The sequence below is a fragment of the Halalkalibacter oceani genome, assembly GCF_023715605.1.
Lineage (GTDB): Bacteria > Bacillota > Bacilli > Bacillales > Bacillaceae_D > Halalkalibacter > Halalkalibacter oceani.
Genome location: NZ_JAMBOL010000010.1, coordinates 1 through 114,437 on the forward strand (window position 1 = coordinate 1; position 114,437 = coordinate 114,437).

The 114,437-nt window shown below is 47.4% G+C and carries 112 protein-coding genes, 1 pseudogene and 2 riboswitches (1 of these 115 running past the window's edge); of the genes and pseudogenes, 27 read left to right on the forward strand and 86 right to left on the reverse strand.

All coding sequences use genetic code 11. The features are described 5' to 3' along the window. Positions 1-225: 225 nt before the first annotated feature. A complete protein-coding gene (locus M3202_RS11955) occupies positions 226-1,146 on the reverse strand; it encodes an NAD(P)/FAD-dependent oxidoreductase (RefSeq protein WP_251223564.1) in 921 nt (306 codons plus the stop codon). A gap of 344 nt (positions 1,147-1,490) precedes the next feature. Here M3202_RS11955 and M3202_RS11960 point away from each other — a divergent pair, with 344 nt between their 5' ends. Continuing rightward, a complete protein-coding gene (locus tag M3202_RS11960) occupies positions 1,491-2,960 on the forward strand; it encodes an alanine/glycine:cation symporter family protein (protein WP_251223565.1) in 1,470 nt (489 codons plus the stop codon). Positions 2,961-3,252: 292 nt separating this feature from the next. Here M3202_RS11960 and M3202_RS11965 read toward each other — a convergent pair whose 3' ends face one another. The 9 genes from M3202_RS11965 to M3202_RS12005 all read right to left on the reverse strand — a co-directional run bounded on the left by M3202_RS11965 (position 3,253) and on the right by M3202_RS12005 (position 10,519). Continuing rightward, positions 3,253-3,687 carry a peptidylprolyl isomerase gene (locus M3202_RS11965; protein ID WP_251193004.1) on the reverse strand — a complete coding sequence of 145 codons (435 nt, stop codon included), beginning with the start codon at positions 3,685-3,687 and terminating at the stop codon, positions 3,253-3,255. A gap of 259 nt (positions 3,688-3,946) precedes the next feature. Further along, positions 3,947-5,266, reverse strand: a complete 1,320-nt coding sequence (gene lysA / locus M3202_RS11970; RefSeq protein ID WP_251223566.1) for a diaminopimelate decarboxylase — start codon at positions 5,264-5,266, stop codon at positions 3,947-3,949. Positions 5,267-5,344: 78 nt separating this feature from the next. Then, positions 5,345-5,520, reverse strand: a riboswitch (Lysine riboswitch). Between the two features lie 63 nt (positions 5,521-5,583). Continuing rightward, positions 5,584-7,071: a spore germination protein gene (locus M3202_RS11975; RefSeq protein WP_251223567.1), complete on the reverse strand. Its 1,488-nt coding sequence runs from the start codon at positions 7,069-7,071 to the stop codon at positions 5,584-5,586. After that, on the reverse strand, positions 7,055-7,633 hold the full coding sequence (gene spoVAEA / locus M3202_RS11980) for a stage V sporulation protein SpoVABEA (protein ID WP_251223568.1): 579 nt from the start codon (positions 7,631-7,633) through the stop codon (positions 7,055-7,057). Before spoVAEA ends, M3202_RS11975 begins: the two co-directional genes overlap by 17 nt. A gap of 6 nt (positions 7,634-7,639) precedes the next feature. Then, on the reverse strand, positions 7,640-7,993 hold the full coding sequence (gene spoVAE, locus M3202_RS11985; protein ID WP_251223569.1) for a stage V sporulation protein AE: 354 nt from the start codon (positions 7,991-7,993) through the stop codon (positions 7,640-7,642). Between the two features lie 5 nt (positions 7,994-7,998). After that, positions 7,999-9,006 (reverse strand): stage V sporulation protein AD, encoded by a 1,008-nt coding sequence (spoVAD, locus tag M3202_RS11990; protein WP_251223570.1) that lies wholly within the window; start codon positions 9,004-9,006, stop codon positions 7,999-8,001. A gap of 13 nt (positions 9,007-9,019) precedes the next feature. Beyond that, the gene (spoVAC, locus tag M3202_RS11995) at positions 9,020-9,481 is read right to left on the reverse strand and encodes a stage V sporulation protein AC (protein ID WP_251223571.1); all 462 of its coding nucleotides are present in this window, start codon (positions 9,479-9,481) and stop codon (positions 9,020-9,022) included. 11 nt (positions 9,482-9,492) lie between these two features. Then, entirely contained in the window at positions 9,493-9,912 is a 420-nt protein-coding gene (locus M3202_RS12000) for a stage V sporulation protein AB (RefSeq protein WP_251223572.1), read from the reverse strand. After that, on the reverse strand, positions 9,902-10,519 hold the full coding sequence (locus M3202_RS12005; RefSeq protein WP_251223573.1) for a stage V sporulation protein AA: 618 nt from the start codon (positions 10,517-10,519) through the stop codon (positions 9,902-9,904). The genes M3202_RS12000 and M3202_RS12005 overlap by 11 nt, the downstream gene beginning before the upstream one ends. Before the next feature lie 530 nt (positions 10,520-11,049). On the opposite strand from M3202_RS12005, the gene M3202_RS12010 reads away from it, so the two are divergent. Next, positions 11,050-11,508 carry a DinB family protein gene (locus M3202_RS12010; protein ID WP_251223574.1) on the forward strand — a complete coding sequence of 153 codons (459 nt, stop codon included), beginning with the start codon at positions 11,050-11,052 and terminating at the stop codon, positions 11,506-11,508. 139 nt (positions 11,509-11,647) lie between these two features. Here M3202_RS12010 and sigF read toward each other — a convergent pair whose 3' ends face one another. The 22 genes from sigF to M3202_RS12120 all read right to left on the reverse strand — a co-directional run bounded on the left by sigF (position 11,648) and on the right by M3202_RS12120 (position 36,823). Beyond that, the gene (gene sigF / locus M3202_RS12015) at positions 11,648-12,418 is read right to left on the reverse strand and encodes an RNA polymerase sporulation sigma factor SigF (RefSeq protein ID WP_251223575.1); all 771 of its coding nucleotides are present in this window, start codon (positions 12,416-12,418) and stop codon (positions 11,648-11,650) included. Positions 12,419-12,430: 12 nt separating this feature from the next. Continuing rightward, complete coding sequence (gene spoIIAB, locus M3202_RS12020; RefSeq protein ID WP_251223576.1) at positions 12,431-12,871, reverse strand: anti-sigma F factor; 441 nt, start codon at positions 12,869-12,871, stop codon at positions 12,431-12,433. A 3-nt stretch (positions 12,872-12,874) separates the two neighbouring features. Next, positions 12,875-13,225 carry an anti-sigma F factor antagonist gene (spoIIAA, locus tag M3202_RS12025; protein WP_251223577.1) on the reverse strand — a complete coding sequence of 117 codons (351 nt, stop codon included), beginning with the start codon at positions 13,223-13,225 and terminating at the stop codon, positions 12,875-12,877. A gap of 131 nt (positions 13,226-13,356) precedes the next feature. Beyond that, a complete protein-coding gene (locus M3202_RS12030) occupies positions 13,357-14,517 on the reverse strand; it encodes a D-alanyl-D-alanine carboxypeptidase family protein (RefSeq protein WP_251223578.1) in 1,161 nt (386 codons plus the stop codon). A 230-nt stretch (positions 14,518-14,747) separates the two neighbouring features. Further along, on the reverse strand, positions 14,748-15,917 hold the full coding sequence (locus tag M3202_RS12035) for an iron-containing alcohol dehydrogenase (protein ID WP_251223579.1): 1,170 nt from the start codon (positions 15,915-15,917) through the stop codon (positions 14,748-14,750). A gap of 81 nt (positions 15,918-15,998) precedes the next feature. After that, positions 15,999-16,868: a fumarylacetoacetate hydrolase family protein gene (locus M3202_RS12040; RefSeq protein WP_251223580.1), complete on the reverse strand. Its 870-nt coding sequence runs from the start codon at positions 16,866-16,868 to the stop codon at positions 15,999-16,001. Between the two features lie 10 nt (positions 16,869-16,878). Next, positions 16,879-17,856 carry a 2-hydroxyacid dehydrogenase gene (locus M3202_RS12045; RefSeq protein WP_251223581.1) on the reverse strand — a complete coding sequence of 326 codons (978 nt, stop codon included), beginning with the start codon at positions 17,854-17,856 and terminating at the stop codon, positions 16,879-16,881. A 359-nt stretch (positions 17,857-18,215) separates the two neighbouring features. Further along, entirely contained in the window at positions 18,216-19,682 is a 1,467-nt protein-coding gene (gene gucD / locus M3202_RS12050; RefSeq protein WP_251223582.1) for an alpha-ketoglutaric semialdehyde dehydrogenase GucD, read from the reverse strand. A gap of 135 nt (positions 19,683-19,817) precedes the next feature. Next, a complete protein-coding gene (locus M3202_RS12055) occupies positions 19,818-20,717 on the reverse strand; it encodes a fumarylacetoacetate hydrolase family protein (protein WP_251223583.1) in 900 nt (299 codons plus the stop codon). 13 nt (positions 20,718-20,730) lie between these two features. Then, positions 20,731-21,516 carry an IclR family transcriptional regulator gene (locus M3202_RS12060; protein ID WP_251223584.1) on the reverse strand — a complete coding sequence of 262 codons (786 nt, stop codon included), beginning with the start codon at positions 21,514-21,516 and terminating at the stop codon, positions 20,731-20,733. A 103-nt stretch (positions 21,517-21,619) separates the two neighbouring features. After that, positions 21,620-22,567 (reverse strand): U32 family peptidase, encoded by a 948-nt coding sequence (locus tag M3202_RS12065; protein ID WP_251223585.1) that lies wholly within the window; start codon positions 22,565-22,567, stop codon positions 21,620-21,622. Between the two features lie 29 nt (positions 22,568-22,596). After that, complete coding sequence (locus M3202_RS12070; protein ID WP_251223586.1) at positions 22,597-24,768, reverse strand: dihydroxy-acid dehydratase domain-containing protein; 2,172 nt, start codon at positions 24,766-24,768, stop codon at positions 22,597-22,599. 29 nt (positions 24,769-24,797) lie between these two features. Continuing rightward, positions 24,798-26,144 carry a hypothetical protein gene (locus M3202_RS12075; RefSeq protein ID WP_251223587.1) on the reverse strand — a complete coding sequence of 449 codons (1,347 nt, stop codon included), beginning with the start codon at positions 26,142-26,144 and terminating at the stop codon, positions 24,798-24,800. 333 nt (positions 26,145-26,477) lie between these two features. Then, entirely contained in the window at positions 26,478-27,755 is a 1,278-nt protein-coding gene (locus M3202_RS12080) for a TRAP transporter large permease (RefSeq protein WP_251223588.1), read from the reverse strand. A gap of 12 nt (positions 27,756-27,767) precedes the next feature. After that, a complete protein-coding gene (locus M3202_RS12085) occupies positions 27,768-28,292 on the reverse strand; it encodes a TRAP transporter small permease (protein ID WP_251223589.1) in 525 nt (174 codons plus the stop codon). A 390-nt stretch (positions 28,293-28,682) separates the two neighbouring features. Beyond that, positions 28,683-29,762 carry a TRAP transporter substrate-binding protein gene (locus tag M3202_RS12090; RefSeq protein WP_251223590.1) on the reverse strand — a complete coding sequence of 360 codons (1,080 nt, stop codon included), beginning with the start codon at positions 29,760-29,762 and terminating at the stop codon, positions 28,683-28,685. A 477-nt stretch (positions 29,763-30,239) separates the two neighbouring features. Then, on the reverse strand, positions 30,240-31,247 hold the full coding sequence (locus M3202_RS12095) for a C-terminal binding protein (RefSeq protein WP_251223591.1): 1,008 nt from the start codon (positions 31,245-31,247) through the stop codon (positions 30,240-30,242). Between the two features lie 27 nt (positions 31,248-31,274). Beyond that, positions 31,275-32,570 (reverse strand): nickel pincer cofactor-dependent isomerase, group 22, encoded by a 1,296-nt coding sequence (locus tag M3202_RS12100; protein WP_251223592.1) that lies wholly within the window; start codon positions 32,568-32,570, stop codon positions 31,275-31,277. A gap of 259 nt (positions 32,571-32,829) precedes the next feature. Next, the gene (locus M3202_RS12105) at positions 32,830-33,471 is read right to left on the reverse strand and encodes a bifunctional 4-hydroxy-2-oxoglutarate aldolase/2-dehydro-3-deoxy-phosphogluconate aldolase (RefSeq protein ID WP_251223593.1); all 642 of its coding nucleotides are present in this window, start codon (positions 33,469-33,471) and stop codon (positions 32,830-32,832) included. 23 nt (positions 33,472-33,494) lie between these two features. Continuing rightward, complete coding sequence (locus tag M3202_RS12110; protein WP_251223594.1) at positions 33,495-34,445, reverse strand: sugar kinase; 951 nt, start codon at positions 34,443-34,445, stop codon at positions 33,495-33,497. A gap of 107 nt (positions 34,446-34,552) precedes the next feature. Next, complete coding sequence (gene dgoD / locus M3202_RS12115) at positions 34,553-35,701, reverse strand: galactonate dehydratase (RefSeq protein ID WP_251223595.1); 1,149 nt, start codon at positions 35,699-35,701, stop codon at positions 34,553-34,555. 699 nt (positions 35,702-36,400) lie between these two features. Continuing rightward, on the reverse strand, positions 36,401-36,823 hold the full coding sequence (locus tag M3202_RS12120) for an organic hydroperoxide resistance protein (protein WP_251223596.1): 423 nt from the start codon (positions 36,821-36,823) through the stop codon (positions 36,401-36,403). Positions 36,824-36,959: 136 nt separating this feature from the next. Here M3202_RS12120 and M3202_RS12125 point away from each other — a divergent pair, with 136 nt between their 5' ends. Beyond that, positions 36,960-37,826, forward strand: coding sequence for an MBL fold metallo-hydrolase (locus M3202_RS12125; protein ID WP_432805974.1), 867 nt, complete (start codon positions 36,960-36,962; stop codon positions 37,824-37,826). 97 nt (positions 37,827-37,923) lie between these two features. On the opposite strand, the gene M3202_RS12130 is transcribed toward M3202_RS12125, so the two are convergent. Beyond that, positions 37,924-38,253 carry a hypothetical protein gene (locus M3202_RS12130; protein ID WP_251223597.1) on the reverse strand — a complete coding sequence of 110 codons (330 nt, stop codon included), beginning with the start codon at positions 38,251-38,253 and terminating at the stop codon, positions 37,924-37,926. Positions 38,254-38,426: 173 nt separating this feature from the next. After that, entirely contained in the window at positions 38,427-39,155 is a 729-nt protein-coding gene (locus tag M3202_RS12135) for a hypothetical protein (RefSeq protein ID WP_251223598.1), read from the reverse strand. A gap of 243 nt (positions 39,156-39,398) precedes the next feature. Here M3202_RS12135 and M3202_RS12140 point away from each other — a divergent pair, with 243 nt between their 5' ends. Next, positions 39,399-40,559, forward strand: coding sequence for an acyl-CoA dehydrogenase family protein (locus M3202_RS12140; protein WP_251223599.1), 1,161 nt, complete (start codon positions 39,399-39,401; stop codon positions 40,557-40,559). A gap of 139 nt (positions 40,560-40,698) precedes the next feature. Here the strand turns inward: M3202_RS12140 and M3202_RS12145 are convergent, their stop codons facing one another. From M3202_RS12145 to M3202_RS12210, 14 genes are all read right to left on the reverse strand, one after another. Then, positions 40,699-41,370, reverse strand: coding sequence for a methionine ABC transporter permease (locus M3202_RS12145; protein WP_251223600.1), 672 nt, complete (start codon positions 41,368-41,370; stop codon positions 40,699-40,701). Beyond that, positions 41,367-42,383 carry a methionine ABC transporter ATP-binding protein gene (locus M3202_RS12150; protein ID WP_251223601.1) on the reverse strand — a complete coding sequence of 339 codons (1,017 nt, stop codon included), beginning with the start codon at positions 42,381-42,383 and terminating at the stop codon, positions 41,367-41,369. Before M3202_RS12150 ends, M3202_RS12145 begins: the two co-directional genes overlap by 4 nt. A gap of 112 nt (positions 42,384-42,495) precedes the next feature. Then, positions 42,496-43,344 carry a MetQ/NlpA family ABC transporter substrate-binding protein gene (locus M3202_RS12155; protein ID WP_251223602.1) on the reverse strand — a complete coding sequence of 283 codons (849 nt, stop codon included), beginning with the start codon at positions 43,342-43,344 and terminating at the stop codon, positions 42,496-42,498. A gap of 18 nt (positions 43,345-43,362) precedes the next feature. Then, positions 43,363-44,454: an iron-containing alcohol dehydrogenase family protein gene (locus tag M3202_RS12160; RefSeq protein ID WP_251223603.1), complete on the reverse strand. Its 1,092-nt coding sequence runs from the start codon at positions 44,452-44,454 to the stop codon at positions 43,363-43,365. A gap of 196 nt (positions 44,455-44,650) precedes the next feature. Continuing rightward, on the reverse strand, positions 44,651-45,952 hold the full coding sequence (locus M3202_RS12165; protein WP_251223604.1) for a pyrimidine-nucleoside phosphorylase: 1,302 nt from the start codon (positions 45,950-45,952) through the stop codon (positions 44,651-44,653). Positions 45,953-45,981: 29 nt separating this feature from the next. After that, complete coding sequence (locus tag M3202_RS12170) at positions 45,982-46,812, reverse strand: purine-nucleoside phosphorylase (protein WP_251223605.1); 831 nt, start codon at positions 46,810-46,812, stop codon at positions 45,982-45,984. A gap of 18 nt (positions 46,813-46,830) precedes the next feature. Further along, entirely contained in the window at positions 46,831-47,646 is an 816-nt protein-coding gene (locus M3202_RS12175) for a purine-nucleoside phosphorylase (RefSeq protein WP_251223606.1), read from the reverse strand. Between the two features lie 17 nt (positions 47,647-47,663). Next, complete coding sequence (gene deoB / locus M3202_RS12180) at positions 47,664-48,845, reverse strand: phosphopentomutase (protein ID WP_251223607.1); 1,182 nt, start codon at positions 48,843-48,845, stop codon at positions 47,664-47,666. A 103-nt stretch (positions 48,846-48,948) separates the two neighbouring features. Further along, positions 48,949-49,839, reverse strand: a complete 891-nt coding sequence (xerD, locus tag M3202_RS12185; RefSeq protein WP_251223608.1) for a site-specific tyrosine recombinase XerD — start codon at positions 49,837-49,839, stop codon at positions 48,949-48,951. Positions 49,840-49,864: 25 nt separating this feature from the next. Then, on the reverse strand, positions 49,865-50,095 hold the full coding sequence (locus M3202_RS12190) for a YqzK family protein (RefSeq protein ID WP_251223609.1): 231 nt from the start codon (positions 50,093-50,095) through the stop codon (positions 49,865-49,867). 214 nt (positions 50,096-50,309) lie between these two features. Next, a complete protein-coding gene (fur, locus tag M3202_RS12195; protein ID WP_251223610.1) occupies positions 50,310-50,762 on the reverse strand; it encodes a ferric iron uptake transcriptional regulator in 453 nt (150 codons plus the stop codon). A gap of 123 nt (positions 50,763-50,885) precedes the next feature. Then, a complete protein-coding gene (spoIIM, locus tag M3202_RS12200; RefSeq protein WP_251223611.1) occupies positions 50,886-51,521 on the reverse strand; it encodes a stage II sporulation protein M in 636 nt (211 codons plus the stop codon). A 66-nt stretch (positions 51,522-51,587) separates the two neighbouring features. Beyond that, positions 51,588-52,760 (reverse strand): endonuclease Q family protein, encoded by a 1,173-nt coding sequence (locus tag M3202_RS12205; RefSeq protein ID WP_251223612.1) that lies wholly within the window; start codon positions 52,758-52,760, stop codon positions 51,588-51,590. Continuing rightward, the gene (locus M3202_RS12210; protein ID WP_251223613.1) at positions 52,761-53,306 is read right to left on the reverse strand and encodes an NUDIX hydrolase; all 546 of its coding nucleotides are present in this window, start codon (positions 53,304-53,306) and stop codon (positions 52,761-52,763) included. Between the two features lie 78 nt (positions 53,307-53,384). Between M3202_RS12210 and mciZ the strand changes: the two genes are divergently transcribed. Continuing rightward, positions 53,385-53,594, forward strand: coding sequence for a Z-ring formation inhibitor MciZ (gene mciZ / locus M3202_RS12215; RefSeq protein ID WP_251223614.1), 210 nt, complete (start codon positions 53,385-53,387; stop codon positions 53,592-53,594). Here mciZ and M3202_RS12220 read toward each other — a convergent pair. Both M3202_RS12220 and M3202_RS12225 read right to left on the reverse strand, forming a co-directional pair. Then, the gene (locus M3202_RS12220) at positions 53,495-54,589 is read right to left on the reverse strand and encodes a DUF3866 family protein (protein ID WP_251223615.1); all 1,095 of its coding nucleotides are present in this window, start codon (positions 54,587-54,589) and stop codon (positions 53,495-53,497) included. The two genes, mciZ and M3202_RS12220, sit on opposite strands and share 100 nt — an antisense overlap. Positions 54,590-54,666: 77 nt before the next feature. Further along, positions 54,667-55,188, reverse strand: a complete 522-nt coding sequence (locus tag M3202_RS12225; protein WP_251223616.1) for a TlpA disulfide reductase family protein — start codon at positions 55,186-55,188, stop codon at positions 54,667-54,669. 260 nt (positions 55,189-55,448) lie between these two features. Here M3202_RS12225 and M3202_RS12230 point away from each other — a divergent pair, with 260 nt between their 5' ends. Further along, positions 55,449-56,282 (forward strand): undecaprenyl-diphosphate phosphatase, encoded by an 834-nt coding sequence (locus M3202_RS12230; RefSeq protein ID WP_251223617.1) that lies wholly within the window; start codon positions 55,449-55,451, stop codon positions 56,280-56,282. A gap of 232 nt (positions 56,283-56,514) precedes the next feature. After that, on the forward strand, positions 56,515-57,069 hold the full coding sequence (locus M3202_RS12235; protein WP_251223618.1) for a YpiB family protein: 555 nt from the start codon (positions 56,515-56,517) through the stop codon (positions 57,067-57,069). 169 nt (positions 57,070-57,238) lie between these two features. Here the strand turns inward: M3202_RS12235 and M3202_RS12240 are convergent, their stop codons facing one another. Continuing rightward, entirely contained in the window at positions 57,239-57,880 is a 642-nt protein-coding gene (locus M3202_RS12240) for an SDR family oxidoreductase (RefSeq protein ID WP_251223619.1), read from the reverse strand. 158 nt (positions 57,881-58,038) lie between these two features. Continuing rightward, complete coding sequence (locus M3202_RS12245) at positions 58,039-58,593, reverse strand: DUF2179 domain-containing protein (protein ID WP_251223620.1); 555 nt, start codon at positions 58,591-58,593, stop codon at positions 58,039-58,041. 199 nt (positions 58,594-58,792) lie between these two features. Between M3202_RS12245 and M3202_RS12250 the strand changes: the two genes are divergently transcribed. Together M3202_RS12250 and M3202_RS12255 are read left to right on the forward strand one after the other, a co-directional pair. Next, positions 58,793-59,827 (forward strand): permease, encoded by a 1,035-nt coding sequence (locus M3202_RS12250; protein WP_251223621.1) that lies wholly within the window; start codon positions 58,793-58,795, stop codon positions 59,825-59,827. 18 nt (positions 59,828-59,845) lie between these two features. Next, positions 59,846-60,808: a TIGR03943 family putative permease subunit gene (locus M3202_RS12255; RefSeq protein WP_251223622.1), complete on the forward strand. Its 963-nt coding sequence runs from the start codon at positions 59,846-59,848 to the stop codon at positions 60,806-60,808. A 120-nt stretch (positions 60,809-60,928) separates the two neighbouring features. Here the strand turns inward: M3202_RS12255 and M3202_RS22380 are convergent, their stop codons facing one another. The 4 genes from M3202_RS22380 to M3202_RS12280 form a co-directional block, all read right to left on the reverse strand. Then, complete coding sequence (locus M3202_RS22380; RefSeq protein ID WP_285890444.1) at positions 60,929-61,816, reverse strand: peptidoglycan-binding protein; 888 nt, start codon at positions 61,814-61,816, stop codon at positions 60,929-60,931. Positions 61,817-62,253: 437 nt separating this feature from the next. Then, entirely contained in the window at positions 62,254-63,870 is a 1,617-nt protein-coding gene (locus M3202_RS12270; RefSeq protein ID WP_251223623.1) for a carbon starvation CstA family protein, read from the reverse strand. Continuing rightward, positions 63,867-64,400 (reverse strand): DUF8052 family protein, encoded by a 534-nt coding sequence (locus M3202_RS12275; protein WP_251223624.1) that lies wholly within the window; start codon positions 64,398-64,400, stop codon positions 63,867-63,869. The genes M3202_RS12270 and M3202_RS12275 overlap by 4 nt, the downstream gene beginning before the upstream one ends. 283 nt (positions 64,401-64,683) lie before the next feature. Next, on the reverse strand, positions 64,684-65,202 hold the full coding sequence (locus M3202_RS12280; RefSeq protein WP_251223625.1) for a PTS sugar transporter subunit IIA: 519 nt from the start codon (positions 65,200-65,202) through the stop codon (positions 64,684-64,686). A gap of 286 nt (positions 65,203-65,488) precedes the next feature. Here M3202_RS12280 and M3202_RS12285 point away from each other — a divergent pair, with 286 nt between their 5' ends. From M3202_RS12285 to M3202_RS12295, 3 genes are all read left to right on the forward strand, one after another. Then, the gene (locus tag M3202_RS12285; RefSeq protein ID WP_251223626.1) at positions 65,489-65,665 is read left to right on the forward strand and encodes a YjcZ family sporulation protein; all 177 of its coding nucleotides are present in this window, start codon (positions 65,489-65,491) and stop codon (positions 65,663-65,665) included. A gap of 169 nt (positions 65,666-65,834) precedes the next feature. Then, positions 65,835-65,936: riboswitch (purine riboswitch) on the forward strand. A 95-nt stretch (positions 65,937-66,031) separates the two neighbouring features. After that, positions 66,032-66,631 carry a xanthine phosphoribosyltransferase gene (locus M3202_RS12290; RefSeq protein WP_251223627.1) on the forward strand — a complete coding sequence of 200 codons (600 nt, stop codon included), beginning with the start codon at positions 66,032-66,034 and terminating at the stop codon, positions 66,629-66,631. A 13-nt stretch (positions 66,632-66,644) separates the two neighbouring features. Continuing rightward, a complete protein-coding gene (locus M3202_RS12295; RefSeq protein WP_251223628.1) occupies positions 66,645-68,156 on the forward strand; it encodes an NCS2 family permease in 1,512 nt (503 codons plus the stop codon). Between the two features lie 254 nt (positions 68,157-68,410). Here the strand turns inward: M3202_RS12295 and M3202_RS12300 are convergent, their stop codons facing one another. Beyond that, positions 68,411-69,151: an SDR family NAD(P)-dependent oxidoreductase gene (locus M3202_RS12300; protein WP_251223629.1), complete on the reverse strand. Its 741-nt coding sequence runs from the start codon at positions 69,149-69,151 to the stop codon at positions 68,411-68,413. A gap of 29 nt (positions 69,152-69,180) precedes the next feature. Then, positions 69,181-70,380, reverse strand: coding sequence for a CynX/NimT family MFS transporter (locus M3202_RS12305; protein ID WP_251223706.1), 1,200 nt, complete (start codon positions 70,378-70,380; stop codon positions 69,181-69,183). Between the two features lie 291 nt (positions 70,381-70,671). Between M3202_RS12305 and M3202_RS12310 the strand changes: the two genes are divergently transcribed. The 3 genes from M3202_RS12310 (at position 70,672) to M3202_RS12320 (ending at position 73,068) form a co-directional block, all read left to right on the forward strand. Further along, positions 70,672-70,836: a hypothetical protein gene (locus M3202_RS12310; RefSeq protein ID WP_251223630.1), complete on the forward strand. Its 165-nt coding sequence runs from the start codon at positions 70,672-70,674 to the stop codon at positions 70,834-70,836. 142 nt (positions 70,837-70,978) lie between these two features. After that, positions 70,979-71,527: a tyrosine-type recombinase/integrase gene (locus M3202_RS12315; protein WP_251223631.1), complete on the forward strand. Its 549-nt coding sequence runs from the start codon at positions 70,979-70,981 to the stop codon at positions 71,525-71,527. Between the two features lie 56 nt (positions 71,528-71,583). Further along, positions 71,584-73,068: a potassium/proton antiporter gene (locus tag M3202_RS12320; RefSeq protein ID WP_251223632.1), complete on the forward strand. Its 1,485-nt coding sequence runs from the start codon at positions 71,584-71,586 to the stop codon at positions 73,066-73,068. Positions 73,069-73,146: 78 nt separating this feature from the next. Here the strand turns inward: M3202_RS12320 and M3202_RS22385 are convergent, their stop codons facing one another. Both M3202_RS22385 and M3202_RS12325 read right to left on the reverse strand, forming a co-directional pair. Then, positions 73,147-73,272, reverse strand: coding sequence for a hypothetical protein (locus M3202_RS22385; RefSeq protein ID WP_285890446.1), 126 nt, complete (start codon positions 73,270-73,272; stop codon positions 73,147-73,149). Between the two features lie 26 nt (positions 73,273-73,298). Then, complete coding sequence (locus tag M3202_RS12325; protein WP_251223633.1) at positions 73,299-73,625, reverse strand: hypothetical protein; 327 nt, start codon at positions 73,623-73,625, stop codon at positions 73,299-73,301. Positions 73,626-73,763: 138 nt separating this feature from the next. Between M3202_RS12325 and M3202_RS12330 the strand changes: the two genes are divergently transcribed. From M3202_RS12330 to M3202_RS12335, 3 genes and pseudogenes are all read left to right on the forward strand, one after another. Then, a complete protein-coding gene (locus M3202_RS12330) occupies positions 73,764-73,955 on the forward strand; it encodes a hypothetical protein (protein WP_251223634.1) in 192 nt (63 codons plus the stop codon). A 132-nt stretch (positions 73,956-74,087) separates the two neighbouring features. After that, a pseudogene (locus M3202_RS22705) lies at positions 74,088-74,303 on the forward strand (redoxin domain-containing protein); the annotation flags it as partial. Positions 74,304-75,025: 722 nt separating this feature from the next. Further along, positions 75,026-75,166 (forward strand): hypothetical protein, encoded by a 141-nt coding sequence (locus tag M3202_RS12335; protein ID WP_251223635.1) that lies wholly within the window; start codon positions 75,026-75,028, stop codon positions 75,164-75,166. A 129-nt stretch (positions 75,167-75,295) separates the two neighbouring features. Here M3202_RS12335 and M3202_RS12340 read toward each other — a convergent pair whose 3' ends face one another. Next, complete coding sequence (locus M3202_RS12340; protein WP_251223636.1) at positions 75,296-75,817, reverse strand: DinB family protein; 522 nt, start codon at positions 75,815-75,817, stop codon at positions 75,296-75,298. Positions 75,818-76,250: 433 nt separating this feature from the next. Then, the gene (locus M3202_RS12345) at positions 76,251-79,022 is read right to left on the reverse strand and encodes an NTTRR-F1 domain (protein WP_251223637.1); all 2,772 of its coding nucleotides are present in this window, start codon (positions 79,020-79,022) and stop codon (positions 76,251-76,253) included. 202 nt (positions 79,023-79,224) lie between these two features. On the opposite strand from M3202_RS12345, the gene M3202_RS12350 reads away from it, so the two are divergent. From M3202_RS12350 to M3202_RS12360, 3 genes are all read left to right on the forward strand, one after another. Next, the gene (locus tag M3202_RS12350; protein ID WP_251223638.1) at positions 79,225-80,730 is read left to right on the forward strand and encodes an ATP-binding protein; all 1,506 of its coding nucleotides are present in this window, start codon (positions 79,225-79,227) and stop codon (positions 80,728-80,730) included. Beyond that, on the forward strand, positions 80,730-81,212 hold the full coding sequence (locus M3202_RS12355) for a hypothetical protein (protein WP_251223707.1): 483 nt from the start codon (positions 80,730-80,732) through the stop codon (positions 81,210-81,212). Before M3202_RS12350 ends, M3202_RS12355 begins: the two co-directional genes overlap by 1 nt. A gap of 156 nt (positions 81,213-81,368) precedes the next feature. After that, positions 81,369-81,992 carry a copper amine oxidase N-terminal domain-containing protein gene (locus M3202_RS12360; protein WP_251223639.1) on the forward strand — a complete coding sequence of 208 codons (624 nt, stop codon included), beginning with the start codon at positions 81,369-81,371 and terminating at the stop codon, positions 81,990-81,992. Positions 81,993-82,092: 100 nt separating this feature from the next. Here the strand turns inward: M3202_RS12360 and M3202_RS12365 are convergent, their stop codons facing one another. From M3202_RS12365 to asnB, 4 genes are all read right to left on the reverse strand, one after another. Then, complete coding sequence (locus M3202_RS12365) at positions 82,093-82,497, reverse strand: DUF6157 family protein (protein ID WP_251223640.1); 405 nt, start codon at positions 82,495-82,497, stop codon at positions 82,093-82,095. A gap of 49 nt (positions 82,498-82,546) precedes the next feature. After that, positions 82,547-83,308, reverse strand: coding sequence for an SDR family NAD(P)-dependent oxidoreductase (locus tag M3202_RS12370; RefSeq protein WP_251223641.1), 762 nt, complete (start codon positions 83,306-83,308; stop codon positions 82,547-82,549). A gap of 129 nt (positions 83,309-83,437) precedes the next feature. Further along, positions 83,438-83,614, reverse strand: coding sequence for a hypothetical protein (locus M3202_RS12375; protein ID WP_251223642.1), 177 nt, complete (start codon positions 83,612-83,614; stop codon positions 83,438-83,440). A gap of 380 nt (positions 83,615-83,994) precedes the next feature. Continuing rightward, on the reverse strand, positions 83,995-85,842 hold the full coding sequence (asnB, locus tag M3202_RS12380) for an asparagine synthase (glutamine-hydrolyzing) (protein WP_251223643.1): 1,848 nt from the start codon (positions 85,840-85,842) through the stop codon (positions 83,995-83,997). Between the two features lie 206 nt (positions 85,843-86,048). Between asnB and M3202_RS12385 the strand changes: the two genes are divergently transcribed. After that, the gene (locus M3202_RS12385) at positions 86,049-86,258 is read left to right on the forward strand and encodes a YqzH family protein (RefSeq protein WP_251223644.1); all 210 of its coding nucleotides are present in this window, start codon (positions 86,049-86,051) and stop codon (positions 86,256-86,258) included. Here the strand turns inward: M3202_RS12385 and M3202_RS12390 are convergent. Together M3202_RS12390 and M3202_RS12395 are read right to left on the reverse strand one after the other, a co-directional pair. After that, positions 86,246-86,434: a hypothetical protein gene (locus tag M3202_RS12390; protein WP_251223645.1), complete on the reverse strand. Its 189-nt coding sequence runs from the start codon at positions 86,432-86,434 to the stop codon at positions 86,246-86,248. The two genes, M3202_RS12385 and M3202_RS12390, sit on opposite strands and share 13 nt — an antisense overlap. Before the next feature lie 13 nt (positions 86,435-86,447). Next, positions 86,448-87,233, reverse strand: a complete 786-nt coding sequence (locus M3202_RS12395) for an SDR family NAD(P)-dependent oxidoreductase (protein ID WP_251223646.1) — start codon at positions 87,231-87,233, stop codon at positions 86,448-86,450. A 429-nt stretch (positions 87,234-87,662) separates the two neighbouring features. Here M3202_RS12395 and proB point away from each other — a divergent pair, with 429 nt between their 5' ends. Genes proB through proC form a run of 3 tightly spaced genes read left to right on the forward strand, consistent with a single transcriptional unit; the run spans position 87,663 to position 90,865 of the window. Continuing rightward, complete coding sequence (gene proB / locus M3202_RS12400; protein ID WP_251223647.1) at positions 87,663-88,784, forward strand: glutamate 5-kinase; 1,122 nt, start codon at positions 87,663-87,665, stop codon at positions 88,782-88,784. After that, positions 88,781-90,028, forward strand: a complete 1,248-nt coding sequence (locus M3202_RS12405) for a glutamate-5-semialdehyde dehydrogenase (RefSeq protein WP_251223648.1) — start codon at positions 88,781-88,783, stop codon at positions 90,026-90,028. The genes proB and M3202_RS12405 overlap by 4 nt, the downstream gene beginning before the upstream one ends. Positions 90,029-90,037: 9 nt before the next feature. Continuing rightward, positions 90,038-90,865, forward strand: coding sequence for a pyrroline-5-carboxylate reductase (gene proC, locus M3202_RS12410; RefSeq protein WP_251223649.1), 828 nt, complete (start codon positions 90,038-90,040; stop codon positions 90,863-90,865). Between the two features lie 156 nt (positions 90,866-91,021). Here the strand turns inward: proC and M3202_RS12415 are convergent, their stop codons facing one another. Beyond that, positions 91,022-91,987: an ABC transporter substrate-binding protein gene (locus tag M3202_RS12415; RefSeq protein WP_251223650.1), complete on the reverse strand. Its 966-nt coding sequence runs from the start codon at positions 91,985-91,987 to the stop codon at positions 91,022-91,024. 190 nt (positions 91,988-92,177) lie between these two features. Here M3202_RS12415 and M3202_RS12420 point away from each other — a divergent pair, with 190 nt between their 5' ends. Continuing rightward, on the forward strand, positions 92,178-92,993 hold the full coding sequence (locus M3202_RS12420; protein ID WP_251223651.1) for an ion transporter: 816 nt from the start codon (positions 92,178-92,180) through the stop codon (positions 92,991-92,993). A gap of 166 nt (positions 92,994-93,159) precedes the next feature. Here the strand turns inward: M3202_RS12420 and M3202_RS12425 are convergent, their stop codons facing one another. Both M3202_RS12425 and M3202_RS12430 read right to left on the reverse strand, forming a co-directional pair. Next, on the reverse strand, positions 93,160-94,530 hold the full coding sequence (locus M3202_RS12425; protein WP_251223652.1) for an aspartate kinase: 1,371 nt from the start codon (positions 94,528-94,530) through the stop codon (positions 93,160-93,162). Between the two features lie 201 nt (positions 94,531-94,731). Next, entirely contained in the window at positions 94,732-95,019 is a 288-nt protein-coding gene (locus M3202_RS12430; protein WP_251223653.1) for a hypothetical protein, read from the reverse strand. A gap of 179 nt (positions 95,020-95,198) precedes the next feature. Between M3202_RS12430 and folE2 the strand changes: the two genes are divergently transcribed. Continuing rightward, the gene (folE2, locus tag M3202_RS12435) at positions 95,199-96,083 is read left to right on the forward strand and encodes a GTP cyclohydrolase FolE2 (RefSeq protein ID WP_251223654.1); all 885 of its coding nucleotides are present in this window, start codon (positions 95,199-95,201) and stop codon (positions 96,081-96,083) included. A gap of 216 nt (positions 96,084-96,299) precedes the next feature. Here the strand turns inward: folE2 and M3202_RS12440 are convergent, their stop codons facing one another. The 15 genes from M3202_RS12440 to M3202_RS12510 form a co-directional block, all read right to left on the reverse strand. After that, a complete protein-coding gene (locus M3202_RS12440; protein WP_251223655.1) occupies positions 96,300-97,451 on the reverse strand; it encodes an amidohydrolase family protein in 1,152 nt (383 codons plus the stop codon). Further along, positions 97,435-98,415 (reverse strand): NAD-dependent epimerase/dehydratase family protein, encoded by a 981-nt coding sequence (locus M3202_RS12445; protein ID WP_251223656.1) that lies wholly within the window; start codon positions 98,413-98,415, stop codon positions 97,435-97,437. Before M3202_RS12445 ends, M3202_RS12440 begins: the two co-directional genes overlap by 17 nt. 30 nt (positions 98,416-98,445) lie before the next feature. Then, positions 98,446-99,333 carry an NAD(P)-dependent oxidoreductase gene (locus M3202_RS12450; RefSeq protein WP_251223657.1) on the reverse strand — a complete coding sequence of 296 codons (888 nt, stop codon included), beginning with the start codon at positions 99,331-99,333 and terminating at the stop codon, positions 98,446-98,448. A gap of 89 nt (positions 99,334-99,422) precedes the next feature. Next, positions 99,423-100,484, reverse strand: coding sequence for a TRAP transporter substrate-binding protein (locus M3202_RS12455; RefSeq protein ID WP_251223658.1), 1,062 nt, complete (start codon positions 100,482-100,484; stop codon positions 99,423-99,425). Positions 100,485-100,592: 108 nt separating this feature from the next. Beyond that, on the reverse strand, positions 100,593-101,864 hold the full coding sequence (locus M3202_RS12460) for a TRAP transporter large permease (protein WP_251223659.1): 1,272 nt from the start codon (positions 101,862-101,864) through the stop codon (positions 100,593-100,595). Between the two features lies 1 nt (position 101,865). Beyond that, complete coding sequence (locus M3202_RS12465; RefSeq protein WP_251223660.1) at positions 101,866-102,360, reverse strand: TRAP transporter small permease; 495 nt, start codon at positions 102,358-102,360, stop codon at positions 101,866-101,868. A gap of 236 nt (positions 102,361-102,596) precedes the next feature. Further along, entirely contained in the window at positions 102,597-103,823 is a 1,227-nt protein-coding gene (locus M3202_RS12470; protein ID WP_251223661.1) for a mandelate racemase/muconate lactonizing enzyme family protein, read from the reverse strand. A 24-nt stretch (positions 103,824-103,847) separates the two neighbouring features. Next, on the reverse strand, positions 103,848-104,795 hold the full coding sequence (locus M3202_RS12475) for a D-2-hydroxyacid dehydrogenase (protein WP_251223662.1): 948 nt from the start codon (positions 104,793-104,795) through the stop codon (positions 103,848-103,850). Between the two features lie 17 nt (positions 104,796-104,812). Further along, positions 104,813-106,114, reverse strand: coding sequence for a nickel pincer cofactor-dependent isomerase, group 22 (locus M3202_RS12480; RefSeq protein ID WP_251223663.1), 1,302 nt, complete (start codon positions 106,112-106,114; stop codon positions 104,813-104,815). Positions 106,115-106,159: 45 nt separating this feature from the next. Beyond that, the gene (locus M3202_RS12485) at positions 106,160-106,843 is read right to left on the reverse strand and encodes a GntR family transcriptional regulator (protein WP_251223664.1); all 684 of its coding nucleotides are present in this window, start codon (positions 106,841-106,843) and stop codon (positions 106,160-106,162) included. A 305-nt stretch (positions 106,844-107,148) separates the two neighbouring features. Beyond that, positions 107,149-109,335 (reverse strand): malate synthase G, encoded by a 2,187-nt coding sequence (locus M3202_RS12490; protein WP_251223665.1) that lies wholly within the window; start codon positions 109,333-109,335, stop codon positions 107,149-107,151. 287 nt (positions 109,336-109,622) lie between these two features. Then, positions 109,623-110,375 carry an IclR family transcriptional regulator gene (locus M3202_RS12495; protein ID WP_251223666.1) on the reverse strand — a complete coding sequence of 251 codons (753 nt, stop codon included), beginning with the start codon at positions 110,373-110,375 and terminating at the stop codon, positions 109,623-109,625. A 118-nt stretch (positions 110,376-110,493) separates the two neighbouring features. Continuing rightward, positions 110,494-111,942, reverse strand: coding sequence for an FAD-linked oxidase C-terminal domain-containing protein (locus M3202_RS12500; RefSeq protein ID WP_251223667.1), 1,449 nt, complete (start codon positions 111,940-111,942; stop codon positions 110,494-110,496). Beyond that, the gene (locus M3202_RS12505; RefSeq protein ID WP_251223668.1) at positions 111,935-113,299 is read right to left on the reverse strand and encodes a (Fe-S)-binding protein; all 1,365 of its coding nucleotides are present in this window, start codon (positions 113,297-113,299) and stop codon (positions 111,935-111,937) included. Before M3202_RS12505 ends, M3202_RS12500 begins: the two co-directional genes overlap by 8 nt. A 1-nt stretch (position 113,300) precedes the next feature. Further along, on the reverse strand, positions 113,301-114,437 hold the 3' portion of the coding sequence (locus tag M3202_RS12510; protein ID WP_251223669.1) for an FAD-binding oxidoreductase. 189 nt of this gene lie beyond the right edge of the window; 1,137 of the gene's 1,326 nt are visible here — the last part of the coding sequence; its start codon lies off the right edge, out of view; the stop codon is at positions 113,301-113,303.

The window sequence follows — 114,437 nt, forward strand, 5'->3', positions numbered from 1 at the left end:
AAAGAAGCCCAATAACCCCCATTTTTTAAAAGGAGGCCATTATAGGCTTCTTTGTCATGCTTACATTTCTATTTTACGAAAGCTTTACCCTTCTCCTATTACTGCTTGACTTTATATAGTTAGTCTCTCCGTTTTATCTCAGGCACGGAAGCAGCGTGCAAAGTCCGGCCTGGTTCAAGTCTTTCTTCATCACAATCTCAGCTTGACCGAGCCTCCCCTCCTCTTTCATTCCACTTTGCGCCAGTCCTCTTCCACCAGCTCGTGATTCAGGGCAATCCCTGCTTCATAGCCTTCGCTCGCTGCACCCATCAGGCCTGTAAATCGTTTGGCCGCATCGCCAATCACATAAACGCCTTCGACCTCTGTCTTACCATGGCTTTGCGTTTCAAAGCTCCCTTTATCCGTCAGAGGAATGCCGAGCTTCTGCGGGAGAAATGTACTCTGCTTCGCTCCTGTATCGAGTAAAAATCCCGCTTTCCGCGCTAGTCGTTCACCTGTTTGAAAGACGATTTGCTGCAGCTGGCCTTGATCTGCAACGAGCTCGCGGATCGGTGTTTCGATGAATGAGATCGAGTGACGCTCCAATTCGTTCTTCTCATCCTCTGAAATCATCGCTGTACCGTTCGTGCAAACAATCAGATCACGGCTCCAATTATGAATGATCCTCGTATAGGCTAACAGCTTCCTGCCATTGCCAATAATCACAAGCGGCTGATCCTGAAACTCCCACCCATCACAATACGGACAGGAAAAAAATGACTGCCCATATACATCGCTCAATCCTTTAATGTCAGGCAGCTCTTCCCGTAGTCCGGTGGCGACGATCAGCTTGCGGCTGGTCAGAATTTCTCCCTTGCTCGTTTTCGTAATAAATTGATTTTGCTTGCGCTCAATATCAATTGCTTCATCCTGATGCAGACCGACCGTCGGATATTTCTCCATTTGTTCTCTTGCTATTTGCCGCAACTCAAACGGCTTGGCTCCATCACGCGTTAAGAAACCGTGCGAGCGCTTTGTGATTGCGTTGCGCGGATGTCCTTCGTCAACAAGAGCGACGGTCCGCCGCGCTCTGCCCAGTACTAATGCCGCACTCAATCCCCCTGGTCCTCCGCCGATAATGACAACATCAAGTATGGAATCGCTCACGTTTTCCCCTCCTTCACCGAAAATTTTTCTCGTCTACATTCATTCCCAACCATTCCCTTTCTAAACCTTGCCCCCTCTTCTGCTTACCGACAAAATAATCTGAAAAAAGAAAAAAGGATTTTAATATATTAGTGTAGAAAAGTATATTTCTAAAGTGTTTTTCGCAAAATGATTGGAAGATTACCTGCCCATGACGGTGTTAATTTTTCACAGTTATAGTAGGATAAAGGGCAGTGAACAGGCAACACTCGCCTGCTAATCTTCCACCTATTCCATCATGTAAGGAGGGTTATTCTTCAACACTTTCGATTCTTCACATTAAAATCGATTCAGGAGGAACCAAGATGGTAGAATTTTTACAAGCGATTAATAATGTATTATGGAGCACACCTGTCATTTATATTTTGCTTCTTATCGGCTTAACATTCAGTGTGCTGACTCGTTTTCTGCAGCTGCGTTATTTCAAGGAAATGTTTTCTCTGATGTTCAAAGGAAAAAGCTCAGAAGCTGGCGTTTCCTCTTTTCAGGCCTTATCAGTCGCCCTTGCCGGACGCGTCGGAACCGGTAATATTGCCGGGGTGGCAACAGCGATCTTCTACGGAGGTCCGGGAGCTGTCTTCTGGATGTGGACGATTGCCTTTTTAGGTGCATCCAGTGCCTTTATCGAGTCGACGCTTGCCCAGATTTACAAAGTAAAGCAAGGCGGGCTGTATCGCGGGGGTCCTGCTTTCTATATCGAAAAAGGGATTGGAATTAAATGGTTTGCTGTTCTTTTTGCGGTTGCCGCGCTCTTAGCGATGTCTTTCTTAATGCCTGGTGTCCAATCAAATTCCATTGCAGTAGCCATGAATAATGCTTTCACGATTCCAAACTGGGTTACTGGTCTTATTCTGATAGTGTTTCTCGCTCTCATTATCTTCGGCGGTATTAAACGCATCGCCAGTACAGCAGCCTTTCTTGTCCCGTTTATGGCGATTGGTTATATGATTATGGCTGTCATCATTATCGCGCTGAACATCACAGAAATTCCGGCGACGATCAGCTTGATCATCAGCAGTGCTTTCGGGATGGATTCGATCTTTGGCGGCCTGCTTGGAAGTGCGATTTCATGGGGCGTCATCCGCGGTATTTATTCAAATGAAGCCGGACAGGGGACAGGGCCGCATCCGGCGGCTGCGGCTGAGGTTTCTCACCCGGCGAAACAGGGTCTCGTTCAGGCTGCCTCGGTCTATATCGATACATTGCTCGTCTGTTCGGCTACAGCCTTTATGATCCTCTTTACCGGCCTGTATAATACAGAAGCTCCGGACGGCACGATGATTGTCAATAATTTACCGGGCGTTGAAGTTGGCCCGGGATTTACCCAGGAAGCGATTAACAGCGTCTTCTCTGGCTTCGGAACCGGCTTTGTCGCAATCGCCCTTCTGTTCTTTGCCTTTACAACGATCATGGCGTACTACTATATTGCCGAAACGAACGTCACCTATCTGTTGCGTGGCAGACAAATCAACTGGCCGATTCTGCTCGTTAAGCTCGCTCTTCTTGTGGCGACGTTCTATGGCGCTTTGCGTACAGCAGATACGGCATGGCTGCTCGGTGATATCGGGCTCGGCATCATGGTCTGGCTTAATATTATTGCGATCGTCATCCTCGCCAAACCAGCGCTCCGAACGCTGAAAGACTACGAACGCCAAAAAGCGGAAGGACTCGATCCGGTTTTCAATCCGAAAGATGTGGACATTCAGAACGCCGAATTCTGGGAGTCTTATCAAACCGACAATAAACAGGAAGCGAAGAAACAACAGCGTTATTAATAAGAAAAACGCGTAGCGTCCTTTCTCGCATCATCGCGAAAATGTTTATACTTTCTTATCTTTTAAAAGGAGGCTGTGACAAAAGGTTGGTTTTACCTTTTGTCACAGCCTTTAAGCAATGAGCGGAACCGCCACGATCTTTTAAAGCCCGTTGTGAGTGGGTTTCTCACAACGGGCTTGTGGCGTGTGAAGCCATTGCCAGTAGGTCCAAAGCTAGTTTTGGCTCAAGCTTTTTTCTGAAAATGCGTTTTTGATGAAAAAAGCTGCCTCATTGAATGAGACAGCTCAGCAATTATTCTTCCCAGACCTTTACTTCCTTCATCACATCGCCCTGGTTAATCCGGAGCACGGTGTCCATCCCTTCTGTCACTTGTCCAAAGACAGTATGGACGCCATCAAGATGCGGCTGCGGCTCATGAACGATGAAAAACTGACTGCCACCCGTATCTTTGCCGGCATGCGCCATTGAAAGCGAGCCCGCCACGTGCTTATGCGGATTGCCTTCTGTTTCGCATTTAATTGTATAGCCGGGACCTCCCGTCCCATTTCCAATTGGACAACCGCCCTGGGCGACAAACCCTGGGATCACACGGTGGAATGTTAAACCATTATAGTAGCCTTCATTTGCTAACTTCTCAAAGTTTTCCACAGTTCCCGGTGCTGCCTCCGGGTAAAATTCAATCACAATCTTTTCTCCGTTTTCAAATTCAATGGAACCTTTTTTCATATGTATTGCCTCCAATTTCTTTTAGATTCACCTTATTGTACATGATTCCCGCCGACATGTGAAATCGAATGGATGACGGGCCGGGACGAAAGCGTGCTGGCTGCATGAACAGCCGGACAAATGACAGAGGGTGGACTGCACCGCTCCTGAAGCTGCTGAAAAAGGACGATGTTGATTTTTTTAGCAGCTTACACGCTTTACTATTTATGTCCCAGCCGGCATCTCTTTTCCTTCTCAAATCTGCAACATCAGACGCCCGCTATTTTGCGACGTTATTGGCAAGGGGGACATCGAGCCGCAGTAAATCCTGATAGCTTTCCCGTTTAATCACTTCCTGCGCCTCACCGTTCTCGACAAAAATGACCGGCGGGCGCGGAATACGATTATAATTATTCGCCATCGCATAGCCATAAGCTCCCGTACAGAACACAGCCAAAACATCTTCATGGTTGGCATTCGGCAGCGGCAAATCCCAAATCAGCATATCTCCGCTTTCGCAGCACTTGCCGGCAATTGAAAACGTATCTGTCGGCGCTTCATTGGCCCGGTTGGCAAGTATCCCTTCGTATTCCGCCTGATAGAGCGCCGGTCTGAGGTTATCGCTCATTCCGCCGTCAACCGCCAAATAGTCGCGTACATTAGGAATATGCTTCTTTGAACCGACTGAATAAAGCGTCGTACCGGCATCCCCGACAAGCGAGCGGCCCGGTTCGATCCAGATTTCGGGCATATCCATCTCAATTTCCGCCGCCTGACGCTTGACTACCTCGATCATCTTCTGGACGTATTCTTCAGCAGGAAGCGGCGTATCTCCTTCAATATAGCGAATGCCGAAGCCTCCACCCAAATTTAACACCTGTGGTGTGAAATCAAACACTTCCCGCCAATGCTTAATCAGTTCAAACATTTTTTCAACCGCCATCACAAACCCGGTAGTTTCAAAGATTTGTGAGCCGATATGACTGTGAACACCGAGCAGGCGCAGATTCCCGTCAGCCTGAGCGACTTCAACAGCCTGATGCACCTGGCCGCTAATCAGATCAAAGCCAAATTTGGAATCCTCCTGTCCGGTGGAAATATAATCATGAGTATGCGCCTCAACGCCCGGGGTGATCCGCAGCAAAATACTCATCTGTACATTCCGTTCAGCGCAAATCCGGCTTAACTCGCCCAATTCATAAAAATTATCGACAACGATGCAGCCAATTTGGGCTTCGACCGCCATTTCCAGTTCCATGAGACTTTTGTTGTTGCCATGAAAATGGACTCTTTCCATCGGAAAACCGGACTGGATTGCCGTATACAGCTCCCCGCCGGAAACGACATCAAGGCTCAGCCCAAGCTCATCGGCAAGCTGGAACATCGCAATACAGCTGAACGCTTTGCTCGCATAGGCGACCTGATAAGGCACCTGTTCCTCGATAAACGCCTGTTGAAAGCTGGCGGCCCGTTTCCGGATAAGAGCAACATCATAAATAAAGAGCGGCGTGCCATAATCGCGCGCTAAGGCAGTCGTGTCAACTCCGCCAATTTCAAGATGTCCCTGATCGTTAATCGTGCTCGTCCCATGTAAATACATACTCGTCCTCTCCTTCATCATCCTATAAAGAAAACAGCTAATGCGACTACACTAGCTGTTAAAAGGGTCAATTCCTAACACCAGAATAGTTCTCCACTGCACCATGCAGTGACAGTCCGCTGCTTCTTCAACAGCGACCCAGCTATGGATGAGTTGGCGCTCATTCCACGCTTCGGCAATAGACCTTTCCACTTTGCTCATCGCTGCCACCGCTCCAAAAGTGTACTGATTCCGCTTGCGCCTCTACCCCAATTGTTTTGAGGTTTATGAAATTTAGTCGCTATTACTTTACCATATCAAACAAAATAGTTCAATCTTTATTCAGACCGTTGTTTAATCGGATCCTGAGGATTGACAATACTTGGCCGGAAGCGGACCGACGGCACTGTCGCCCTGATTAAAATTTGCCAGATGGCCGGTGGATCAAATGGAAGAAACGGCCATAAATACGGCTTATTAAACGCTTTAATCATCGCCAGCAACAGAATAAACAGCGTGCCGCCGATAATAAAGCCCGGCGCTTTAAAGATCGCCACAACGATAATGAGCATAATCCTTGTCGCCCGCAGCGCAACGCCAAGCTCATAGCTCGGTGTTGCGAAAATCCCGATCGCGCCAAGGGACACATACAGAATAACTTCCGAGGTGAAATAGCCGACCTCGATTGCAATTTCCCCAATCAATAAAGCGGCGACGAGACCGAGAGCGGTGGCCAAAGGGGACGGTGTGTGAATCGCCGCCATACGCAGCAGTTCGATTCCTAGCTCAGCAATCAGAATTTGGACGACGATCGGCACGTTATTCGTCTCCTCCGGCCCGATGAAATCAAGTCCCGCCGGCAACAAACTCGGCTGAATCACGAGCAATAGCCAAAACGGCAAAATAAAAAGGGAAAAAAAGATTCCTAAAAAACGCGTCCAGCGGAGAAATGTTCCAATAAACGCTGCCTGCCGGTATTCCTCAGCGTGCTGAACATGATGAAAAAGCGTCGTTGGTGTAATAATCACACTCGGCGAGGCATCGACAATGATTAAAATATGCCCTTCCAGCAAATGTGTTGCCGCGACATCTGGACGCTCAGTGTAGCGGACAAGAGGAAAGGGGTTCATCCCCTGTTTGACAATATATTCCTCGACAATTTTGTCGGCCATCGTCAAGCCATCTAAATTAATTGCCTCAAGCTCCTTCCTGACTATCTCCACTAAATCAGGATCAGCAATTCCATCGATATACGACAAACAGATGTCGGTTTTTGAGCGAACCCCGACCTGCATAATTTCATTGCGCAGCCGCTCATCACGAATGCGCCTCCTCGTCAAAGCGGTATTAAGAATAATGTTCTCCGTGTAGCCGTCACGCGCCCCGCGCACGACCCGCTCTGTGTCAGGCTCTTCCGGGCTGCGTCCCGGGTAGCTTCTGACATCAACAACAAATGCCTCATCTTCGCCTTCTACAAGAATAAAGATTAAGCCTGAGAGCATCCGCGTGATCGCTTCATCAAGCGATGACGTATACTCGACCTGGACATGCGTCAAATGATTTTGAATCGCCTGTTTCACTTTCACCGACGGGGTTTTCCGCCCGCGGGCGTCAAGCAGCATCAGCTCTCTCATGATTTCAATAATATACTCAATATCACATAAGCCTGTTACGAAATAAATTTGAATTTCTTTATCAAGAACAGGAAGCTTCCGTACCCCGACATCAAACGATTTATCAAAGCCGAGCCGCTTTTTCAGAATCTCCTCGTTCACCTTAATATCCCGTGATATCGCTGTCTCTTGTTTGTCAAACTTCTGACTCATGATATCCGCTCCGTTCCAATATAATTTCGATTGCCAGCTTCGTGATCGGCGCGCCCTTTTCAACAGTATCGAGACCGGCCATTTTTCCGATATCACCGACGCCGACGACTACCGGAAGGGATAGCTCGTCCAGTACATAAACGGTGTCTCCATTAATCCGGCCAAGCTCCAAGTCGGCCAGACCGTCTTTATCAATCCCATATTCAGTAAGGTTGCCATAGCGGTCAATACCGACATCAATATGCGCCCATTCACTGGCATGGGTCGAGGAAGCGACAGCAACAGCGCCAATTACCTCAATCGCCGGATGGTTGGCCAAATAATGCATCGCCGTTTCCCCCATCCCGGATTCACGGTAGCCGCCATCATCAAACATCACAAGCACTGGATCATTAGGAGTTTGTAAAATGAGAGAAGCAAGCTCCTCGCCTGTTAAGTGCGAAGGGTTTCCTGACGAATGACTGATACAGCGCCCGCCAATCTCCCGGCTTGCCTGTTCGACTGCTTTTCTGGCAGCTTCATCTCCATCCGTCACAAAAATAACTTTAGGCTTTCTCTCCATTTTTCGTCACCCCTTTGGCTTAAAAAAGATTGCAATTAAAAAACTGAATAAAATCGTCGAGGAAATACCGACAGACGTCACTTCAAACACGCCCATCCCGACTCCCCAAAAACCGTAGCGATCCCCTTCTGCCATCGCTCCATGCACGAGTGAATGGCCAAAGCTGGTAATCGGCACTGTCGCTCCCGCTCCGGCAAAATCAATCAGACGGTCATAAAGCTGAAAGCCATCCAACAACGCCCCAGCCACAACAAGCGTGCTGAGAGTATGCGTGGGAGACAGCTTGCCGACATCCATTAACAATTGCCCCAAAAAGCATATCAACCCGCCCACAACGAAAGCGATCACATACTCAAGCATGTCGGTTACTCCTTTCGTTCAAATGAAATGGCATGAGCGATGCAAGGAATTGTTTCCTTCTGCTGGATCATCAGCGGGCTCAGCAGGGCCCCTGTCGCCACAACAAGCAGTCGCCGGAACTTTCCTCTTTTCATTTCCTGCAGGAGATGGCCGTATGTCACAACAGCCGGGCAACCAGCCCCGCTTCCTCCCGCGAAAACGGGCTGCTCCTGTTGGTAGATCATAATCCCACAATCCTGGTAGTTATTTACGAGGCGGATCCCTTTTTCTTGTAGTAGTTTACGCAAAATTCCACTTCCTACCCGTGATAAATCCCCGGTTACGATCAAATCATAATCATCGACTGTCCGCTTCGTTTCCTCAAGATGCGTTAAAATCGTATCCGCCGCGGCCGGCGCCATCGCCGATCCCATATCAAACGGATTCGCCAGCCCGAAATCAATCACCTTGCCGACGGTCGCCTCCGTAATTTGAATCGCTGACGGCTTCGTGCCAATTACAATCGCTCCCGCTCCGGTCACCGTATAGGTGGATGTTTCAGGACGCTGGCTGCCAAATTCAGTCGGATAGCGAAATTGCCGCTCTGCCGTCGCATTATGACTGCTTGCTGCGGACAGCACCAGTTTAGCCGCTCCCGTATCAATAAGCAGACTGCCAAGTGCCAGCCCTTCCATCGCCGTCGCACAGGCGGCAAAAAGGCCAAAATATGGCCGCTCCAGCTCGCGCGCGTGGTAATTGGACGTCACAATCTGGTTCAGCAAATCGCCGGCTAAAAAAAAGTCGATCTCTTCCGCCTTTTTCTCAGCTTTTTTTAAAGCCGCCTCCACCGCGTCCTTCATCAGTTTCCGTTCAGCGAGCTCCCAATTTTCTTCCCCGGCGTACAAATGATCATAGGCTTTATCAAAACTGCCACCTAATGGACCTTTTGCTTCCTCAGGGCCGACCGCGGTTCCCGTTCCCTGCACATATACCGGATTGTTAAAATGCCATGTTTGCCTTCCTCTTCGTTCCACCTGCTCCACACTCCTACGATTGAATCAGCATTTTTACGAGCAGCCTCGTCAATCCGACGATATAGGCTGATAATACGCCGAAAGCGATCACGGCTCCGGTCAGCTTGAACATATTGGCGCCAATGCCGAACACAAGCCCTTCACTTTTATGCTCCAATGCCGCACTCGTCATCGCATTGGAAAAGCCTGTGACAGGCACTAATGAACCGGCGCCGGCGAATTGACCAAGCTTGTCATACAAGCCTAGTCCGGTCGCCAGTGCAGCCAGTAGAATAAGCGTCGCCAAAGTCGGCCCCATCGCTTCCTTTTCTGTAAACGGAAGATACGTCAAATACAAGTTGTTCAGCCACTGTCCGAGCGTGCAAATAAAGCCTCCGATCAAAAATGCTTTAGCACCATTACGCCATACCGCCCGCTTCGGCTGATACAATTGAATGTTTTTTTGGTATTGTTCTTTCTCCGTCGTCGTTGCCATCCTTCATCCTCCTACTTAATAAAAAAAAGCCAGTGAAACAGCGAGCCGCATACCTTACCTAGGGCGATCGCCATTAAAAAGCGGACAATATGACCGTCGAGGCCGATTCTCTTCGCTAAAATCGGCAAAACATTAAGCACTTCCGTCAGCGCTGCGGCAAGCATCCCGACAAAGGTGCCCGCCGCCAGCCCGATTGGAATGAGCCAAAGCGGAGAGGCGTGCAAGGAAAACGGATAAAAGCTGGCCCACGTTCCAGCCTGCACTCCAATAATCAACGCCCATTCGTAGAAGCGGATAAACGAGCCGGTTTTTGTTAATTGCGTCATGCGCGGCGCTACCCCGAGCACGGTCAGGAAGGCGACAAATCCAGCGCCGACTGCCAACCCGCCCCCAAGGCCGATCAGCATGACCAACACCGATTCAATGGCCATTGTCTTTCCCTTGCTTGTTTTCGTGATGAAGCAAATAGGCATCGAGCGATTGCTGGTACTGAAACATTTCAACCTCTAGTGGACTAGGCTCTTCATTTAACCGCTTGCGGAAAAAGTGATTGAAAAACAGCACCATGCCAAGCCCTAAGCCGATCGAATAAGGAATTTGTAAAAGCAAGGGCTTTGCCGCTTCATTGCCGGTTACAAGCTGAAAGATCCGGAGGTGGACAGCCCGCATGCTTACATCCTCATGAAAGTTCATAATCGCCAACCCGGCGCCGATAAATAATAAAAACCAAACGACCACCACATAGACGGGTGCTAGCGCCGACTTTGCCTGTTTTATCTCGACAATCGTCTGTGGCGCGCCGACGGTTTGGATCGAAAGGTGAGGAAATACCTCATGGATTTTTTTTGTGACATCAATGATGTCAATAATCAGATGAGTCTGATCTTCAGGTGAAATCGAATAAAGAGGAAGCCCGGCCAGTGCAGCCTGCCTCGTTTCAGCCGCATTCATATGAGCAATATCACGAAGAACAAGCACCTGATTGCAAGTAGCAGAAATCCGCGGTTTTAGCCGCAAATACAGCTCCTCTCGCTCCACTCGAATCACCTCCATTTTGCTTTTAGTATGACAGAAAGCCCTCAACTTCATTCTCCTCCACAAGCAAAAACTGCCTCCCCTTCTTCAAAACGTAGACAAAGAGGATGGGACAAAAGGTTGTTTTTTGACCTTTTTCCCAGTCTCTCTAAGCAATGAGCGGAACCGCCATGATCTTTTAAAGCCCGTTGTGAGTGGGGTTCTCACAATGGGCTTGTGGCGTGTGAAGTCATTGCCAGTAGGTCCAAAGCTAGTTTTGTCTCAAAGCTGTTTTTGCATTTTCATCGCCTGCATGGATTTTTTTCCCCTTCAGGTTCGTCCAACGCAGTCGATGCTTTTGCTTAAGATCGCAAAGACTCGTTCAATCGTTGCTTTCCGTCTTACATAGATCTCTCTATATTAGGCTCAAGCAACCTTTTCCAATTAGAAAAAATCCCGGAAGCGAGGTCGACTAAACAAAAAAGTCATTTTCTTTTATCTGAAAATTCGCTACACTGACAGTAAGCCTATTTTTTGTAAAGGAGTGTTTCTTGATGGCCTTAGTTCCGTTTTCTTATGCGAGAAAAGCAATCTTGCAAGTAGTAACATCGATTGACGAAGACAAGCTTGACTTTGTTCCTGCGGGGTTCGCCAATTCTATCCGCTGGAATGTCGGTCACCTGCTCGTGATCGCCGATCGCAACCTGCGGCATGCTGCCAATTATCAGCCGGTTGTTCCTGACCATTACACCAGCTTCTTTGACATGGGCACCGCTCCAGCGCAATGGACAGACGAGCCTCCGTCAACGGCGGACTTGATCAAATATGCCGAAGCCCAGCTTGAAGCTGTGGAGCGGATTTCTGCCAACGGCTGTGATCTGCCGCTCGCAAAAACTTTCAACTTACGCGGGACAACATTCACGACGCTTTCCGACCTGCTCGGTTTCTTAAGCTATCATGAAGGTCTTCATTTAGGCGCCTGTAAACTGATTAAGAAAAACGCGGGTGCGTAAGTGGCTCTCGTTCCCTATTTGAAGTAGGACATAACGAAAGCGCTTACCTGAACAGAATCCCAGCCGTCATATAGCGAAGAAAAAAAAGACTGATTCTCGCAACCACAAAAAGCTGTTGTGGTTTTTGAGAATCAGTCTTTTAGCTGTCATATTCCCCGATTTCCTGCTTCATGTACTCAAGGATCTTCTTTTCAAGCCGAGATACTTGCACCTGGGAGATTCCAAGTCGTTCCGCAACCTCGGACTGGGTCTGATCCTTATAGTAACGGAGATAGACAATTAAGCGCTCCCGCTCATCAAGCTCGCGGATCGCTTCCTTCAACGCGATCTTATCAAACCATTTCGTCTCCGATTGATCGGCTATTTGATCAAGAAGGGTAATCGGATCACCGTCATTCTCATATACCGTTTCGTGTATCGAGGACAGGGAGCGGCTCGCCTCCCCAGCAAAGACGACTTCTTCCGGCGAGATGTGAAGCTGCTCGGCGATTTCTGTCACCGTCGGGGTCCGCCCAAGTGTTTTCGTCATTTCATCTTTCATTTTGCGAATTTTGTTGCCGAGCTCTTTCACTGAACGACTAACCTTAACCGTCCCGTCATCGCGGAGAAAGCGTTGGATCTCCCCAATGATCATTGGAACGGCATAGGTCGAAAACTTCACTTCATAGGAAAGATCGAATTTATCGACTGATTTAATTAAGCCGATGCAGCCGATTTGAAATAAGTCATCCGCTTCATAACCCCTGTTCATAAAGCGCTGAACGACCGACCAGACAAGACGGGTGTTGCGGTTAACAATTAAATCGCGCGCTTCCTGATCACCGGCCTGGCTCTTTTCAATCAGCTTTCTGACTTGTGCATCCGTAAACGGGGCTTCCTTTTTCTTCTGCTGTTTCACCTCGACATCCATAGGCAAAACTCCTTAATTACATATAGCTTTGCTATTTGTAAGTGTTTTTTTCAAATAGACCGTAGTTCCAATCATCGGTTCCGAGACGACTTCAAGTTCATCCATAAAATTCTCCATGATGGTAAATCCCATGCCGGAGCGCTCAAGTTCAGGCTTCGTCGTATAAAGAGGCTGCCGGGCCTCATCAATATCCTGTATGCCGACCCCTTCATCGCGAATCGTCAGCTCAATCACATCATCCTCAATCGTTACGTGAATGTAGACCATTCCGTCAGGCTGATTTTGATAGCCGTGAATAATCGCATTCGTGACAGCTTCCGACACAACGGTTTTAATTTCCGTCATTTCGTCCATCGTCGGGTCGAGCTGAGCAATAAAGGCGCCAACTGTTACGCGGGCAAAGGATTCATTTTGACTTTGCGAAGAGAATTGCAAATCCATTTTGTTTTTCATTGGTTACGCCACCCCCAATGTCAAAAGTGCATACTGTTCACTTTCTTCAAGCCGAATGATTTTAAACAAACCAGACATCTCAAACAAACGCTTAACAGCTGGAGAAATCGCGCAAACGACCATTTCGCCGCCGACCGCTCTTACTTGCTTGTATCGCCCTAAAATCACGCCAAGTCCCGAGCTATCCATAAAGGTCAGCTGCTCCAAATTCAGCACGATATGCTTAATCTGTTGTTTCGCCAGGTTGTCTTCGACCTGGTTGCGCAGCTGTTCTGCCGTATGATGGTCGAGCTCTCCAACCAAACGTACCAATAGTACGCTGCCTTTCTGCTGTAGATCAATTTGCAAGCTCATTCGATCACTCCCTCTCATAAATAAGGTTGAATCCTTTTTACAACGCTTGAGAGAGTTTCGGTATTGCACCTGCTCGTTCCTGCCCGATGACAAAACTAGTCCTCATTCGTAAAAAGCTGTCAAAACCAGTGCTATGCTGCTCCAAATTTCGAGAATACTCGTTTAAATAATGTCCACCATGTCGCTTCGAGAATATCATCACCTGCTACGACCGGCGATGTGCTCACCACTTCCCCGTTCTTTTCAAGGATAAGCTCGCCGATCTCATCTCCTTTTGAAATCGGGGCGCGTAAATCAGTATTCATTTCAAGGCGCTCGACCACATCATCGATCGTATCTCCTTTTTTCGTAAGCAAGGAAACGGACTCAGACGTTACGACAGGGACCATATCTTTATCGCCGCGGCTGACTTCTACCTCCGCAAGGGTATGCTCCCGCTCATACAGCTTATGAGTTTGAAATTGATTAAAAGCATAGTCAAGCATAGACGTTACCTGGGCATTGCGATCCTTTGGCGTCGGTGCCCCCATAATGACGGAAATAACACGCATGTCATTTTTCTCTGCGGTAGCGGTTAAGCAGTACATTGCTTCCCGGGTAAAACCTGTTTTCAATCCGTCGACCCCTGGATAGAAGCGAACAAGTTTGTTCGTATTCACCAGCCAAAATTTGTCATCTGTATCTGCCCGTAAATAATCTTCATAAATGCTTGTGAATTTTGTAATATCTTCATACTTCAACAGTTCTTTCGAGATCATCGCCAAATCATAAGAGGTCGTATAATGATCCTCGGCAGGCAGCCCGTTTGAATTCATGAAATGAGTGTTCTCCAGCCCAAGCTCCCGCGCTTTTTCATTCATCATATTGACAAATTCTTCTTCTGACCCGCCAATGTGCTCAGCCATCGCGACAGAAGCGTCATTTCCCGAAGCAACGGCAATCGCTTTCAGCATATCGGAAACTGTCATTTCCTCTCCCGGCTCTAAAAAGACTTGTGAACCTCCCATGGAAGCCGCATATTCACTCGTCCGCACTGTATCATCATAAGAAAGAGAGCCTTCATCAATCGCTTCCATAATGAGAAGCATCGTCATGATTTTTGTCATACTTGCCGGCGGTAATTTTTCATGGCTGTTCTTTTCAAAAAGGACTTTGCCTGTATCGCGCTCAATCACGATCGCAGACGTAGCATTCTCCGCGAGCTGTACCTGTTTTTCAGCCGCGTAGGCAGCTGGTGCCATCATTCCTGCTAACAAGCAAATACTTACCAAACTGGATAGAATTTTTTTCATCCCCATCCGACCTCCATCTCAAATTATCATATTTCGATCCCAGGTAATGCTGCCTCCAGGAGCAGAGACATCCCAAGTTTGCTACCTCCCATTTTTTCCAATTACGTTTCTTTTATACATAAAAAAACAGCTTCTCTATCATTTAGCTTTTGGCTAATAGAGAAGCTGTTTTAAGATAGATAAGAACCCGGCGAACAAGTTAAAGCGAGACGGCAGCCGCCTTGCTCAAATTACATTCTGCCATAGTACGCATTTTCAATAATGGTCTGAATGTCCTGATCGCGGGTCAAGCGCGGATTAATCAATACATTTCCACTTCGCATGGAATCCTTTACGAGCTGATCAAGACGATCTAACGTCACGCCAAGATCTTTAATATTATCCGGAATGCCTAACGACTGATTCAGTTCAATTACGGCCTCCAACGCCAGCTGTCCGGCATCGATTTCCGATAAGCCCGTGACATCCTTTCCTAAAGCAATCGCGATATCCTTCATTTCAGCCGGACAAGCCGGTAAATTGAATTTCATCACGAATGGTAAAAGCGTCGCATTGGCAATGCCATGAGGAATGTTAAACACGCCACCGAAGGAATGAGAGATAGCGTGCACATTTCCTAAGCGCGACTGCGAGAAGGCATAGCCTGCGATCATCGAGGCAACAAGCATCTTCTCGCGGCTCTCCATATCCGTCCCGACAAAGTAAGCCTTTTGAATATACTGTCCAATCAATTTAACCGCATGAATCGCCAGCGCCTGGCTGATTGGATTGGCGGTTTTCGACGTATAGGACTCAATCGCATGCGTCAGCGCATCCATCCCTGTTGCCGCAGTGATGCTTTGCGGACAATGCTTTGTCAGCTCAGCATCAAGGATCGCGATTTTCGGGAACAGATACGGACTGATAATCGCCGTTTTAAACAAGGTTTCCTTATTCGTCACAATTGTCGATGCCGTCACCTCGCTGCCCGTTCCCGCCGTTGTCGGTACAGCGATCAATGGCAATGTCGGCTTCGGCAGCACACCGACTCCCTCATAATCAAGGATGTCTCCTTCATTCGTCGCCATCGCCGCGATCGCTTTCGCCGTATCGATGCTGCTTCCTCCGCCAATCGCCAGCACGACATCACAATCCTGCTCATTCAAAAAGGCGACCCCTTTTTGAACGACTTCCGCACTCGGATTTGGCTCGACTTCATCAAAAATCTCATAAGCGAGCTGACTGTCTTTCAGCGACTTTTCAATATTCTCCAGCAGACCGGCTGCCCTCACCCCGTGATCTGTAACAAGCAGGACTTTTTTCGAGACAAGCGGCTTCAGAAATTCCCCCGTCTTTCTCGCATATCCAATCCCACATTCAACTTTCGTTGGCATATATAGCTGATACGATGCTAAGCTCATTATTCTTCGCTCCTATTCCTAAACTGACTCTCCCCGGCGATATAAGGCTGCTAAAAAGGAAGTTTTTCAGCAGCCTTGCTATTATTTAATATAAGTCGTTAACGTGCCAAGGTTTTCAATTTCAACCTGAAGTTCATCACCCGGCTTTAGCCAGTCGCGTTGACCTTCCGGATCCCCCATAATCACTCCTTCAGGCGTTCCCGTTAAAATAATATCTCCAGGAACAAGTGTCATATGTTCAGAGATATAGCTGATGATCTCTGAACAGCTGAAGATTAAATCTGATGTATTTGAATTTTGCCGAAGCTCGCCGTTCCGTTTGAGCGTAATCGATAAATGATCCGGATTGTCAATATGCTCATCGCTGACAAGGTATGGTCCGATCGGACAGAAATCATCCGTTGTCTTTCCTAGCAGCCATTGCGAGCTGACAAACTGCAAGTCGCGTACAGAAAGATCATTCCCGTTCGTGTAGCCATAGACATACGAAAGCGCATCCTCTTTCGCGACATTTTTCGCTTCCTTCCCGATCACGATGACAAGCTCAGCTTCATAATCAAACTCTTTTCCTTTTGTCGGCAGCTTGACGTCAGCATTATGGGCAGTCAACGTGTTTGCAAATTTGCTGAAAATAATCGGTTCTTTCGGATAAGGCATATTGCACTCATCAGCGTGACGCTTGTAGTTAAGACCGACACAAATAATCTTTTGCGGCGCAGGCACCGACGGACCGAAAGTCAGACCATCCTCTTCTAAAAATAAGGCATCAGTTCCTTGATTTGTTTCGACCAAATCCTGAAGCGCGCGCTTGCCTGCTTCCCCTTGAGCAATTAATTCAGCAACCGTAGTCGGCGCCTGTCCATTTGCAGCTGCTTCAACATCAAAAATTCCTTTATCTGTTTTTACCCCTAATGCTAGCTTCTCATCCTTATAAAACGTTACTGTAATCATATTCTTCCTCCTATGGTGTTTGTAGCTCTTTCACAATATGCTTAGGTTGTTCCCCGGTTAAAGCCCGGACGAGGTCCTGAGCGGCAAGCATCGCCATATCATAGCGGGTCTTGGCCGTTGCCGACCCAATATGCGGCAAGAGAACAGCATTTTTCAATTGCAGCAATGGATTATCTTCATTAATCGGCTCTTCGGCAAAAACGTCTAAGCCCGCCGCTCTGATTTCGCCTGTTTGCAAGGCTTTAATTAACGCCCGCTCATCGACCGTGCCGCCTCTGGAGGCGTTAATGAAAATCGCCGAGCTTTTCATTAACTTAAATTGCTCTTCTCCGATTAAATGCTCGGTTTCTTTTGTCAACGGAGTCATTAAGACGACATAGTCCGACTCCTGGAGCAATGTATCCAGATCGAGATAGTCAATGCCCAGTGATTGTTCAACATCAGGCTTAGGGGTACGGCTATAGTATTTCACGTCCATGTCAAAGCCCCGTTTTGCCCGTTTTGCAATCGCCGCACCAATCCGTCCCATGCCGATAATGCCAAGGGTGGTATGATGAACATCAACGCCGAAAATCGCCCGCTCCGGTACTTTGCCCCATTTCCCTTCACGTACGAACGTATCCAGCTCCGGCACTCTCCGCGCCGTTGATAAAATCAGGGCAAAGACGAGATCGGCAACTGTGTCATCAAGCACAAAGGGAGTATGTGTTCCAATAATGTTCCGTGCTTTCATTTCAGCAATATTGAAATTGTTATACCCTACCGACATATTGCTAATCACTTTCAAATTAGCAGCATGATCAAGCAATTCCGGATCAATTTCCCGTCCTGCTGTCGTTAATAATCCATCTGCTTTCTCAAGCTTGGCCAACAGCTCCTGCCTGCCTTGTTTATGGGCATCCTCCCACTTCTCCACTTCACAATGCTCCCGAATAAAGTTTTCAATATCAGCGGCAATCGGCTTGTCTACAAATACACGCGGTTTCATAGATTTACACCCTCATTTCTCTATCATTTTGTTTCGCTGCCACTCGCACTCTTTTCTATGTAAGTATGTAAGTCTCTCCACTAAAGATAGAAAAGAACCGCAGCGTGATAGGTTTTTATTATGCGCTTACAGTTTTTACTATTCAGATTTTTCTGGATTAACAAGAGCTTTCCTGTGCTTCATTCTTTTACTTGAATTAAAGAAGGGGATGTCTAAAAAAAGCCTGTTAACACGAGGCGGCGGGTTCTGTTCTGCCTAAAAGTAAGCAGGAAAGGACCCCACTTTCCTGCTCATTTACGACTCTATTTTCGTGGAGAAAGCAGCAGGGATCTGCTGCCTCAATTGAACGACTGCAAAACTTAACCTTTTACGAATACTGTTTTAATAGAAGTAAAGAATTCAATCGCGGCCTGTCCTTGCTCACGTGAATGTGAACTTGACTGCTTCATTCCCCCGAACGGAGCCTGAAGTTCCACACCGGCGCTTTCCGCGTTGATCCGGACAAGACCAGCATCCATGTCTTCAATGAAAGAAAGCATGTTGCTGATATTTGTCGTAAAGATCGAAGCACTCAAACCAAACTTGACATCATTTGCCACTTGTAACGCTTCTTCGATCGTTTCAACCTTCATAAGCGCTAAAACTGGTCCGAAGATTTCCTCCTGGGCAATCGCCATTTCACTTGTCACACCATCAAATACAGCCGGTTGTACATAGAAGCCGTTTTCCAATCCTGCTTCTTGAACCTTTTCTCCGCCGTAAAGAAGCTTTGCGCCTTCTTCTTTTCCTTTTTCCACATAAGAGAGAACGGTGTTTAGCTGGCTTTCGCTTGAGCAAGGTCCCATCCATGTGTCACCTTCAAGCCCATCACCAATTTTCAGTTCTTTCACTTTTGCGACAAGCTTTTCTCTAAATTCTTCATAAACGCCGCTTTGAACAATTACGCGGCTTGTAGCTGTACATTTTTGACCTGTTGAACGGAGGCCGCCGCTAATTGTCGCCTCAACTGCAAGATCAAGATCGGCATCATTTGTTACGATAACCGGGTTCTTCCCGCCCATTTCAAGCTGATATTTTGCTCCGCGTGCCAATGCACCTTGGCCAACTTGTTTACCAACCTGGTCTGAGCCTGTGAATGTAATACCGTTAATATCAGGGTGATCGATAATACCTTGACCAATAACAGAGCCTGAACCGGACACCATGTTGACAACACCAGAAGGAAGTCCCGCTTCAGCAAAGCACTCGATGACTTTTGCCGCGGTCACGACCGTTTCACCCGCCGGCTTCAGGACAACCGTATTACCGTAAATAAGCGCAGGTGCCATTTTCCAAATTGGAATCGCCACCGGGAAGTTCCAAGGTGTGATCACACCTACAACGCCAAGAGGCGCGCGCGTTGTGAACATAAGAGCTTCGCTGTCTGTAGACGGAATCACATCGCCGACCTTTCTTAGCCCTTCACCAGCATAGTAACGAAGGATCGCTACGCCGCGAGCTGTTTCTCCCTTTGCTTCAGGCAGTGTTTTCCCCATTTCTCTAGTCATTGTTTCAGCGATATCGTCAAGATTCTTTTCAAGAATATTCGCTACCTTGTATAAGAATTCTCCACGTGCCGCCCCCGAAAGCTTTCTCCAAGAAGCTTGAGCTGCCTTTGCTGCTGCAACCGCTTTATCCAAGTCTTCTTTTGTAGACTTCTGAACATAGCCGACTACCTCATTCTTGTTAGCCGGGCTGATGCTCTTTGTAACCTCCTCACTTGAACTGGCAATCCATTCTCCGTTAATATAGTTCAAATAAGTTTTTGCTTCCGTTGTTACTGCCATGATATTAAACACCCTTCCTCGATAAAATATAAGTCTACAAGTCTATTATACAATAAATGATAGATGAAGTGAGTGAATGAACTCAAAATTTTCAGATCAGTTAATAAAATCCCGCTTCTCTTCTGATGCTTCGTCTTATGATGTCGCCTGTGCTTTTCTTACCTGACTTTTAACCGGGTTGTTCAACGTACCGATATCAGAGATTTCAATTTCAATCCTGTCTCCGTCACCAAGCGTGAATTCGTTTGGCGGCACGATGCATGTACCCGTAAGAAGCACGGTCCCGTCGAAAATTTCGTTGTCTCTCGTCAAATAGGAAACGAGCTCGTCAAATTTACGCTTCAGCTGGCCAGTCGTTGCAGACCCTTCAAATTCTTTCTCTTCGTTGCGGAAAATACGGCAAGTAATCGTAAATTGATACGGGTCTTCCACCGTTTCAGCGAGGCGGATAGCCGGACCGATCGAGCACGAGTTTTTCCAAACTTTCGCCTGTGGCAAATAGAGTGGATTCTCCCCTTCAATGTCACGGCTGCTCATGTCATTTCCGACAGTGTAGCCTAACACTCTTCCATTTTTATCAAGCACAAGGCCGAGCTCAGGCTCTGGAATCTGCCAATTGGAATCAGAACGGATGTAAAGATCCTGATCCGGACCCTGTGTACGCGCAGCAGTCGACTTAAAGAAAATTTCCGGACGCTCTGCATCATACACTTTATCGTAAAACGTCGTCGCATCAAGCTTTCCGCCAGTTGCCTCGTAATTTCTCGCTTCCTTGCTCTTTAAGTACGTTACGCCGGAAGCCCATACTTCAGGAGCTTCAATCGGCACGAGCAAAGTAAGGTCTTCAAGCTTAGCTGCCAACGGCGTGCTGTCCTTGATCACATCCTGAATGATTTGCAGAGGCGTTGTTCCTTTGTCATCAGCCTGCTGAACAAGCGCTAAAAAGTCTTGCTGCGGCAATGAATAAATCGCGCCTTCATCGGTTACTGCGGCTAAAGTAGCCTGATTATTTTCTGTATAACGAATAACTCTCATGATTGTTTTCCTCCTAATGGGAACCTAATTTTTTTGTTGTTTGAAAGCCGTAGCCAAGCTTGCGGGAGAGCTCCATCGCAGTTGCTTTCAATATATCAATATTCTTCTCCAGTTCATCCTCTGTCAGCTGAGTCGCCGTGCTGGACGAACTGATCGCCGCAACGACCTGACCGGTATAATCTCTGACAGGGATCGCCACACAAAACACGCCGGGTTCATTTTCCTGATCGTCAATCGCGTAGCCCTTTTCTTGAATCAGCTTCACTTCCTGCAGAAAATCCTCTTTATTCGTAATCGTGTTCTCTGTTTGCCTTGTATATTCATAGTTTTCGAGAATCTGCTCAAGTTCTGCATCGGACTTAAAAGCGACGAGCGCCTTCCCTACCCCGCTGCTGTGAATGGGAACCCTCCGTCCGATTTTTGAATAAAGCACGGAAGCTGTCGAGCTTTCCACCTTGTCAATATAGACACCTTCCTTGCCATCCAAGATGACGAGGTGAATCGTCCGTCCCGTTTCACGCGAAAGTTCGATTAAATGTTCCTTCGCAATTGCCCGCAGATCAAGACTTTGAATGACGAAATTCCCGCGTTCAAACAATTTCATTCCAAGCCGATAGCGGCCGTTTTCCGGGTTTTGTTCAATATAATGATGCTTCTGTAACGTCTTTAATAGAGAATGAACCGTGCTTTTGTGAAGCACCATCCGCTCACTAATCTCTGTTATTTTCAGCTCTGTTTCATACTCGTCGAAAAGGTCGAGAATCCGCAGCGCTCTATCGACAGACTGAATAATTGGCATAATCGTTCATCCCTTACTGTTATACTTATCGTTTCTCCCTCATGATAGCATGGTTATGATGAAAAGATAAGCATATCGCTAGAAAGACTGCTATTTTTGAAGCTTAGTTCGCGGCAACCTTCTGCACCGGCACAGCGAGTCCTTCTGCACCTTTTTCAGACGTTTTCAGGTCAGGAGCATAGCGCTTCAGTAAATCGAGCCCGATCTTCGCCCGACGGACGCGCTCTTTACAAAGGGCAATTGAAGTGCTTTCAAGATGCGTGCCTGACGGATAAATATTCGGCGAATTACGAAGTCCGAATTTAATATAAACCGGCGCGGCAACCCGAATAATTTCCGGAATTTCATAGTGACGGATGTAGCCGCCGACATCATCCGGTGCTTCGACGTAAATATCAATCGGAATGTCGATCGCCTGACGGATTTCTGACAGCTTCGCCAAGGTTAAATCCGTTGGCACGTTGTACGTGTCAGCTCCAGCATCCTGAATCAATTTAATGGAAACCGGATTTGACTGCGCCATTTGCACTGAGATTTTGACGATTAAGTCATCCGGAAGCTCGCCGGCTTTCCGACATTCATTCACTAAGGCTAACAGCCCTTCATCAGAAACGAGAATACTGCGGATACCGAAGTCGCACGCGCGCTTAATGTCTTCAATCGCATAGACAAGCTGATCAACCCCCTGCGAACGCAGGCCGGCAATTTTTCCAGCGCTTGCATGCTGCATCGGCGTAATGTCAAACGTTCCACGCGGGCCGACGAACAAGCTGACTTCAAGGTTTTCGCGTCTGCCGATTTCAGCCATTTTCTCAAGCTCCTCATCCGTTAGCAGCATGATCCCGCTTCCTTGGGAAATCCGGTGAATATGCACATCATAATCCTTGCATGATTCGACAAGCGCCTCGAATGAAGCCGGACCTTCTACACTTGGCAGTTCAACGCGATATTGCGCCCCATCTGGAAACGTTTTTGTTGACGTTGGCAGGTGCGCGCTTCCCCCTGTGGACGGAAAGCCTAATTTCTCAATAAATTGTCTTGTTTTTTCCATTTTTTATTCCTCCTCTAAGAATAAGGTGATTAATCAACATCAATTTTATAGTCAAGGACGGCTTCTTCTGCGACTGCTAACGGCACGACACCGTTCGCTGCGTCCGTATGACCAACCATACGGTTGCTTGCGGCGACTAAACGCTGGCGCTTGTTAATCGATGCAAGCCTTTCTTCTGCCAGCTCTGTTCGTTCCTGGCGGATATGGTCAAATCTGAACTCCAGTTTACCTCCACGGAAAGCCGCTTCATCAATAAACTCGATTTTCCGCTCGCGAAGACTTAAATAGAGAAGGTCGCCTGTTTGCAAGTAAAGGATACCGCCACCTTCTTTAGCCTCCGGCGTCATATGACCAATTGCCGCTCCGTAGGAAACCCCGGAATAACGGCCATCACTGATTAATGTAACAAGCCGTTTCAGCTTGCGATTGGCATTAATGTGCTGCATCGGCGTGAACATCTCCGGCATCCCGAAGGCGGCCGGCCCTTGACCGGATACGATAATCGCGATTTTCAGCACAGCTTCCTCCACCATTTTGTCAAACAATGTTTCATAGTCATCGTTTTTCCAAGCTTCGTAATGTTCAGGACCGTTTTGCTTTAGAAGCGCAAGCAGATTATCATAGGCAAAGCGTTTTTCTGCTTTGATTTTCGCCAAAAGCTCTGTATCGAGCAGGTTACGGTTCGCTTCATCTTCATTTTCATAATAGAGGACGAACGCCGCCTTTTTATCAAATTGATCCAATTGTAGCGTTGTCATCCCGCTAATCTTGACCACAGCGCTTTCAAAGAAGTTGCCTGTCAGTACATCCACTCCACTAAACGGACGGCGCGGCTTTGATAAAATAACCGGATTATCCTTTACATTGTCAGCTGCCAAATGATCGGTATTCGCTAACCGCTCACGCCATGTTGTCCCAGTGACGGTTGGCGCGTCGACATCCATCGGCACCCCATTTTGCAGCAGTTCATAGAACAGGCTTTCCATTCCGCGGCTTTCACTGTCACAGCATTGCATCGCCAGAGCGAAAATATCTCTACCTTCTGTCAGGCTGTAATTAAACAAGTCCGGAACGGGATGGGCGTGGTGAATCTCATCTAAATCCCACAGGCTGAACTTATAGCCACCAAACAGCATCCCTGCCACGACGTGCATCATTAAATTCGTTGAGCCGCCTGAAGAGCTGTGAATCCGGATTGCATTGCGGATATTGCGCGCCATCAAATTGGCGGCACCAAACACCGGATTGTTAATCATCACGGCCAGGCTGTCGAGCGCCTCGTTGACCTGCTCCTGATTCGGGGACTCTGTTAACAGCTCAAGCGCTGGATGAACAAGCCCCATTCCGGCTACAATATGACGCGAGCTGTTTCCTGTTCCGTTGAAAGCACAGACACCACCGCTCCCATCACAGGTCGCAACCGCCAGGCGCTTCTCATAATCCTTATGCGCCGCTTTAGAAATCAGGCCTCTTTCGACAGCCCGCTCCAGAACACCTTGGAACGCCGTATTTGAGGAACATTGGAGAATGTAATCCATCGCATCGCGCAAATCATAAGCGATGTCATCCGCTCCTTGCTCTTCTGCTTTTTTAGCGACCTCCTCCAGTTCGGCAAAAAGCTCAGTCGGGATCGTGCCACCTTGCAGGACATGGGCAGGGGCAAATGTGGCAAAGAATGGCGCTTCCCCACGATAGCGGCGAAGACGATCCAAATGGGCCATTGCGCTTACCACACCTAACGGCTGCTTATCACAGCCTTGAATAACAAAAGCACCATGATAACTGTGCGCCTCGATCTGGTTGACAACCATTTGGGCGACCGCATTTCTGCTTTGCAGCGAATAGCTCATCCCCTGGTTACTTTGCGCTGTCCCATCACACATAACAGGCGTTGAAAAATAGAAAGGAACGCCGCCGTTCTGCCAGATTCGGATTGCCGCATGAGCGGATGTTTTGAAATCCATAATATGAGCCGGGTGATCCGATGAGCCGCCGATAATCGCGATACGCGGCGCATTTTCTTCAAGGCGGTTATAAATCTCTTCCAGCGTCCAATCCGGTTGTGGTCCTTCATAAGCGGAACCGAGAATTTGTTTTGAACGATCAAGCAGCCCCGCTACCGTAATTGGCTCATTTGCCTTTCCTTGGACATTGTCGCGATATGGATTAATCGAACTTTCGATTTTAGGATATAATGCCATGTAATCCCCTCCTCTTTAAAATAGAACTTTCATAATAAGAGCAAAGCAACGATTGTTCCCGCGCCGCCAAACAGCAAAGCAAAAGCAAGGTTCCAGATCGAAATACGGTACGGGTTTTCTTCAAGCAGGACACCGGTGATCGAGACGGAAACATTAAAAGGTCCGGCCATAACCGTCGCCAGGCTTGAGGTAATCAGGACAATGGACATGCTTAAAGGTGAAACCGCTGTCAGTACAGGATAGATCACCTCGCCCAAAAGACTGAGCGTCACTAGAGGATGAAACCCAACCATTGCCAGTGCCAGAAAGATGACCTGAACGGATACAAACAGCAGAACCGGCCAATCCGCTAACGCCATAAAAGGCCGCTGCAGCACATCCATGTAACCGGATTCACGAAGAACGCTAATAAAAAAACCGACGGATAGGAACAGCACCATATAATTTTGCAAAGTCACTGTCCGCTTTTTCCATGTTTCGACACTATAGGCGGCATATGACCGTAAGCGCTTAATCGAGCAGGCCCACAAAATGGAATACGGAATGATCAGAAACGCCACAGCTTCAAGGAAGCTTAGCTCCACCAGCCTTTTGACGAGAATAATCGTGCTGATAAAAATAACGAGATAGATCGCCAGAGCGATAATTTTCATCACAACTCTGCGGTCGATTGAACGAATCTGGCCGTTCTGATCCGGATAGGCTTCAAGTGAATAACGCTTATATCTCCAGCCGATTCCCCAGTCTGCCAGCAGCAGCAAAAACGACAGCAATAAAAGCCAAGGTAAAACCGTTACATAATTAACTCCCGTCATATCAATACTTAAAGCAACCAAAACCTCCATCGGACTCCAGACGAGACAAAGTGCATAGCCCCGCAACATCGCCCGGCTGATAAAAACGGATCTGAGCTTTTTCGCTTTTTCCTTCAGGTTCTTTTCAAGCACATGATGAACAAGTGGCAGAGTGCCGATATTTAGAAAACTTCCGAGTAAAAAGCTGACAAATGAACCGCGGTAATACAGCTGGCCTAAATGATTTGTTTTGGCCTTGAGCAGACGGTTAACACTTTGATCATAGCGTCCGACAATGATAATGCTGTTAATAAAAGGAAGCACTAAAATAATCGTTACGATAATGACTGTAGAAGTCATCAAAAACGGAATATGATGAATCGGACGTTCAATAAAAGGATAAAGGCCCGCTCCGATGATTAGAAATAGAAACCCTGAAATTTTATAAAGTCCTTTTGCCGCTTTAAAGGAAAAAACCAGAGAAAGGATCGCCAGCATACCTACAATGTACTCAAGCGCTTCGCTTTGAACAAAAACATTCAGCATGTATAAAGCAACTAAACTACTGTATAAAACAAGCATTCTATCTACCTTCATTTCGAGTCGCGGCATACAAGGTTTCCAATTGTTCGATCCCTATGAAATATCCGGCAACATCTCTCATTCTTATCTTCTTTTCCAAAAACGAAATGTGCTATTCCAGGCTCAAACGAACGATGTTTTATATTATAAAACGACGTTCCGGAAGAACCGAATCAATCACCCCTCATTTGTTTTATAATGCAAAACAACGTTTTCATTTCGTCTGATCAAGAAACCGGTCGCGACCGGTTTCTTGTAAACGAATTCATTTCTTATAACTTAATATATTTAGGTGAAAGTGTCAACAGAATTTTGACAATTCCGTCCTATTTCTTATTTCATCATTTCGACTAAGAATAGCGATATTGGCGGAATGAATATGACAATAAACAACGTAATCAGCATCGCCAGAAAAAACGGGACAATCGATTTCGACAATGTTTCAATTGATAATCCAGATATCCCTGACCCAACAAACAAGTTAACTCCGAGTGGCGGTGTAATGAAGCCAATCGCCAAGTTAACGACCATAATAATGCCGAAATGAATCGGATCATATCCAATATTAACAGCAATCGGCAGTAAAATTGGTGTCAAAATAATAATCGCCGCCAACGTATCCATAAAGCAGCCGACAATCAAAAGCAAAATCGTAATGAGTAAAATAATGACAATCGGACTTTCCGAGATTGACAGCATCCATGCTGCAATTTCATTTGGAATCTGCTCCATTGTTAGTAACTTTCCAAATGCAGTTGCCGTTCCAACAATAATTAAAATCGTTGCGGTCGTCAGCGCCGCATCGGCTATCACTTTTGGCAGATCGCTGAACCTGATTTCACGGTATAAAAGCATTCCGGCGAGCAAGCCATATACAACTGCCACAACAGCAGCTTCCGTCGGCGTGAAAATCCCTCCGTAAATCCCGCCAAGGATGATTACTGGAATTAACAATGCCCACTTCGCTTCCCAGAACGCTTTCCCGATCAGCTTAATACTTGTCTTTTCTCCCGTACCTGTATAGCCTTTTTTCCGAGAGTGAAAATAAGCGTAAACCATCAAAGCGAGACCGACAAGAAGCCCGGGAATAACCCCGGCAATAAACAGGTCACCGATCGACGTACTGCCGACTACACCATAAATGACCATCGGAATACTTGGAGGAATGATAACCCCTAACGAACCTGCTGCGGCAACTGTCGCCGTTGCAAACCTTTTGTCATATCCTTGCCGAACCATCGCCGGAATCATAATTCCTCCGACTGCCGCAACAGTGGCTGGACCCGAGCCCGAAATCGCTGCAAAAAACATACATGTAATAATCGTTGCGATTGCGAAACCTCCCGTTTTGTTTCCGACAAGCGCGTTCGCTACACGAAACAGCCGATCAGAGATCCCCCCCTTTCCCATAATTTCACCGGCCAGAATAAAGAACGGCACCGCCATCAGAGGAAAAGAATCGATCGAGGTGACAAGTTCTTTCGTCAGAAAGTCAACCGGAAATCCTGAATAAATGATTGTAACAAGCGTTGCCAGACCAATCGAAATCCCGATTGGCACACTTAAAAACAAAAAGATCGCAAACGTTCCAAATAAAACTGCTGAAGTCATCTGTCTCCCCCCTTACTCCTCTTTCAATTTCTCAAATTCTGTTTTCGGATCAAAAGAACCTTTGCCCATTAAAGCCTTACATTGAGCAATTAAATTTTGAATAATCCGGATTGATGTAAGAGCCATTCCAAAAGGAGCCGCTAAATAAACAAGTCCCATCGGAATCTGGTTAGCCGGAGATTTTTGACCAAAGGCGAGCAACTGTTCAGAAATACGGTAGCCGTAGATCACGACAAAAATCGCAAAAGCCAAGAATAACAGATTCGAAATAATATTAAAGACGATTTTCCCTTTGTCTTTGAACAGCAGCAACAGAACGTCCACTTTTATATGACGCTGCTTCTTCACGCCATAGCTGATTCCGATGTACACAGCCCAAATGAAGCAATACCGTGCTAATTCTTCCGACCAGGAAAGAGAGTTTTGCATGACATACCGCATAAATACTTGAACAAAAATCACGATAACCATCACACTTGAGAGTAGAACAAGCAACACTTTTTCTGCATTCTCATCAAGCCAATGTAGCGCCTTCATCTTCCTTCACCTCTTTTTATTGAACAATTTCCCTAGATGTTGAAACGAAGGGCTTGTGCCAAAGGGGCGATTTTCTACCCTTTTGGCACAAGCCCGAAGCAGTGTGCACTGTCGCTCTTAAAAAAAGCGAGTGGAGGATCCCACTCCTTGCCGGGCGAGAACGAAGCCAGTGCTCCTATTACCAGGCGCCTTTTGTGATCGCCGAAGCGGCACACAGAGCCTGCAAAAGCGAATGACAGCGAGCAGGGAAGCGGTTTCTTTCCTGCTCGCTGCGTACTGAAACAGTACAGCCGCTACTTACATTGGACTTTTGGAAGGCCTGTAAGAGAAGTCTTCTGTCCGGTTATAAGACGGCAGTCATTCTATTATGTCATAGAACGTCTTGACCCATTATCCTCCAGTAATCTCGGAAATCGTATTAAGGTACTCATCGACGATCTCTGCGCCAATGGAATCTTTATGCTTCTCAATTACTGGTTGAACTACTTCCTGGAAACGAGCCCGTTCTTCATCTGTAATTTCAGTGAAAGTCATCGATTCCTTCAGTCTTTCCAGGCTTTCATCCGCTACTTCACGGTTGCGCTCACGGTTGAATAATCCAGCCTCTATCGCCGCTTCGTGAATAATGGTTTGCTGATCTGCCGATAATTCATCCCAAATCGACTTACTGAATAAAAACAGGAACGGAGTATAAACATGATTCGTATCAGAAATATGCTCTTGTACTTCAGCGTACTGGCTTAAATCAATCGTCGGATAAGGATTTTCCTGTCCGTCAACTGTTCCTTGCTGCATCGCTGTAAAAAGCTCTGTAAATGCCATCGGCGTCGGGTTTGCCCCCATCTCTCTCCAGGCATCAAGATGAATCTCATTTTCCATTGTCCGGATCTTCAAACCATTTAAGTCTTCAACAGAAGCAACTGGACGGACGCTGTTTGTCAGGTTACGGAAGCCGTTTTCCCACCATGCGAGCCCTACAAGTCCTTGGGATTCAAGTAATCCGAACATTTTCTCACCGAATGGACCATCAAGCAGTTCATCGGCTACTGCCGGATCAGAAATCGTAAACGGTAAATCAAACACGCCGTACTCTGGTAGGAAGTTAGCAAGCGGTGATGATGACGTTACAACGATTTCCAGCGTTCCAAGCTGAAGCATTTCAATCGCCGAACGGTCATCTGCGATTTGACCTGAGTGATACACCTGCACTTCAAAATCATCTGTTTGCTCTTCAACAAGTTCTTTAAATCTTAATGATGCTTCATAAGCCGGGTGCTGGTCGTTAATTCCGTTACTGACGCGGATAACTCTTTTATCACCGGAACCAGCTGCTGCCTCTTCTCCGCCTTCTGTCTCAGCTGGCGCATCGCCGCCGTTATCTGCCGGTGCCGGCTCGTTTCCGCCGCCACCCCCACAAGCTGCTAAAAATAAGACTAACACCATCAACACACTAACCAATTTTACCTTCATACGAATTAACCCTCCTCATTTTCTATATCTTTTCGTCTTTAAGACTTAACAAGGTAGCCGGCCATCCCACCCCCTTCCTGAAATTAATTTTATACTCTTTGAATCTACTTCCTTATTACGAGAATAGAAATAATAACGCTTACATAAAAAGACTTGTAAAAACGCTTTTCGCCTTGCTGTCTGGATCTTTTGTAAGCGCTATCGTTTCAACTTCTTACATAATACCCCATCTTAAAATAATAGGCAAGATCTTTTTAGAAAATTTTTTTCAAAAAAAAATATTTTTCGAGATATATTATTCACCTCTCTTACCCAAACAATGATTTCCACCCAAAAAAGCGATTAAGAAGGGGAAAAACCTTCGTTAACCGCTCTTGATGTCCATACTTTTTTTCTCAATGAAAAAAGGTATTTCCATTAATTTTTATCGTGATTTATTGATCCAAGTCAAAGAACACTAAAATTTTTTTCATTAAATTAATTTACTTCTTTTTCTTTTAGCTGGACTTTCTCCTTCACATCACGATTAAACAAATAAGTTGGATAGAACCCTCCGAGAACGTCGGCGACATTCTGTGCTGTTTTACGTTTTAATTCATCCTGAGATTCCTCTGAATACCAGGCGGCATGAGGATTTAAGATGACATTATCCATTTTCAGCAACGGATTGTCAGCCAGAATCGGCTCCTCTTCGAGTACGTCTAAGCCGGCACCGGCGATTTTTCCTGCTTCAAGGGCGCGAATAAGCGCTTTTTCATCAATGACCGGACCACGTGCGGTATTAATGATAAACGCCTCTTTCTTCATCGCATCAAATTGAGCATCACTAATCATCCCTCGCGTTGCTTCAATCAACGGTGCGTGGACGGAGACAAAGTCAGAGCGTTCACAGAGTTCATTTAAGTCAACAAGCTCCACGTTCATTTCTTTCGCTACTTCAGCAGGCACATATGGATCGTGGGCAATGACCTTGATTCCAAAAGCCTGCGCCTTTCTCGCCAACGTTTGCGGGATCTTGCCGAATCCAACTAAGCCGAGCACGCGGCCAGGCAAACGGAAGATCGGCACACCGACTTTATAATCCCAGTTCCCGTTTTTCACTGCCTGATTTAATTCAACAACTTTTCTGGCACATGAAATGAGCAGGGCAAACGCATGATCCGATACTTCATCCATGCAGTAGTCCGTTACGTTAGCGACGATCACGCCATGCTCATTAGCTGCAGCAATGTCCACCGTGTTGACGCCGACTCCGTATCTTGAGACGACTTTAAGATTAGGCAGGCTTTCGATTACTTTTCGCGTAATTGGTGCATATTGATTAATTAAGCCGACGGCATTTGCTTCCTTCGCTGCCGCAATCACTTCATCCTCGGTCTTACATTGCGAGCGGACAAGGGTGGCGTCAACGGTTGCCAATACTTCCTCTTCTGGTGCCAGTGTTGCAAATTCAAAGTCTGTAATCAATACATTAAACTTACTCATCTCTTCCATCTCCTTTTTATATCTCTTTTACATATCATCATTGATAAAGCCATTCTCATCGAACGAAAGCGGGAAAGGTCCTTCCATTAGCTCAATATTGTCCTGATCTTTGATTAGTTGATAAGCAGCTTCTGACACCATGATTTCCCCAAGCTCAAGCGTATTATGAATGCGGACGATTTTCGCTTCCGGAATGGTAATCCGGTTACATGTGCGCAAAGCTACTACGAGAGCTTCCTTGTCATTATTCATCGCGACTGGGATTTTAGCCGGGTCAAGCACAGTCGATGTAATCGAATTGGCGTAGGTATAGTTGAAATCAATTTTTTCAACGAGACGTCTTGTCGTAACATCGGCCATCCCGATTCCGCACGCATTACCGTGTGTCTTTTCCGTCAAATCAAGGACGATCACCTTCTGAATTGGCGGCGCTTCAAATCCCGGTAACCCGGAGCCGACCTTTCCGGTAATGTTAGGGTCCATCCCTGATCCGCTAATGTCCTTGCCGATTTCATTGACAATAAGCACATCAATTTCAGGCACAAGGATTTTCGGAAGCAACGCCTTTGCTTCAACGAGGAGCTCCTTTTCACGCGACGCAATTTCAGCAGCAGGGATTGCTTCAATTTGTTTTGTTTTATCGTAAGCATTTTCAAGAATCGCCACTCCGAAAATGATCTTGCTATGGGCCAGTACGTAATTCCCAACTTCCGGTATGACGCGTTCAAACTGATCAAAGCCGTATGAATGCATTTTTGTCGCGCCCTTATGCTTTCCGAGTCCGATTCCCATCATTTTCATCAGGCCGCTTTCATAGTCCGCTTTAAAGTCGGTATGTGGCTTGACCCGGTTAATAACGACAATCGAATCAGCCTCTGAAGCATATTTGTCCAAGTAGACAGGCATTCCGGTTTCCGTCGTTCCAAGCTCAATGACTTCCATGCTGGACTTAATTTCAGCGCCAATTGATTCTTCGGTGATGCCATAGCTTGCCAGCACCTGCTTTTGTCCTTCATCCGTCGCTCCGCCATGGCTTCCCATCGCCGGCAGGACGAATGGTACCGCTCCTAATCCTTGCAGCTCTTTAACGACGGCATGGACGATTTCAAACAAATTGGCAATCCCCCGGCTGCCGACAGCGACAGCAACGGAATCTCCTTTTTTAACGGTGCGCTTAATACTCTCTTTACTAATTTCCTGCTTGACAGCTGCCGGAATCGATTCAAGCTTTGCCTGATCAAACTTCTGCTTAACGAGATACATCTTCGGAAAATCAAGCTCATAGCCGCCCGCAAGCTTTACATTCAATTCTTGATTTAACATTTCCTACACCTCCGCTTTTTGTGACACCATACAAAAGATTACAAGATTTCTGAAAAACGGTTGAATACGCTTCCACTTCAAAAAATGCTTCCCTCTGAAAGCATGGACGAAAAGCAGCCTTCAGCTTGGCTTGAAGAGAGGGTGTGCTATCAGGGTTATTCTTTGGCACCTCCCTCTTGTGTAAGACAGACAGGTGAAACTGCTCAAGCCGTGCCGCTGAAAAGCCGCGGCAAACACTTTTCATTTCGACATTGCCGGCTTAATTTCCTCTTGCCTTCTTTACTTCATCGACAAATGCGGCTGCTCTTTTCGTGAGGGCAGCCAAATACGCCTCATCGATTTCGACTTTCGTATTGACAAGCGTGCTTCCGACTCCGGCAGCAACCGCGCCATGCTTAATGTATTCCCCGACGTTATCAAGGTCGATTCCGCCAGTCGGCATGAGAGGAATATGAGGCAGCGGACCGTGTACATCCTTCAAATATCTTGGACCGAAAGCATTGGCAGGGAAAACTTTAATAATATCGCCGCCAGCTTCATAGGCTCGAAGAATCTCCGTCGGCGTCATCGCTCCAGGAATGCTCACCACACCGTAACGCTTCGTTAATTTAATCGTCTCAACGTCGACAGTAGGTGAAAAGACAAATTTCGCCCCGGCCATAATGGCTGCCCTCGCCGTTTCCGAATCGAGCACCGTTCCCGCTCCGACAATGACATCATCCCCTAACTCGGATGAAACCTGCTCAATTAACTGTAACACTTTCGGCGTTTCGACCGTAATCTCAAATGTTTTGACTCCGCCCTCGCTCAATGCTTTGGAAATAGCTGAAATATTTTCCGGCTTTGCTCCGCGAATGACTGCGACGATTCCATTTTCCTTAATTTGGTTTAACAGCTCCATATTATCCTCCCCTTGCTTTTTCATTATCTGCTGACGTCTTCTCCTGTCGCATTCATAAAGTTCTCTACCTCATATTTTTCAGGCAGTCCCTCGACATCCCCATTAATCATCGTGACCATCGCTCCGACAGCATTTCCGCGCTGGACAGCCTGCTCAATTGAAAGACCGTCAAGCAAGCCGGACGTGAAGCCTGCGGCAAAGCCGTCTCCGGCGCCGACCGGATCCACAATCTGATCGACCTTAAAGCCTGAAACAAGCTTGCTTTCCTCATTCGTAAAATAGTAAGCTCCTTTGGCGCCTACTTTTAAAACGACGAGAGAGGCACCTTGATCGAGGAAGAGGCGGCCGAGCGTTTCAGGATCACTTTCCCCGAACATGAACTTCCCTTCATCGATTCCGGGCAGAATAATATCAACCTGTGCAGCAAGATCGAGCAGCACGCGGCGCGCTTTATCCTCCGTCCAGAGCTTTTTTCTCAAGTTTGGATCAAAGATAATTTTCACATCATGCTTCTTGGCGATCGCGATCGCTTCATTTATCGCTTCATGACAGCTTTCACTTAAAGCAGGCGTAATCCCTGAAATATGAAGATATTTCGCCTGAGCGATATAGTCTTCCCGGATATCCTCCATACTCAGCCGGCTGGCAGCCGATCCTTTGCGATAATATTGAACTCTCACTTCATTGGCGCTGCGGATTTCCTTAAAATAAATCCCCGTCGGCGCGCTGTCATCGACCTTGACCTGACTAACATCGACTCCTTCACCGCGAATAAACGCAAGCATTGCTTTCCCTAACTCATCATCGCCGACGCGGCTGATCCAGCCTGCTTGATGACCTAAGCGTGTCAGGCCGATTGCATAGTTCGATTCCGCGCCGCCAAACTTCCGCGAAAAGCTGTTGGCATATCTCATCAATCCAGTTGAATCAGGAGTGAAAAGTACCATCGTTTCACCCAAGGTAACAATATCCATATGACTCCCCCGTTTTCTAAAAAATCATCGCCCGGTAAAGAAAGTGAGGCCTCGGACCTCCTGCCTTCACGCTCAAACCCGGGCTGCGGCCGTCCTTAGTGTAAGCCTCACCATTCAGCGACTGAACCATCGCGGTGACGCCAAACAGGATTTCTCCAGCGGTGGCCCTGCTCGGCCATTTTCCGTACTTTTTCTTCATTGATTGTGATTCCTAAACCAGGTCCCTGCGGAATCTGGACATGCCCGTCTTTATACTGGAAAACAGATTTATCCGTGATATAGTCGAGCAAATCGCTTCCTTCATTATAATGAATGCCGAGACTCTGCTCCTGAATAAACGCATTATGTGCAGTCGCGTCAACCTGTAAACACGAAGCCAGTGCAATCGGTCCGAGTGGACAATGCGGCGCCAGCGCGACATCATAGGCTTCAGCCATCGAGGCGATTTTCTTGCACTCTGTAATCCCCCCCGCATGGGACAGATCCGGCTGAATGACATCAACATAACCGTCTGCCAGCAGGCTCTTGAAATCCCAACGTGAAAACATTCTTTCCCCGGTTGCGATCGGCGTGCTCGTATGCTTGGCAATTTCCTTCAACGCCTCGTTATTTTCAGGAAGCACCGGTTCTTCAATAAACATCGGCCGGTACGGCTCAAGCTCTTTTACTAAAACTTTCGCCATCGGCTTATGGACTCGTCCATGAAAATCAATCCCGATGCCGACGCTATTTCCTACAGCTTCCCGAACGGCGGCAATGCGGGCGACGACTTCATCAACCTTGTCATAGGAATCGATGTACTGCATCTCCTCTGTCCCGTTCATTTTCACCGCAGTAAAGCCGGCATCAACGATATCCTTCGCCGCTTTCCCGACATCGCTTGGACGATCTCCGCCGATCCATGAATAGACGCGAATCGAGTCACGACAAGCTCCGCCTAATAATTGGTAGACAGGCGCATTATAATACTTGCCTTTTATATCCCAAAGCGCCTGATCAATCCCGGCGATCGCGCTCATCAAAATCGGGCCGCCACGGTAAAAGCCGGCGCGGTATAGCACATTCCAGTGGTCCTCAATCCGTAGAGGATCTTTTCCAATCAAAAAGTCGGCCATTTCGTTTACCGCTTCTTTTACTGTATTCGCTTTCCCTTCGACAACCGGCTCGCCCCAGCCGACGATTCCTTCATCTGTTTCGATCTTTAAAAAACACCAGCGTGGAGGAACGATAAAGCATTCAAGTGATGTAATTTTCATTCTCGTAATCTCCCTTTCTCCCTGATTATCATTTCTTTTCCCTACTAAAATAGATCGATTTGACATTATAAAACTAAGTTTTCGAGATTATGTAAAGAGTATAGCCTTGAAAACAAGGCAAAATAAGGCGCTTTCATTTATCCTAATTGTAGGTGAAAACGATGGTAAAAGCAATATCATCGATTAATTTTTTTAGAAAGCAGCCTTTCTTCGAGCTACGAAAAAGGACGTTGTTCAGTGGCTTCGCTCTATCTAGGCTGTTTTTTTACCTTTAACCCAGCTCACTTCTGCTAGTGTGATCGCAGGGACTTTTCAGCAGGAAACGTTTTTGGCTGATTTGCCAAAATCAAAGTCGACAAAGTTTCGCAAAAGCGAGACGGTCGACAGGCTTGTTTGGTAGAAGGATTTGTCTCGATCCAGAGCTGCGAACCCGCTCCCGGGTTGGGGGGTACGCTTTCCGCAGCAGTCGGACCTCCCATCCCGTCCGCTTTGTCTTGGGGGATGCTTGACCATAAATAGAGAGATCTATGTAAGACGGAAAGCAACGATTGAACGTCTCTTTAAAGATTTGAAACAAAAGCACAGGTTGCGTTGGTGTCTACGGTCTGAAGAGACTGTTTTGTCCCAGTCTCTTCCGTTTCACAAAAGCCGGTCCAAAAGGGTCATCATTCCCTTTTAGACCGCCCCAGCAAGCTTGTTTTATTGGACCGTTGTTTTCAACTCAACGTCAATATTGCCGCGTGTCGCTTTTGAATAAGGACAGAATTGATGCGCTTTTTCAACAAGCTGCTCCGCTTCTTCCTGATTTACCCCTTTTATACGGGCATGGAGGACTACGCCGATTTTAAAGCCGTTATCAGCCGGATCTTCCAACAGGCTTACCTTTGCTTCAAGCTCAGACTCGATGTCTTTCTTTTCTTTTGAAGCGATTAGATTCAGCGCTCCATCAAAGCATGCCGCATAGCCGGCCGCGAATAGCTGTTCCGGGTTTGTCCCTTCCGTTGAAGAAGTTTGTCCCGTTGGCATGACGAGATTATGATCAATCACACCGTTGTCTGATGTCACTTTTCCATTTCTTCCGCCGACCGCTTTTGCCTGGGCGGTGAATTTCACATTGGCCATTTTATTTCCTCCTTTAGCTTGTCTAAAACTGTTTCTTCTTTTTGTATTGACGCCATGTTGCGATTTCAAACATGACATATTTACACACGAAGCATCACACACTACTTTTATAGCTTGTACACAAGGAGGAAAAAATATGAAGCAACAAAAAGCCCCTTCATCCGCGACCCCATTTCCCTATATTCCGATGACTTCCCTGACGGACGGCGTCAGCCAACGTATCGCCACTGACCTGTACTGCCTGCCGATCCAAATTGTTAATGTTTGCTTTATTGGCAATCCGCAAATCGAACATGAATGGGTGCTTGTAGATACAGGCATGCCAAAATCCGCGGAGCATATTTATGACTTTCTACGCGATTCTTTTGGAAAGGTGACCGCCCCGAAAGCGATTCTGCTTACCCACGGTCACTTTGACCATGTCGGAACGGTTATCGAGCTTTCTGAAGCCTGGGATGCTCCCGTCTACGCACATGAGGCTGAGCTTCCTTTTCTTACTGGAGAAGCCGACTATCCGGAGCCGGACGGAACGGTGGAGGGCGGGCTGCTCGCTAAGCTTTCTCCTCTTTTCCCAAATGAGGCGATTACCCTTTCAAGCCGTCTAAACGTCTTGCCCGAAGATGGAAGCGTTCCTTTTTTACACGACTGGAAATGGCTTCATACACCCGGTCATTCACCAGGCCATGTCTCCTTTTTTCGCGAACATGACCGCACGCTGATCGCCGGGGACGCGTTTGTTACTGTAAGACAGGATTCTCTTTACAAAGTGCTGACCCAGAAGATTGAAATAAGCGGCCCTCCCCGTTATTTGACAACCGATTGGCAGGCGGCCTGGGACTCTGTTCGCAAGCTGGCTGCGCTTGAGCCTTCTGTCGCTGTCACCGGTCATGGACTGCCAATGTTCGGCCAGGATTTACGAGACAAGCTTCATCAGCTCACTGAGCACTTTGCGGAATGGGCGATTCCGGACCACGGCCGCTATGTCGATAAGCCGCTTCATTAGTAACGTTTTGCTCGAAGGACAAAAAAGACAGCAGCTTTTGTCAGCAACTAACGATGACAATGCCGCTACCTTTATAGCTGACGGGGATGCTCGATTTTCAGCTTGCTGAGTCATCCCCTTCAATCCGATAAAACGGAACCCAGACTGTCCGCCCTTCTTTCTTATAGCTTACATAAAGCAACGTATCATAAAACGTGCTCATATAAATCTCTTTCCCGGCAAGGGCTCCCCCCTGCTCACTTACATAAACACCTGTCGGCTGATAGTAGCGCTCAGGATTTTCTTCAAACGAAATATAGCTGTTGCGATGCTCGTACACATGATTTTGATATGTAATGGTTCTAGGCAGATCATCTTTTTTTGCCAGACAGCCGTTTAACACTAGCATGATCACGACCGTTTGCAATAAGAAAGATTGCTTTCTCATCAAACCAACTCCCATACCCATTATGATAGTATGTACGAGCAAAGCTGGGAAAGCGTTTCATTTAGGCTGAATGTTTTTTATCCTTTGTCATCTGAAAGCTGTTGAAAAAGGACGATTTTCAATGGCCTCTCGGCGCCGGGTACTAGGAGCTAATCTTTCCCACTATTTTTTGTTCATAGAAAGTCATATCTGTTTAAATAATCGCGAACTTCTTCCAATTTCTCTCTCCCGGCTTCCAACGCGGCAATTGCTTCTGTGCGGAAATCGTGAAAAACAGCCTCATTGCCGCCCGCCCTGTCATACAATTTTAAGTCCGGCTGCTGATTGATCAGGATAAGCTCCTTCCCCTCTACCAACTCTTCCACCAGCCTTGTCAGCGTCGGCATTGAGCAAACCCAGCCAAACTGCTTAAGCAGCTGCTGCCGGAGATCCGAAGCCGAACAGGCCTCACTTTTCCCTTGCATCACCTTCATAATTAAAAAAGGCAAAACCTTTTTATACTCTAAATATTGGCCAATAAACGGGAAATCTACCTCTGTCAAAGATGATTTGAACCGTTCAGCAGTTGCGGAGTGACAGCGTTGAACCGTTTGATCGAGACACATCAGATGCGCTTCAATGACCCGCCTCCATTCCCTGCATTGAACTTTTAAGTATTCCTTTCCAGTCATCGTAATCGTAAACGGTTTTTGAGGATGATGATAGGAAGGCATTAAATAACCTTGATATGTAAGAGACTTATAAAGATTGTTCACCTTTGACCTTATCGTAGAGGAGCGTTTGAACAACGAAAAATAGAGTGGAAGATTGGTTGAAATAGCGTTTGTCTCCTCACCGAGATAAATTCGATGTAATACGAGCCAAGAGAGTAATGTTTTTTTTGTTAAAACTTCTTTTTTCATTCGATCTGTATTCCTCCAGGCGTCAAAAAGCTAAATGACTTCTTTTTTCCTTTCAAGAAATCTCTTCTCCTTGTCTCTACCTCCTTTTCTAAATTTTATCTGAAAGGAGAAGCCGTCCTTATTATACCATATTTTGCTTATTCATACGTCAACCGTCTTAAAATTCCGAATATTGTTTTCGGACTTTTAGGCTCGCCGGAAAGATGTAGTATAATGAAAGGAGAAAAAGATAGGAGGAAGAAAATGGAGCGAAATCCTCAAACTGCAGATGAATGTCAACAGCTTCTCCGGCAAACGATTGTTCCATTTGCCGAAAGAGCCGCTTTTCATGATGAAGAAGCCAGCTTTCCATTTGAAAACCTTGAAGATTTAAAAAGAATCGGGTATCCGGCCTGGACTGTGCCGCGACAATTTGGCGGTCTGGAGCTTCCTTTACGAACCTGGCTTTCGTTTCAGGAAATGATCGCCCAAGCAGACGGAGCAACGGCCCTTTCAATCGGCTGGCATGTCGGGATTGCCTCTCAGCTCAATGTGAACGACACATGGCCAAAGCCGGTGCTCGATCGCGTCTATCAGGATATCGTCGATTCCGGCGCGCTGCTTAACGCCGCAGCAACTGAACCGGAGACCGGGAGCCCGACCCGTGGTGGGAAACCAACAACAAAAGCAATCAAAACAGCAGACGGCTGGCTGATAAATGGACGAAAGTCGTTTACTTCGATGGCGCCAGCTCTTGATTATATACTTGTTACAGCTACATTGCCTGATGGAGAGGTCGGTCAATTCCTTTTACACCACTCCGATCCGGGTATCCGTATTGACGAAACATGGAATACGATTTCGATGCGGGCAACGGCCAGCCACGATCTTTATTTGGTGCAAGTCGAATTGCCGGCCGACCGCCTTGTGGAACGGATCACCCCCGGGCCGAAAAAGCCGGCTGGCTGGTTGTTGCACATCCCCGCCTGTTATCTCGGGATTGCCCAGGCGGCCCAGGACTTTGCGGTTTCCTTCGCTTCGACCTATTCGCCAAACAGCTTGAACGGGCCGATTAAGGATTTGCCTAATGTTCAGATGAAGCTCGGCGAGAATGAAGCCTCGCTCCTCCAGGCGCGGTACTTCTTATATGGAGTCGCACAAAAATGGGATGAAGCGACCGCCGATCAAAGACAGCAGATGCAGCCGGAACTAGGGGCGGTTAAATTGAAAGCCGTCAATGCCGCGCTTGACATCGTCGACCGGGCGATGCGTGTCGTCGGCGCGGAAAGTTTATTTAAAAAGCACCCTCTGCAGCGCTACTACCGCGATGTCAGAGCCGGGCTTCATAATCCGCCGATGGATGACAGCACGCTGCTAATGCTGGCTGCCAATGTGCTTCGTACGAGGACGGACGGCGAACGTTAAAAGATTCGAGGACGGACCCCATGAGTCCAGCCTCGAAGCAATAAGCGGTTAGTTGAAAAGCTCAGACCGGAGAAATCCGCTTCGGTCTGAGCTTTTCGCTCGTCAATCCGTCTGCTGTTTCTTTCGAAAGTCACTTTTGTTAGTCCTTCTTCAGCTTTGCGGCAATTCGGTTGCCTAAGGACTGGAGCCCCTGAACGAGAATGATCAAAATAATGACGGTCGCATACATCACATCAGGCTCATAGCGCAAATGACCGAAACGGTACGCAAGGTCTCCCAAGCCACCGGCCCCGACCAAACCGGCCATCGCGGTAGCGCCAATCAGACCAATTGTCGCAATCGTTAAGCCGAGAATCAAGGATGGACGTGCTTCCCGTACCATGACATTCCAGATAATATGCCTTGTTTTGATGCCCATCGCTTCATAGGCTTCAAGCACGCCCTTATCGACTTCAAGCAAGGCTGACTCCATTAAACGGGCGATATACGGAGCAGTATAGACAACAAGGGGAACGATAACCCCTTTTACGCCCATCGATGTTCCGACAACGAGCTTCGTAAATGGCAAAATAAAAAACAGGAGAATAATGAACGGAATAGAGCGAATCACATTAATCACAGCATTTAGCAGCTGATACACATATTTGTTCTCCAAGCTTTTATTCGGTCTTGTTAAAACCAGCAGCGTACCCAGTGGCAAAGCTATGATAATGGAAATGATCAGCGAGATCGACACCATTTGGAACGTTTCAATCGAAGCCTTCCAAATCGCTTCGCCCCAGTTATCAAAAAATTCATTGATACCATTCATGGACCATCCACCCTTTCTACATACACTCCCTCTTCAACAAGGAAGGCAATCGCTGCTTCCGTCTGTTCCACCGAACCTTGCAAATGGACGATCATTCGCCCGTACGGTTCATTTTTCAGCTGAACAATATTGCCCGACATAATATTTGTATAAACGTCAAATCGCTTCGCCACTTCGGCTAAAGCCGGCTTCCCCGTTGATTGTCCGACAAACGCCAGCCGGATGATCGGGCCCTGCTGATGAAGAGACATCAGTACTTCTTCAGGAATATCTTCCGGAAACAGACTATTCATAAATTTCTTCGTCGTCTCGTGCGCCGCCTTGGAAAAAATATCAATAACCCTGCCTTCCTCGATCACTTTCCCGTTTTCCATAACCGCAACCCGGTCGCATATTTTTTGGATGACGTGCATTTCGTGCGTAATCAGTAAAATTGTAATCCCGAATTCCTGGTTAATTTTCAGCAACAGCTCCAAAATGGCTTCCGTCGTTTCCGGATCAAGCGCACTCGTCGCTTCATCACTTAACAATACCTCTGGCTCGTGGGAAAGAGCGCGGGCGATCGCAACACGTTGCTTTTGCCCGCCGGATAGCTGAGCCGGATAGGAATCAGCTTTTTCTTCCAGCCCGACGACGTCAAGGTATTTTTTCACCCGCCGATCAATTTCAGATTTCGGCACTCCGGTCAGCTTTAGCGGGATCGCAATATTTTCATAAACGGTCGCCGTCTTCAATAAGTTAAATCCCTGAAAAATCATGCCGATATTTTTTCGCGCTTCTCTTAATTTTGGAGCAGCGAGCTTTGTCATTTCCACTCCGTTGACGCGTATGCTTCCTTCCGTCGGGCGTTCAAGCATATTGACACAGCGAATCAGCGTGCTCTTTCCCGCGCCGCTATAGCCGATCACGCCATATATTTCCCCTTTTTTCACATGTAGTGAGACATCATTTAACGCGTGTACGCTCCTTTTCTTTGCGGAGAAAATTTTATTCACTTGGTTTAATTCAATCATCACTTTTCCACTCCTTACTCTTTATAAAGTGATTTTCTACGGACAGCGAGCAGGAAAGCACCCGCTTCCCTGCTCGCTATCAACTCTCTGTTTGCCGTTCGGTTCACCAGGCTTACCAGGAGGCGACTACCGAGCCGGCGAATTCTTCTTCGATAAATTGCTTCACCTCGTCAGACTGATAAATCTCAATGAACTTTTGCACGACTGGATCATCCTTGTTTTCCGTACGCGTTACAATCAGGTTCACCCATGGTGAATCGCTCGCCTCAATAAAGATCGAATCTTCCGTCGGCACATAGCCATGCTCAATCGCGAAGTTTGTATTGATTGCTGCTGCCGCAAGCTCATCCAATTGTCTTGGAATCTGCGATGCTTCAAGCTCAATAAATTCTAGGTTTTTCGGATTTTCGATAATGTCGCTGACCATCGCTGATGAACCGGCTTCCGGGTCCAATTTAATCAACCCCGCAGCTTCAAACAGCATCAACGAACGGGCGCCGTTGGTCGGATCGTTCGGCAAACCTAACGTATCACCTTCTTGCAGCTCGCTGACATCCGCTAATTCCGTTGAATAAATCCCCATTGGAAAATTAACAGCCGTCGCCACATCAGTCAGATCAAGATTGCGATCTTCCTTAAAGTCTTCCAGGTAAGGCTTGTGCTGAAAAACATTCAAATCAAGGTTGCCCTCATCTAAGGCCACGTTCGGCATCACATATTCGGTAAAGACGGAAAGCTCAATCTCCAGCCCCTGCTCAGCGGCGAGTTCTTGTACTTTTTCAAGAATTTGCTCATGCGGTCCGGCTGTTACACCGACAACGAGCTTTTCCTCTGAAAGAGCCGTGCCTTCTTCAGCACCTCCTGCATCCGTTTCTCCCGTGTCCCCTTCGCCGCTCGTTCCGCAAGCCGCCAATCCAATAAGTGATAATGCTGTTACTGTTGATAATAAAAACTTTTTCATCTGGTTCTCTCCTCTTCCTTACTTATTCTCTATTTTTCTATATGCTTCCACAGTTTGAAAACTGGAAACTACCTCTTCAATCGTAAATGATTCTTCCATAAAATGAATCGATTCCCCTTCAGCCAGCGTAAAGGCAGCGAGCTTTTCAAGCGTTTCCTGATCGTTCTGCAGCCCCAGCTCTCCGAGAGAGGACGGAAGGTTGATCTTTTCATAGAACGAGAGCAAAGCCTGGAGCTCGTCAAGCTGTTGTTCTAACGCAACCTGGACAAGAATGCCATATGCTACCTTTTCGCCATGTAAAAAAGAATGCGTTTCTTCAAATTGCGTCAACCCATTATGAACGGAATGAGCCGCGGCGATGCGACCATATTCATCACCCAAACCGCCAACAAGCCCTCCGGCTAAAATCGATGTTTCCATTATCGCGAGCAAGGAAGACGAGACGCGCTGCTCGCTAAGGGCTGAAAGCGCCTGTTCACTTTCAGCGAGGATCACATCCCGGCAGACCTCGGCCGCCTTCAGCGACATCATGACCGGAACCCGCGGCTCGGGCAACGCTTTCGTTAAAGCTTTCGCCTCATACCACTTGGCGAGCGTATCGCCGATTCCGGCGCGCAAATAAGCGGCTGGAGAATGAGCAATGATCCGCGGCTCGACGAGCACAACCCACGGATTTTTTATGTAGGGCTGATACCGTAAATAATCACCCTGCTCCGTATAAATGACACTTAACGGCGTCCAGGCGGCGCATGTCGAAGCAAGTGTCGGCAGGAGCATCACCGGAATGTTCAGCTCATTGGCAGCGGCCTTCGCGATATCCATTACCTTTCCCCCGCCCAGGCCGATGATGACATCGCTCTCGTGGTCACCTGCCACATGAGCAACGCGCTCAATTTCCTTCAGCGAGCACTCCCCCTGATAACGCTCATAGCTGACGGCCACCTCTGTAAATTCGGGCAAATAATCACTCCCCGCCTCCCACGATTTCTCGCCGTGAAGCAGCAGCGCCTTTTTGACCCGTCCCTCTACTAATAAAGCCTCTATTCTCTCATAGACGTTTTCTTCACATGCATAATAGCTTGGTGAACCTTGAACCCGAATCGCTTTCACGTTTTCTCCCCTCTTCCTTATCCCGCATCAATCTTCTATAAAACTGATAAAATTAGTTGGTTTAATATTAAACTAGTATATAGAATCCTGCTGCAAAATACAATATCTTTTTTGAGAATTGAGAAAAAACACATCACAATTAAAAAAAGCCACTCCAACAGGCTTTGCCCGATTGGAATGACGTTTTTGCTTTCAGTTAATGAATCTCTTCATAAATTAACGGCGGCCGGTTGCTTTCTCCTTCAGAAATCGAATATGCTTGACGAACCATTGCCACGACTTCATCGACATCTTGCTGATTGGCATGTAATGTCGCAATCGTCTCGCCGCGTTTTACGTCGTCGCCGATTTTCTTTTCAAGTTCGATCCCGACAGCGAGATCAATCGTCGATTCCTTTGTCGCCCGTCCTGCTCCGAGCAGCATCGCCGCGGTGCCGATTTTATCGGCGACAATTGCCGCGACCTTCCCATCCTGTTCAGCTTTGACAGGGATCTTCAGCTGGGCCTGCGGCAGCCTGGTTGGATCATCGACAACCGCCGGGTCGCCGCCCTGCGCTTCGATAAATGTCTTCAGCGTCTCAATTGCCTGGCCGTTCGCAATGACTTCGACCAGTTTTTCTCTCGCTTCTTCAACTGAATCAGCTCTATCGGCGAGATAGACCATATGGCTTCCAAGTGTCAGACAAAGCTCCACCAAATCAGCCGGCCCTTCGCCGCGCAGCATCTCAATCGCTTCCCTGATTTCAAGCGCATTTCCGACGGTGCGCCCCAACGGCTGGTTCATATCGGAAATGACGGCCATCGTATTGCGGCCGAGGCTTTTTCCGATCGCCACCATCGCTTCGGCAAGCTCTTTCGCCTGGTCAAACTCTTTCATGAACGCCCCGGAACCGGTTTTGACATCAAGGACAATCGCATCGGCCCCTGAGGCAATCTTTTTGCTCATGATTGAGCTGGCGATCAACGGAATGGAGTTGACTGTTGCTGTTACATCACGCAGCGCGTACAGCTTTTTATCGGCCGGTGTTAAATTCCCGGTCTGACCGACGACGGAGAGCTTGTTCTGATTGACCAGCTTCAGGAATTGACTTGTCTCCAGCTCGACACTGAATCCAGGAATCGCTTCGAGCTTATCAATTGTGCCGCCGGTGTGACCAAGTCCGCGCCCCGACATTTTTGCAACAGGAACACCGAGCGCGGCGACGAGCGGCGCTAAGGCAATCGTTGTTTTGTCGCCAACGCCGCCGGTCGAATGCTTGTCGACCTTGATGCCTTCAATCGACGATAAGTCAATTTGATCCCCTGATTCTACCATTGCCATCGTTAATTCAGCGCGCTCTTCTGTCGACATATCTTGAAAAAAGATCGCCATCGCCAACGCGGACATTTGATAATCAGGAATTTCTCCCTTCGTGTAGCCTTCTACAGCATAACGGATTTCAGCCTTTGTTAATTGATGGCCATCGCGTTTCTTTTCAATCAGGTCAACCATACGCATCAGGCTTCGCCTCCTTTTTGTCCGCCCACCTATGAAAGGGGTGCAGTTGCCACAAGTTCCTTAACTAATGTAATGAAAACAGGCTTTGTTCGGTTGGCGACAGCGACCACTTCCTCATGGGTGATCCCTTGAATTTCTTCCCCGATCGCCATATCGGTAATACACGAAATTCCGAGCACCTTCATTCCGGCATGACGAGCGACGATGACTTCAGGCACGGTTGACATCCCGACGACATCGCCGCCTACATTGCGGAGCATGACCAGTTCGGCCCCGCTCATATACGTCGGGCCGGTCACGCCTGCATAGACACCTTGCTGCAGTGAAATACCAAGCTTCTTCCCGGTTTCCAGAGCGAATTGCACGAGCTCGGGCGTGTAGGCATGGCTCATATCTGGAAAGCGCGGTCCAAGCTCTTCCTCATTCGGTCCGATTAACGGGTTCTCACCCGTCATATTCAAATGGTCGGTAATGACCATCAAATCGCCGGGGGCGAATGCTTTGTTCATTCCGCCGCAGGCGTTCGTCACGAGAAGCAGTTCGACGCCGATTTGCTTCATCACACGAACCGGAAAGGTTACCTCTTGCATGGAATAGCCTTCATAATAGTGAAAGCGGCCCTGCATCGCGACAACCGGCTTGCCTTGCAGGCTACCGATCACGAGCTGCCCGGCGTGACCTTCTACGGTCGAAACCGGGAAATGCGGAATATCGCCATAAGGAATCTTGACAGCATCTTCAATCTCATCGGCCAATTCACCCAGGCCTGAGCCGAGAATCAGTCCGATCTTTGGAGTGGTCGTCAGTTTTTCATTCAAATACGCCGCCGATTCTTTTATTTTTGCAAGCAGTTGTTCCATGTTTGTTCCCCTCACTTGTTATATATTTTTGACAATCGCATTTATTAGGGCGAGAAAGTCTTCCTTCACGCGCTCGGTCGTCTCAATCACTTCCTCGTGATCCAATGGCTGTGGAAGAATGCCTGCGGCCATGTTGGAAATGCAAGAAATCCCGAGCACGTCCAATCCGGCATGGCGGGCGACGATGACTTCAGGCACGGTCGACATTCCGACTGCGTCGCCTCCAAGCTTGCGAATCATTTTCACTTCGGCCGGAGTTTCGTAGCACGGACCGGTATTGGCGACATAAACCCCTTCCTTAACAGAAATATGTAAGTGGGCTGCCTGCTCTTTCGCCACCTGACGCAATGAAGGCGAGTAAGCGTTGGACATATCCGGAAAACGGACGCCGAAATCGGGATCATTCGGCCCAATGAGCGGATTTTGGCTCATATTATTGATATGATCTGTAATCAGCATTAAATCGCCCGCCTGAAACGATTCATTTACCCCTCCGGCGGCATTTGTCACGATAACGATGTTGACACCAAGCTCCTTCATGACACGGACCGGAAACGTCACCGTATCCATTGAATACCCTTCATAAAAATGAAAGCGGCCCTGCATCGCGACAACCGTCTTGCCTTGTAGGCTGCCGATCACGAGCTGCCCGGCATGACCAGCCACCGTCGATACAGGAAAATGAGGGATTTCCTTATATGGGATCGAGACCGGCTGTTCGATTTCCTCCGCCAACACGCCGAGTCCCGAGCCAAGAATAAGACCGATTGTCGGCTTTTCACCGATCTTCCCATTAATATAATCCACTGCCTGCTGCACTGTCTGTTTCTCCATCTTTGTTTCCCCTCCCATTATAATTGTTGTAAAAAACTCGTACCGTGCTTTGGTAGAGGAACGCCGAAATTATCGGCAATTGTTGCTCCGACATCGGCAAACGTCTGTCTTGTTCCCAAATCATTGGCCGTCGTTTGCTTTTTATGATGCACAAGCAACGGGACGAGCTCGCGTGTATGATCCGTTCCCGGAAACGTCGGATCATTGCCGTGATCAGCTGTAATGACCAATAAGTCCTTCTCTGTTAAGGCGTCCATTACCTGCCTAAGCTGGCGGTCAAATTGCTCAAGCGCCTCGCCGTACCCGAGCGGATCGCGCCGATGACCGAACTTCGCGTCGAAATCAACTAAATTCAGGAAGCTGAGTCCGGTAAAAGGCTTTTTCAGCGTGTCGAGCAGCTTATTCATCCCATCCTCATTGGAGACGGTGCGGATCGATTCCGTAATCCCTTCGCCGTCATAAATATCGGATATTTTGCCAAGCGCAATCGAATCAAGGCCGCTCTCGACCAGCTCGTTCATTACCGTTTTTCCAAATGGCTTCAGCGCGTAATCATGCCGGTTCGGCGTCCGCTCCCATTTTCCATCCTCGCCGACAAACGGGCGGGCAATCACTCTGCCGACCATATAGGCGGGATCTAACGTCAGCTTTCTCGCCTTCTCGCAAATATCATACAATTCCGCAAGCGGGACAACGTCTTCATGTGCGGCAATTTGCAGAACGGAATCCGCCGATGTATAAACGATCAGCGCCCCTGTTTCAACATGCTCACGTCCAAGTTCCACAAGGATTTCCGTGCCCGAGGCGACTTTGTTGCCGATAATTTTCCGGCCAGTCTGCCGTTCAAGCTCCGCGATTAATTCCGGCGGGAACCCATTCGGAAACACTTGAAACGGCTCCGTTATATGGAGACCCATTATCTCCCAATGGCCGGTCATCGTATCCTTTCCACTTGAAGCTTCCTGCATCAATCCGTAATGAGCAAGCGGATTCGCGACCTTTTCCACCCCTAAAACAGGGCGAATATGAGCCAAGCCCAGCTTGGCCATATTTGGCATTTGCAGACCTTGCATTCGTTCTGCTATATGGCCGAGTGTATCCGACCCTTCATCGCCGAATTGTGCCGCATCCGGCGCTGCCCCGATGCCGACAGAATCGAGGACGATTAAAAAGATCCGTTCAAATTGAGCTTTCTTCATCAAGCCTTCCTCCCTTTTCTTCCCTGTTACTATACCCCGTTCTCTCTATCTTAACGATCAAATCATAAGACGTCAGAAGTCTGACCTCTAATTCGGAAAAAGACTATGCCCTCGGATGATACTGGGCATAGACATCTCGCATTCTCACCTTCGTGACATGGGTATAAATTTGTGTCGTCGAAATATCAGCATGGCCAAGCATTTCCTGCACGGCCCGAAGATCGGCGCCGTTTTCCAGCAAATGTGTTGCAAAGGAATGCCGTAACGTATGTGGCGTCAGTTCTTTTTCAATCCGGGCCTGGGCGGCAAGCTGCTTCAGCACCTTCCAAAAGCCCTGCCGCGATAACGGTTTTCCATGATGATTAACGAAGAGTATTTCATGCCGTTGTTTCTTCATTAATACCGGCCTGCTCGCTTTCACATAATGCTCAATCGCCGCTGTCGCTTTCCGGCCAAGCGGGATGATCCGCTCTTTGTTCCCTTTGCCGATACAACGGACAAATCCCATTGTCAAATGCGTGTCGGAAAGCGTTAAGCTTAACAGCTCCGTCACCCGCATTCCGGTCGCGTAAAGCGCTTCAAGCAGAGCGCGATTTCGAATGGAAAAGGCATCTCCTCCGTGCGGCGCCTCCAGTAATGCTTCCACCTCGGCCAAAGACAGCACTTTCGGTAAACGCTTGCTCGCCTTGGGCAGTTCGACATGAGCAGACGGATCGCGCTCGGCAAGCCTTTCGCGTAACGCAAATTGGTGAAAGGCGCGAACCGCAGCCATCATTCGCGCCACTGTCGTTTCCGCTTTTCCTTGATCCTTTAAATAATATAAAAATTGCAGCACATGCTGCCGCTCAATTGAAGCGAGTGATTCGACCTGCTCAACCTGCTTTACATAAAGCTGATATTGTTTCAGATCACGCTGATAGGATTGAATCGTATTAAGGGCAAGTCCTCTTTCTACGCGAATATAATGGAGAAACTCCGCTATTTCCTGTTCCACCTGACATCGCTTCCTCTCACAAGGGCTATTCTCCTTCCAGGTAGAATAGCAGCAATCGTTCTATCCATGAAGAAGAGCCGTTGTCATTCTCCATGTGAAACACTTTGATTGCCTTTCCTTTCGGTTCATCGTATCGATGATAGCTTTCATATTCCTGACTCACCCATAGAATACCATAATAAAAGAGAAGTGTGCATCCCATAAATAAGAGAAATACTTTTAATGTTTGGATGACCGCCTGAAACCATGTTTTCATCGGGATACCCCCCAGCATTCTTCTTATTACAAGCTATGCCAAAAATGCTAAAGAATATACCTGACAGAAGAGCTTCCGCACCTGCAAAAAACGTCTTCTCTAAAAACCTTCCTCCCCACTCTCTCCTACATATAAACTTAGAGGCTGGCAAAAGGTAAAAAAAACACCTTTTTGTCCAGCCTCTTCTCCACGATCATCTATGAAGTTGTTCTTTTTACTTCTCTTCATCCTTGCCGTGGCAGCGATGACAAATGCCATGAAAGGTAAGACGGTGGTCTTTAATTTTAAAGTTCCAGTCGCGCTCGACCACTTCTTCCACATCGCCGAGCAGATCCTCTTGAATTTCATCTACAGCTCCACACTCTATGCAAACCAAATGATGATGGAAGTGCGCAGCCCCTTCCTGACGCAAATCAAATCGTGAGACACCATCGCCAAAATTTATTTTATCTACAATCTTCAGCTCCGCCAGAAGCTCAAGCGTGCGATACACGGTAGCTAAGCCAATTTCCGGTGATTTCTCTTTCACGAGGAGGTAAACGTCTTCTGCACTTAAATGGTCTTCTTCATGCTCAAGCAGCACCCGTACAGTTGATTCCCGTTGCGGTGTAAGCTTGTAGCTCTGTGAATGCAAATGCTTCTTGATTCGTTCGAGTCGTTTCTCCATCGTACCAGCCTCCCCTCAAACCATTTTACCTCCTCTCATTATAATCATTCAAAAAAACAGTGTCAATTGATAATGATTATTGATTAAAAAGATAGAATTATTTTCATTTGATAATTACTATTATTAAGAGCTGATCACAAATCTCATTAATACCGGAGAAATATACGCTTCAAAGGCAGAAGCAAGCGTCACAATCCCACCGACGCTGAAAACGAGCAGTGAATATTTTAGAAATTGCGGCATTACCGGAATGTTGGCTTTCTTGACGAACTGCTGGCGTACCATTTTCAAGCAAAAGGAAATACTCGCCGTACCGACGATAATAAACGCCGGGACAAGGATGAAGTTTTGCGGCATAATCGAGACAAACGACAAGAAAAACCCGGACATCCCCATCTGATTGACGAGAAAACCGACAGTAAAGCCGACGACCACTCCTTTTAAAAACAAAAGCACTAAAATGACCGGCAACCCGATCATCGATAAGCCCAAAATCCACATCAGACCGAAATATTTCGCATAATGGACGAAGCTCTGGCTGAATATCGCCGCCGGTTCGGCCAAATCGCCCTGCTCAACTTGTCCAAAAAATTGGCTGACATACATATATAAATCGTGCTTTTGCGTCAGGCTCAAGCTATTGACGATAATCGCCCCAAATACAATGCCGATTAAAAAAAGCACGGTCGTAAATAAATAGATTGCCCGGTTCTCTGTTACATGGCCCGTTACAGCCTCCCGAATCCCCTGCCTTCTCATCTTTTTCCCTCCTCATGTACTCTTACTCCACTCTATGAATGGAAGGGAAAATCTATGACAAGTGTTCTATTCTATGATTCTCCGCACCTTGCCGTACGTCCCGCCTCCGCCGGCCTCCACCTCCAGCCCGTTCGCCCTCGCGGCAAGAATATCGTTTGCGATAGAAGACGGCACGACCGCTTGCAGTTCTTCTGCGGTAGCGCGGTGAATGATATTCATGTCCGTTCCAAAGACAGCGCGCAGCTTTTCCAGCGTTTTCTTTCCGAGCTTTGGAATAAACTCCAGTGGAATTTGATGCACATAGGGCGGCCGTGAAGCAGGTCCGCCCTCACCCGATTTCAGCTCACGCAGGCGATCGGCCACTCCTTTAATCTGTTTGTGCGAGCCGCAGGCGGAACAAGCCGTCCCTGAAGCGGTCACCTCCCCGCAAACAGCGCATCTTGTTTGATAATATTTGCCGAGCAGCGGGTTCAAACCAAAATTGCTGACGATCATCCGCCCCTGCTCGTTTTTCAACGCCTGCTTAAATTCGCTGAAGCTCGGCTGCCCGAGTCGGATCATTTGATACTCTCGCGCCATCTTTTCAAGCGAATGGGCGTCGGAATTCGTCAAATAAGGATAGCGGTGCAGCTCTTCAATCTGATCGGCCATCGTCGTATCACTGCTTAAACCTAGCTCGATTGCATCGATTAAATCGGGATCAAAGATTTCCGCCAGACTCCGCTTCACCCCTTTTCCATAGACACTTTTAAAAGGAGTGAATACATGGGCCGGAATAAAAAGGCCGTCAAGCTCGCGCACTTTTTTTTGCACCGTCTTTGCCCGCTCATAAACCCGCTGTGAGCTAAGGCGCGGGTTTTTCATCCGTTGCGCGAGCCAGTCGCTGAGTTCGCGCATGCTTTCCAATGTCGGCATAAACAGGAGAACATGAACCGGTCCCTGGCCGGCTTCATCAGACAATTCAATTTCCGTGCCGGGAAACAGTGTCACCCGTGAAAATTGTAGCCCTCCGCCTGCAAGCGGATAAGCAGCCTGATGCTCGACCGCCTCCTCGATTTGCCTCAGCACCTCATCGACGTGACAATCGATCACACCGACGATATCAATTCCTTTCGTATCGCCAGCCATCCCGAGAATCCGTTCCAACGTCAAAGAGGGAGCAGCTGAAATTTTCACTGCTTCCCCCTTTCTCGTTCTTCCGATATGAATATGTAGATCAGCAATGTAATCATGCAGCATTTACGTTCGCCCTACTTCCTTAAGCTTCATATATTGCACAGCGAAGGCCGTCTTCGCGTCATAAATCGTTTGATCGCGGATCATTTGCTCCGCTTCTTCTAATGTAACCTCAAGAACATCGAGAAATTCATCAGCATCCAATGCCCCTTGCCCTTTTTCAAGATCAGCGCATTCATACAGGTGGATCAGCTCATCGGCAAAACCCGGTGATGTATAGAAGGAAATAAGATAATGAAGCTTTTCCGAGCGGTAACCGGTCTCTTCCTCCAGCTCTCTCCGCGCCGCTGCATCCGGCTCTTCCCCCCGTTCAAGCTTGCCTGCCGGTATTTCGACAATCACTTTATCTAGCGCTTTCCGGTATTGGCGGACGAGCACAAGCTTTCCTTCCTTTGTAATCGGAAGAATCGCCACCGCGCCGGGATGCTTAACGATCTCACGTTTGCTTTTTTTGCCATTTGGCAGCGTGACGTCGTCGACTTGTAAATCGATCACTTTTCCTTGATAGATCGGGGTTGTTTTTATCGTCTTTTCAAAAAGATGATCCACATTCTTTCCTCCTGTTCTTTTTCAGCGTCCTCTCTCATAGAAGTGTATCATACTTCTAAACAGAGAGGACGGACAGCCATGAACATTTATCTCCATCAGCGAGGTGTTGTGTTGACAGGAAAAGCGTGGGAAATCAAAGCAAAGCTCAAGGAGCTCCGCCACTCCTATTCAACAGTCGAAAGCTGGCTTCAATCGGTTGAAGGGACAAGCTCAAGACCGAAGCGCACCGCTTCGGCGACGGCCAGAAAAAACGCCGGATCATCGGCAAAGCTGCGGCCCATCGTTTGAAGAGGGAGCTTCGCCGCTTTTAGCGCACGCAAAAAGGCAGACTGAGCCTGATTGCGTTCAGCGAAATGAATCTGATGGCTGCATTGAAAGCTGACTTCCTTCAGCTGCCTCTTAATCACTTGCCGATACTTGTCGTCAAGATAAGGAAAAGGCAGCACCACCTCTTTTAACGTAAACCGGCTTAGAGGAGTGAGCGTGTGGTGACTGAGGCCATAGTGACGCTCCCGCTTATCGGCAAAGGAGAGGCGCGGGACCCAGATCGGCATGCCACCGAGGGCGCTGACCGTGTTGGACCAATTCGCCTGAGCCATCCCGCTGAAGCCGTAGACAGTTCCTGTGCCGACGACACCGGGGCCGACCGAAATGACGATCATCTTGGCCTGCAGCACCATCTTGGCAAATTGCAAAGCGGAGGCGAGCGTAACAGCTTCATATTGCCCGCCGAACGCCTGACCGACCGTGATCGAGGAAAAAAACTCCTCACGGTGCAGTTCACGCAGCTGATCGCTGAGGGCAAGCGGCAGAGCCGCCTGATCATCAAAAATCACGCAGCAGCTGATTCCTTCTTGCAGCTCTTGGGCCATGTAGTACATTAACGGCACCATGCTGTGAAGCTCGGCCAGCCAGACGTGGGTGCCAGCTAACGAAAACGGCTCACAAAAGATATCATGGAAGTCACTTTGCTGCTCTTCAACGGTGAGCACACTATGCTGGACAGGGGTATAGCGCGCTTTCATAATATGACCTGCTTCCCAGCTTCCCGCTATCATCCCGTCATGATTCCCTGCCAGGCTGCGAACAATATCCCAGCCGCCCGTCCCAAGCTTGAGCGTTGTCGCCGTCGTATTGACCCATACTTGCTCTCCGGCCTTTACAGGTGGCGTAAAACGCTTAAATAAGATCGCGCGCCCCACTTCACTGTCTGTCGTCAACTTCTGAACCTCTTCATCCTCATACCATACAGCCAACACCGTTGCTTTCGTTTCTGTATACATATCTTCACGCCCAACTTCGTCACATTTTCTCCTAGTGTACCCCGTTTAGGCAGAAATCATGACGGCGCTGCTCGCCACTATTGATCAAGCAAAGGCAAAATCAGCTCCTCCAGCCCTTCATATGTTACTTCGCCTGCAATTCGCTCTTCAATGACCCCGTCCCTGTTAATAATGTACGTTACCGGCAGTCCCGGAAGCTGATACTGATCATAAACGAATCCATCCTCATCGAAAAAGACCGGTAACGTAATGTTCATTTCTTCAATAAATTCAGCAGCATCCTGCAAAGTACGTTCTGTTTTTTGCATATTCACCGTTAGCACCGATAACCCTTGAGCGTGGTAATCATCCTGAAGCTGCATAAGGGCAGGCATTTCCTCCCGGCAAGGCTCGCACCACGAGGCCCATGTATTTAAGACGATCACATTTCCGAAATAATCATGAAGCTCCCCCACAGGCTGCTCATACATCGGCAATTGAAAATTTTCCGCCACCATTCCCGGACTGTTTCCGACTTCCTGTCTATCTCGAGACATGAAAAGATTGGCTATCAACAAGACTGCCACTACTACGACGACACCAGTTAGCTTTCGTTTCATTCTGGTCCTCCTACTCTGTTCTTTCCTCATTATAGAAAGAACCGTTTCTAGGGCGCAAGCATCAAAGATGAGGATACTTCTTTTCCATTAGGGAAAAGTTTGCTAGAATGAAACAGTTAAGGCGGATCAATAAATAACAGTTCAGCCGCTAAAGCCTGTTTCTCTGCGGCTTCGCTGTCTTTATTTATCCGTCCGATTTATGCTTTTGTTTTTCTACATGGTAGGAATGACTATTTTGTGAAAAAAGGACGGAGACACACATGTCAATCTTAGAAGCGTTAATCTTTGGCATTGTCCAAGGAATTACAGAATTTTTGCCCATTTCCAGTACAGCTCACATTGTTATCACCCAGATTCTGCTCGGTTACTCATTTCCCGGACTCGGGTTCGAAATTTTTCTTCATTTAGCATCGATTTTAGCCGTTGTCATTTACTTTAGAGCCGATCTGCTGACGATTATAAAAGGGTTCTTCGGATACATAACGAGCCGTTCCGCCGAATACCGGACTTCTTTTTATTTCGCTCTTTATATTATCGTTGCCACCTTTATTACAGGGGTGCTCGGCCTCGTGCTTGAAAATGCGATCAGAGATGTCTTTAAAACGCCGCCGTTTATTGCTGCCGCGCTGGCCGTCACAGGACTTTTCCTGATCATCATTGAACGGTTCGCACGGCTTGGAAACCGGACGGAAAAAGAAATGACCTTTGTCGATGCTGTGATTGTCGGTCTCGGTCAGACAATCTCCGTCATGCCGGGAGTCTCCCGCTCAGGCGCAACCTTGATTACGGCTTTGTTCATCGGCTTAAACAAGGACACCGCCGTTCGTTATTCATTCCTTTTGTCGATCCCGGTCATCCTTGGCTCCACCGTGCTGGCGATCGGTGATTTTATGGAAGGCTCTATCATCGCCGAGGTCGGGGTCGGTCCTTTAGTGATTGCTTTCCTCGCTACGTTTGTTTTTTCCTGGCTCGGCATCGTCTGGTTAATTGATTTCTTGAAAAAGAGCAAGCTGATCTACTTTGCGCTTTACTGCTTCGCCGCTGCGATTTTTGTCTATTTTTATCTCGAAAACAGCATCATCATTGATCTATAGGAGAGGCTGGGACAAGATCTTTTAAAGCCCGTTGTGAGTGGGTTTCTCACAACGGGCTTGTGGCGTGTGAAGCCATTGCCAGTAGGTCCAAAGCTAGTTTTGTCTCATCGCCCTTCCAAGTTGTTTCCTTCTTTCCTTTAGCCAAAAACCATGTAAGATTTTCTCACATCGTTAAAAACGTAAATGAGATGTATGTTACACTGATAGAAAAGGTTTTAAGGGTGATCAATGAATGGGGAAGTGGGTATCCGTAGCAGAAAAGCGTCAATTTCTTAAATGGTTCCTCGCACAGCAGCAATTAAAACGAAAAGAGGCGGGGCGGGTACTGGAACACCTCTTGCAGCATTATCATTTGCTTGAGCAAGTCATCTTTACTGAAGAAATCCGCAGCCGTGAACGGACCATTGTCGTTTCGTCCATCCAGTCCGAGGAGACGGGGTTTGCTTTTTACTTATATCGTAAAAAAATCGATGATCCGGCCCGCGCCATCGGAGAGCTCCAGGCGAATCCGGCCGATCCAGTCTACGTCATCCTCCACTTTCATGGCAAAGCGCAAAATCAGCAATATTTACAAATGCTGGACTCCGAGTCAAGAGAATACATTAAACATTATAAGCAATTCCGAGCATATAAAAAGGAAGCCGGCTCATTGATTGAGGCCGTACTGATCGAAACAGAAAAAAACACCCTGTTAAAGCAAATCGATGAAGCGCTCGATCATAAGGATGAGCAGCGCTTCAAACTGCTGGTCAAGCAGCTGCAGGAGTTGGACGCCCAAACTTCCTGACTTAGCAGATCGTAAATTCCGGCTCAAACAACCCTCAAGAAAGTGCGCGAAGCCTGTCTGGCTCGCGCACTCCCTGCCAAGAGTTCGCATCACATCTCCGAGACGAGCAAGAAGCTTGAGGAAAAGCCTCAAGCTCAAAGCCACTGCCCTATTTTCGTTCCACTCTATGTTAGTTCAGCGCATCAAGCGCCTCAACAATCGGCGTGTCTCCATTTAGAATTTCAAATGTTTTGTGAATCGTCTGCTCGCGCTCGACCACATTGGCGAGAACAATCGCGACATCCTCTCTCGTGATCGTATTATCCCGAACTTTAATTTCCGGTTCCAGTTTGATTTTTCCCTGAGCGGGATCATTTGTTAAACTGCCCGGCCGCACGATCGTATAATCAAGCCCGGAACGTTTCAAATGGTCGTCAGCCAGCTTTTTCGCCACTAAATAGTGGCGAATCCGGTCGCTTTTATCAGGATCAACGGTCCCCATCGAACTTAGCATAACAAAGCGCTTGATCCCGTGCTTTTCCGCCTCGTCAATTGTTTTGATCGCTCCCCAGAGATCGATCAAAATCGTTTTGTCCGCACCGGTATGACCGCCCGAACCGGCTGCAAAAATAACGGCATCAACGCCGGCAAACGCCGCGCTGATATCCCCTTCCAAATCGGCGACGACCGTTCTTGCTGCGCCGAGCTTCAACAGCTCCTCGGCCTGCTCTTCCTTTCTGATCATTGCTACGGGCGAATGCCCAAGCTCCTTAAGCTTTGACAGCAAATGCCGGGCCACCTGTCCATTTGCTCCAACGACTAAAATGTCCATACTGTGATCCTCTCCTTTCGCTCATTAGATTTCCCTTCTCCCCTATACGGTAAACAACTTCAGTCCGCATGGTCAATCAAAAAGCTCGCAAATAAAAATGGAGCTGAGACAAAAGGTTGTTGTTTTCTACCTTTTGCCCAGCTCCTTTCCTAACAACGCTAGGATACTTTCGCTTTGCTGCGCATGAACTTCTCTTTTCTTTTTTTCATTGCTTTTGTAATATAACCGCCTTTGAAGTTGCGCGGTTCGTACGAGACGATGAAGGCACTCGGTTCATACTTGCTGACAATTTCAATAAATTCCTTCTCGCGATCCCGCCTTGCCGTACAATCCAAACGGTAGCGTCTCGCTTCGTTCATTCCTTCCACTTCTGCGGTTGAAACGCTAAAGCCTACCTCACGCAACCGGTTTGTCAGGTCTTCGTTTTTTTGCATAATATTTACTTCTATCGTTACATAGCCGATTGCCAGCTTCTGTTCAATAATTTGTCCAATATATACACCAATCCCAAAACCTAATGCATAGGAGATCATATTCATATAATTCGATAAATCACTAAAGACAATGCCAAGCGCGACAACGTAAATAATCCCTTCAAGCATGCCCATCGCCGCCGCTTTTTCCTTCATTCCCTTTACCATCATAATCGTACGCAAAGTCAACACCGGGACAAAAAGCAACTGGGCAACAAAAATAATCAACGCCTGCAACATATTTGATCACCTACTTTCAAAACTTAACAACTACCGTAGTGTAACAGGAAATATTGCGATAAGCCAGCCTCTTTTTTTTACTTTTTCTGGATTGCTACATTTCTGTTACAATCAGCCACTCGACCTGCAAATCTATCCATTTATGGTAAAATAGCAGAGAAGCAAATCATGCGAACGAACTGCAAGGAGTATCGCCACTATGCATAGTGTAAAAGAACGGTTTCTTTCATTTGCAAAAGACTTTCTCGGTTTTCTCTTACTTATCCTCTTCCTCATTTTATTTTTCACGATTGAATCCTTCAAAAACGAACAAGCCGGCTTTACAGTCCCGGATACATGGTTGCAAGTCAATACGATCTTCCTCAGTATTGTTCTTGAGGCGATTCCTTTTATTTTACTTGGTGTTTTCGTTTCTGCCCTGATTCAAATTTATGTCAAAGAAAGCTGGATGCAGCGGTTTTTGCCGCAAAATGCGTATGCTGCCCTTTTACCTGCTGCTATTTTAGGAACGATCTTTCCGATTTGTGAATGTGCAATCGTCCCGATTGTCCGCCGGCTGATCAAAAAAGGCATGCCTCTCCATGTCGGCGTCGTCTTCCTTGTCGCTGCGCCGATCCTTAACCCGGTTGTCGCTGCTTCAACTTTCTTTGCCTTTCGGACCGACCTTACCGTGTTATATGCGCGGATGGGACTGGCTTTCATCCTTTCTATCATAATTGGGGCGATCCTGTACATAGTCTTTAAGAACAAACATCATTTAAAGAGAACAAAGCATGACCTTACCCACGAGCATGTCGAAGTGATAGGGAATTCGCACGGCTCTGTAACACGCTGGAAGCAAACGTTCTATCATGCCGCCGATGAATTTTTCTTAATGGGGAAATATTTAATTCTCGGCGCTTTCGTCGCGGCTCTCTTTCAAACATTTCTGGATCGCAGCTTCCTCCAGACAATTGGCGGAAATGAGTGGTCCTCCACAGCGGTGATGATGGCATTCGCTTATTTGCTTTCCCTTTGTTCGGAGGCCGATGCGTTTGTCGCCTCGTCCTTTTCCAACATGTTTACGACAGGCTCAATCGTTGCATTTCTCGTCTATGGTCCGATGATTGATTTAAAAAATACGATTATGCTGTTCGCTTTCTTCTCGGCTCGTTTTGTGATCGGCTTCATCCTGACTGTTACGGTAACCGTCTTTCTCGCTGTGATGGCACTTCAGCTTGGCGGGATTATTTAGATAAGGGGGATCATGGAAATGAACAAGCATACCGACCTCGGTTTTCATGCCTATATACGCGGGATTATTTTAATTGGCTTTGCGCTGTTGATGCTCGCTTTTATCATCACCGGCAACATCCGTTATTATATTGCTCCGACGATGATGCCTTTTACATACTTTGCCACCGTTGTCTTTCTGTTGCTCGGTGTCGTCCAAATTATTCGAAGCACCGCGAAAAATCAAGAGGAGGAGCATGATTGCGAGTGCGGCGCCGACCACAGCATGCCGGGATCACCAGCCGGAAAGCTGCTCGTATATTCGATTTTTATCGTTCCCATTATTCTCGGATTTGTGCTGCCAGACAAAGTATTGGACAGCTCGGTTGCAGCTAATCGCGGAATTCAGTATGGCTCCGGAATCCTTACGGAACAGTCCTCTGCTCCTTCACCGGCTCAGCCGGCCGCCACAAATACCGCCAGGGCGGAAGCATTTTTAGCGGATCCTGACGGCTACTATGAGCAGCTCGAAGCGGGAAGCACAGAAGCTGACGAGTTCGATGCCCGCGATTATTATGTGGAGGAAGGCTTCAAGCAATATTATGAGGATTTGGCCGAAGAGTTTCATCAAGCAGAAACGGTCATTGTCACAGAGGAAAACTATCTCGATGTGATGACGATCCTCGATCTTCAGCTTCAGCGCTTTGTCGGTCATACGATCGAGATCACAGGTTTTGTCTATCGCGAGCCTGATTTTGCTGATCATCAGTTTGTCGTCGCCCGCTTCGGCATGACATGCTGTGTCGCCGACGCCGCTGTTTACGGCACAATGGTTCACACGGACGATGCAAGCCAGTTTGCAAATGATACATGGGTCACACTGCGCGGCGTCCTCAATCAAACCGAATATAACGGCTACCCGATGCCGCTCGTTCAGTTAAAGGAGATTGAAGTGATCGAAGAGCCGGAAAACCCCTATGTCTTTCCACGCTTCAGCTTCTAAAGGACGGTGACGCCACCACCAGGAAAAGAGCTGTAAGGCAAAAAACAGTTTTTTGTCGCAGCTCCACTACAGGAAAAAGAGGATGTCCAAAACCACGGCTGGTTGGACATCCTCTTTTCGTTATTCGATAATCGTGACCGTAACAGTTCTGCGGCCGAACGAAAGGGCTTCTTCCTTTGTCGGCACATGGAGATCGATTTTATTTCCTTTAATCGCCCCGCCTGTATCACCGGCGATTGCTTCTCCGTAGCCTTCAACGTAAACGCGGGTTCCGAGTGGAATAACGTCCGGATCAACAGCAATCACTTTTTGCTGCCGATTTTCATGCAAATTAATTCCCGTAGCGGTCATCCCTGAACAGCCTTGACAATCGGCTGTGTAAGCAGTCGCTTCCATTTCGAAAACCGTCGCGCCTTCGTCAGTTGCCGCCGGCTCGGTCGCGGCTGCCTGAACGAGTGGTTCAATCTCCGCTTCCTGCGCTGCCTGTTCTACCTTTGCCAGTTTGGCATAGGTTTGCGGGCCGGCGATCCCATCCTTGGCAATTTGCTGTGAAGCTTGGAAGGCTTCCACTGCCTGCTTCGTCAACGGGCCAAAAATTCCGTCAGCTTCTATTTGATCATAGCCCCATTCTTGAAGCAGCTTTTGCAATTCTTCAACAAGAGCGCCTTGATCCCCTTTGCTTAACATGAGCAATGCGCCTAATGTGTGTGGACCGGCAATGCCGTCTGCCGGTAAATCGGCTTGTTCCTGGAAGCGTTTGACGGCTTCTTCTGTATCAGCATCATATTTATCCGTGATTGCCAGTGATTCGATTCCGGCTTGTACAGCAAGTAATTGTTGCAAAATCCCAACTTCGTGATGCTCGATTCCCCGTTCAAATTCGGTAGTCGTCAGCTGAACTGGTTCCTCGGCTTCTGACAGAGCCGGTTGTGTGAAAAAGAGGACTCCTGCGGCTGCAATTGGTAATCCGATGCGACGTATAAATCGTGATGGTCGATCCGGTTTCAAATAAAAAACCTCCTTATGTAAATGTCTCACCGAATGCAACGATATCAGCCAAGCCTCGGGGAAGCAATGCTTTCCGACCTGTTTTAACGAAAACGAAATCGCTTTGTAAACCACATAACCAAATGTAAACCGCCTGTTACGAAATTGAAATGATGAAGGGAGACAGCGAGTGGAGTTGCCACGATTTGGTAAAGCTGTTGTGAGCAGATTTCTCATAAGGCTTATGGCGAGTGACGCCTGCGCGCGTACCAGATTACAAGCCGCCTCTTTTCCGCCACCAAAAAAAAACGAGGCTGAGAGAAAAGGGTGTGTTTTCACCTTTATCTCAAGCCTCTAAGCAATGAGCAAGCCGTCACGAGCTTTCTGTAATGTGACGGACCTCTGCGCCACTGTCATTTTTTCTCGTAAGTCCGCTTTTATCTTATCACTGCATCCGCTTACATTTTGATCGTAGAATCTGCTTCTTCTTCAAAGATCGAACGCCATCCTTCAAGCGCCAGGAATATACAGAGAACAAATAAGACGAAGGCTGAACCGAACAGCAGCCAGTTGCTTGCTACAAAATTGTTGTACATCAATACACCGAGGGCGGCAACCGTCACTAAAAACATAAATACCATCGGGATGACGACATAGAAATTACGGGCGCCTGTCTTCTTAAGCCAAACAGCGACAGCCAGCAAGGCAAGGGCACCGAGCATCTGATTGGCCGATCCGAATAATGGCCAAACCTGCTCCCATGTGCCAGTTAAAGCAAGAGCAGCAGCACCGATCAATCCTGTCACTGTTGCAACATGACTGTTTTGAAAAGCTTGCGGCGCCCGGTTTTCAGTGATTTCTTGAACAGCGTAACGCATTAGACGCGTCGCTGAATCAAGAGTCGTCAACAGAAAAGCTGAAGCCGTCAAAGCAGTAAACGTTACCGCGACTGATTCAGAGATACCCCAGAACGACATAAAATAGCCGATTCCTGCTGCGAATGTTCCAATCGGGCCACCTAGCGCCTCTAAGCGGGCGGCAAAATCCGCTTGGGTTAAATAGGCAACAGAGCCAATCGCGATGATCGCCAAGAAGGCTTCAAGCAGCATCCCGCCATAGGCGATAAATTTCCCATTTCGCTCATTATCAAGCTGCTTCGCTGTTGTTCCGGATGAAACAAGGGAATGAAAGCCGGAAATCGCCCCGCAGGCAATGGTAATAAACAGAATCGGAAATAGGAAGCCCATCGTTTCATGATTAAAGCCCGTGTACGCCGGTAGTTGAATCGTCGGAGCCGCAATCAAAATTCCGACAGTCGCACCAATGATCATTCCATATAACAAGAAAGCGTTTAAATAATCACGCGGCTGAAGCAGCAGCCAGACTGGCATGACGGAAGCCACGTACGCATAGCCGAGCAAGATCAGCGACCATGTCGTCGCGCTTAAATGCAACGGAAATGAAATGCCGACCCAAATCGCAATCAGCATCGCCACGACCCCTAAAATGCTACTAATGATAAAATTCGTCCGCAATTGGTTAACTAAAAACCCGAAAATAATAGCAATTCCGATGAATAACATCGATGCCGTCGCCGCTTCCGGTACGGACACAAATGTATTCGCCACCAAAATCATGAAAACACCGACGATCAGGATCAGGGTCGCAATCGAAAAGGTGAGAAACAGCACTTGCCCTCTGCCACCCATATATTCCTTAATAATGGTACCAATCGACTGTGCTTTATGACGAATGGAAGCCTGAAGCGAGGTATAATCGTGGACACCGCCAATGAATATACTTCCGACAATAATCCAGATAACAGCGGGTAACCAGCCAAAGACAACGGCCGCAATCGGACCGGTTATCGGCCCTCCTCCGGCAATGGTTGCGAAATGGTGACCTAAAAGCACCGGTTTTTTCGCCGGTACGTATTCCACGCCATCATTGACGGTCATCGCTGGTGTCTCGCGCCCCGGATCGACTTTCAGCTCGCGCTCAAGAAATCTTCCATAAATTCGATAAGCGAATAGAAGAATAACGCCGGAAATCAATAATAAAACTAAAAAGTTCATGACTTCGCTTCCTCCTTTGTTAAGGCATTTTCAAACCCTTTAACAAACTCTCTCCCTTTTTTGTGCACAAACACATTTTTCTCTTGTAAACTCACGACGGCCATATAGCGATCAGCCCAACCATGCCAGCCATATTTCAAAAATTTGATTTTACGCGCCCGCTGTATCTCCTTCTGTACCTTCTTGTCAACCGGACCATCTACGACAATGACCCCGAGGAAATAAGTCGACATATGCTCCTGTTTTTTCGGTACAAAAGAAGGAATATGTTTATCTATTTCAGCGGCAAATCGCCTGACTTCGGCCACGCTGAGAGCTTGCTCCGCCTTCCTGACGAACACATATTGTTGATTTTCCACGCTCCATACTTTGATCGATTTCGTCATCAAGTATTTTTCATCCCGCCGTTTAAATTCAGCATAAAAAGCGAGTGGAAGCTCTCCAATTTTTTCATCGCGGTAGACATTAAACTGCATTGTGTACTGGTTCGCCATCGTATTCAAATATTTGTCTACACCGGTTTGTGCCATCTTCTTACCACCTCAGCTACACTTTTGTTCTCATTCCCCCTCTCACAGCGCCGACTATCTCCCCCTTTAGAAGTTTATTCCTGCTACTGGATAATTAGTAGGAATATTCAATCAATTTAAAACTCTTCTAAATTATACATTATTTCAGAAAAGAATCGAACCAATCTAAAGACCTGTATAACTTACTGAAAATGGATGGAGGCATCTTCGACGTTTTTCATGAAAAAAGGGCCTCGAAAGCCACTGCCTTCGAAACCCTTTTAGTAAACCCGGCCCTATGGCCTTACTTTGAATGTTTAACCGTCAAAAGCGGCGTTTCTCCCGCCACCGTTGCGCTCGCCGGCTCTTTAATGACACTGTCCCTCTGATCTTGATTGGTGATGATCACAGGCGTTAAGGCACTGGCCGCTTTTTCTTTCACAAGATTGAGATCAAACTCGACCAGCAAGTCGCCGACTCGAACCTGATCGCCCTCTTTCACGTGGGCTTTGAAGCCTTCTCCATCCATCGTAACGGTTTCAAGGCCGATATGGATCAGCACTTCTGCTCCGCCTGCAGTCTTAATTCCGACCGCATGCTTCGTTGGAAAAACCTGAACAATCTCACCTGAAACCGGAGCAAGCACGGTTCCGTCAGCCGGATCAATCGCAAACCCGTCTCCCATCATTTTCTGAGAAAACGTCGGATCCGGTACATCTTCTATAGGAACAAGCTTTCCCGTTAAAGGAGCGTGAACCATCTCTTCCTTAGGTTGAATTGGGGAAGCTTCTTTTTTATCAAGCCCGAATAATTTTTTTAACATCGTTTTTCGTCACCTCTCTGGAGTTTTCCCTCAGTTAGATTCTTTCTTGTTACTTTACCCTTCGTGTTTCATTATCAAACAACTTTGTTCCTTTTTTCAAGAGAGATATCTCAATTGTTTCCTGAAATATCAGTAATGACGGCAGAACTGTACCGAAACGTTCAAAATCCTTCTTTATGATCCATGCCTGGATAAAGATGTACAGCTAATTTCCGCATTTGATGAGACCGTCCCCTGCCCCGATGCATAGTCTATACTATCTTCTGATGAAAGGCGGTGGATAAACATGGGATTCTTCGGCGGATCAGGCTGCGGCTGCGGAGGTTACGGCGGCGGCTATGGATATGGACCGGTTGCCGGTGCTGGCTACGGCGGTGGCGGTTATGGCTGCGGTGGCGGCTTTGCGTTAATCGTAGTCTTGTTTATTTTGTTGGTTATTATCGGTGCTTCTTATTGTAAGTAAGAAAAACCGATGGGGGGCTCCGCTGGAAAATGTTAAAGCAGGAGCCCCTGCTTTTTTGCTTTCCAACGGCAATGGGCGAATGAATTTTCAGAAATATAGGCTAACATTCGTTTTTTTCGAAAAAACCTTTTATTATCTTTTGTTTTGTTCTATACTATCCCCTATATACAAACAATCAGCCAATTAAACTCGTATAATCGTGGAGATATGGTCCACAAGTTTCTACCGGGCTGCCGTAAATGGCCTGACTACGAGTGATAATTTGTACACCGTACGTAAAAAGTCCGGATGTCAAGTTCTCACTCAGCGAGAGAGAGCTTGATGTTCGGGCTTTTTTTGATTGAACAAAAAGGGAGAGATTACAGAATGGAAGCATTAAAGAAAGCGATCCAGGAGCGCGGTAATGTGCTTTCTGATCACGTTCTGAAGGTTGACAGTTTTCTAAACCATCAAGTCGATGTCGAGCTGATGGCAGCGATCGGCACCGAGTTTGCAAAACGCTTCGCCGATGAGCAAATCACAAAAGTGTTGACGATTGAGTCATCCGGTATTGCCCCAAGTTTCATGGCAGCTCATTATTTGGAAAGCCCGCTTATTTTCGCCCGGAAAAAGAAGTCCTTGACGATGAATGATCATGTTTATGTCAGTCAAGTGTATTCGTTTACGAAACAGGAAACGAATGACATCACTGTCTCGAAAGATTTTCTTCAAGCTGGAGACCGCGTATTGATCATCGACGATTTTCTTGCCAATGGACAAGCTGCCAAAGGTCTGATTGAGATTGTTGAGCAGGCCGGAGCCAGCGTCAGCGGAGTCGGCATTGTCATTGAAAAATCATTCCAGAATGGACGGAAGCTCCTTGAAGAGCAGGGCTATCGCATCGAATCATTAGCCAGAATTGCCGCCTTATCCGACGGTCAAGTCCGCTTCATTGAGGATCGTCTGACTACAACGTCTACCAACTAAGGAGAGAATGCAGATGTCTACGAAAGAAATTCATTATCCATTATATAAAAAAGAAGATACAGATGCTTTTTTTGCCTTATTTCAAAACAACCTCGCTAATTTTGTCGTCATTGCCGTGACGATGCTTGGGCTTGGCTTTCCGGCAAGTATTGTTTTTGGAAAAGTGATTCCCGGAGCGGCCGTTGCTGTCATTGTCGGCAATCTTTATTATGCGTATATGGCGAAACGCCTCGCCCAAAAGGAAGGCCGGACGGATGTCACCGCCCTTTCCTACGGGATCAGCACCCCTGTCATGTTTGTCTTTTTATTTGGTGTCCTCGTCCCGGCCCACGCCTTGACCGGTGATCACGAGCTCGCCTGGAAAATCGCTGTCGCCGCCGCCTTTTTAAGCGGTCTCGTTGAAGCTCTTGTCAGCTTCAGCGGCAACTGGATTCGCGCACGTCTGCCCCGCGCTGCCCTGCTCGGTGCGATCGCCGGGGTAGCGCTGACGTTTGTCGCCGGGGAAATGCTATTTAACACCTTCTCCATCCCGGTTGTCGGTCTTGTGTCACTTGCGATCATTCTTGTTGGTATTGTCGGTAAAATCGCGATGCCGTTTCGCATTCCGGCTTCTCTCTTTGCCGTCCTCGCCGGTACAGTGCTTGCTTTCGCGCTCGGTTTTCAATCGCCTGAACAAATTAGAGAAGGATTGGCAAACATCGGCTTCTACCCACTCCTGCCTTCGCTTGCACCATTTGAAGGAATGAGCTACCTGTTCGGCGCTCTAATCGGGATTTTGGCCGTGCTGATTCCGATTACTCTTTATAATGCGATTGAGACGATGAACAATGTCGATGCGATGGCTGCTGCCGGAGACTCCTACGACATCCGCGAATGCCAGGCGGTTGATGGCATTGGGACGATGATTGGTGCGATTTTTGGCGGCTTGTTTCCGACTACGGTGTACATCGCTACAGTCGGCTCAAAGGAAATGGGAGCTGGCCGGGGCTACAGCATTTTAAATGCGATCGTCTTTGCGCTCGCGGCCATGAGTGGTGTGATTGCTGCACTGGCTGCGATTATTCCATTGGCCGCTGTTGCGCCGATCCTCGTATTTGTCGGAATGTCAATGATCGGTACAGCTTTTGTATCAAATGAAAAGAAATATTACCCGGCCGTTGCGTTGGCGATGCTTCCTTATCTCGCCAACTATGTGATGACCCGCTTTAATAATGCCGCCGGAGAAGTGGTAGCCGGTATTTCAGAAGGAATTGTACCACTCGGTCAAGGGGCAATGTTCACGGCGATCCTGCTCGGAGCGATGACGGTCGCAATCATTGATCGCCAGTTCCGTCAGGCGACAATTTTCGCCCTTATCGCCGCACTGCTGTCATTTGTCGGCTTCATGCACGCTCCGGCTCTCGCATTCAATGCGGCAGGCGATTTCGCCGTTGGCTATATGCTAGTCGCCGTATTCTTCATCTACTGCGCCTTTGCCACACGTACAGCCGCCACAGCCGAAGACCCGCTGAAAAAAGCGGCATAAGAAAAGAGCTTAGAGAAAAGGGAAAGCTACCCTTTTCTCTAAGCTCGAAGCAATATGAAAGCATGCGCCTGCTTTAAAAACCATGTGCGGATTTCACTCACCATTTCGGGGATGTGCCATGCAATGGCTTCACACGCCACAAGCCCGTTGTGAGAAACCCACTCACAACGGGCTTTAAAAGATCGTGGCGGTTCCGCTCATTGCTTAGAGAGGCTGGGAAAAAGGTAAAAAAACAACCTTTGTCCCAGTCTCTTCTACTGTTCATAAATCATTTTGCGGGTCATGCCTCCGTCGATCGTGATGTTCTCTCCGTTAATAAAGGAATTGTCGTCGTCTGCGAGAAACAGACAAGCTCGGGCGATATCGTCAGGTTCGCCGACGCGCTTGGAAAAATGCTGGGCGTGATCCTGCTCGCGCAGCTCTTCCCGCTTTCCAGTATGAATCCAGCCTGGACTGATCGCATTCACCCGGATTCCTTCTTCTTGAAAGGAGGCGGCCAACGCATGCGTCAGCGCGACAATTCCGCCCTTTGAAGCGGCATACGCTTCCGAATGCGGTTCAGACATTACAGCACGGGTCGAAGCGATATTAATGATCGCCCCTTTTTTCTGCTTGCGCATCACTTTCGCAGCCTCTCTTGAAAAAAGAAAGACGCTTCTTACATTCGTCGCGAGAATATCATCCCATGCAGATGCGCTAAGATCAAAAGGAGAGCACCATTGCGATTTGCCCGCATTGTTAATCAGAACATCGATTCTGCCAAATTGTTGCTGAACGTGGCTGACAAGCTCGATAATTTGCTCTTCGCTCCTGACATCACAGCGGATCGGATGAGCTTCACCATTCTGCTTTCGGATACCGGCAACCACTTCCCTCGCTCTATCTAATTCGACGTCGGCCAGGATGACGATGGCTCCGCTTTTGGCGAACGCCCGGGAAACGGCTGCGCCGATCCCTTGAGCCGCTCCTGTTACAATGACAACACGTTTATCCATTTTCCCCCTCCTTTTGTCTCCAGTATAGCCTAGCTTACCTGCTTTTGAAAAAGAACACGATCCTGGGCGGCATACATACCTGTCACGATCATGACGAGACTACATCCGATCAAGAGGAAAATCGCCGGTGTCCAGGAATGAAAGTGATCAAACAAATACCCCATGAACATCGGGCCGATCGCCGCTAAAAAATAGCCGCCGGATTGAGCCATCCCCGACAAATTAGCCGCCTCTACGCCATTGGATGTCCGCAAGCCGAATAACGTAAGGGCCAAACTGATCCCTGCGCCCTGCCCTAATCCAAGCAGGATGTTAAAAAGGGTAAGCGAAGCAACGCTTCCTCCGCTGTACAGACCGATAAAGCCGACAAGATAAAGCGTAACAATCGCCAGCACAATCGGCCGCTGGCTCTTTAGCCGTACTGCCAGGATCGGAACGACGAGCGTCGCCGGCAAGCCGGCAATCTGCATCACCGTTAGCAACCAGCCCGCTGTCGGCACATCAACTCCACGGCTGACGAGAATTTCCGGCAGCCAGGCAATCAGGCAATAAAAAATCGCCGACTGAAAGCCCATGAAGATCGTGACTTGCCAGGCTAATGGTGAACGGAAGAGCGAGCTGTTCGCTTCAAATACCGGTAACGTCTTTGGCTTGTGCTGTACGCGCAATTGCGGCAGCCAAATCAGCATGCCCGCTCCTGATAAAAGCGCCCAAACAGCTAATGCCTTTTGCCAGCCGAGCCCGAAAGTCTCCGCAAGCGGAATACTCAAGCCGGAAGCGAGAGCGGCCATCAGCGACATCGAAGTTGTAAACAGACCTGTCATGACGCCCATTTTTTCTGGATATTTTTCTTTCACAATTGCCAGGATCAGCACATTACAAATCGCGATCCCGAGACCGATCATCGCCGTCCCGACAAATAAAGCCGACAAGTACCCTGTAGAACGAAGCAAAATTCCAGCTGTTAGGACGACCAAAGCCAGAAAAACAACCGTTTCATTTCCGAGCCTTCTTCCCATTTTCGGGGCGACAATTGAAAAGACGCCAAACGCCAGTAATGGCAATGTTGTCAAAAGCCCGATGGCCGTATTCGACATTCCCGTATCAGCACGGATCCAGCCAATTAACGGTCCAACCGATGTAATAGCCGAGCGCAAATTAAAAGCAGCAATAATGACGGCAGCAAGAAATAACCATGTGCGTAATGAAACATGCTTACTCCCAGCCAGAGCATTGTTCTTAATGTTCATCTCGATCTCCCCTTATTTCATACCCGCACTTTTTCTTTCGTAATCCAGTGCGTGATATCATAAAATCTAACAATTATCAATTTCCATATTGTAACATGAAAATGTTCTTTAGTGTGACGAAATAATGACGCTATTTTCGTTGACGTAACCAATGACTTTTAAAAAAGCAACACCATTTCTTACGTTCACGCCTAGCAACAGCAATTCATGTTTCATTTTCCTGATAATCGAGAATATAACTTAGAAAGCAGACTTAATGGAGGTGTCGCTATGTATATCCTGCTGAGCTTTGTGCTGATGATTTTCGCCGTTATCGGCACGACTTATCAGATTGGCAGTTTTGCTATTTATGTATTGCTGGCGCTAGCTTTTATTCTCCTTTCCGCCCATGTCCTCAATCATGTGCCAAAACGTGAAAACATCACGGAGAAATAGGCTGGCTGTTTTCAAGAGGCTGGGAAAAAGGTTGTTTTTTACCTTTTTCCCAGCTTCTTTTTTTATGAAGTCAAATGATTATGAATGTTACTTAACTATGTGTTAAACTGTTTATATGTCACATTTCAACAGAGGTTTATGAATGGAATATGTGGACCCGATCCGAAAGATCGAACAAATCAATCAAATTAAACAGCTATTAAAAGAGCGTTCTTCCCGTGATTATTTACTATTTGTCATCGGGATTAATACAGGACTTCGCATTAACCAGCTGCTTCATCTCACCAGAAAAGATGTGCTGGCCCAAGACAGGATACGTGATTTTCTTATTGTTCCTTCCATCGATGAAGCGATTTATCTGAATACCAATGTTAAGAGAGCAATCGAGTATCATCTCGCTGAAATGAAACGGACGGACGATTATTTATTTGCTTCTGTCAAAACAGGCAAGCCGATTTCAAGGCAGCAGGCGTACCGCATTATTTCTCAGGCGGCTCAGCAAGTAGGCATCCCGGGAAAAATCGGTACCCATACATTGCGGAAAACCTTCGGCTATCATGCTTACCGCCGCGGTATCGCAATCTCCTTTTTACAAAAACGCTTTAAACATAAAACCCGTACAACGACCTTGGACTACATTGGCGTAACATCTGAAGATAACCGACCCCCAGAAATAGACGTCGATTTATAATTCCTCTTTTACACGCAGATAGAGACAGAACAAATAAAGGAGTGGAGACCACTATCATGATGAATCAAGCCTTTTCTATTGATTACTTTATTTTACTGGCCGGACTGTTGCTCGTGGCAGGCGTAATTACTGCCAAATTCTCAACGCGATTAGGAGTTCCCGCGCTCGTTCTTTTCTTGCTCGTCGGTATGCTTGCCGGCAGTGACGGCCTCGGATTTATTTATTTTGATAACCCGACGTACGCCCAGCTGATCGGTATACTCGCCTTAGTCATTATTCTATTTGAAGGGGGCTTGCAGACGAAGTGGTCAACGATAAAACGCGTTGCCGCCCCTTCCTTATCTCTCGCAACAATCGGCGTTATTTTAACTTCTTCCGGCGTAGCCGTTGCCGCTAAATTCATTTTGGATGTATCGTGGCTGGAGGCCTTTCTTTTTGGCGCGATTGTTGGTTCCACCGATGCGGCGGCGGTTTTTGCCGTGCTGAAAGGAAAGAATATTCGCAAACGTCTTGGCTCAACGTTGGAAGCTGAATCAGGAACGAACGATCCAATGGCTGTCTTCCTCACCATTTCCTTTATTGAATTGTTGGTTTCCGATCAGCCGAATTACCTCTTTATGCTCGGTTCCTTCTTTTGGCAAATGGGCTTGGGAATCGTGTTTGGCTTTGCACTTGGAAAAATCGCTTCACTTGCGATCAATCGAATCAACCTCGACTCGAGTGGATTGTATCCGGTGTTTGCTTTAGCTTTTGCTCTTTTAACATACAGTGTTACGGCTCTTATCGGGGCAAGCGGTTTACTTGCCGTTTATATTGCCGCCCTTGTTATCGGAAATTCAGATTTAACTTATCGTCATTCGATTTTCCGCTTTAATGAAGGTTTTGCCTGGATGATGCAAATTTTAATGTTTGTCATCCTCGGTCTCCTTGTTTTTCCAACGCAGCTGTTCGATTGGGATATTATTATTCGCGGAGTTGTTTTATCTTTACTGTTAATGCTTGTCGCCCGGCCAATTGCCGTTTTTCTTTCGACGATTGGAATGGGCTTCTCAGTCAAAGAACGCACCTTCCTTGCCTGGGCCGGCTTACGGGGAGCGGTGCCGATCGTCCTGGCGACGTTTCCGATGATTGCCGGACTTGAGAACAGTCAGCTGTTTTTTAACGTCATCTTTTTCGTCGTCTTAACTTCCGCGCTTATTCAAGGGTCGACGATTTCCTTTTTTGCAGAAAAGCTGCATTTGACCGGCACGCAAAAGCAAACGCCTTTGCATTCGCTTGAGCTTGTCTCAATCGGCAAAGCCAATGCGGAAATCATTGAAATTGAAATTAGCGAGAATAATATAGTCGCGAATCAGTCACTGGCCGAGATCTCCTTTCCGAAGGATGTGCTCGTCAACGCCATTATCCGGCAGGGAGATTTAATTACGCCGGCTGGCGATACCCGTTTGCAGGCTGGCGATATTCTCTACGTGCTTGTCGCCAAGCAGAGCAAGCAGGCAGTAAAAACATTGTTCGCGGACAAAGAGCCGATGCTGGATTAAAAAAGAGGCTGTGCCAAAAGGTTGGTTTTACCTTTTGGCACAGCCTAGTTTTGGCTCAAGCTCTTTTTAGCATTAAGCTTAAGAAAATGCTTTAATGCCGACGACAAAGTGAATAAAAGCAAACACGACAATCATCATCACGATCCCAAAGGCTAAGCCGATAAGAGATTCCTTGATATGAAAGTTGTTATTATTGTTATTCATGACATGTTTCCCCCTTCATTTCGTTTCTATCGCAGAAACAAGGAGGAAATAAACGTACTTTGAAATTTAACCGTCAGCAGCAACGCTTTTGTTTTTATCAGTTGAATCGCGGAGCTGAACCAATCGCCATCCGGCAATACCTGTTGTTCTCCGCTTTGCAACGTTGATTCTTCAATCTTTTTCTTTTTTAGCGGCGGAGACGGGGAGCTCAGATCACAGGAAGGATCAATATCTGCCGTCAAATACAGGAAGGGCAGGTCCTGCTTGTCCGTCACATCTTGAATGGAGGCGGGCAAAGGCGCAAAAAGAGCAGACAGAAGCAGACTAATTACGAGCAATCCTTTTCCGAACATCTTACCTCTTCCCCCTCCCGCAGTTTTTCTTTCATTATAAACAACTTCCCCGAAGCAATCTACCACATTTTCGTGGCAGCTTTTGGTTGGATAAACTCTTCCTCTTCGACACATCCTAAAAACAAAGGAGGGATGACGATGAAAAGAACAGTGACAGAGCAATATGGGAACTCCGCTGACGCTAAAGAGCAGGTGACGATCCAAACCGACGATTCTCTTCCGAACAGAAAAAACATCCCCGGCGATTCCGTCGACGCACATAAAGAACTGGAAAAAGCGAATGCCGCCATCACCGGAGAAGAAATTAAACAGCAGAACGAAAATTTGTAAATTACCCACCTCAAGCCGCCGCTGAAGCTATTTAGTTTGTGAAAGGAGAAATATCGTTTATACGAGACTAGTAAAAAATGGCTAGTCGAAAGGATGTTTCTCATGTTAAATATTGGTTAAAAAGCTCCAGATTTCAAAGTGGATACGGTCTCCACTTTATCAAGCCTGCCGATCCCTGCCACGCTGGAAGGCTATCGCGGAAAATGGCTGATTTTGTTTTTTTATCCGCATGATTTTTCTATCGTTTGTCCGACGGAAATTAAAGTAATGAACAGCTATTTACCTGAATTCGTAAACTTAACACCGAAGTGCTGGCGATTAGCACCCTTTTTTATTGAAGAGAAATGAGATAACGCTTGAAAATGCAGCTTTTTTGTCCGCCGCTGCTGCCGTTTCGGCTTCAACCGCGTTTTCCTCTTTGGCCATCGTCCGATTTTTAATAAAGAAAAGGGCAAACAGACAAGCAAGAGTCGATATTTCCTACTTCTTGCGAAAATCCGCATTTTGATGAATAGACAATCCCCCCTCCTTTAATCCTTAATTTCAATAATTCCAAAAATAAAAGAAGGTGGGATGCTGGAATACCGTGATCATGCCAAAGGTAAGAGGTCTTAAGAATGTGTCCGTTTGCATCCTGTTTTCAAGCTGGATTGAGCACGGTCCATAAAAACAACGACGATTCCATATTGAAGAGAAATCTCGTATGCCAAACAGGCTTTCTTATCGTATAATAATCCTAAGGGCAGATTTGTGCCGAAACTAGTTTAACCTCGGAAGGTGCTTCTTTTTTCATGTGTGTATCGTCTGCTTATTTTTTCTGTGTCTGTCTCACATAAATTGAAACAGAAAACAGGCTCAGGCAAGGAACCTGAGAGCCCTACAAGGAAACCGCAATCGTCGTCATTGTATGATGACGCTATTAAATAAATACCTTTCAAAAAAATAAACTGGGATTTTCGTACGAAAAATGATGCATACTTTTAAAAAAAGCGGGTATCAATCCATATACCCTTATCTAAATACCTATTATTAATGATTCAGTCCTTTGAAGCAGGAAGAAAGGAGACAGTATGATCTCTAACGAGGAAATGATTATTTTTATTAAAGAATTTTATTTATTGTTAAATGAATATCAAAAGTGCGAGGACGAAGCTCTCAAGAAGCAAATTCATAACGACATCTTATTTTTAAGCGAAATTATCGAGCATTAAACAACTTTGAAAAAAAAAAGAGGCTCTTATTTCTTTTTTTATTTGGCAAGTAGTGAAATAATCTGATTTGAAGAAAATAAAGCCCTTTCATAAAAATAGGAACAGATACTTGATTAACCTTTTTCTATCTTACTTTTGGAGGATTCCTAAATATTCTTCCCAAGGACCTACATCCTCCTTGTAGCGTTTCGCCATGACACGGGTCATTTGCGAAATATGGGTTAAGTCATGAACAACCCATGTCGCCAGCAGCTCCCTTAGCTTAACAACTCCAAAAGCCGGATGCCCTCCTTTCTTTTCAAGGGGCAGCCCCGCCTCTACAAGTGCTTTAAGCTTTGCTACATTTTCTCTTCGGCATCTTTTAAATTCAGCTAACTCTTCTTTTATCGACTTTTTTTCTACGTGCAAATGTGAGTAGCGGTCAAATTCCGGAAAGGGCTTATTCTCTCCTTCTGCCAGAATAAACATCAAACGGGGCATCCAATTATTCTTCTCAGCTTCAGTGAGGTGGCGAACCACTTCCGTCACATTCCAGGTTCCTTCCCCCTCATTGCATTGCAGCCAGCCATCCGCCAATCCGTCTAAAAAACACTCTAACGTTCGCGGCGTACGCTCAAGCACTTCCATTGCCTCTTCCAGTGTAAAATTCATCAATCTGCTCCCTTCATGGAAATGTACCCTAACTAAAAGAGATATTGTCTTTGCTGCTTAAAGGGCGAACAACCTCTGTTCCTTGTTATTCATTTTAGCACAACGCAGCCAGACCACACAGTTCTTTCCGTACCTGGCCGTCCAGCTTTCGTCGGCCGGTAAAAACATTTCAAGCCCGAGACAGAGGTTGTTTTACCCATTGTCCCAGGCTTGAAGCTGTGAACGAAAGCGTGGCGCCGGAATAAAGAGGTCGTGAATTAATATCCCCGAACCAGCGAAGGGAGGCTTCATCATTGTTTGAAAAGTGAGCAGAGACTTGATTTCTTTCCTCCGCTCACTTTATGAGCAACGGCGCAGCTGTCTTGTTTCATATTAAAACTTTGCTTTTATCCTCGTCCTTTTTATTTTAGATTCACGGCGACTCTCTTCTTTCCTAGCCGAATCGAATCGCGTTAATATCACAGTTAACCGCCGTAGCGGATGTAACGTTATCAGCCGTCGTGAAAATCACCCGTACATCATACACAATCGAACCCGTTTCTGTTACTGGATCTACAAACGTTACAGCTACCGGAAAACTTTGTGTGCCTGCGGCCGTTAAACTTCGTTGTACCACCCGAGTCTGAACGAGAACATCATTCCGATAGCACCGCACTTCAAACTCCAGGACTGCATCAGCTGTCGTAATCGCCTCAATCGAAAGAGCTGAATCTACTTTGACTGGTTGACCTGCGGTGACATCCATTGCCGGTTGCGTAAGAACTGTCACCTCCGTATCAAGCGGTGGATATACAGCGACAGGACCATCTTCTTCAGCATAGAACAAAGCTGGTTGAATGCCTGTTGGGCCCGGTGGTCCGGTTGGGCCGGTGGCTCCGGTCGAGCCAGTGGCTCCTGTCACTCCGGTTGGGCCGGTGATTCCTGTTGCTCCCGTCACTCCGGTTGCTCCGGTTACTCCAGTGATCCCTGTTGGGCCGGTTGCTCCTGTAACACCAGTGGCGCCAGTTGCCCCGGTGACGCCGGTAGGTCCAGTAGCTCCTGTTGGGCCCGTGGCTCCAGTAGCTCCTGTTACCCCGGTTGGACCTGTCGGACCTGTAGTTCCTGTAGCACCTGTCGGACCTGTAGTTCCTGTAGCACCTGTTGGCCCAGTGGCTCCTGTAATTCCGGTCGCCCCCGTCACTCCGATCGCCCCGGTTGAACCCGTGGCACCTGTCGACCCCATTGGTCCAGTAACGCCGGTGATCCCTGTAGGTCCAGTCACTCCGGGAGCTCCTGTAATACCCGTAGGGCCTGTGGCTCCAGTGATTCCGGTAGCCCCGGTTGGGCCTGTTGCTCCAGTTGGGCCCGTTGCTCCTGTAACACCAGTGGCACCAGTTGACCCCGTGACTCCAGTAGCTCCGGCAGGACCTGTTGCTCCCGTCACTCCGGTTGGACCAGTGACTCCCGTGAGGCCGGGGGCCCCGGTTGGACCGGTCGACCCCGTTGCTCCGGTGACTCCTGTTGGGCCCATGATTCCTGTCGGGCCAGGGGCCCCTGTTGCTCCTGTTGCCCCGGTCGGGCCCGTTACTCCTGTTGGGCCAGGTGCCCCTGTTGCTCCTGTTACCCCTGTGGCTCCTGTTGGGCCAGTGACTCCTGTGAGGCCAGTTGGACCTGTTGGACCTGTTGGACCAGTGACGCCGGTGATCCCTGTAGGTCCAGTCGCTCCGGGGGCTCCTGTAATACCCGTGAGGCCAGTTGAACCGGTTGGACCCGTGGCTCCCGTTGGACCGGTTACTCCGCTGATCCCTGTTGGGCCGGTGGCTCCTGTAATACCCGTAGGACCGGTTGCTCCCGTTGGGCCTGTGATTCCTGTTGCTCCTGTCACTCCGGTTGGACCGGTAGCACCTGTTGGCCCAGTGGCTCCTGTCGCGCCCGTAATTCCGGTAGCCCCCGTCACTCCAGTAGCACCTGCTGGGCCCGTGGCTCCCGTTGGGCCGGTGATTCCTGTTGCTCCTGTCACTCCTGTTGGACCCGTAACACCGGTTGCTCCAGTCGAGCCAGTGGCTCCCGTTGGACCGGGGGCTCCAGTAACGCCCGTAGACCCGGTTGGGCCAGTCGGGCCAGTACTTCCTGTTACTCCAGCAGGACCTGTTGCTCCGGTTGGACCTGTTACTCCTGTAGACCCTGTTGCCCCGGTCGGGCCGGTCGAGCCGGTAGTTCCTGTTACTCCAGCAGGACCTGTTGCTCCGGTCGGGCCTGTAGATCCCGTGGCTCCCGTGATGCCTGTGACTCCCGTTGCTCCTGTCGGGCCTGTTACTCCAGTAATGCCAGTAGCTCCGGTTGGACCGGTTGGGCCGGTAGCGCCAGTTGATCCGGTGGCTCCTGTAATTCCTATTGGACCCGTAATACCGGTTGCTCCGGTCGGGCCAGTGACTCCAGTAGATCCCGTAGGGCCGGTTGCTCCGGCAGGACCGGTTGCTCCAGTGACCCCTGTTGCTCCTGTCACTCCGGTTGCACCGGTCGACCCCGTTGCTCCGGTGACTCCTGTTGGGCCCGTGATTCCTGTCGATCCAGTGACTCCAGTAGCACCTGTTGGGCCAGTAGCACCTGTTGGGCCTGTTGCTCCTGTAATACCAGTAGGGCCTGTTACTCCGGCAGGACCGGTTGCTCCGGTGATTCCGATTGGACCCGTTGCCCCGGTAGCGCCCGTCACTCCTGTTGGACCGGCCGGGCCAGTTGGACCTTGGGTTCCGGAAACAGGTACGCTTATGAGAGAAATATCATCTATAACGATCGGCGCTGTGTTTGTTCCGGATATTTTATTGATAAGAACTAAGGCATAAGCTGTGTCTAAAGGCGCGGACGAACTCGTTGCATAAGCCTGAAACCAATTATTTGTTTCAAGCTCCGGGATGTTGTTGAGAGGTACTGTTGTAACCAAACCATAGTCTAAAAATTGGAAGGATGAATCATAAAAATTGATTGTGACCGTTAAGCCTGGGCCTGGCATCCTGCCTATTTTGCTCACCGAACAAGCAAACTTATAGGTCTGCCCCGGCTCAACTGAAACAAATTGATATAAGAAGGCATTCGCAATCCCTCCTCTTAAAAAAGCGGCAAACCTGCCCGTATGCCTGTATTGAGAAGTGATTATCGTATTTAATGCCTGCCATGGATTCAAAGTCCCTGTCTCAAAACCTCCATTTATAATTTCATTGGTAATCATTTCGTCCCCCACTTAGAATGAGATGCCATATTTTATGTAGAGAACCATGGTTACGCTACTGCATGTACCTACTCTTAAGTGAAAAAATTTTTTCTCCCTTTCCCCTCTTGCACTGCCGATCTCAATTCTGCAAATTGAATTTTCTGATAGTTGCGATTATGATGAAGGAGAGAATGATTACTTAAAAACAGGAGTCCTGACCTTGAAGCTGATTATTCATGATATTGAAACGTTTCTATTAAATGTTTTTATTATTTTTGTCTTTTATTTTGTTTATTTGCGGATCGTTGAAGCTGCACGAAAACAATGGCGCTACTTTACTCATGAGCTTTTAATGACCCTTCTATCGGGGCTGGCGATCATTCTTTGCATGACCTTCCCGATTAAGCTGAATCCAGATCATTTTTTTGATTTGCGTCAAGTGCCATTTATACTTGGAGCTTTATACGGCGGGCGCAGAGTAGCCATTTTTTTATTCCTTATTCTCATTACCTTCCGTTTTACGATGGACGGGGTTGGCGCGTATGGAGCCTTCCTTGTAAACAGCGTATTGCTGCTATGCTTACTGCTGATTATTCCAAAGTTTAAAAATCTGATCAGCGTAAAAAAACGGGTTTACCTTGCTTTATTCACTTCCTGTCTCGGCGTCTGTATTTTAGCGCTAGTCGTGCTGGGGCTTTTTCCCGAGCTGACCGGCTCACGGTATTACAGCTTTCTCATTGCCTTATTTGTTGTGCATATTGTGACAACGACTCTCTTTGTTGTGTTCATTGAAAAAGCACGGCTGGCGATCGCGTTTACTAAAGAGATGCGTAAGCTTGAAAAGCTGAAAACAGTGAGTGAAATCGCCGCAAGTATTTCTCACGAGGTCCGAAATCCGCTGACTGTTACAAAAGGTTTTATTCAATTGTTGCGGGATCCTGACTTAACCGCAGAGAAGAAAGAGCAGTATATCAAGCTTTCATTAGATGAATTGGAAAGAGCTGAACAAACGATCACCGATTATCTCACCTTTGCCAAACCATCCCTTGATAATCTGCAAATTTTAGATGTCAACAAAGAGCTGGCCTATATTCTGCAAGTCGTTACCCCTTATGCCATGATGAACAATGTTCAGATTGAAGTTATTAAAGAAAACGATATTTACATTACCGGAGAAAGCGAAAAGCTCCACCAATGTTTAATCAATATTATTAAAAACGGAATTGAGTCGATTGAAGACAACGGACATATTATCATTACGCTTGAAAATAGAAGCAACAAGGCCGTCATCAGCATCAAGGATTCAGGTATCGGAATGGACGAGCAACAGCTTAAGCGACTTGGAACACCTTTTTATTCAACAAAAGAGAAAGGAACCGGTCTTGGTACAATAGTCGTCTACAGCATTGTGAAGGCCATGCGCGGAGAAATTCATGTCGAAAGCCAACCCGATGAGGCACATGTTTCACCATATCCCTGCCCATCCATCAATAAAAAAGCTCCCCCTGAACCGTTGATAGGCATATTACAAATTTTTCACAGAAACACCGCAAAAGCAGCAGGAAGCGCCGGCACTTCCTGCTGTCTTCCCACCCTTCTTTATCCCCTTCACAAAGAAAATTGTTCGCTCACAGCGATTTCTTCACTCCTTCAATTTACGTTACATATTTTTCAGGAATTAACCAATCCTAAGAATAAAGAAACTTTACTAGGAGGGTGCATGTGATGGCGAGTTTTTTCAGAATCTTTAACGCAATTGTGCTATGGGCTATTGTCATACGTTTTCTCCCGAAGCATTCCTTCAAACGATATTTGCCAGTAACGTTATTTTGTTCAAGTTTGCTGTTAATTCAGGCACTTTTAAACCTGATTTTCAAATGGTGGACTGTAAAAGGCGGCGTGAAATACATGGTATTTGATGCCCTCGCCTTTATATTCGGACCGTTTTTTACGATCAATATGTGGGTGTTTCATTTTACATACGGGAAATTCTCACTATATGCCGTCTGTAATTTAATCATGGATCTTATTTTTGCCTTTCCTTTAAATGCTCTATTTCAAAAAATAGAACATTATAAGTTTAAAAAATTTAACTCTACCATCATTTTCCTTATATTTTATACATTGGCTCTCCTGAATTACGGATTTCAGACCCTCTTTGAACAACCAAATACATCGAAAGGAAGCGATCTTAAATCCAGTGAGTAAGCCTGGATTTTTTTATTTGAGGGCTTTCCGAACGCTTCCATTCCCCTCTTGCATATTCTTGTCGAACGATCAGTTCTTTTGTCAAAATAGTTTAATCGTACTAGGAAATTATATATAATGTAGAAGCTTTTCAACTTTCTTGAGAGGGGATTAAGGATGAAAAAGACGATTTTAGCAGTTCTCAGCTTGTTCTTAGTATTATTGATGATGGCGCCTTCACTGGCCGGCGCCCATCCGGGACGGACAGATGCCAATGGCGGTCATACGTGCCGGACAAACTGTGCAAAGTGGGGCTTGAAAACAGGAGAATATCATTATCATAATGGAGGCGGCAGCAGCAGTAAATCACCGTCATCACCTACATCATCTTCACCTCCGCCAGCCAAGAAGCCTGCACCAGCTCCAAAAAAGCCGGAATATGTAAAGACGGACGTCTATATTAACGGGACAAAACAAAACTTCCAGCAAAGTGCTTATATTAAAGACGGAACTACTCTCGTACCAATGAGACCGATTTTTGAAGCATTAGGCGCAAGTGTCCAGTGGGATAACCGCGCGAAAAAAGTAACGGGAACTAAAGATAAACGAAAAATCACCTTAAGTGTAGGAAACAAAAAAGGGTACATAACAGAAAACGGCGTCACCGGCTCCGTCGATCTGACTCATCCGGCCGAGATCACAAATGGCGCGACAATGGTTCCATTACGTTTTATTAGCGAATCACTTGGCGCCAATGTCAAGTGGGACAGCGCTTCAAAATCCGTCAAGATTACTAAGTAAACTATTCAGGCAGATTGTCTAAAAAGGGCCTGTTTCCCTTTTTAGACAGCCTTCTTTGCCACAGATGAGTCCACAAGCTATTACCTGCTCCATCGTCTTTTTATTTCCTCTTCGATCGCATCCCTTTCAGAATCGTGATAGTAGATGAACCATCGAGAAATTCCTCATATGCTTCGCTCCCTATTTCATATAAAGCGATTTTCCCTTCGTCATCGTAATGAATCCCCCATCCATACTGCTTCACCAATGGAGAAGCTCTGAAACAAGCTTTAGGCTTCTCAAAAAACTGTTCCCTCACTTGCTGCAAATCCCGCTCTCCGATTTGGTTTTTGAGCAAATACGTTTTAAACTGCACATCCGCTTCTGTATATTCGTAAGGATGTTGGCTGATTAACTCATATTCAATTGAGGCAATCGTAGGCTTGTTATTCCGTGGAAGAGGAACAATAGCCGAAGTAACCGTGGCGTCTTCGGAAACGGTAATAAACGTATTGATGTAGCTCATGCATTCCCTCCTGTCTCATAGGTTAAGCCGCTTTCTTCCTTGCACTACTCTAATCCATTAAAATTCCGCCATTGACCTCAATGGTTTCCCCGGTAATATAATCCGCTGAATTTGAGCATAAAAACAAAACAGCTCCCGCACACTCCTCAGGCGCACCCTCCCGCCCTAACGGAATGCCGGCATTAAGCTGCGCCCGCAGCTTCTCTGGGGTAGACAGTTCATGTAGAGGAGTCGTAATGATCCCCGGGGCAATCGCATTGACCAAAATTCGATCCGCGGCGAGCTCCTTTGCCAGACCTTTTGTAAAAGTCGCGATCGCGCCCTTCGTTGAGGCATACCCAACTGAACCTCCCCCGCCCCCGGTTTTTGCCGCTAATGAGGAGACGTTGATGATCTTCCCCTTTCCCCTCTGCTTTAAAAGTGGAATCGCTTTTTTCGAACAGAGAAAAACAGACTTTATATTGACGCTATATAAGAGGTCCCACAGTTCCTCAGGCATCTCCTCGATCGGCGTACGCTGCATCAGAGCCCCGGCATTATTAACGAGGATATCCAATCCTCCATACGCGTCGATTGTTTTTTGAAAAAGCTGATCGACTTCCTCGGCCTTCGATACATCAGCCTTTACGGAAATCGCCTCTCCTCCCGCCTTATGAATGCTCGCTACAACGTCTTCCGCTTCTTTAGCACTTTTCCGATAATTAACCACTACCTTTCCTCCCGCTTCCCCAAAGCCTCTGGCAATAGCGGCTCCAATGCCCGTACTTGCCCCCGTCACTACAATCACCTTTTGATCAAACCGAACGTCCATCATTTATTCCTCCTCTTCATAAAGAAAGCGCATTCATTCCTATTGCTACTATAGCATTACTAGAAAAACAGAATCAATGGCACAGCCGGCTCGGAAGGCACAGCAAAGTTGATATTCGCTCAATCTGCTTCATAAGTTCTCCTTTTGACTTATCATTTGTCTCAATTTTTCAATTTCATATTCCAATTCCTTGATTTTCAATTCATTTTCTACCTTAAAATGTTTCATCGCCCGGTCAATCAAACTCTGAACGATGAGCATGATAATCACGAACAAAACAAGCAATACAAACAGAAACTCCAGCACAAAGATCACCCTTTTCTTTATCTCTCTTACCCCCACTGTACCATATTTATGAAACAAATGAAGCTACGTAAGTAACCTTTAGTGCTAATTGAACTGCTCTTAAAAGTTGATATACTTTTACTGTGTAAGAAAGGTATATTTTTGTTATAATAAGAATAACTTAAAAAAGACCGCTGGTGCGCCAACGCCAACGGTCATGCAATAGAGTCTCCCTTAAGGGACTGGCTCGTGAGTTACTGATAGACCACCCTTAAGGAGCTTATTCTATTGCTCTTTCATTATACCAAAAAACCAGTTGTTTCCTTTTTTGTAATTTTATGTTTCTTACTATAACAGCCGGCGGGCAGAAAGAAGGAATTCTTTCTGCCCGCCGGCTCGTTTTATTCTTTAATCTTAATGTTGTATTCTTTCAGCCAGTAGTCCATCTGAATAAAGTGGGCCAGCAGCTGCGGGCCGGCCATGAGTTGGCCGAAATACGGCTTGCCGGTTGGAAAGCCTCCGGTGTCGGCCATTTCCTGGAGGGCTGCTTTGTTGATAAATTCGAATAGCGGCGCGTCCTTTTGGGCGAGGATTGCTTTCATCTCCTGCTGGACGGCGGCTGTGTATTGGGGGTGATGGGTTTTCGGATATGGACTTTTTTTGCGGTATAGCACATCGTGCGGTAGCAATCCTTCCAATGCTTTGCGGAGGATGCCTTTTTCGCGTCCATCGAGCCGCTTCATTTCCCACGGAATATTCCAAACATATTCAACGAGCCGGTGATCGGAAAAAGGTACGCGTACTTCCAGACTGGCCCCCATACTCATTCTGTCTTTACGATCTAATAGATTTGTCATAAACCAAATAATATTTAAGTATGAGATCTCCCGGCGGCGCGCCTCTTCAGCAGTATCTTCCTCAAATCTCGGTGTTTCCTGGATCGTTTCCTTATAGCGGTCATATACATATTGCTTGACGGCAAGCTTCTTCTTCCATTTCTCATTTAATAGATTTTCCCGATCTTCAATTGAACGCATCCACGGGAAGCCGTCAATGTTCATCACTTCCGGCTTATGGAACCATGGGTAACCGCCAAAGATTTCGTCGGCGCATTCCCCGGAGAGGCCGACTGTGACGTCTTTTTTAATTTCATGACAAAACCAAAGCAAGGAGGAATCAATGTCGGCCATTCCCGGTAAGTCACGAACTAACACAGCCTCCTTCAAGCGATTGGTCAGTTCTTCGATCGAAATCACTTTGTTGACATGGTTCGTGCCAATCGCGTCTGAGACGACTTGCACCCACTGCGCGTCGGAGTTTGGCTGAAAGGCTGAAGCCTTAAAGTATTTGTCATTTTCATCGTAATCAATCGAATAGCTTCGAATCGGTTCCTTTCCTTGCTTCGCATAAACATTGGCGGCTAACGCGGTCAAGGCGCTTGAATCGACTCCGCCTGATAAAAACATGCCGACAGGAACATCAGCAAACAGCTGGCGTTCGACAATATCCTCCAATAATTCGCGAATGTAGACAGCTGTTTCCTCGACATCATGTTCATGCTTTTTGCTTTTCAGCTTCCAGTAACGGCTGATCGTGGCGCCGTTCCGGTCATAAATCAAAGCATGAGCCGGTCTCAGCTCATGAATGTCATCAAAAATGCCGTGGCCCGGGGTTCGCGACGGGGCTAAGCCAATGATATCCGCCAGCCCTTCCGTTTTCACAACCGGATCAATATTCCGATGCGCGAGAAGAGCTTTCAGTTCTGAGGCAAACAGCAGGCATCCGTGGCGGACGGTGTAAAACAACGGTTTCACGCCTAAACGGTCTCTTGCCAAAAATAATGACTGGTCCTCCTCATTCCAAATCGCAAAAGCAAAAATTCCGTTCAGCTTTTCTAAAGACTGGTAGCCCCATTCCATAAATGATGTAAGTAAAACTTCCGTATCAGAGTGCCCGTTGAACGTATGCCCGTGTGCCAGCAGCTCTTTGCGGAGATCCTCTGTATTGTAGAGCTCACCATTGTAGACAATTGTATATGTTTTATTGCGGTACGTCCGGGTCATCGGCTGAACGCCGCCCTCCGGATCAACAACAATCAGTCGAGCATGGCCGAAAGCAGCGTGCGGGGAGGTCCATATATTTTGGTCATCCGGCCCCCGTCGCCCTAATGTTTTCGCCATTTTCGTTATTTCCTTTTCCTCCTTTCGCAAATCATGTCGCCAATCAATCCACCCTGTTATTCCACACATGTATTATCAGCCCCTTTTGGGAAGTTTCTCATTCTGTCTCCACTACTTTATTCACCCCTGCTAGGCTCAATACCCATAAGCTATCCTATTCAGCAGCTTGAATGGATGTGAAATGTCCGCAGTTTCTTCTTTTGCTTGATTGAGCAGCTTGGATCGATTTATGATGGAGAAAGAAAAAGAGGCGAAAGGAAAGGGATTGACGCCAGATGAAGCCGGATAGCGCATTTTTTAAAAAGCAAATACAGGCTGTCGCCAGAACGTATACAAATAGTGAAATGGATTTACCGTTGACGGAAGAGGAAGAGGCACAGCTCCTGCACGGGATGCAACAAAAGCTTGAAGCAGAGCCGGAAATGGAGCTGCACGAGGTGGTGCATGATGTCGTCTATCGTTTTTTTGCTGATCAGGAGGAGTAAATCCCTTCTTTTTTCATTAATCGTTTGACCTTTGCCGTCGGCTCCCAGCATGTAAACGTGTAGGACGGTTTTGTCTCATAGCCGAGACGGACACAGCGGTACGCCATGCCGCCTTTCTCCTTTTTTTCGGCGGCAAAATGAATACAGGTTGCACAACAATGAAAGCGGTTCTTCATCCACGGGCCTCCTTTATTTTTGCCTGAATTGCTTGCCGGCGATCTTCTCGATAAAACCAGGCATCAGCTGGTAGGCGACCGCTCCCCAATTCATCCAGCCCGGCAAATTGCGCTCGCGCTTTGGTTTATCAAGGAGCTGAAGCGTCGCTTTCGCTACTTCCTCCGGCTTCAGAATCCATTTGTCTATTTTGGCGAGATAGCTGCCATGCTCATCAGCACGGGTAAAAAAAGGCGTCTTGATCGGTCCCGGATTGACCGCGCTAACCTTAATATTCGTCTCGCTCAGCTCCAGACGCATCGCATTCGTAAAGCCGAGAACGGCATGTTTGGTGGCTGCGTAGACGCTCGCTTTCGCTGTCGCCAGCTTGCCGGCCTGCGAGGCGATATTGATAATATGACCGCGGTTCGCTTCCAGCATAAAAGGAAGCACTGCCTTCGTGAACGTCATTAATCCGGTCACATTGACGGCAAACATTTCCTCAATCGTTTCAACCGGGGTATCGGTTAATTCAGCAAACTTTCCGAAGCCGGCATTGTTAATCAGGACATCGATTCCGCCGACCTCTTTCATTATATGCGGAATTCGCGTCTCTGTTGTTGACAGGTCACTTACATCAAGAGGGAAAGCATCCGCGCTTCCGCCGAGGGCTTCAACCTCTGCTTTCACTTCATTCAGCCGTTTTTCATTTCTTGCCAGCAGGACAACATGCGCCCCGCGTCTCGCTGCCGCAAGGGCCAGCTCCCGTCCAAGTCCACTTGACGCCCCTGTAATCCAAATCGTTTCTCTCTTCGTCTTCATTGTCGCCTCCTGTTACTTCGTTTAAGTTCATCTTACTGGAAATTGAGTTAGACTGCTATTCAGATCCTTATTTAATGATGAAAGGAATAGATTGTAGTTGACTGACAGCTCGTCTTGCTTTTATAATAAATGATAATATCATGTGGCGTTGAAAGAGATTAGTAAATATTGCTCATGTGAACAGAGAGTGACCTCACCGGCTGCAAGGGTCATCACCGCTGACGATATTGAACCTGCTCCAGAGCCTGTCAGCCCGGCTGTCCAAGTCGGAAAACGCTGGCCGTTCCCCACGATACGGGTGTAAAGTGGACATGAATAATGTCAACAAAGGTGGTACCGCGGATGAAGCTCTTCCGTCCTTTTTCAGGACGAAGGAGCTTTTTTATTTTTCATTTGTTCAAGAATTGAGCTAGAAACGAGGTGAGCAAGATGAGCAGGCAACGTGTCGTCGTGAAGATTGGCAGCAGTTCATTAACGACAAAGGCAGGAGCTCTCAGCCTGAAAAAGGTTTCAATGTTTGTCGAGGCCGTCGCCAAACTGAAGCAGGCCGGCCATGAAGTGGTCGTCATTTCCTCCGGTGCGGTGGCAGCCGGCTTCTCAGCCATCGGCTACCCGACCCGTCCGGTGACAATTGCCGGCAAGCAGGCGGCGGCGGCCGTCGGTCAGGCGCTGTTGATGCAGGCGTATATCGAGCAATTTTCCAAGTATGAGCTTATTCCCGCCCAGCTATTATTAACGCGCGAGGATTTCGCCGATCAATCCCGTTACAGCAACGCCTATTCCACATTAAATGAATTGCTGAAGCGCGGCGCCATTCCGATCATCAATGAAAATGATTCAATTTCAATTGCCGAACTGACCTTCGGGGATAACGACATGCTGTCGGCCCTCGTCAGCGGCATGATCCACGCCAACACGCTTTGTATGCTGACGGATGTCAATGGCTTGTATGATGCCAATCCGAAGCTGGATCCGAACGCTAAGAAAATTCATTATTTGCCGGCATTGACTGATGAGCTGATTGCTCTTGCCGGGGAATCAACCTCCAAGGTCGGGACCGGTGGAATGAAATCAAAGGTCAGTGCGGCGCAAACCGCCCTGTCGCTCGGCGTCAATGTTTTTATCGGCAAATCAGATTCGAGTGACACCTTTCTCGACATTCTTGCCGGTAAAGGAGACGGCACCTATATCGGAACCTTCCTGCACGAGCCGGTCATGCCGACGACTAAACAGTGGATTGCCCTCCATTCACGCTCGATCGCCAAGATTACCGTCGATCAAGGCGCCGAAGCCGCCCTGTTAACGCGCGGCAAGAGCCTTTTGCCCGTAGGCATTACGAACGTAGAAGGGAGCTTTTCCGTCGGCGATGTGATTGAAGTGTACGGGGAAGATGACAAGCTGCTCGGCAAGGGAAAAGCGAGCATGACGGTTCATGAGCTGGAAAAGTTCCGGGCGGAGTGTCAAAAGGATAAAGAAAGTCGATACAAGCATCCAGTCGTCATTCACCGTGATGAGTGGGTACCGTTAAAAAAGGAGATGATGAAGCGATGAGTGAACTTCTTACAAAAGCAAAAGCAGCAAAAGAATGCGCGCGTACATTAAGTCAAAAAACAACCGAACAAAAAAATCAGGCATTGCTCGTAATGGCTGAACAGCTGCTTGCCGAAAAGGATTATTTACTGGAAGAAAATGCCAAGGATCTTGAAACAGCACGGGCTAACGGAACGAGTGCGAGCTTACTTGATCGCCTTACCTTGACAGCGCAGCGTCTTGATGAGATGGCGACTGGGCTGAAACAGGTCGTGGAGCTTCCTGATCCAATTGGCGAAAGCCTGAGTACCCACACGCGGCCGAATGGCTTGCACATTGAAAAAGTCCGGGTGCCACTCGGTGTCATCGGCATGATTTACGAGGCTCGTCCAAATGTGACTGTTGATGCGTCAAGCCTTTGCTTAAAAACCGGCAACGCCGTCCTCCTGCGGGGAAGCTCTTCGGCGATTCACTCCAATATCGCGCTCGTTGCCGTGCTGCAGCGCGCTTTAGAAAAAGCCGGTCTTCCAATTGAGGCGATCCAGCTTCTTGAAGATACGAGCCGTGAAACAGCGTCAGAGATGTTTACTTTAAATGAGTATTTGGATGTGCTTATCCCGCGTGGAGGGGCGTCATTAATCCAGTCTGTTATTAAAAACGCCTCTGTCCCTGTGCTGGAAACAGGAACCGGCAATTGCCATCTGTTTATCGACCGCAGCGCCCGGCCGGAAATGGCGATTTCCGTTGCCGTCAATGCGAAAACGCAAAGACCGTCCGTTTGTAATGCGATTGAGACCATTTTAGTTGAAAAGCAGTGGGCAGCTGAGCATGGAAAAGAGCTGCTCGAAGCACTCTTTGAGAAAAACGTCACGATTGCCGGCGACAAACAGGCTCAGGCCTTTGACAGCCGGATCACCCCTGCCAGTGAAGAGGATTGGGAAACCGAATTTAACGATTTGAATGTCGCCTTGAAGATTGTCAACAGCTGCGAGGAAGCGATTGCCCATATTTATCAGTATGGGACGAAGCACTCCGAAGCGATCATTAGTGAGGATGCGACCAACGTTGCCCTCTTCCTTAATGAAGTCGACGCGGCGGCCGTTTACCATAACGCCTCCACCCGCTTTACCGATGGTTTCGAGTTCGGTTTCGGAGCCGAAATCGGGATCAGCACCCAGAAATTACATGCCCGCGGTCCAATGGGACTTGAAGCGCTGACGTCAACGAAGTATCTTGTTCGCGGGAATGGTCAGGTGAAAGGCTAGGTGACAGACATGCTCGAACAAAAAACGATCACATTTCTTGGCGCCGGTTCGATGGCAGAGGCGATTCTTGGCGGCCTGATCAACAAACAAATCGTCAAGCCTGAGCAAATTATTGTCACAAACTTGCAGGATCAGCAAAAGCTTACCCGGCTCGCCGGCACTTACGACGTAAACACAACATCCAACCGAATGGAAGCCGTCAGACGCGCCGACATTATTATTTTGGCGATGAAGCCGAAGCATGTGAAAGAAGCGCTTGAAGAGGTTCAAACGGTGACTCGCCCGGATCAACTGTTCGTCTCCGTACTCGCCGGGATTCCGACAGACTATATGGAAAGCCTGCTGAAAGGAAAAGCCAGTGTGATCCGCACAATGCCAAATACGTCAGCGAAGGTCGGCGCATCGGCTACCGCGATTAGCAAAGGCGCCTACGCGAATGACGAGCAGCTTCAAGTGGTCGAGGCTTTATTTGCGGCGATTGGCACGGTCACCGTCGTCGAGGAGGAGAAGCTCGATGCTGTAACCGGTCTTGCCGGAAGTGGCCCTGCCTACTTCTATTATCTGATTGAAGCAATGGAAAAAGCGGCGGTCGACAACGGACTAACAAAGGAAGAAGCGTCCGCGTTGATTACCCAGACCGTTATCGGAGTCGGCCAACGTCTGCAAAAAACGGAAAAATCCGCCAAGGAACTTTATGAAGAAGTGATGAGCCCGAATGGGACGACAGAAGCCGGAATCGGAGTTTTGCGTGAATATCATATGCAGGACGTGATGGAAAAAGCAATTGCCCAAGCGATTGCCCGTTCCAAGGAATTAGGCGTCGTCTTTCATAATTAAAGAGGCGTGGGACAAAAGGTGTTTTTTTACCTTTTGCCTGAGCGGAACCGCAAGATCTTTTAAAGCCCGTTGTGAGGAAGCTGCTGACAACGGGCTTGTGGCATGTGAAGCGATTGCCAGTAGGTCCAAAGCTAGTTTTGTCTCAAGCTCTTTTCTTTACTGAGCTGTATCAAGGAGCATCTCAACAATCAGATCGATTTGACCCTTGACCGCAATCGGATCATAGCGGTAAAACGTATCAAAATCGTTATAAAATAACGTCTCATTTTGGACGGCATCAAGACTGTTCCAGACGGCCGAGTTTTGCAGCTCAGCAAGCGCCTCGCCTTTTTTCTCCGGATCATACGTTGTTAAAAACATATAATCGGCTGCATACTCCGGTAAAACTTCAAGCGAAATCTGTCCCGTCCCGCTCTCTTCGACTTCCGCTTTGATTTTCTCCTGCATCTTCAACCCTAACGCATAATAGACGGCTTGACCCGCTCGTCCCGCATTCTCGCCAAATATCCACAAGTCGCCTTTATCCGTCAGCTCATAAAGGCCAAATGTCGCATCTTCCTCAATGACACCCGCCAAACGCTCACGACCTTCTGCCGCGGCTTGTTCAAATTCTTCGAGGAACTGCTCCCCCTGCTCCGGGTCGCCGACCACATCGGCGAACAGCTTGACTGTCTCTTCGATATTGGTCGCCGTGCCATACGGGATATGAATCGTCGGCGCGATTTTTGCTAACTCCTCATAGTTATCATCATACATGACGACAATGAGATCAGGCTGTAATTCCAACGTTTTTTCTGGATTTACCGGATAGCCGACTTCCACAGCTTCCGTTAAATAGTCTGTCAAAAAAGGATTATCAAATGTCGACGGCTCCACCCCAACAACATTTCCACCAACGGCAAGAAGCTCCCCTCCGTAATAATCTGTGACAATTCGTTGCGGCGCGCTCGGGATCTCCACCGGGCCTTTTACCGTTTCAAAGCTGCGCATCCCGCTGTCAGCAGCCGGGCCTTCTACTTCCTCCCCAGCCCCGGCCTGAGGCTGTTCCATCTCTTCATTGCCGCAAGCCACAACGAGCATGGCCAGCAGCAGGAATAAAGCAAGCTGTATGATACGCTTCATTCTCCTGACTCCTCCTCCAATAAACGATAATGGTTATCATTATCACCAATTGTAGCAATCTCTCTACGGATTCGTCAATCCTAAAAAAATTCGCGGGATTGCAACACTCGCGGAGAAGAAAAGGTTTTTCCTTCGCGCAATATCTTGTAGAATAAGAACTAGCTTAACGGAGGAGGAGTTTAATCATCCCATGAGTGAATTATCGTCATCACCTTTCATTAGAACGATTCAGCAAATCGTTCACCATCGCTTCTTTACAGGAACGATTATTACGTTAATTATGATTAATGCGATTATCGTCGGGTTGGAAACATATCCGGCTTTATACGGCCAATATAAAGAGCTGTTTTTTGCCATTGATTATGTTTTATTATGGATTTTTACGATCGAAATCCTCATGCGTTTGCTGGCGGCCAGACCGACTTCCTCCTTTTTCAAAAACAGCTGGAATTGGTTTGATCTGATCATCGTCGCCTCCAGCCACATTTTTATCGGTGCCCACTTCATTACGGTGCTGCGGATTCTCCGCGTCCTCCGGGTGCTCCGGGCGATTTCCGTCATCCCGTCACTGCGCCGGTTGGTCGATGCTTTGCTGCTGACGATTCCGTCTCTCGGGAACATTATGATTCTGATGGGAATTATTTTCTATATTTTTGCCGTGATGGGAACGATGCTCTTTGCTTCGATCGCTCCAGAGTATTTCGGCAATCTTCAGCTGTCGCTGTTAACGCTCTTTCAGGTCGTAACGCTTGAATCGTGGGCCAGCGGCGTCATGCGGCCAATTTTTGCGGAAGCATGGTGGTCATGGATTTACTTTGTCCTCTTTATCCTTGTCGGGACGTTTGTCATCTTCAACCTCTTTATCGGGGTGATTGTCAACAATGTCGAAAAAGCAAACGAAGAAGAAAAAAATGCAGAAACAAGCAGCGAACTGACAGCCCTCCGCCAGGAAGTCGCCGAATTAAAAACAATGCTGCAAGCATTAACGAAGGAGAAGAGAAAGTAGAAGAGGCTGTGTCGAACGACACAGCCTTAAAGCAACGAGTGGAGTCTGCGCAAGGGTTTTAAAGCTAGAAGGAAAGCGGGTTTCTTTCCTTCTAGCTGCGCGCAGTACGGAACCGTTGCCATCCTTGAGTTTGCCTCATTAAGAGGGTGTCCTGAAGGACATCCTCTTATTGCACCGTCTCCCCTGCTCCGGCGAAGAATTCTTCGTAGAGGGCGCGTACGGCACGGTCGGCATCCTCCTGATGGACGCCCAGCACGAGGCTGACTTCGGAGGAGCCTTGGTTGATCATCTCAATGTTGACGTTTGCCCGTGCCAACGCTGCTGTTGCCCGGGCGGAGACACCGACGGTATTATGCATTCCTTCCCCGACGATCATCACCATCGCAAAATCCTTCTCGACATACACATCATCGACACAAAGCTCTTCGCGAATCCGCTTGATGATGCGCGCTTCCATTTCAGGTGTCAACTGATTCTGACGGAGGATAACGGACGTATCATCAATCCCGGAAGGAATATGCTCATAGGACAGACATTCATCCTCCAAAATTTGCAGCAGCTTGCGGCCAAAGCCGACTTCCCGGTTCATCAGATACTTGCGGACATAAATCGTGGAGAAGCCTTCATCGGCCGCGATGCCGATCACCGGATTCAAAAAGTATTCCCGCTCTGAAATAATCATCGTACCGGACGAAGCTGGATTATTCGTATTTTTCACACATACCGGAATCCGTTTGCGGAAGGCTGGAATGAGCGCCTCATCATGAAAGACGGAAAATCCGGCATAGGACAGCTCGCGCATTTCACGATAGGTCATCCGCTTAATTTTGACTGGATTGGCGACAACATTCGGATTGGCTGCGAACACCGAATCTACATCGGTGAAATTTTCATAAAGCTCAGCCTCCACTCCCGCTGCAAGAATCGAGCCGGTAATGTCCGAACCGCCGCGCGGAAATGTGACCAGCTTCCCTTCCTTCGAGTAACCGAAAAAGCCGGGAAATACAATGATTTCTTTCGTATCAGCCAGCTTCGACAGATGGTCGAATGCTTCCGGCAACACCTGGGCATTGCCCGGCTCGTCACTGACATATAAGCCGGCATCCTGCGGATTTAAATAAACCGCATTCAGACCGAGACTTTGAAAATAATTGGCGATCAATTTCGCATTATTGTCTTCTCCGCTCGCCTTAATTAAATCGATAAACGATTCCGGCTGATTCCGATCAAATTCTAGCCGTTTTCTTAAATCAGCTTCGATTGTCGCTACAATATCATCGCCCAATCCTAGTCCTGTCGCAATGTCCGAATAGCGAGCCACGACAGCCTCCAGCGCATTTTCCGTATCCCCTTGGCTTAAAGCCTCCTCAGCAAGACGAATAAGCAGATCCGTTACCTTTGTATCAGCACTGCTCCGCTTTCCTGGAGCTGAAACGACGACAATTTTCCGCTCTTTATCAGCAGCAACGATATCGGCTACTTTCTTTATTTGCTCCGCGCTCGCAACAGAGGTACCCCCAAATTTTGCTACTTTCATGTTTGCTCTCCAGCTCCTTATTTCAACATTTCTCTCTACTATCAGTTATTAGAACATTCCAACTATACCATATGTAGATTATCCCGAAAAGCCCCACATAACCGATTTTTGCAAGAGATCCAATGCTCACTGGGCATGAGTGGGGATGACATCTTTCTTCCATACGATTAGCTCTTCTGGGTGGAGGATACGTAGCCATCTCTACTGAAAGATTGCAATCAAAAACGGCTTTCGTTCAGTTGCCAGCTCCTGATCCGTACAGCTTGATTCGCTAAGATAGGATAAGTGCCGGGCTTGAGCGAGCGTTGTTTCTTCCAGATTATTGGTCAAATCAGCTTGATCAAAACAAGCAGGGGCGCTGTATACCTTTTTTGTATGATCAATGACAACCCTTGCATCCTCTGGCGGACCGACAGATATTGGAATCACAAAACCGAGAATGAGCAACACAACAGCTCCACCTATTAACATGATTGTCCCTTTTTTCATAGTAAACCTACTTTCTTGTCTCTTTTTCCCTTTGTAGTGTAATATGGAGGAAGCGTCAATGCAATACTATTGACTTACTTAGCCGTCTTTCTTACTATTTGAATATTGGGTAGAAAAAAAGCGAGGAACCATAAGCTAGGTCTAGATAGAAAACATGAATTTTCAGGAGTGATGAGTAGATGAAACGTTCGTTACCACCAAAGGCTGAGCGTCATCGTCACTTTGGTTCTGTCGATCCGATTGTCGGCAGCAAACCAACGGACAAAGAGAAGATGCCAGACCTTCAAAATAAACCAGATGATTTTTATTTTCCGATTCAACAAGTTGGCATTTCCAACGTTAAATACCCAGTGATGATTGAAGCGGAGCTTGCGCCGACGACGCAAACCACAACAGCGGAGTTCGCGATGACAACAAGCCTCGAGCAGGACTTTAAAGGAATTAATATGAGCCGTTTAACCGAACAGCTCCATCTCTTTTTCCAAACTCACCTGCTATCAGTTGAAACGCTGCGTGAATTTACAGCGATTTTGGCGAAGGAAATGAAACAGACGAGTTCGAACGTTCGCGTAACGTTTCCGTGGTTCTTTACGAAATCAAGTCCCGCCCTGCAAAAGGAAGGGATGGCTCACGCCGACGTGACATACGATGTCACCTATGACGAAAAAGAAGGCTATCAATCGAAGATCACCTTAACCGCCGCTGTCACGACGCTCTGCCCGTGCTCGAAGGAGATCAGCGAGTACAGTGCACATAATCAGCGTGGTTTTGTCACGATGACAGTGACGGTGGATGAGACATTTGATGCTGACTGGAAGAAGGTTTTATTAGAAGCGGCGGAAACAAATGCCAGCTCGATTCTCTATCCAGTGCTGAAGCGTCCTGATGAAAAGGCCGTAACCGAGCACGCTTATGAAAACCCGCGCTTTGTCGAAGATTTGGCCCGCCTTGTCGCTGCCGACCTTTATGAGCATGAGGCGGTGCAAGCTTTTGAAATCGAATGCCGCAATGAAGAATCAATCCATCAGCATGACGCGATTGCCCGCTTATCGTTTGCGAAATAACACTTCTCGATAGAAGTGGTGCGAGTAAATGAAATGAAGGGGGTGGGAAAAGGTTGTTCTCTTACCTTTTCCCACCCCCAAACTAATGAGCGGAACCGTCACGATCTTTTATCTCACAACGGACTTGCGGCGCGTGAAGCCATGTCGACTCCATGCTTGCTATCTAGTCTCGACTCGTCTCACCTATGTGTGGAATGACGTTTGCCGCTACCTTGCTCAAGACAGTTTCTGCTTTCCATCCTTCATTACCCATTCGACATTCAGCAATGCTTCACTGTCCGCCTGAACATTTCCCCGAACTGCCACAATATCCGCTTTCTTTCCTGCATGTAATGATCCGATGCTATTTTCCATTTCGCACAGCTCAGCAGCACGCGATGTAATTCCTTGTAATGCTTTTTCAAGCGGTTCGCCAATGTTCTCCAGGAAGATGACATCCTTTGCCAGTTCCCCATGTGTCGCATCCGTTCCAACCGCATAGCGAACCCCTGATTGAAGCAGCCTTTTATGGGTGTCGAGCACCTCTTCTTTATTGCACTGGAAGCTGAGAGCGACGCTGTGCGGGACCGTATTCCATCTGTCCTGATGAAAGAAGATGCTCGGCGTTAACACGACCCAGCGACTTTGTTTTATCATCTCTTCAATTTGACGATCGTCAGCAAAATAGGCGTGTTCGATCACATCGACTCCTTCCGCGATGCAGTCGGTCAGCCCTTTTCCACCGATCGCATGCGCCGCGACTTTCTTTCCGACCTGATGAGCTTCCTCGACGGCGACGCGGATTTCGGCCGCTGTCATATAAGAAGGAAGGAACTCTCCTTTCCGTACGGTATCCGTCGTGAAAATTTTAATAAAATCAGCTCCATGAAGCAGGTTTTCACGTACGGCCGTTCTAATTTGCTCGCCGCCGTTAAAAACCGTACCTACAGAGCCGTGCGCATGGCTTGCTTTAATGCCACGTGTACACGTCACAATTCGCGGCCCCTCGACGATCCCCTGCTCAACCGCCTCCTTCAGGTACACATCAATGAAATTTTTATCGCCGAGACAACGGGACGTCGTAATGCCGCTGGCAAGATCGATTTTCATATTTTCAATACCGCGCAATAGTAAGAGCGGGTCCGGATCGTTCATCAATTGCGGGTGGTTTTCAAGCTGCGGTGAGAGCGAGAGATGATCGTGGGCATCGATAAAGCCCGGTAAAAGCGTGCAGCCGTCCAGATCGATGACTTCCCTGCCCTCAGGAATTTCAATCTCGCCAAATTTAAGCTCAATAATCGTATCACCTTCAACCGTCAGCACCGGGTCCCGCGTAAACGTTCCTTCTATACTATCAAACAGCCAGCTCGCTTTAATGTACATGGGCATCGACTTCATTCCTCTTTTTCAATTCCGTTTTCAGCCAAGTAAAATATGCTTCGAGCGACTCTCTGAAGTCAGCAGAGGGCTTGTAGCCGATCTGTTCCTTATAATTGGAGACAAGCGGCCCCCTGATTGGTGCCTGAAGCACGAATGGCTCAGCCCCTTCGCCGACATTGATGTTGCTGGCGGGGCATTTTTGCTGAAGAAACTCAATGATTTCCTGGTTGGCGTATAATTGTTCACTGCTTAAATGCACGCATGGAGGTGCCTCATCTGTTTCGAGCAGGCGGACGATGCCTTCCGTCACATCATCGACATACGTGAAATTGGCGATGAAATCCCGGCCCGAGCGCTCCTCTAATTGATTTTCAGTCAGAACTTTATACGTATAATAGGCAATCGGGCCATTGCTCCAGCGCGGCTCTTTGACTGTCGGTAAGGGGCCGAATACCCAGGAGACGCGAATGTTGATCGTTTCCATTCCATAATTCACACGGTAGCAATGCAGCAGCTCCTCACTTAAGCGCTTCGTCGTCGCGTACGTATTCATCGGCGTCGCCGGCACCGTTTCATCAATTGGATCCGTTGACGTTTGTTTCCCGAAGACCGAACCGGAGCCAATATAAATGAACTTTTGAACTTGGTGGATTCTCGCCAGTTCCAATAAGCTTAATGTGCCGATTGTGTTCGTCTCCACCGCATCTGTAGGATTAGCTTTGCAATACATTCCATTTAGATTGGCTGCCGCATGGATGATCGCATCAAAGCGATGCTTCGCAAAAAGAGCGGTAACGGTAAAATGGTTCGTCACATCGCCTTGTTCAAATTCGATCGAATCACTACCGGTAAAGAAATCCGTATCCCGGTCAATCGTTTTATCAAACAGAACAACGTGATGCCCTTCCTGCGCCAGCCTTTTTACCGCATTCGCTCCGATCAGACCGAATCCTCCCGTAACCAAAATCTTCATTCGCCCAGCTCCTCTCTCTGTAAACGTTTTTTATTTCGCCGCCTGTTCAAAATCATCGCAGATTTGTTGAAAAATAGCCGTATAGTCAATACCTCCCCCGTAGTGATCCACCAATCGGGCAAACATTTCTTCTATTTTCCGTAAAAGCGGCAATTCGAGCCCTTCCTCCCGCGCTTTATCGACAGCAAGACGGACATCCTTCAGCAGCAGCTCCGCTTTAAAGCTTGGAGAGTAATCTCCGGCGATCATTCCAGCTGCCTTGTGCTCCAAATGCCAGCAGTTCGCTCCTCCCGACTGTAAAACATCGCGGACATGGTAAAGGTCGAGTCCCTCCTTTTTGGCAACCGCCAGCGCTTCACTCATTGTTGTCACCGTGCCAGCGACCATGATTTGATTGCATATTTTCGTTGTTTGCCCGGCGCCGCTTCCTCCCATATACATGACCCTTCCACCTAATACATCAAGGATATCCTTTACTTCAGAAAAATAATGACGCTCTCCCCCAACCATAATTGATAAAGTGCCTGCTTCCGCCCCGACGCGGCCGCCGCTCACCGGGGCATCGATAAAGCCGACTCCTTTTTCCTGAAAAGCATGATGGATTTCTTTTGTGACATTGGGTGAGATACTGCTCATATCAATCACGATCGTACCCGGTGCCGCATAGTGAATCACCGCCTCAGCACCGTCTGTTAAAGCCGTTTTGACATGAGGGGAATTCGGAAGCATTGTAATCACAATCTCATTTCCTTCGATCAGCTGTTCAACCGTTTTTGCTCTTTTCGCACCTTGTCTGATCAACTCCTCAACCGGCTGTTCCACCAAGTCAAAAACGGTAACATCATAACCGGCTCGAACTAAATTACCTGCCATTGGTTTTCCCATAATTCCCAACCCGATAAACGCGATTTTCTTCATGCCGTCTCTCCTTGTCTCTTCGTTTTACAGAAGAAGGCCAGAAGTCACAAACTGCTCACTTCCAGCCTTTTTCTTCTTATCGCAATTCGTTACTCCGCCGCCCGAATCCGTTCGACGAGGTCCGGAGCCCACTCCCCTTGAAACTGCTCGACAATATTGCTTTCCTCCAATTTCTTGGCAAACGCATCACGGTCCACGTCATCAATTATCGTCGTTCCATCGTCGATAATCTGCTGTCTGTAAATTTCCTCGTTTTCTTTGACGAGCTGCTTCTGATAGGTCCCCGCTTCTTCAATCGCTTCAACGACTTGTGCCTGCATCTCTTCCGGGAAGCTTTCAAACGTATCATTGTTGATGACAACGACCATTGGGGCGATTAAATGCTGGGTCGTCATCACATAATTTTGCACCTCATGCAGCTTTGACGTATAAATCATATCGAGCGGATTTTCCTGCCCGTCAACAGTTTTTTGCTCCAGCGCGACGTACAATTGATCAAATGCCATCGGCGTCGGATTGGCGCCAAGGATTTTCCATGCTTCCACGACTAATGGAATTTCAGGAACCCGCAGCTTCATTCCATTTAAATCGTCCGGCGTCCGGATTTCCGTATTGGCCGTCAAGTTTCGCGGCCCGCGGTGCCAGTAATCCAAAATGCGCGAATTAAGGGACTCATTGATTGCCGCATTAATTTCATCGCCGACTTCTCCATCAAGCACGCGATCTAAATGGTCGGTATCTTTAATTAAAAACGGCAATGACAACCCGCTGTATTCCGGGGCGAACATTCCGAATATCGCATCGCCGGTGATAACCATGTCAACGGTTTGCAGCGACATTCCCTCAAGCAAGTCGCGTTCCCCGCCGAGCTGAGCATTGGCGAAAATGTTGACCGTCAGCTCTCCACCTGTTCTTTCCTCAATCAGTTCCTTGAACTTCTGTGCTCCTAAATCCGTCTCACTGTCAGTCGCGTTAATATAGCCGATATCGATCGAGTAACTGCCGCCGCCTTCCGCCGGTGCTTCCTCTCCCTGATCCCCGGCATCTGCACCCGGGTCTGCTTCCGTCTGAGTGTCGGAGCTTCCCCCGCATGCAGTGAGCAAGAATGCAAAGAGCAAGGCCATTACAGTAAAGAAAAATTTCGCTTTCATCATTAACCCTCCTTAAAATGTACGATCAACAAGGAATAAGAGCCGTGAGATGACTTCACAAAATCTGGCACCCCTCCTTTCAGTAGCGGGCATTCATCTGTCCATTTTTTATAAAAGATTCGGCAGCCAAAGACTAATCACCGGTAAGAACGTTAAAATGAGCAGGTTAATAATCAAGACGAGTAAGAAAGGCAGAATCCCTTTCGTAATTTCTTCGAGCGTAATCCCGGCGATCCGGCTTGAGATGAACAAGTTGACCCCAACTGGCGGTGTCACCATCCCCATCGCTAAATTGACGATCATAATAATCCCGAAGTGGACCGGGTCGACGTCAAACGTTAGCGCAACCGGCAAGAGAATCGGCGCTAATATAATAATCGCTGCGCTCGTCTCAAAGAACATGCCGATAAAAAAGAGAAACAGATTGACAAGAAGCAGGAAGATGACTTTACTTGTCGTGAAATCGGTAATGAGCGAAGCCGCTTGCTGTGGAATCATCCCCTTCGTCATAATCCAGCCAAACAGTCCGGCCGCTGAAACAATGATCATAATAATTGCTGATAAGACGGCCGATTCCCCGAGGATTGGCAGGAGATCCTTTATTTTAATTTCTTTGTAAATCCATAAGCCGACGATCAGAGCGTAAGCGACTGAAACGGCCGCAGCTTCTGTCGGTGTGAAGATTCCTCCGTAAATCCCGCCTAAAATAATGACGGGCATCAGCAAGGCCAGTGTCGACTCCTTCAGAGCGATCCATTTATCCTTCCATGTCGTTTTTACATCGTTCGGATAGCCTTTCATTTTGGCAAGGATCGTAACGGTAATCACAAGCAGCAGCCCGATAATCAGCCCGGGGACAATCCCGGCGAGAAACATCGCGCCAATCGATGTTCCGGTTGACACCCCGTAGAGAATCATCGGAATACTCGGTGGAATAATGACGCCCAGTTCACCGGAAACGGCCTGGGAAGCGGCGGCAAAGCGCTTGCTGTAGCCTTTTTTGATCATCGCCGGAATAAGGATCGCCCCTAAAGCGGCAACCGTCGCCGCACTGGAGCCGGAAATCGCGCCAAAAAGCATCGAGGCGACGATTGTCACGACAGCCAATCCACCAGACATATGCCCAATAAACGCTGATGCCAGGTTGACGAGGCGGCGTGAAATTCCCCCGGTCCCCATGATTTTTCCAGCTAATACGAAAAAGGGCACCGCCAACAGCGCAAAGGAATCAATCGAGGTAAACATCCGCTGTATCAACAATTCATACGGTAAATTCCCGTCAATGAGAATCGCCACAATGGAAGAAAGGCCAAGGGAAAAGGCGATCGGCACACTCAGCAGCATCAGCACAAGCAAAGTGATAAACATAAAGAGCGCCATCTTACTCCCCCCTTTCTTCTACTTGAAACGTTCGAATTAACACGCTGAATACGTTCAGTAAGATGAGGAGTCCACCGACCGGAATGGCTGCATACGGGATCCACATCGGGAGCCGCAATGCTGTTGATCGCTGAACGGCGACTTCCTGTACCATGCTGAAGCCGTAAATGATTAAATAGAGACAAAAAACAATCGAAAAAAAGAGAACGACAACTCTGAAGGCCTTTTCGATTTTTTCTGGAATGAGCTGCATAATCGCTTCAACAGAGATCAGCTCCCGTCTGCCTGCCGCGATGCTCGCCCCGAGAAAAACAGACCAGATGCTAATATATTTCGTCGCCTCTTCTGTCCAGCTCAATGATTGATTGAGCGCATAACGGTAAAAGACTTGCGTACAAATAAAAATCGTCATCACACCAAGTAAAATCCCGACAAAGATCAGCATCCATTTATTCAGTCGCTCCATAAAACTGACATACGGTTTGAACAGCTGCATCTTCACCACTCCCCTTCTCTGAATTCTCCTAAAGGTTCAATTTACCGCCAAAAAGAAAGCGCTTACTTTTATTAAAATGCTATACACTACCATACTACTTGTATCTATATGCGCCTCTGGACAAAATCTTTCAATAAATCTATTCGCCTGATAAAAGACCTTTAGGAGTAAGAAGACTATGGTGCTTCTACCATTTCCATCCTGGCATCATTCATCTGACTGGTCTTTCATCCAGGTTATGCGCTGACGATCGGCTTTTGGTAGCGCGATACCCGCTTCGACATATCTTCACGATCAAACACTTCCGGGCGTAAGGCGGTCCCAAGACCAGGGCCCTCCAACGGGTAGACATAGCCGTCCTTGACGAGAGGAACTTCTGTGACGAGCTCCTTGTACCAGCCTGAATAGAAAGCGCGCACGCATTCCTGGACAAAGGCATTCGGTGCATTAATCGTCAAATGGACATCGACGGCAAAGGAGACCGGACCAACGCAGTCGTGCGGTGTAACGGGAACTTCATATGTCTCAGCGAGCGTCGCGATCCGTTTTCCTTCTGAAATCCCTCCGGTAAAGGTTGGATCATAAATGATCACCCCTGCTGCGTTCCGTTCTAAAATATCACGGAAGGCCCAGCGCGTTCCGAGCGTTTCGCTCGCCGCCGTCCGCACGCGTGTTGAACGGGCAAACTCCTGCAACGCATCAAGATTATCCATATTAATCGGATCTTCATACCAAAATGGCTCAAATTCCTCCAACGCTTGCGCGATCTGCTTCGCTGTCGGCAAATCCCATAACGAGTGCAGCTCGACCATAATTTCGATTTTGTTGCCGACCCGTTCCCGTATTTGTCTAAAAGGTTCAAGCGCTTTGTTCAAATCGGCCGGCGAAATATAACGCCCTTTCGTTGCTTCCGCATATAAATCGAACGGCCAGATTTTCATTCCCATAAACCCTTCCTCAACTAGGCTTTCGGCTAAGTCACCGGCATGATAGAGAAAGCCGTCCAGATCCTCATATGGCCCTTGCGCATCACCTACTCCCCAATTATCAACAGGCAGGCTGGCATGCTTCGGGCGCTTACGCGTGTAATGATAGCCGGCACACGTATTGTAGGCTTTGATTTTCTCGCGGCATTTTCCGCCAAGCAGCTGGTAGATTGGCTGCTTTGTTACTTGCCCGAAAATATCCCACAGCGCGATATCCAACGCAGACCGCCCACGGTTTTCCACCCCCGTGCTGCGGGAGCCGATAAATCCCACCATTGCCTGCCAATGCCGTTCAATCGCCAGCGGGTCTTCTCCAAGCAATACAGGAGCGCCTGATTCATGAATCCAGGCTTCCACCGCTTCTGCGGCAAAATACGTTTCCCCAAGTCCAATATGACCTTGATCGGTGTGAACCTGGACAAAACAAATATTCGGAAACTCTTCTAAACGGATCGTTTCGATCTGAGTAATTTTCATCTTTTCCACCACTTTCTTTTTTATTTAATAGTTTGCTTGCAAATCAACCTGATTTTTTAACGGTTTATTTGCAAGGAAGTTAGCGACATTGTCAAGCACAATCCGAAACACTTTCTCCATATAATGATCGGAATTTCCGGCAATGTGGGGCGTGAGAAAGACATTCTCCATCTCCCACAATGGACTTTCGGGCCCAAGCGGCTCCTTTTCAAATACGTCCAGCGCCGCGCCGCCGATTTGGCCGCTTTCCAGCGCGGTGATTAAATCCGCTTCCTTCACAACATGGCCTCGCGCCAAATTGATGAAAAAGCAATCCCGCGGCATCGCAGTAAAATGCTCCTGACGGATAAAATGCTTCGTCCGAGGGGTCAATGGCAGCAGGACAATGACAAATGAGCTTTCCGGTAAGAGCGTCTCCCATTGTTCCTCTTTAACGATGCGATCAAAGTGAGGCTTGCTTGCGCCTCCGCGGCTAACCCCATTGACGTTCATCCCGAACACCTGGCACATCTCGGCAATCGCCGAGCCGATCGCGCCGGCACCGACAATCGTTACCGTTTTTCCGGCTAACTCTCCACCGATAAACCCGCCTTCCCATTGATGCTTTTTCTGCAGCCCCCGATAGTGTAATAGCTTGCGGGTATGGGCGAGCATCATTCCGAGCGCGTATTCTCCCATTTGTGAGCCGTGAATTCCTTTTGCGTTTGTCACGGTAATTCCTCGTTCCGCAATTTTCGCAAACGGAATATTTTCGACGCCGGCGGTCGTGAGCTGAAGCCATTTCAGCCTCGGTGCCTTTTCGATCGACTCCGGGTTGAAGTTCAAATGATCAGACAACACAATGTCAGCCTCTTCTAAATAAGGCTGCGCCTCCCTTTCTGAGTGACAGTGACAAATTGTGATCTCAGGATAGCTCTCTCTTAATTCATTCAATTGTTTTTCCGGAATGTTGATCGTTGTTACGAGTTTCATAAGTCCCTCCCTCAACGCTACTTGATTAGATTTCCGTTCTCGTCAAACGTCCAGGAGACAGCTGTCTCTCCCACCTCCATTTGGGCATGCCCTGCCGCCTCGTTGACTAAATTTTCAGAAATTAAAATTTGGTCAAGCTCGAGTGTATTTTTAATGCGGACCACTTTTACATCGTTTATCTTTCTTCGCCCGGCCGTCCGGATCGCTGTTACAATCGCTTTCTGATCAGTGGCGAGCATAACCGGCAGCTTGGCGCCGTTAATTTCGACCGCCGTCGTTGAATTAGCATACAGCGCGGCAAAATCGATGCTTTCGACCGTCCTGACGGTCGTATAGTCCGCCAAACCAATTCCGGAGGCGTTGCCTTTTGTTTCTTTCGTTAAATTCAGCACGACAATTTTATTGATCGGCGGGGCATCAAACACTAATGACTGATTACAGGAGGAACGTCCGATAATATTCGAGTCCATCCCGCTGCCGCTTATGTTCTTCCCGATTTCATCCACGATCAGCACATCAATTTCCTTACACAGCAGCTTCGGCATCAGCCGCTTCGCTTCTGCTAGCAGCTCTTTTTCCCTGCCGGGCAGCTGGTCTTTTAACACGATTTCGATATGGGCCGTTTCGTGAAATGAATTTTCAATAATGCCTACACCAAACAGAAACGGCGTATGCTCAATAATATGACGGCCTACTGCCGGTATCAGCTCGGCGAAGTCTCCCATCCCTCCTTTATGAAGATAGCTCGCTCCTTTATGCTTGCCGAGGCCAATGCCAAGCATCTTCATGATACCGCTTTCAATTTCACCTTTAAAATCAGTATGCGGCTTAATTCTCGCAATGACGATGATTCCCTCCGCTTCTTCATACGCCAACCGATCAAAGTATACCTCAACGTCGCCAAAGGCTTTGCCGAGGTAGACCGTCTCCATGCTCGCCCTGACCGGGGCGCCGACTTCCGCTTCCGTAATGCCGTAGCCTGCTAAAATCTTCGCCTGACCCTCGGCTTTTCCCGCGCCATGACTTCCCATGGCCGGCACAATAAACGGCTCAGCCCCCAATGCTTTTAATTCGGTAATGGTCGCTTTGACAATCGCCTGCAAGTTTGTAATGCCCCTGCTGCCGACTCCGACCGCAATTTTCATCCCCGGCTTGATCTTTGTCGCCAGCTGCTTTCGCTGAGACTCCGTGTGCATCAGTGCCGGAATCGCCTGCGCCTCTATTTTCGTCCTGGCAAACTTTTGCCTTGCCGGATACATCGCAGGTAATTCCAGCTCAAATCCGCCTTCCAGTTGAAACTCTTCAATTTTCAGCTCCATCTGTTAACTCCTTTCTATGACGTAGTCGACCAGCTTCATCAGTACCTATGATTTCGAAAAAAATTCAGTATATGTCTCCTTGTACAGTTCAATGATTTCTACTGTGCTCTCTTTAATATGCTTGCTCAATTGAAACTGGGCCATCTCGACATCCTTTGCGATGACCGCATTCAAAATCTCTTCATGCTCTTCAATCAGTTTGCTCGTCTTTCTCGTCGCCAGCAAACTGAGATAACGGACGCGATCAAGATGCAGCTTTTCTGCCTGAATAACGGACCAGACATTTTGATAGCCGCTCATTTCAATCAGCTTCTCATGATACTTTTCATCAAAGTAATAGAAAGTTTCGCGCCCTTTTTCATCCTGGAATTCTTTTTGTTTAGCAATCAGCGCCCTTAATGCGGTGATATCATCCTGATTCAGCCGGGCAATGCTTTGGCGAAGAGCGGCGCATTCTAACGATTCCCGGACGAAGAGTGATTCTTTCACTTTATCAATGTCGATATAGGAAACGAACGTCCCTCTTTGCGGATAAATTTCCAGCAGCCCTTTTTCAGAAAGTCTAATGAACGCTTCTCTAATCGGCGTTCTACTCACATCGAGCATCGCCGACAGCTCTTTCTCCGATAAGCGTTGCCCCGGCAAAAATTCCAGCGAAATAATCGCTTCTTTGATTCCTTCGTATACTTGGGAATGGATCGATTTCGTTTTATCAATGGTTAGTTTCATTAGGATCACCTTTCATACTAATATGGTAGTATGTTACCCTCTTGATGTCAAGAAAGTTTTTTGTTTTAAATGAATTTTCTGATTTATCACAAAAAAAAGCCTGGAACAAAGGTAGGTTCACCTTTTCCCAGGCTAACAGCAAGACGCAGGAGGAAGCCTTTTCACGGCTTCCATCTCTCACTTCGTTCTAGTTTATTTTTTCTGAATTACTTTTTCCCTGATACAAGTCGATTTTTCAGCCCACCTATTTCTTTTAATTGAACATTCCATTACTGCTCCCGCACCAAGTGGGCCTCCCGTTAAAATCATTTACTATATAGGCGTTGCGCAGCTTTTTCCTTAAACTCAATCCGACGACGATGCAAAATTGGTTCTGTGTAACCGCTTGGCTGTTCTTTCCCAAGGAAAATCAAATCTTTTGCTGCTTGAAAGGCAATCGACTGCTCAAAATTAGCAGACATTGGACGATACGCCGGGTCACCGGCATTTTGCTCGTCAACAACCTTTGCCATCCGCTCCAACGTTTCAATTACTTGCGCCTCCGTGCAAATCCCGTGGTGAAGCCAATTGGCAACATGCTGGCTCGAGATACGTAATGTCGCACGATCCTCCATTAATCCAATATTATTAATATCCGGTACCTTCGAGCAACCGACGCCTTGTTCAACCCAACGAACAACATAGCCCAGAATACCCTGTGCGTTGTTATCAAGCTCTGCCTGAATCTGTTCCGGGCTCCAATTTGTATCTTCCGCGAGCGGAATTGTCAGAATCTCATCTATATAATTTCCGTTTTGTATTTTTAATTCATTTTGAATCTCAACAACATTTATTTCGTGATAATGAAGCGCATGAAGCGTTGCTGCTGTAGGAGAAGGGACCCAGGCTGTATTGGCACCTGCTTTGATTTGCCCGCCTTTTTGTTCAAGCATGGCCTTCATTAAATCAGGCATTGCCCACATTCCTTTTCCAATTTGCGCCTTTCCTTGTAAACCCGCCGCCAAACCAATTTGGACATTTGATTTCTCATATGCTTGCAGCCACGCTGAAGCTTTCATATCATTTTTACGGACCATCGTTCCAGCTTCCATCGATGTATGAATTTCATCACCGGTGCGATCCAAGAAGCCTGTATTAATAAAAACAACCCGTTCTTTCACTTCATAAATACAATTCTTTAAGTTAAGGGACGTTCGCCGTTCTTCATCCATGACACCAATTTTCAAGGTAAAGCGCTCCAGCCCTAACAAATCTTCCACGCGCGCGAATAATGTATTGGCAAATGCCACTTCTTTAGAGCCGTGCATTTTTGGTTTCACGATGTAAATCGAGCCGGTTGTTGAATTCTGATACTTTCCATTTCCGAGCAGCGTATGTTTAGCGATTAAACTCGTTACAACCGCATCCAAAATTCCTTCAGGAACTTCATTTCCATCCTTATCAAGTACAGCGTTGATCGTCATCAAATGCCCGACATTACGGACAAGCATCAGCGAGCGGCCGCGAAGCGTTACTGTTCCGCCATTCGCTGTTGAATAAACCCGATCCGGATTTAATGTTCGCGTCACTGTTTTTCCAGCCTTTTCAAATGATGCTGATAAATCACCTCTCATCAAGCCAAGCCAGTTGCGATAGACGACCACTTTATCCTCTGCATCAACCGCTGTTACCGAATCTTCACAATCCATGATGGTGGTGATCGCCGCTTCAACAAGAATATCTTTCACACCGGCTTTATCCGTTTTACCGATCGGGTGACGGCGATCAATCTGAATGTCAACATGAAGACCATGATTGTTTAATAATATCGCTGTAAGCTCACCCTCTTTTTCTTGAAAACCTCTGTATTTTTCGGCGGCTTGCAATGTCGTTTCTTCACCATTTGCCAGTGTAGCCGTAAATGCTGCACCAGCCTTGTATTCTGTTACATCGTGATGCGATCCCGTTTGAAGCGGGAATGTTTTATCAAGAAAGTCTTTTGCAAAGGCGATGACTTTATTCCCGCGCGCTTCATTGTAGGTGGCCAAGCGTTCCGCACCACCCTCTTCAGGTATCACGTCCGTACCATATAAAGCATCATACAGACTTCCCCAGCGCGCGTTCGCGGCATTGATGGCATACCGCGCATTATTCACTGGAACAACTAACTGCGGGCCAGCTTGCTGTTTAAATTCTAAATCGACATGATCCGTTCTAACTTGATAATCTTCTTTCTCAGCCTCCAGATAGTTGATGTCTTTTAAAAATTCTTTGTAAACAGCAGGATCAAAAGAGTCTCGATGCTGCTTATGCCATTGATCAATTTGCTGCTGAATTCGATCACGCTCTGCTAACAAAGCTTTATTTTCTGGTGCGAGCTCTTCAATAAGTCTCGAAAAGCCATCCCAAAACTGCTGTTGATCAACCCCGCTCTCTGGCAAAGCCTCTTGATTAATAAACTCAAATAACTCCGTCGCGACTTTTAATTGACCTACTTTTTCGTACTGTTGCATCGGTTCATCCTCCTTATTTTTGAGTGTACCCTTAATCAATCTTTTTTGTTTCCTAATAAGAAACGATGTTTCTCTTTACTACAATCATAGCACACCATCCAAAGAATTTCCAATTACTTTTTCATTAATTTAAATTTTTAGATAATGGCACAAAGCAGCGTACGTGAAGCCGTTATCATTTATAGGAGGGAGGCTGAAAGTGCAAGACGTGTAACGGGCAAGCCCGCTCCCTCTTGAGTAAGCTCCCAGCCCCTTAAGGATTGGCTTTTCTAAAATCAAAGATTGGCTTACTCCGTATAGCCTAATCTCGCTGATATTTTCTTGCCAATTTCGATAATCAATTGCTGCAAATCATGTAAACGTTCCGCCGTCATTCGAAGGGTGGGCCCTGAAATACTTACAGCTGCTGTCACCCTTCCGAGGTGATCAAAAATCGGCGCGGCGATACAGCTAATCCCGGCTTCATTTTCCTCTATTTCAACGGCATAGCCTTGTTTGTAGATTTTCTGCAATTCTACAAGAAACGCTGCTTTGTCTGTAATTGTGTTTTCCGTATGTTTCGGTAAGCCCTGCTTTTGGATTATTGCCTCTACCTCCTGTTCAGTCAAATGGGCAAGGATCACTTTCCCGACACTCGTGCAATGAATTGGAGCTCTGCGTCCAATCTTCGAGTGCGTGCGAAGCGTTTCATTCCCTTCCAATTTCTCAATGTAATACACTTCCCCTTGATCAAAGACGACCAGATGGATGACCTCATTTGTCTGACGCTCTAATTCCTCTAAATAGACACGTGCCTGACTGCGCAGATCAATGGAATCAAGCAATAATGAGCCGAGCTCCAAATATTTATAGCCTAAGCGATACTTTTTCGTCGTTTGATCTTGTTCAATAAATCCATGACTAACAAGTGTGCTCAAAATTTTGTAGATCGAGCTTTTATTTAATTCGATCTGAGATGCTAATTCCGTTACACCTAGTCCGTCTTTATTTTGACTCACTAAGCTGATAATTCTTAGTGCTCGGTCTACCGACTTAACCATACATAACCTCCATTACGCTGCTTCATTAGTAGGGACATTATACCATAAGATAGCATCTCCGATTAAAGTACGGAGGTCGATATGGTCATTTTCCTTCGTCATCTCGTTGACATCAACCTTAGACCTTTTCTGCCTGTTTAGCCAGCTTCACTTCCACACATCTTCCCGGTGAAGGAAACAGCTTCCCGTCGTTGAGCAGGCGATCCGGGTTGAAAACCTCTCGAATATCCGTCTGGGCAGAAATTTCTTCTTCCGAGAAAATATAGCGCATCTCATTCATCTTCTCAATCCCGACACCATGTTCACCGGTGATCGAGCCGCCGACATCTGCACATACCTTCAGGCAAGCGCTTCCTACTTCTAATGCTTTTTCAGCTTGACCGGGAATCCGCGCGTCAAACAAAATGAGCGGGTGGAGATTTCCGTCTCCAGCATGAAAAATATTCGCAATTCGCAAACCACTCTCTTTGCTAATTTGATTGATGCACGTTAGCACCTCAGGCAGCTTGCTTCGGGGAATGACTCCGTCCTGGACGAGATAATCAGCGGAAATCGCCCCCATCGCGCCAAAACCCGTTTTACGATTAGCCCACCATCTGGCTCGTTCGCCCTCATCCTGCGCCACCTTCACTTCTCGAACATGATGCCGTTGACAAACGGTGAGAATATGGTCAATTTGCTCCTCTATCCCGGCAGAAATCCCGTCTACTTCGATCAAAAGAAGCGCTTCTATATCAAGCGGGTGCCCGACCGGAAAGGCAGCTGACTCAACACCTTCAATCGCCGTTTTATCCATCATTTCTAGTGCAGCCGGCACAATCCCGGCAGAAATAATATCGGATACAGCCTGGCTCCCAGCCTCAACCTTATCAAAATACGCCAGCACGGTCTGCTTTGCTTCAGGATTTTTAAGAATCCGCACCGTAATCTTCGTCACAATCCCAAGCGTCCCTTCCGAACCGGTGAATAAGCCTAGTAAATCATAGCCGGGTGCATCCGGAATGCCTCCCGCTCCAATTTCAATAATGTCTCCATTCGGCAGGACAATCTCAAGTCCAAGAATATGATTCGTTGTGACCCCGTATTTCAGACAATGAGCACCGCCGGCATTTTCAGCGACATTGCCGCCAATCGTACAGCAGGATTGACTGGAAGGATCCGGCGCATAATAATACCCTTTATCGGAGATGGAATTGGTTAGTTTAAGATTAATATAGCCCGGTTCAACAACAGCGCGCCGATTTTCTAAATCGACTTCCAAAAGCCGCTTCATTTTCACGAGACTGATAATCACTTCGCCATTTACCGGAATCGCGCCCCCACTTAGTCCTGTGCCGGCTCCGCGCGCTAAAAACGGCAGCCGATGGCGTGCGCAGTAACGCACAATCGCAGCGACCTCCTCTGTCGTATTGGGAAAGACGACAGCTTTCGGCAAATGCTTATGGATCGTGAACCCGTCGCAATCATACGCTAATAAATCTTCACGTTCGTAAAGAATGGAGTAAGGACCTGATACGAGCGCTGCCAGTTCACGAATATGGGGATCTTTTGTTTTCAGTTTACTCATTCTTTTGCCCCTCCTGCTCATCTTCTTTTTGATACGCCCAATCCAATAATTGAACGGTATGAACAACCTTTTGATTTCGTCCATATTTTTCAACGCCGATCGCCATTTGCAGCATACAGCCTGGATTTCCCATCGAAATCATTTCAACATCCCTAGGAACATTGGACATCTTTGAATCAAGCACAGCGCTTGCCATCTCAGGGTTTGTTATATTGTAGACACCCGCACTCCCACAACAACGATCCGCGTTTGCCATGTGAACCATCTCGACACCGGGAATATCGATTAATAAGTCACGCGGCTCTTGCCGAACACCTTGACCATGAGCGAGATGGCAGGCATCGTGATACGTAATTCTAGCATTCAGCTTTGCTTTTGGTTTTTGGTAGCCTGTGTCATGTAAATGCTTTGATATATCTTCTACCTTTTCAGCAAAGCGTTCCGCTCTTTCATACCATTCTGTGTCCACCTCTTTAAAAAGCTCTCCATATTCTTGAAGCATGCAGCCACAACCAGCCGCATTGACAATGACCTTATCAGCTTGCTCAAATGCTTCAATATTTTGCTTCGCCAGCTTTCGCCCCATATCACGATCCCCGGCATGGACATGTAAAGCACCACAGCACGTTTGATTTTTAGGAATCGTGACTTCGTTACCATTTCTCGTTAGCACATTAATCGTTGCCTGATTAATATCGCTGAACATCACATCCATGACACAGCCTGTTAAAAAAGCGATCTCTTGCTTTTTTTCGCCTTTGGCAGGAATGGTTTCCTGATTTTTATAACGTTTCATCACAGGTCTGGCAATGGTCGGCATAACCGCTTCCATTTGAGCCAAATGCTTAGGCATTATTTTTGTCAAACCTGTTTTTCGAACCACTTTTTGAACGCCTGTTTTCTGATAGAGCTTCAGCAGCTGACCAAGCGAGTGAAGTCGACTTTGATGGGGAAAAATCCCTTGCAAAAACAATTTGCTTACTTGGCCCTTCCACCCTGTTAATGGCATCGCCTGGCGAATCTGCCCACGCGCCTCCTCAATTAGACCACCTACGTCAACATCAGCTGGACAAGCAGTCGTACAGGCTCGACAATCCAAACAAGCAAACACCGGATCGGAAAATTGCTCATTTACGACCAGCTTTCCTTCGGCAACCGACTTAATTAAATGAACGCGTCCGCGCGGCGAATGCTGCTCCTGACCTGTTAGTTCATAGGTCGGACATGATTCTAAACACATCCCGCAGTGAACACAATCAGCCCATTTGTTTTCATCCGGTTGATCTTTCCATAAATAATTGTTCATGCTGCTCGTGCACGGAGGCTCTTGCTTTTGCTTTCCTTCAACTGTACTCATCTTACATCCCTCCCACAAAGCGCTTAGGATTGAGAATCTTATTCGGATCAATCTTCGCTTTCATTCCTTCCAGCAGAAAGAAATACGATGGCTCCTCGCCCCATACCGAGATGTTTTTTCGAATCGACAGTGGGATATGTTTGACAATCACATAGCCGGATAATGCGGTTACTGCCTGCTGAATAGCATCGATTGCCGTGATCACATTCTTTGCCGCCCCTTTTAGCACCACTTGACTTAAACCATGCCCTAAGCCTCCATGCGCCGCAACTTCGATATGATGTGACTCCTCCAGCATATGGCAGCTGCGGATGACTTGCAGAACATCGAGGTTTTTGACGCCTATTTTTAAGATGGCTTCTGTCTCATGCTCCTCTGGTTGTCCTAAGCCATTAGGAGGAAGCTCATAAAAGCGCTTCCAAAAGTTCCTTGCATCTTCGCCTGCCAAAACCCGCGGCTCTGCGCCAGCAGGCTTAAGCTGTTTTGTAAACTCCTCCTGATAACGGACAGAGCTCTTCACATCTTCAAAGCTAATCGCCAATGTATACCGCTCATTTCTAGTCATTGCTTTCGCAAGCGTTGGATTGAAAAGCTCAAGCGCGACCGGCTCCAATGCTGAATCCAAAAAACGAACGGCAAATTTGCGAACTTCCTCTAGCTGTTCTTGGGCAAAAGCAAGCAAAATGAGACTTTGTTCCTTCGGAATTGGGCTGAGCTTAAATGTGATTTCCGAAATCACAGCAAGCGTTCCCATTGAACCGATAAATAATTTATTCATATCATAGCCTGCAACGTTTTTGACGACTTTTCCACCTGCGCGGATCACCCTCCCATCTGGATAAATCAATTTCATTCCGATAACAGCATCCCTTGCAGACCCATAGCCAAGGCGCTTTGGTCCGCTGTCATTTGCCGCTACAATTCCACCGATCGTCGCTGAATCAGGCCAGAACGGATCAAGTGGGATCATTTGCTTATGGGCAGCGAGGTAATCCTGAATGTCTTGAAACCGAGTGCCCGCCCTTACCGTCAGTGTCATATTGCCGACAGTATGCTCGATGATCCCGGTATAGTTTTCTAATGAAAGCAGAAGATCAGATTGTGCGATCACGCCACCAAAGGCTTTTTTTGTCCCTCT

What these genes read in the sequence shown, in the direction of transcription:
- M3202_RS12225 (WP_251223616.1), bottom strand. Translation starts at nt 55,188, where the DNA reads ATGAAACGAAAGCTAACTGGTGTCGTCGTAGTAGTGGCAGTCTTGTTG.
- M3202_RS12420 (WP_251223651.1), top strand. Translation starts at nt 92,178, where the DNA reads ATGAGTGAATTATCGTCATCACCTTTCATTAGAACGATTCAGCAAATC.
- M3202_RS12335 (WP_251223635.1), top strand. Translation starts at nt 75,026, where the DNA reads ATGATCTCTAACGAGGAAATGATTATTTTTATTAAAGAATTTTATTTA.
- M3202_RS12455 (WP_251223658.1), bottom strand. Translation starts at nt 100,484, where the DNA reads ATGAAAGCGAAATTTTTCTTTACTGTAATGGCCTTGCTCTTTGCATTC.
- M3202_RS12465 (WP_251223660.1), bottom strand. Translation starts at nt 102,360, where the DNA reads ATGCAGCTGTTCAAACCGTATGTCAGTTTTATGGAGCGACTGAATAAA.
- M3202_RS12480 (WP_251223663.1), bottom strand. Translation starts at nt 106,114, where the DNA reads ATGGAGCTGAAAATTGAAGAGTTTCAACTGGAAGGCGGATTTGAGCTG.
- M3202_RS11960 (WP_251223565.1), top strand. Translation starts at nt 1,491, where the DNA reads ATGGTAGAATTTTTACAAGCGATTAATAATGTATTATGGAGCACACCT.
- M3202_RS12170 (WP_251223605.1), bottom strand. Translation starts at nt 46,812, where the DNA reads ATGGAACAACTGCTTGCAAAAATAAAAGAATCGGCGGCGTATTTGAAT.
- M3202_RS12450 (WP_251223657.1), bottom strand. Translation starts at nt 99,333, where the DNA reads ATGAAGAAAATCGCGTTTATCGGGTTGGGAATTATGGGAAAACCAATG.
- spoIIAB (WP_251223576.1), bottom strand. Translation starts at nt 12,871, where the DNA reads ATGAAAAACAAAATGGATTTGCAATTCTCTTCGCAAAGTCAAAATGAA.
- M3202_RS11965 (WP_251193004.1), bottom strand. Translation starts at nt 3,687, where the DNA reads ATGAAAAAAGGTTCCATTGAATTTGAAAACGGAGAAAAGATTGTGATT.
- spoIIAA (WP_251223577.1), bottom strand. Translation starts at nt 13,225, where the DNA reads ATGAGCTTGCAAATTGATCTACAGCAGAAAGGCAGCGTACTATTGGTA.
- M3202_RS12275 (WP_251223624.1), bottom strand. Translation starts at nt 64,400, where the DNA reads ATGGCACAAACCGGTGTAGACAAATATTTGAATACGATGGCGAACCAG.
- M3202_RS11975 (WP_251223567.1), bottom strand. Translation starts at nt 7,071, where the DNA reads ATGAGTCAGAAGTTTGACAAACAAGAGACAGCGATATCACGGGATATT.
- M3202_RS12365 (WP_251223640.1), bottom strand. Translation starts at nt 82,497, where the DNA reads ATGAGCTACATCAATACGTTTATTACCGTTTCCGAAGACGCCACGGTT.
- gucD (WP_251223582.1), bottom strand. Translation starts at nt 19,682, where the DNA reads ATGGCAGTAACAACGGAAGCAAAAACTTATTTGAACTATATTAACGGA.
- M3202_RS12340 (WP_251223636.1), bottom strand. Translation starts at nt 75,817, where the DNA reads ATGAATTTTACACTGGAAGAGGCAATGGAAGTGCTTGAGCGTACGCCG.
- M3202_RS12285 (WP_251223626.1), top strand. Translation starts at nt 65,489, where the DNA reads ATGGGATTCTTCGGCGGATCAGGCTGCGGCTGCGGAGGTTACGGCGGC.
- M3202_RS12090 (WP_251223590.1), bottom strand. Translation starts at nt 29,762, where the DNA reads ATGAAGGTAAAATTGGTTAGTGTGTTGATGGTGTTAGTCTTATTTTTA.
- M3202_RS12075 (WP_251223587.1), bottom strand. Translation starts at nt 26,144, where the DNA reads ATGCTTGTTTTATACAGTAGTTTAGTTGCTTTATACATGCTGAATGTT.
- spoVAE (WP_251223569.1), bottom strand. Translation starts at nt 7,993, where the DNA reads ATGCTTGAGTATGTGATCGCTTTCGTTGTGGGCGGGTTGATATGCTTT.
- M3202_RS12205 (WP_251223612.1), bottom strand. Translation starts at nt 52,760, where the DNA reads ATGCTGCATGATTACATTGCTGATCTACATATTCATATCGGAAGAACG.
- M3202_RS12030 (WP_251223578.1), bottom strand. Translation starts at nt 14,517, where the DNA reads ATGAAAAAAATTCTATCCAGTTTGGTAAGTATTTGCTTGTTAGCAGGA.
- M3202_RS22385 (WP_285890446.1), bottom strand. Translation starts at nt 73,272, where the DNA reads ATGAATAACAATAATAACAACTTTCATATCAAGGAATCTCTTATCGGC.
- M3202_RS12070 (WP_251223586.1), bottom strand. Translation starts at nt 24,768, where the DNA reads ATGGCATTATATCCTAAAATCGAAAGTTCGATTAATCCATATCGCGAC.
- dgoD (WP_251223595.1), bottom strand. Translation starts at nt 35,701, where the DNA reads ATGAAAATTACATCACTTGAATGCTTTATCGTTCCTCCACGCTGGTGT.
- M3202_RS12505 (WP_251223668.1), bottom strand. Translation starts at nt 113,299, where the DNA reads ATGAGTACAGTTGAAGGAAAGCAAAAGCAAGAGCCTCCGTGCACGAGC.
- M3202_RS12430 (WP_251223653.1), bottom strand. Translation starts at nt 95,019, where the DNA reads ATGAAAAAAGGGACAATCATGTTAATAGGTGGAGCTGTTGTGTTGCTC.
- proB (WP_251223647.1), top strand. Translation starts at nt 87,663, where the DNA reads ATGAGCAGGCAACGTGTCGTCGTGAAGATTGGCAGCAGTTCATTAACG.
- M3202_RS12485 (WP_251223664.1), bottom strand. Translation starts at nt 106,843, where the DNA reads ATGAAACTAACCATTGATAAAACGAAATCGATCCATTCCCAAGTATAC.
- spoIIM (WP_251223611.1), bottom strand. Translation starts at nt 51,521, where the DNA reads ATGAGAAGGCAGGGGATTCGGGAGGCTGTAACGGGCCATGTAACAGAG.
- M3202_RS12445 (WP_251223656.1), bottom strand. Translation starts at nt 98,415, where the DNA reads ATGAAGATTTTGGTTACGGGAGGATTCGGTCTGATCGGAGCGAATGCG.
- M3202_RS12100 (WP_251223592.1), bottom strand. Translation starts at nt 32,570, where the DNA reads ATGTTAAATCAAGAATTGAATGTAAAGCTTGCGGGCGGCTATGAGCTT.
- proC (WP_251223649.1), top strand. Translation starts at nt 90,038, where the DNA reads ATGCTCGAACAAAAAACGATCACATTTCTTGGCGCCGGTTCGATGGCA.
- M3202_RS12245 (WP_251223620.1), bottom strand. Translation starts at nt 58,593, where the DNA reads ATGTTGCAGGCGTTGATTATTTTTGTTGCCCAGTTGCTTTTTGTCCCG.
- M3202_RS12500 (WP_251223667.1), bottom strand. Translation starts at nt 111,942, where the DNA reads ATGAGTAAACTGAAAACAAAAGATCCCCATATTCGTGAACTGGCAGCG.
- M3202_RS12300 (WP_251223629.1), bottom strand. Translation starts at nt 69,151, where the DNA reads ATGGATAAACGTGTTGTCATTGTAACAGGAGCGGCTCAAGGGATCGGC.
- M3202_RS12010 (WP_251223574.1), top strand. Translation starts at nt 11,050, where the DNA reads ATGGCCTTAGTTCCGTTTTCTTATGCGAGAAAAGCAATCTTGCAAGTA.
- sigF (WP_251223575.1), bottom strand. Translation starts at nt 12,418, where the DNA reads ATGGATGTCGAGGTGAAACAGCAGAAGAAAAAGGAAGCCCCGTTTACG.
- M3202_RS12475 (WP_251223662.1), bottom strand. Translation starts at nt 104,795, where the DNA reads ATGAAACTCGTAACAACGATCAACATTCCGGAAAAACAATTGAATGAA.
- M3202_RS12055 (WP_251223583.1), bottom strand. Translation starts at nt 20,717, where the DNA reads ATGAGAGTTATTCGTTATACAGAAAATAATCAGGCTACTTTAGCCGCA.
- M3202_RS12280 (WP_251223625.1), bottom strand. Translation starts at nt 65,202, where the DNA reads ATGTTAAAAAAATTATTCGGGCTTGATAAAAAAGAAGCTTCCCCAATT.
- M3202_RS12085 (WP_251223589.1), bottom strand. Translation starts at nt 28,292, where the DNA reads ATGAAGGCGCTACATTGGCTTGATGAGAATGCAGAAAAAGTGTTGCTT.
- M3202_RS12460 (WP_251223659.1), bottom strand. Translation starts at nt 101,864, where the DNA reads ATGGCGCTCTTTATGTTTATCACTTTGCTTGTGCTGATGCTGCTGAGT.
- M3202_RS12270 (WP_251223623.1), bottom strand. Translation starts at nt 63,870, where the DNA reads ATGAACTTTTTAGTTTTATTATTGATTTCCGGCGTTATTCTTCTATTC.
- M3202_RS12355 (WP_251223707.1), top strand. Translation starts at nt 80,730, where the DNA reads ATGGCGAGTTTTTTCAGAATCTTTAACGCAATTGTGCTATGGGCTATT.
- M3202_RS12040 (WP_251223580.1), bottom strand. Translation starts at nt 16,868, where the DNA reads ATGATTACAGTAACGTTTTATAAGGATGAGAAGCTAGCATTAGGGGTA.
- M3202_RS12000 (WP_251223572.1), bottom strand. Translation starts at nt 9,912, where the DNA reads ATGGCCATTGAATCGGTGTTGGTCATGCTGATCGGCCTTGGGGGCGGG.
- M3202_RS12415 (WP_251223650.1), bottom strand. Translation starts at nt 91,987, where the DNA reads ATGAAGCGTATCATACAGCTTGCTTTATTCCTGCTGCTGGCCATGCTC.
- M3202_RS12045 (WP_251223581.1), bottom strand. Translation starts at nt 17,856, where the DNA reads ATGAAACCGCGTGTATTTGTAGACAAGCCGATTGCCGCTGATATTGAA.
- M3202_RS12150 (WP_251223601.1), bottom strand. Translation starts at nt 42,383, where the DNA reads ATGATTGAATTAAACCAAGTGAATAAAATTTTCTCCGCAAAGAAAAGG.
- spoVAEA (WP_251223568.1), bottom strand. Translation starts at nt 7,633, where the DNA reads ATGGAGAGAAAGCCTAAAGTTATTTTTGTGACGGATGGAGATGAAGCT.
- M3202_RS12145 (WP_251223600.1), bottom strand. Translation starts at nt 41,370, where the DNA reads ATGAATGGTATCAATGAATTTTTTGATAACTGGGGCGAAGCGATTTGG.
- folE2 (WP_251223654.1), top strand. Translation starts at nt 95,199, where the DNA reads ATGAAACGTTCGTTACCACCAAAGGCTGAGCGTCATCGTCACTTTGGT.
- M3202_RS12130 (WP_251223597.1), bottom strand. Translation starts at nt 38,253, where the DNA reads ATGAGAAAGCAATCTTTCTTATTGCAAACGGTCGTGATCATGCTAGTG.
- M3202_RS12105 (WP_251223593.1), bottom strand. Translation starts at nt 33,471, where the DNA reads ATGGAGCTGTTAAACCAAATTAAGGAAAATGGAATCGTCGCAGTCATT.
- M3202_RS12385 (WP_251223644.1), top strand. Translation starts at nt 86,049, where the DNA reads ATGAAGCCGGATAGCGCATTTTTTAAAAAGCAAATACAGGCTGTCGCC.
- lysA (WP_251223566.1), bottom strand. Translation starts at nt 5,266, where the DNA reads ATGTATTTACATGGGACGAGCACGATTAACGATCAGGGACATCTTGAA.
- asnB (WP_251223643.1), bottom strand. Translation starts at nt 85,842, where the DNA reads ATGTGTGGAATAACAGGGTGGATTGATTGGCGACATGATTTGCGAAAG.
- M3202_RS12470 (WP_251223661.1), bottom strand. Translation starts at nt 103,823, where the DNA reads ATGAAAATTACTCAGATCGAAACGATCCGTTTAGAAGAGTTTCCGAAT.
- M3202_RS12325 (WP_251223633.1), bottom strand. Translation starts at nt 73,625, where the DNA reads ATGTTCGGAAAAGGATTGCTCGTAATTAGTCTGCTTCTGTCTGCTCTT.
- M3202_RS12320 (WP_251223632.1), top strand. Translation starts at nt 71,584, where the DNA reads ATGATGAATCAAGCCTTTTCTATTGATTACTTTATTTTACTGGCCGGA.
- fur (WP_251223610.1), bottom strand. Translation starts at nt 50,762, where the DNA reads ATGGAGAAACGACTCGAACGAATCAAGAAGCATTTGCATTCACAGAGC.
- M3202_RS12120 (WP_251223596.1), bottom strand. Translation starts at nt 36,823, where the DNA reads ATGGCCAATGTGAAATTCACCGCCCAGGCAAAAGCGGTCGGCGGAAGA.
- M3202_RS12405 (WP_251223648.1), top strand. Translation starts at nt 88,781, where the DNA reads ATGAGTGAACTTCTTACAAAAGCAAAAGCAGCAAAAGAATGCGCGCGT.
- M3202_RS12110 (WP_251223594.1), bottom strand. Translation starts at nt 34,445, where the DNA reads ATGGATATTGTTACCTTGGGTGAAACGATGGTACTTTTCACTCCTGAT.
- M3202_RS12190 (WP_251223609.1), bottom strand. Translation starts at nt 50,095, where the DNA reads ATGAAAACATGGTTTCAGGCGGTCATCCAAACATTAAAAGTATTTCTC.
- M3202_RS12080 (WP_251223588.1), bottom strand. Translation starts at nt 27,755, where the DNA reads ATGACTTCAGCAGTTTTATTTGGAACGTTTGCGATCTTTTTGTTTTTA.
- M3202_RS12310 (WP_251223630.1), top strand. Translation starts at nt 70,672, where the DNA reads ATGTATATCCTGCTGAGCTTTGTGCTGATGATTTTCGCCGTTATCGGC.
- M3202_RS12390 (WP_251223645.1), bottom strand. Translation starts at nt 86,434, where the DNA reads ATGAAGAACCGCTTTCATTGTTGTGCAACCTGTATTCATTTTGCCGCC.
- M3202_RS12220 (WP_251223615.1), bottom strand. Translation starts at nt 54,589, where the DNA reads ATGTATACAGAAACGAAAGCAACGGTGTTGGCTGTATGGTATGAGGAT.
- M3202_RS12230 (WP_251223617.1), top strand. Translation starts at nt 55,449, where the DNA reads ATGTCAATCTTAGAAGCGTTAATCTTTGGCATTGTCCAAGGAATTACA.
- M3202_RS12440 (WP_251223655.1), bottom strand. Translation starts at nt 97,451, where the DNA reads ATGCCCATGTACATTAAAGCGAGCTGGCTGTTTGATAGTATAGAAGGA.
- M3202_RS12035 (WP_251223579.1), bottom strand. Translation starts at nt 15,917, where the DNA reads ATGAGCTTAGCATCGTATCAGCTATATATGCCAACGAAAGTTGAATGT.
- M3202_RS12425 (WP_251223652.1), bottom strand. Translation starts at nt 94,530, where the DNA reads ATGAAAGTAGCAAAATTTGGGGGTACCTCTGTTGCGAGCGCGGAGCAA.
- M3202_RS12065 (WP_251223585.1), bottom strand. Translation starts at nt 22,567, where the DNA reads ATGGAAAAAACAAGACAATTTATTGAGAAATTAGGCTTTCCGTCCACA.
- M3202_RS12330 (WP_251223634.1), top strand. Translation starts at nt 73,764, where the DNA reads ATGAAAAGAACAGTGACAGAGCAATATGGGAACTCCGCTGACGCTAAA.
- M3202_RS12360 (WP_251223639.1), top strand. Translation starts at nt 81,369, where the DNA reads ATGAAAAAGACGATTTTAGCAGTTCTCAGCTTGTTCTTAGTATTATTG.
- deoB (WP_251223607.1), bottom strand. Translation starts at nt 48,845, where the DNA reads ATGAAGAAAGCTCAATTTGAACGGATCTTTTTAATCGTCCTCGATTCT.
- M3202_RS12235 (WP_251223618.1), top strand. Translation starts at nt 56,515, where the DNA reads ATGGGGAAGTGGGTATCCGTAGCAGAAAAGCGTCAATTTCTTAAATGG.
- M3202_RS12370 (WP_251223641.1), bottom strand. Translation starts at nt 83,308, where the DNA reads ATGGACGTTCGGTTTGATCAAAAGGTGATTGTAGTGACGGGGGCAAGT.
- M3202_RS12315 (WP_251223631.1), top strand. Translation starts at nt 70,979, where the DNA reads ATGGAATATGTGGACCCGATCCGAAAGATCGAACAAATCAATCAAATT.
- M3202_RS12125 (WP_432805974.1), top strand. Translation starts at nt 36,960, where the DNA reads ATGAAGCAACAAAAAGCCCCTTCATCCGCGACCCCATTTCCCTATATT.
- M3202_RS12175 (WP_251223606.1), bottom strand. Translation starts at nt 47,646, where the DNA reads ATGGAGAAACAGACAGTGCAGCAGGCAGTGGATTATATTAATGGGAAG.
- M3202_RS12135 (WP_251223598.1), bottom strand. Translation starts at nt 39,155, where the DNA reads ATGAAAAAAGAAGTTTTAACAAAAAAAACATTACTCTCTTGGCTCGTA.
- M3202_RS12495 (WP_251223666.1), bottom strand. Translation starts at nt 110,375, where the DNA reads ATGGTTAAGTCGGTAGACCGAGCACTAAGAATTATCAGCTTAGTGAGT.
- M3202_RS12490 (WP_251223665.1), bottom strand. Translation starts at nt 109,335, where the DNA reads ATGCAACAGTACGAAAAAGTAGGTCAATTAAAAGTCGCGACGGAGTTA.
- M3202_RS12060 (WP_251223584.1), bottom strand. Translation starts at nt 21,516, where the DNA reads ATGCCAATTATTCAGTCTGTCGATAGAGCGCTGCGGATTCTCGACCTT.
- spoVAC (WP_251223571.1), bottom strand. Translation starts at nt 9,481, where the DNA reads ATGGCAACGACGACGGAGAAAGAACAATACCAAAAAAACATTCAATTG.
- M3202_RS12290 (WP_251223627.1), top strand. Translation starts at nt 66,032, where the DNA reads ATGGAAGCATTAAAGAAAGCGATCCAGGAGCGCGGTAATGTGCTTTCT.
- M3202_RS12395 (WP_251223646.1), bottom strand. Translation starts at nt 87,233, where the DNA reads ATGAAGACGAAGAGAGAAACGATTTGGATTACAGGGGCGTCAAGTGGA.
- M3202_RS12140 (WP_251223599.1), top strand. Translation starts at nt 39,399, where the DNA reads ATGGAGCGAAATCCTCAAACTGCAGATGAATGTCAACAGCTTCTCCGG.
- M3202_RS12345 (WP_251223637.1), bottom strand. Translation starts at nt 79,022, where the DNA reads ATGATTACCAATGAAATTATAAATGGAGGTTTTGAGACAGGGACTTTG.
- M3202_RS12095 (WP_251223591.1), bottom strand. Translation starts at nt 31,247, where the DNA reads ATGAGTAAGTTTAATGTATTGATTACAGACTTTGAATTTGCAACACTG.
- M3202_RS12295 (WP_251223628.1), top strand. Translation starts at nt 66,645, where the DNA reads ATGTCTACGAAAGAAATTCATTATCCATTATATAAAAAAGAAGATACA.
- mciZ (WP_251223614.1), top strand. Translation starts at nt 53,385, where the DNA reads ATGAACATTTATCTCCATCAGCGAGGTGTTGTGTTGACAGGAAAAGCG.
- M3202_RS12240 (WP_251223619.1), bottom strand. Translation starts at nt 57,880, where the DNA reads ATGGACATTTTAGTCGTTGGAGCAAATGGACAGGTGGCCCGGCATTTG.
- M3202_RS12155 (WP_251223602.1), bottom strand. Translation starts at nt 43,344, where the DNA reads ATGAAAAAGTTTTTATTATCAACAGTAACAGCATTATCACTTATTGGA.
- M3202_RS12165 (WP_251223604.1), bottom strand. Translation starts at nt 45,952, where the DNA reads ATGCGTATGGTTGACCTGATTGAAAAGAAACGCGATGGCCATCAATTA.
- M3202_RS12250 (WP_251223621.1), top strand. Translation starts at nt 58,793, where the DNA reads ATGCATAGTGTAAAAGAACGGTTTCTTTCATTTGCAAAAGACTTTCTC.
- M3202_RS12255 (WP_251223622.1), top strand. Translation starts at nt 59,846, where the DNA reads ATGAACAAGCATACCGACCTCGGTTTTCATGCCTATATACGCGGGATT.